The following is a 115,343-nucleotide window of genomic DNA, read 5'->3' on the forward strand; positions in this document are numbered from 1 at the left end:
CCAGCCGTGCAGCAATCTCGACGAAACTGATCGAGGGCTCTGCCAGCCAGGTGATCGCCAGCTCTTTGCGCACACTGTCCTTGAGACCCTGATAAGTCTGCCCTTCCTCGGCCAGGCGACGGCGCAGGGTCGAGGCGGACATGCACAGTTGCTGGGCCAGCGCCTCGGTTTCCGGCCATTGTTCGGCGGGTACTTGCCGCAGATCGTGCTTGATCCGGCTGGCGAGGCTGTCGGGGTCGCGATACTTGACCAGAATGTTCGCCGGCGCCTGGGCCAGGAAGCGCTTGAGTTCTTCGGCACTGCGTTTGGTCGGCAGATCGAGGCAATCAGCGGAAAAGATCATTCGTGTTCGCGGGCGTTCGAAACGCAGGTTTTCCGAAAACATCACCCGATAGTCGTCGGTGAAATCCGGCTCCGCGCAGCGCAGTTCAATCGCCAGAATCGGAATCCGCCGCCCGGCCAGCCAGCAGGCCACGCCGTGCACGATCATCCAGTAAGTGAAATAGGTGAAGGCGCGGCGCGGTTCGGCGTCATCTTCGAGCAGAACAATTTCCGCAAGGCTCTGCTGATGCACCAGTTGCGCCGGCAGTTTTTCCAGCATCAGCGACAGGAACGTCAGACCGGTATCCAGCGCCGCCGCCAGCGTCGGTTGCGCCATGGCGCTGCGACACAAAAATGCCAGGCTGCCGGACTTGAGCGGGCGTGGGTCCATGCCGAAGAACTCGTCATCACCGCGTCGTGCCAGCAGGCGCCAGAGTCTGGCGTATTGCGAGGCCGGCACCCTGCCTTCATCGGCCGCTAACAAAGCCGGTTCGATGCCGACCTTGCTCAACGCCTCATCCGTCGCCGCGCCCGGGGCGCAACTTTGCAGCAGCGCTTCGCGCACCAGTTGAATGGCAATGGTGTCTTTTTCCGCCATGGAGCGAGGTGAGCCTTGTTGTTTTTCGGTGGTGGGCATCTTAACCCAGCTGCTGAAGTCACCGCAGGGCCAATGTGGGAGCGAGCCTGCTCGCGAAAGCGGTGTGTCAGATAAAGAAATGTCACAGGCATACCGCATTCGCGAGCAGGCTCGCTCCCACAGGAATGACAGTTGTTCAGCTAAGGTTCAGCTAAATGTCAATGAATGCCATTTGGGAATGAGTGTCATTATGTTACAACTTAGCCTCCTATCTAAATCGCTGTGGCTCGCCAATGCTCGTTCCCTTTTTGATCATGTTGCGCGAAGGCATCGAGGCCGCGCTTATCGTCGGCATTATCGCCAGTTATTTGCAGCAGACCGGCCGTGGTCAATGGATGCCAGCGGTGTGGATCGGCGTTTTCCTCGCCGCCGCCCTTGCCCTGCTGGTTGGCGGCGGTCTGGAGCTGGTCAGCGCTGAATTCCCGCAGAAGCAGCAGGAGCTGTTTGAAGGCGTCGTCGGTCTGGTTGCGGTGGGCATCCTCAGTTCGATGGTGTTCTGGATGCGCAAGGTCGCGCGGTCGATCAAGCATTCGCTGCAAGCCTCACTGGATCAGGCGCTGACGCAATCCAGGCATCAGGTGATTGCATTGATTGGCATGGTCTTTTTCGCTGTTGCTCGCGAAGGTCTGGAGACGGTGTTCTTCCTGCTCGCGGTGTTCCAGCAGAGCGAAGGCCCGGGCGCGCCGATCGGTGCCCTGCTCGGCCTGATCCTGGCGGTGATCGTCGGTTTCCTGATCTACAGCGGCAGCATGCGCCTCAATCTTTCGGCGTTCTTCAAGTGGACCGGATTGTTCATCCTCGTGGTCGCTGCCGGGATTCTCGCCAACTCGGTGCAGGCGCTGCATGAAGCGGGGCTGTGGAATCACCTGCAAACGGTGCTGTTCGACTTCAGCGCGACGCTGCCGATGGACGGCCCGCTGGGCTCGGTGCTGGCCGGCATGTTCGGTTATCAGGATGCGCCGACCGTCAGCACCTTGGGCGCGTACCTGATTTATCTGCTGCTGGCACTGGTGATGTTCTTCATGCCCGCGCCTCGCCAGGCGACGCCAACCACTTCCGTTTCCAGCCAATAAGGCCCTTCATGTCTACTATCCAAACCCCTCCGGCCCTGCGTTGGGCGCTGGCCGGCTCGGTGCTGCTGATGATCGCCGCCGGCGGGCTGTTCTGGTACGCCTCGAACATGGCCGCCGCCAAGCGTCAGCACAACCACGACGAAATCGTCGTTAACATCCACCCGCACAGTTGCGAGCCGAACGCACTGACCGTGCCCGCCGGCCGCGCCAGTTTCCGCATCGTCAACCGCTCCGAGCGTGCGGTCGAGTGGGAAATTCTCGACGGCGTGCTGGTGGTCGAAGAGCGGGAAAACATCGCGCCGGGCCTGAGCCAGGTGATCAACGCCAATCTGCAACCGGGCGACTATGCGATCACCTGCGGCTTGCTCAGCAACCCGCGCGGCACTTTGCACGTCACACCGACGGCCGCTTCCGATGCCGCCGCCAAGGCCAAGCCATCGATGGTGGCTTTCGTCGGGCCGCTGTCGGAATTTCGCGTGTATCTGGCCGTTCAGGGCAGCGCGTTGATCAAAGCGGCGACGGCGCTGAATCAGGCGATCGCCAGTGGCGATCTGGCGCAGGCGCAAGCGTTGTACCTGCCGGCGCGTGCCGCTTATCAGCGTCTGGCGCCGGCGGCGCAGCGCCTGGCCGAGCTGGACAATCAGATCAATGCCCGCGCCGATTATTTCGAAAAGCGCGAGCAGGATCCGGCGTTCGTCGGTTTCCATCGCCTCGAATATGCGCTGTTCGAGCAACGCAAACTCGACGATGTCGCGCCGATTGCCCAGCGCTTGCTCGCTGATGTCACCACCCTCAAGCAACAGTTGCTCGCGCAGTCGCTGCCGCCGGAGCAACTGGTCAGCATCCTCGTGCGCAACCTCAACAGCCTCGCCGATGTGCGCGCCGGCAGCGGCGAGGAAGAACGCTACAGCCACAGCGATCTCAACGGTTTCGCCGCCAACGCGCAAACCGCGCGCAAGGTCGTCGACCTGCTGCGGCCGATGCTGAGCAAATCCGCCGCTGACGTGTTAGCGAATGTCGACCAGGCCATGAGTGATTTCGACAGCCAGCTCAACGCGTTCAAATCCGCTGATGGCTACGTCAGTTACGACGCCGTGACCGCCGCGCAACGCCAGCAGATCGCCGCCAAAGCCAAGGCTCTGGCGACGGCAATGGATGGCATCGACCCCGCCCTCGGCCTTTCCGGCCTGTAAGCAGAAGACCACGACAGATGAACGATTCAGAACCTCTCAACCTGCAACGACGTCGCGTGCTGATGGGCATGGGCGCCGCCGGTGTCGCCCTTGCCGGATCGGCGCTGAGCTGCCCGGCCATGGCCGCGCAGCCTGCGCAAGTCACCGAAGCGCCGAGCAGCGACAAGACCGAAGACCGTCACGACTTTCACGGCGCACACCAGGCCGGCATCGTCACCCCGCGCCCGGCCGCAGGAATGCTGGTGGCGTTCGATGTGCTGGCCAGCGATCGCGAAGATCTCGAGCGGCTGTTCCGTACCCTCAACGAACGCATCGCGTTTCTGATGAAGGGCGGCCCGGTGGCGCAGATTGATCCGAAATTGCCGCCGCCGGACTCCGGCATCCTCGGCCCGGTGGTCACCCCGGACAACTTGACCATCACCGTTTCCGTCGGCGACTCGCTGTTCGACGAGCGCTTCGGTCTGGCGGCGGTGAAACCCAAGCGTCTGCAACGCATGGTCGGCTTCCCCAACGATGCGCTGGACGCCGATTGCTGCCATGGCGACCTAAGTCTGCAGTTCTGTGCCAACACTGCCGACACCAACATTCATGCCCTGCGCGACATCGTCAAGAACCTGCCCGACCTGCTGCTGGTGCGCTGGAAACAGGAAGGCAGTGTCCCGCCGCAAGCCCCGGCCAAACCCGGTGTGCCGGCGCAGTCGGCGCGCAACTTTCTCGGTTTTCGTGATGGTTCCGCCAACCCCGATTCCAACGACGCCAAGGCCATGGAGCGGATTGTCTGGGTACAACCGGACAGTGACGAACCGGCCTGGGCTGCCCACGGCAGTTATCAAGCGGTGCGCATCATCCGCAACTTCGTCGAGCGCTGGGATCGCACGCCGTTGCAGGAGCAGGAAAGCATTCTCGGCCGGGTCAAGAGCAGCGGCGCGCCCATCGGCGGCCACAAGGAAAGCGAAGTGCCGGATTACAGCAAGGATCCGGCCGGCAAGCTGACCAGGCTCGACGCGCACATTCGTCTGGCCAACCCGCGCACCGCCGCGACCCAGGCCAATCTGATCCTGCGCCGGCCGTTCAACTATTCCAACGGCGTCAACAAGAACGGCCAGCTCGACATGGGCCTGCTGTTCATCTGCTACCAGGCCGATCTGGAAAAAGGCTTTATCACCGTGCAAACCCGCCTCAACGGTGAACCGCTCGAGGAATACCTCAAACCGGTCGGCGGCGGTTACTTCTTCACCCTGCCCGGCGCTACCGGCGATGACGACTTCATCGGTCGCTCGTTACTCGCTGCGACCTCCCAAAACAAAACCGCATGACACCCAACCGACACTGGAGCCGCCCCATGAAAAAGACGCCACTCGCGTTATTGCTGACCCTTGGTTTGCTCAACACCCCGCTGTCGGCGTTCGCCGCGACCGCGCCGCTGGATCTGGTGGGGCCGGTGTCGGACTACAAGATTTACGTCACCGAAAAGCTCGATGACCTGGCCAGCCACACCCAGCAGTTCACTGACGCGGTGAAGAAAGGCGATCTGGCAACGGCGCAGAAGCTCTACGCGCCGACGCGGGTGTATTACGAGTCGATCGAGCCAATTGCCGAGCTGTTCAGCGATCTCGATGCGTCCATCGATTCTCGCGTCGACGATCACGAAAAAGGCGTAAAGGCCGAAGACTTCACTGGCTTTCACCGGATCGAATATTCGTTGTTCGCGGAGAAATCCACTAAGGGCCTGGATGCATTGGCCGACGGTTTGAACAAAGACGTGCAGGATCTGCAAACCCGTGTGGCCGGTCTGACCTTCCCGCCGGAGAAAGTCGTCGGCGGCGCTGCTGCGCTGTTGGAAGAAGTGGCGGCGACGAAGATTTCCGGCGAGGAAGACCGCTACAGCCACACCGACCTGTACGACTTCCAAGGCAATATCGACGGCGCCAAGAAAATCGTCGACCTGTTCCGCCCGCAGATCGAACAGCAGGACAAGGCGTTTGTTGCCAAGGTCGACAAGAACTTCGCCACGGTCGACAAGATCCTCGCCAAGTACAAAACGGCAGATGGCGGCTTTGAGACCTACGACAAAGTGAAGGACAACGACCGCAAAGCGCTGGTCGGGCCGGTGAATACCCTGGCGGAGGATCTTTCGATGATGCGCGGGAAGTTGGGGCTGAACTGATTTTTTAGCCTCTGGTCTGGCCCCTTCGCGAGCAGGCTCGCTCCCACAGTTGGAATGCATTTCCCTGTGGGAGCGAGCCTGCTCGCGAAAGCAATTCCGGACGCTCTAGAGAATCCTGTAGAGCAACCGCTCAATCCTCACCCGACTCACCCGCTTGAGAAACTTCGCCACACCTGCCGGGTAATCCGGCAGTGTCTCCAGGGTCTGGAAACTGTCGATCCGCGTGGTATGGCGGAAGATGTTTTCCAGCTCTTTCGCCCGTGGCTCCAGCCACTCGCCTTTCGGGTCTTCGATCAGCAGCGCGTTTTCCAGATCGAGACGGAATGCGCGCGGGTTGAGGTTGTTGCCGGTCAGCAAGGTGTAACGCTGATCGATCCACATGCCCTTGAGGTGATAGGTGTTGTCGCCGTCGCGCCACAAGTGCAGGTTCAACTGGCCGCTGTCGATACTGTGCTGATGGCGTTTGGCGAAGCGGCGCAGGCTGATTTCGTATAGATACGGCAGCGCAGCGATCACCTTGAACGGCTCGCTCGGCGGAATGTAGAAATCGTTGGCGGTCTTGTCGCCGACCACGATATCGATCTTCACGCCACGGGCCAGCGCTCGATTGATCTCACGGATCACGCCCAGGGGCAGGTTGAAGTACGGAGTGCAGATAGTCAGCTGCTTTTGCGCGCTGGCGATCAGCTCGAGAATCGCCCGGTTCAGCGGGTTGTTCTTGCCGACGCCGAGCAGTGGCGTGACCGACAGCCCTTCCCGGCTGGTGCTGCCGGCGCCGGTGTCATAAGTCGCGTATTTGAGACGGCTGCGCAGGTCACCGATGTCGTTGCGCAGGCTGCGGGTAGTCGGCAGGTTGGGCAGGTCGAGGCGGTGCACGGCTTTCGATTCGATCAGGCCATGCTTGACCAGGTGATGCATCGAATCCGCCAGCTCGCGACTGTGCAGCACGTGGTAACGGTCGAAACGGTACTTGTCGAGTTTGTGCAGATAGACGTTGTTGAGGCTGGCGCCGCTGTAGACCACCTTGTCGTCAATCACGAAGCCTTTGAGGTGCAGCACGCCGAACAGCTCGCGGGTCTGCACCGGCACGCCGTAGATCGGCACTTCGCTCTGGTGCGTGCGGGTCATGTCCTGATACCAGGCGGCGTTGCCCGGCTGCTTGCCGGCGCCAATCAAACCGCGCTGGGCGCGCAACCAGTCGACCACCACGGCGATTTCCAGCTCGGGACGCTTGAGCTTGGCCGCGTGCAGAGCGTCGAGGATTTCCTGACCGGCTTCGTCCTGCTGCAAATACAGCGCGACGATGTAGATGCGCTGGGTCGCTGCGGCGATTTGCTCGAGCAGGCAGCGTCGGAATTCGGCGGCACTGGACAGAATGCTCACCGCCTCGGCGGTCAGCGCGAAGCTGCGCAGTTTGGGCAGCAGAGAACGTTTGAAAAGCAACGGCATAAGGCTCGCAAGGTTCGATTCCGAAGAGTTTGAGAGCTTACACCATCGTCTGCGCCGGGTCTTGTCAGTGTCCGTGATGGCCCCTTCGCGAGCAGGCTCGCTCCCACCGTTGAAATGCATTCCCCTGTGGGAGCGAGCGTGCTCGCGAAAGCGTTTTCACACACGCCGAAGAAATTCGCTTGACCAAGGAGAACACTCGTTCTACTGTTCGCCACATGAACGAATCAATCAGCAATGAGACACGCGACATCATTCTGGATGTCACCGAAAAGTTGATCTACAAAAGTGGTATCGCTGCCACCAGCATGGATCTTTTGGTGAAGACCGCCGGCGTCTCCAGAAAAAGCATTTACCGTTACTTTGCCGACAAGGACGCACTGGTTGTCGCAGCCCTTCAGCGCCGCGATGTTCGCTGGATGCACTGGTTCACACATGCTGTCGATCCGGCAGAAACCCCGGGCGATCGCCTGCTCAACCTGTTTACCGTGCTCAAGGGCTGGTTCGACTCGGAAGGCTTTCGCGGCTGCGCCTTTATCAACACCAGCGGCGAAACCGGCGATCCGCAGGACCCGGTGCGGCTGGTGGCCAAAGAACATAAACAGAAGCTGCTCGACTACGTGTGCGAGTTGTGTACCGAATATGGTGCCGAGGATCCGCAACTATTAGCCAGACAGTTGCTGATCCTGATTGAAGGCGCCATTACCGTAGCGCTTGTGATGGGTGATCACAGTGCCGCCGATAATGCGCAATGCATGGCGCGAAAGTTATTGGGCCTGTAACTCTTGATAAGCCGGACTTGTTGTTCATACATTAAATGAATCAGGAGATTGAACATGTCGACTGCAACCCAGGTACGTCCGCCATTGCCGCCGTTCAACCATGCGTCAGCGATCGAGAAAGTACGCCTGGCCGAAGATGGCTGGAACACCCGTGATCCGGAAAAGGTTTCGCTCGCTTACACTCTCGACACCAAATGGCGCAATCGCGCCGAGTTCGCCAACAACCGCGAAGAAGCCAAGGCGTTTCTGACGCGCAAATGGGCGAAGGAGCTGGATTATCGCTTGATCAAAGAGCTCTGGGCCTACTCTGATACACGTATCGCGGTGCGTTATGCCTATGAATGGCACGACGATTCGGGCAACTGGTTCCGCTCGTACGGTAACGAGAACTGGGAGTTCGATGACAACGGCCTGATGTTCCAGCGCTATGCCTGCATCAATGACATGCCGATCAAGGAAAGCGACCGCAAATTCCACTGGCCGCTGGGCCGCCGCCCGGATGATCATCCTGGGCTGTCTGAACTCGGTCTCTAAAGGCTACGCCGTGTAGGAGCTGCCGAAGACTGGCGATCTTTTGATCTTGATTTGATCGCTCCCACGCGCAGCAACCGGGACGCTCTGCGCCCCAGGAGATCGCAGCCTTCGGCAGCTCCTGCACGGGAACGCATTCCAAATGCAATCGGCAATGGCATGCTCTGGCTCGCCGCAACAGTTCGATACAGGTAACATAGCCGCCCTCCCCGCAGCCCATGTTCTGCGCCTTGCCGAATAAGCCGACTCCATGCCTTTCGAACTCAGCGTTGACCTCACCACCCTGGCCATTCTGGCTGCTGTTGCTTTCCTTGCCGGTTTCATCGATGCCATCGCTGGCGGCGGCGGTCTGTTGACCACGCCGGCCCTGCTGATGGCGGGCCTGCCGCCGCATCTGGTGCTGGGCACCAACAAGCTGAGTTCGACCTTCGGTTCGGCGACCGCCAGCTTCACCTTCTACAAACGCAAACTGTTCCACCCACGCCAGTGGACCCACGCGATTGTCGGCACACTGGTCGGTGCGCTCACTGGCGCGGTGGTTGCGCATTACCTGCCGGCCGAGTGGCTGAACAAAATGCTGCCGGTGATCGTTTTCGCCTGTGGCCTGTATTTGCTGTTTGGCGGCACGCCGAAAGCGCCGCTGGACAGCGACGCGCCGATCAAAAAGAAATGGCAATCGACCCAAGGCTTCAGCCTCGGCTTCTACGATGGCGTGGCCGGCCCCGGCACGGGCGCGTTCTGGACCGTGAGCAGTCTGCTGCTGTACCCGATCGACCTGGTCAAGGCCAGCGGCGTGGCGCGAAGCATGAACTTCGTCAGCAACATCGCGGCGCTGTCGGTGTTCATCTTCTCCGGACAAGTCGACTGGATCATCGGCCTGTGCATGGGCCTGTCGGTGATGGTCGGGGCTTTCTTCGGCGCGCGCACCGCGATCAGCGGCGGCGCCAAATTCATTCGTCCGGTGTTCATCACCGTCGTGCTCGGGCTGACTGTGCGCTTAGCCTGGCAACACTGGTTCAGCGTGGCCTAAGCGCCGCGCCACATAGACGTCGATCAGGTAACGGGCAATCGAACGCGACGCTGGCAACGGCGGCAACTCGTGCACGTTGAACCACTGGGCGTCTTCGATCTCGTCTTCCTGACAGACAATTTCGCCACCGGCATATTCGGCATGGAAGCCGAGCATCATCGAATGCGGGAACGGCCAGCACTGGCTGCCGATGTACTGGATGTTCTTCACTTCAATCTGCACTTCCTCGCGAACTTCGCGAATCAGGCAATCCTCGGCTGATTCCCCCGGCTCGGCGAAGCCGGCCAGCGTGCTGTAAACCCCGGTGACGAAACGCGGCGAGCGTGCCAGAAGAATTTCGTCGCCACGGGTGATCAGCACGATCATGCTCGGTGAGATGCGCGGATAGCTGCGCAGATCGCACGGCTGGCAATACATCGCTCGTTCGCGCGGTACTTGCGTCATCGGCTGGCCACAGTTGCCGCAGAAGCGATGCTCGCGCGCCCAGGTGCCGATCTGTGCGGCGTAACCGAGCACTTTGTACACGGTGTGATCGCTCTCTAGCATGAACGCCCGCAAGCCTTTCCAGCCGCAACCGGGCACTTCGCTGACGCTGCGCAACTCGAGCAGATACACCGGCTCGCCATCGAGATGACCAATACCGTGCTCAGCAAGTACCGAGAGATCCTGGCGCTTGAGCCACTCGCGCGGGAACAGTGCGCCGTTGTCATCGAACAGGAAGCCTTCCGGGCTGCGCGCTACGGCCCAGCCGCCGGGTTGATCGGTGTCGAGTACTGCAGTGGTCCAGCGAGAGGTCATGTTTACTCAATCCAGAAATTCGGGTTTCTGTTTGCTCATATGGGCGGCCATGGCCACGCGCAGATCGGTGGATTGCAGCATGGCGGCGTTCCAGGTGGCAACGTATTCGAGACCATCGTCGATGCGATGGTCGCGCATGTAGCTGATCATTTCCTTGGTGCCGGTCACGGCAATCGGCGACTTGGCAGCGATGTCCCGGGCGATGTCGAACACGCCTTCGAGCAGCGTGTCCTTGTCGCTGTAGACCCGGTTGACCAGGCCCATGCTGCGTGCTTCCGCGGCGCCAAAGGTGCGACCGGTGTAAGCCAGTTCACGCAGCATGCCGTCTCCGATGATTCGCGGCAACCGTTGCAATGTGCCAACGTCAGCGGCCATGCCGATATCGATTTCCTTGATCGAGAACTGCGCGTCCTCGGCAGCGTAGCGCATGTCGCAGGCTGAGATCAGATCAATCGCCCCGCCCAGGCAATAGCCCTGAATCGCAGCAAGCACCGGTTTGCGGCAGTTGTCGACGGCGTTGAACGAGGCTTGCAGGTTGAGGATCTTGCGCCGCAACAGGCGCGCATTGCGGCCCACGTCCTTGCCCAGTTCATTGGCGACACCCGCAAGCATCATCAGGTCGATGCCGGAAGAAAAATGTTTGCCATTACCGCTGAGGACTACCACGCGGACTTCGTCGGTATCGTCGATCCATTGGAAGATCTCGACGATCTCGCTCCAGAACGCCGCGTTCATTGCGTTGATCTTTTCGGGGCGATTGATCTGCACATGCGCGATGTTGTCGGCCAGTTCGACGCTGAAGGCGGAGTATTGAGTCATGGCAGTGATCCTTTACCGGGCGGGGATATAAGGCCCGAACTATAACAAGGCAACGGGGCGGCGGTTCGGCCAAATGCGGGACTGACTGGCGCGCCCAATATGTAGGAGCTGCCGAAGGCTGCGATCTTTTGGGACGCAGAGCGTCCCGGGCTGCATTCCCACGCAGAGCGTGGGAACGATCAAGTCTGCGGAATATGCGGGCCTCTTCGCGAGCAGGCTCGCTCCCACAGGGAGACTGCATTTCAATGTGGGAGCGAGCCTGCTCGCGAAGGCGTCGGATCATTCACCGCACGCAATCATTTCAGCCCCAGCCTGTACAGCGAACCATTCTCTTCATCCGTCAGCACATACAGATAGCCATCCGGCCCTTGGCGCACATCGCGTATCCGCTTGTTCAACTCACCCAGCAAACGCTCCTCATGCACGACTTTGTCGCCATCAAATTGCAAGCGAATCAGCTCCTGCGTCACCAGTGCGCCGATAAACGCGTTGTGCTGCCACGGCGTGAAGCGATCGGCGTCGTAGAACGCCATGCCGGTAACCCCGGGGGATTTTTCCCAGACATGATGCGGCGCCACGGTACCTTCAGCACTTTTGCCCTTGGCCTCCGGAATCGGCTGCATCGAGTAATTGATGCCATGGGTCGCCAACGGCCAGCCATAGTTTTTGCCGCGCTCGATGATGTTCACTTCGTCACCGCCACGTGGTCCGTGTTCGTTCTCCCACAGCGTGCCGGTCCACGGATTGAGCGCCGCGCCCTGCGGGTTGCGCAGGCCATAGGACCAGATTTCAGGCCGGACACCGGATTGGCCAACGAAAGGGTTATCGTCCGGCACTTTGCCATCGGGGAAGATGCGTACGACTTTGCCTTGCAGCTTGTCGAGATCCTGCGCCGTCGGCCGATCGTTGTTTTCACCCAGGGTAATAAACAGATAACCGTCGCGATCAAACACCAAGCGCGAACCAAAGTGATTGCTCACCGACAGTTTCGGTTCCTGACGGAAGATCACATTGAAGTCCTTCAGCGTCTTCAGGTCATCCGAAAGCCGTCCGCGCCCTACCGCCGTACCAGCCTTGCCGCCCTCGCCACCGCCTTCGGAATACGACAGGTAGACCATACGGTCCTGCTTGAAGTCTGGCGACAGCGCCACATCAAGCAACCCGCCCTGCCCTTTGGCCCAGACTTGCGGCACGCCACTGATCGGCTCCGACAGTTTGCCGTCCTTGCTGACGACCCGCAGATGCCCCGGGCGTTCGGTCACCAGCATGCCCTTCTGGTCAGGCAGAAACGCCAGCGCCCACGGATGTTCCAGGCCTTGGGCAATGGTGGTGACTTCAAGAATGCCCTGTTCGCTTTTCAGCTCTTTAGGCGCGGCGGCGAAGGCCGGGGCACTTATCAGCGCGGCGGCGCAGCAGGTGGCTATAAGGGTTTTACGCAACATGCACGATTCCTTTTGTTCGTGTGAAAGGCTGACAGGACCTCAGTCCCGCCGTTCAACGGTTGCTGCCGGTGCCCCGTGGGGGCGGGTTGGGAATGAAGGTTGGCGGATTGCTCGGCACCGAGCGAATGGGCTGGCCATTGCCGATACCGCGATTTTCAACGGTTGGCTGACGTGGCACGGGAACGGTGTTCGGCCCGCGAAGGGGCGGAGCACTGGGCTGGGTGCCCTGCATGCTGTTGGGGTTGGCCCGGCGGATCGGGCTGTTGTAAGGGTTATTGCTGTTGCCGGTGGGGCTTTGCGCCAGCACGACATCGGCATGCACCAGACCGCCACTGAGGGCCAGGACGGCGATGCCAATCAGAAAGCGGTTCATGAGGAATACCTCTCGATGTGCGTGGACTAGAGCCTTGGAGCCCACGCTACGCCGTGGGTTCGGATTTGTTAACCCTCGCGTCTTAAACAACATGTAACACGGCTTGACCGTACCGCTGGACGCTGCGCAATCACTGGAAACTTTCTCACCGCGCCACGGGTCACCTGATCATCACTCGGAGGACAAGTCATGGCTCGGGCAATCTGGAAAGGCGCAATCAGTTTTGGACTGGTACACATCCCCGTGGCGCTGGTTTCAGCGACGTCGTCCCAAGGCGTGGACTTCGATTGGCTCGACAGCCGCAGCATGGACCCGGTGGGCTATAAACGCATCAATAAGGTCACCGGCAAGGAAGTCACCAAAGAAAACATCGTCAAAGGCGTGGCCTACGAAAAGGGCCGATACGTGGTGCTCAGCGAGGAAGAAATCCGCTCGGCGCACCCCGTTTCCACGCAGACCATCGACATTTTTTCTTTCGTCGACGCCGAACAGATTCCACTGCAAAACATCGATACGCCCTACTACCTGGCGCCGGACAAGCGCGGTGGCAAGGTTTACGCGTTGCTGCGCGAGACGCTAAGCAAAACCAACAAGGTCGCCCTCGCCCGTGTCGTTCTGCATACCCGCCAATACCTGGCCGCGTTGATGCCGCTGGAGTCGGCGCTGGTTCTGGTGAAGCTGCGCTGGCCACAGGAAGTGCGCAGCCTCGATGAACTGGCGCTGGGCAGTGAAGTGACCAAGCCGCAGTTGGCCAAGGGTGAGCTGGACATGGCCAAACGTCTGGTTGAAGACATGACCTCGGAGTGGTCGCCGGAAGACTACAAGGACGAGTTCGAAGACAAGATCATGGCGCTGGTCGAGAAGAAAGCCCACGAGGGCAAGATCGAGGATGTCGAGACCGCCACTGGCGAGGAAGAGCGCAAGACTGCCGATGTTATCGACTTGACCGAGCTGCTTAAACGCAGCCTCGGCGGCAAGGCACCGGCCAAGCCCAAGGCCAAGTCCAGCAGTAAGGCGGCGCCGGCGAAGAAGACTCGGAAGGCGTCCGGGGAGTGAGTGTTGAATCAGATCTAAATGATTTGCAGCTGAAGGCCGCCTTCGCGAGCAGGCTCGCTCCCACAGAGGGTTTAGTTTGGATGAATTATTTGCATTCACCCAAATCAAATGTGGGAGCGAGCTTGCTCGCGAAGAGGCCGGTACTGACTCCGGAAATCTTCAGATCAGAATAAAGATCGCCAACAACGCGGCAAAAATCGCCCATTTTTCCAAGTAGTAACGCGTACGGTTGCGCTTCTTCAGATCTTTGCCGCGCAAACGAATCTTGTAGATCTTGGTAAACAAGCGGTTGATCCCACCGGTCTTGTCCCCCGCATCATTCGGCGCGCCTGCCGCTGACATCACCGTGCGGCTGAACCAGCGATTGAACGCCGCGGCCCAGCGGTATTTCAGCGGCCGTTCAATGTCGCAGAACAGAATGATTCGGTTCTGATCCGTGGTGTTTTCTGCGTAATGAATAAACGTCTCGTCGAACATTACCGCTTCGCCATCGCGCCAGTGATAGTTCTCACCGTCGACATTGATGTAGCAGCCGGGATCATTCGGCGTATCCAGGCCCAGGTGATAACGGTAGGAACCCGCGTACGGATCGCGGTGGCGCACCAGCTTCGAGCCCGGTGGCAGCTCGGCAAACATTGCCGCTTTGATCGAGCCGATGCTTTGCACCAGTTCGGTGGTGCGCGGGCACAGCTTCATCGCCGAGGGGTGACTGTCGCCGTACCACTTGAGGTAGAAGCGCTTCCAGCCAGTCTTGAAGAAAGAGTTGAAGCCGACATCGTCATACTGATTCGAGCGCTTGATCTCGCCGGCACGCAGCAGACTCTGGCCTTCCTCGCGAATCTCTTGCCAGTGCGCCTGCAATGGGCTCAGGTCGGGAAAGTCTGCCGGGTTCAGATAGGGTTTGTTGGGAATCTTCGAAAACAGATAGAGAAAGCAATTGATCGGGGCGAGAAACGTCGAATGGTCACTCAATTGCCGGCCCAGTTTGTGGCGCACGCGTCCACGCAGGTGAACGTAGGCAATTGAAATGACATAAACAGCGGCAATGATGAGTTTCACGGAAAAGGGTCACACGTCAAAAGTGAACAAACTGCGCGCGTGGCGACCTGAGGCCCAGCGTCTTATGCAGCGGTCTTGATGCACAGGGCGCGTCCTTGGCCCGCGCCGTTTCCGGGCGCTCGGTGAAGGGTGGCATTTTAGCCACACTTTGTAACCGGTAGTGAACTCTCAAGTGTGAAAAACTGTCTTGCAGATCTTTTGTGTAATAGCTGCGGTACATGAAAAACAGGCGCAACGGCCATTGCTCATTTCGATGGAACCACGCTTCGCACGCACTCCTCTATCGCTTATCAACAATGGGAGGAACCCTCATGATCGCCCCACAAACCGGTATGAAACCAGGTCAGCGCTATCGCATTGAAAGTGTCGAACGCGCGCCGCAATTCTCTGGCTTTTTTCTCGATGGCAAGTATTACCTGGGACCCGAATTGCAGACCGCGATCGGCTGGCTTGAAGGGCAGACATTTTTTTACGACCAGCTCGACCCGACCGGTGAGCCGGTGTATCCGGACAGAATTGCCGGGACCATCGAGGGCCTGACGCTGGAAATGCCGGACGGCTTGCGCCTGGAGATCGAAGAAGCGCCCTACCAGGCGGAACCTGCCGCTGCGGTGCGTTCTTCGTTTGAGGGGCGGGTCGAGCGCATCTCGCGCCTGCCGATACGCCCTTCGCCGCTGCTGGTAGCCGGTGCGGCAATGCTGGTAGGGGTTTGCCTGCTGACCATTTCGCGCATCAGAAATCGCTGAAGGCCACCGCGCGAGCAGTGGCCCAACTATCGGTCACTGCTCGCGGGTTACCGTCAGTGCGACCACGGCGATTCGCTCGGCGCGCTCGTATTCAGGCTTGAGCAATTCCTCGCTGAAAACGTCCGGATCGAGTTCGCGATAAGTCCAGCCAAAACGTTCGCCCTTGAGCAGAGGCGCCACAGCCTCGCGGAACGGATCCTGCCCGGCGACGATCGCCACGCCGGTGTACACCAGCAACGTGCCGCCGACTTCCAGACGCGGTAACGCCTCACGCACGATCCGCACCGACAAACCCTCACCCAGCGCCCCGCCGCCGTGGCGATAGGCGCGCTGTTGTTCGTCGTTCATGTACGGCGGATTGGCGATGATCAGATCGAACTGCCCTTCGACACTGGCGAGCAGATCGCTGTGATACACCAACACATTGTTTGCGCCCGCCAGCTCGGCGTTGACCGCACTCATGCGCAGCGCCCGCGGATTGATGTCGACCGCCAGCACGTCGGCATCAGGACGTGCCTTGGCCATGACGACCGCTCCGGCACCGCTGCCGCAACCGATGTCCACTGCGCGTCTGATCGGCGAAAAGCGTTGCTGCAATTGCGCTTCGATGGCCTGGGCGAAGCGATAAGTGTCGGGGCCGAAGAACACTGCGTCACTCGCCGTCGTCGGGAACGCCGAATGGGCGAACAACCGGTCATTCAGCGTCGACCAGCGCACATGGCTGCGCCAAACCGCGCCATCGCGTTCGACTACGCCGGCCTGCTCCAGCGTGGCCAGTTCCTCTGCGCGAAATAGCTCTGAAGGAAACGGCATCGACCAACCAAACACATCGCGCAGATCCTTGGCCAACGGCGTGGCAAAGCGCTGCAGAAATCGTTCGTGAGTCAATGGCGTTGGAGTAATGAAGTGATAACCACTGTCGAGCAGGCGCTTGCCCAACTCGAACAGGGCTCTATCGGATGTTTCTTGTGCCGACATGAAGCCTCCTTGTTTCAACGCAAGCGGGCGCGCAGTTGGATGAAGCGACGCGTCGCGAAAAGTCCGGCCGGGCGCCAGTGTCGCTGCGGTTGCAGCCACGGCATCAACAACGCCATTTGCTCGGCGGCAGGTTTGTCAGCCAGTGCCGCTTCCAGATTGAGCAGATCGGCATCATCGTCAAAGGTTTCCTCTACCGCAGCTTCGCGGCGTACGTAAGGCCGAGGTCGCGATGCCGGGCAATCCTGAGTGATCCAGTCGCGCAGCAGCTGTTTCTCATAGCCGTTGAACACCCCGAACATCGCCGCATCGCTACCGTCGATCAAACGCCAGAAGCGACTTTCTTCCACCGCCTCGCCGCGCTTGATCCAGCTCTTGCGCTCCAGAGCTGCAAGGAATTCGCCCATTTGCCCCGGCGTGGCCAGCCATTGATTGATGGTGCGACTTTCGATGCGGCAGTAATCGGAATGCATGTGCCGGCCAAAGACAGCCTTGCGCTCAAGCATGGCGATGACTTCATGGTCCAGATCGAACTCTGTGATCACGGCGGTTGTGCCCTTGCCGATGTCATTCAGGCGATAACCGATGGCCATGCGCCGATAGAACTCATCGCGCTCTTCGCCCAGCGGCATCAGCTCAAGCATCGATTGCACAGCCTTGCGTGCGTGCCCGGTGCTGGCGTTGTCGATGGTCACGTGCAGGCGGAAATAGTGCGGATCGATGCCCAGTTCAGCCAGCTCATAAGCACTGATCAACAAGTGCAGCGGCAGTTGCTCGTAGCCGAGGTTGAAGCCAATGACTTCCGGCAGAAACTGTCCGCCGAAGCGCCCCAGCGCCAACTGCACCGCGCCTTGCAGAAAATACTCGTCGGCAATACCGCTCAGATCGGAGCAGTCATGCTCGGCAAGCAGTTTGCGATAGATCACCACATGGTTCTGCCGAGGAACACCTTCGCCCAACTCTTCCAGATAGGTATCGAGCAAATCGTCGAAACGCGGATCCTGCCACTGCGGCAGCAACCCGGCCAGCCAAGCGCCATCGACCTCTTTGGTCGGTGCCACATGCAAGATGAAATACAACGCGTGTGACTTGTTGCGGAAATAGCGCCGTGGTGCACCTTGCTGGCGTTGTTCGAGGTACTCAGCGTATTCGGCAGCAACTCTGGCGCACCGGGTTTCCGACCATTGCAGCAGCTCTTCGGCGCTGGCCGGCAAATCGTCAGACAGCGCAGCCGCCTTGCTCAGTTGCCGACGGAGAAAGTCCAGTGCCGCACGGTCAGCCGTGGAGTCTTCTGCCAACAATCGGTCATAGAGCCGGCGCTCGGTATCCGCCGGCATGGATGTTTTACCCGAAGACTTCCTGGTCGGGATTTCGATCAGCGACATGACTCATTCCCCTGCGTTATTGGCATTGCCTATAAACGAAAGAGTGATTGGCGCTGAAAAAAATTCCTTTTTTGTGCGGGGCGATGCGCTCAGTGGTGTGCGTCGGTTGGCTAACCCAAAGCCGTGTCGAGAAACATCATCACGCCGAAGCCGAGCATCAGCCCAAGCGTGGCAGGCGTTTCGTGACCGTTGCGGTGAGTTTCCGGAATTACTTCATGGGAAACCACGAAAATCATCGCACCAGCGGCCAGGCCCATCGCCACCGGAAAGCCCAACGCAAAACTGTTGGTGATGCCCAATCCGATAATCGCGCCCAACGGTTCCATCAATCCTGAAGCGGCAGCAATCAACGCTGCACGCACGGCGGAAATGCCGGTCACCCGCAGCGCCAACGCCACAGCCAGACCTTCGGGGATGTCCTGAATGGCGATCGCAGTGGTCAGCGGCAAGCCGATTTTCATGTCGCCGGTGGCGAAGCTGACGCCGATCGCCATGCCTTCCGGCAGGTTGTGCAGGGTGATCGCCAGCACGAACAGCCAGACCCGATTGAAGCGCTTGGCTTCCGGCCCGCGCCGGCCGCTTTTTTCATGTTCGTGGGGGACGAAGCGGTCAAGGCCGACCATCAACGCCACGCCCAAAGCCATGCCGGCCACAACGACGGCAGCGGCGAGCATGGGACTGCTCACGGCCTCCTTCGCCGCCGCAATGCCCGGCAGGATCAGTGAAAAAGAGCTGGCGGCCAGCATCATCCCCGCCGCGAACCCGAGCATGGTGTCCTGGGTTCGTGAAGTAATCGCGCGCAAAGCCAAGGCCAATAACGCACCGACTGCCGTGGCCGCGAAACCCGATAGCCCGCCCAGGCTGGCGAGGCGCAAGGTGTCGCGCCCGGTACTGACCAGACCGGTGTAGCCGCTGATCAGCAGCAACACGGTTACACCGACCAGGGTCAGCCAGAAAATGCGCCCTCCCCAGCCCGTACGCGACAGGCTGACGAACCATGCGCGTACGGGAGCTGCGAATGAAGATGACGGTAGCGCCATGAAAACTCCTCGGTTTCAGGTGGCCGGTGCGAACGGTGTGGTTTCATCCAGCTGCGCCAGCGGAACATCGCTGCCACCCGGGGTCAGAATCACCTTGCGGCATTCTTCCTGCTTCTTATTGAAGATCTTGTAGCCCTCGGCCGCCTGTTCCAGCGACAGCCTGTGAGTGATGATCGCTTCGGGCTGCAACTTGCCGGTTTCGATGTAGCCAAGTAGCTCCGGCAGAAAACGCTGTACGTGAGTCTGGCCCATTTTGAAGGTCAGGCCCTTGTCAAAAGCGTCGCCGAACATGAAGCCATGGATGAACCCGGCATATACGCCCGGAACGCTGACCACTCCACCGCGCCGAACGGCAGCGATGCATTGGCGCAAGGCTTTGCCGCTGCTGCCTTCAAGCTTGAGTGTAGCCATGACGGTTTCGGTGGTGCTGCCCTTGGCTTCAAGGCCGACGGCATCGACCACCGCATCGACGCCGCGATGGCCCGGGGTCTGGCTGGTAATGGTGTCAGCAGGGTCATCGTCTTCATCGAAGTTGATCGGAATCACGCCATAGGTGCGCTGGGCGTAATCGAGGCGGTACTGGTGATGGTCGACCATGAAAATCAGCTCGGCACCGAGCATCCTGGCGCAGGCTGCGGTGAGCAGACCGACCGGCCCGGCGCCGTAGATGGCCAGACTCGAACCCTGTTTGACGCCGGCGTTGATCACCGCTTGCCAGGCGGTCGGCAGGATGTCAGAGAGAAACAGCACTTTCTCGTCCGACAGCGTGCCCGGCACCTTGAACGGCCCGGTGTTGGCTTTCGGTACGCGCACCAGCTCCGCCTGGCCACCGGGAATTCCGCCATACAGACGGCTGTAGCCGAACAGCGCTGCTGGCGGCGGAATCATTTTCTTGTTCAGCGCCGCGCCGGGGCCTTCATTAGTGGTCTCGCAGGCGGCGTAAAGCTCTTGCTGACAGAAAAAGCAATCGCCACAGGCGATCACGAACGGAATCACCACACGGTCGCCGCGCTGCACAGCGGTGACGGCTGGGCCGGTTTCTTCGACGATGCCCATGAACTCATGGCCAAAGATATCGCCGTGCTCGACGGTGGGTATTTTGCCTCGATACAGGTGCAGGTCCGATCCGCAGATGGCGGTAGCGGTGACGCGCAGGATGATGTCGTCGGCGGCTTCAAGTTTCGGGTCCGGTACGGTTTCGACGCGCACGTCATGGGCGCCGTGATAGGTCATTGCTCGCATGGCTTGGTCCTCACTCGTTTGAACGAAAATGGCTACTGCTCCACTTTCCGAAGTGAAAATGGTCGAGTGAGTTCATTCGGGTTTTCGAGATTTTGATCAGCGGATGTCGATCGCTTCTCGGACGAGCCGATGTGTACGTCCGTTTGCCTGCCATATAACTGCCGTCTGAGTTATGCGACAATGCGCGCCAATGTCCAACAAGAACCCCGTACTCGTCGCTCAGCAGCTTGCCTTCAACGGCCCCAGTTGCGGACGGCTTATGCGCGTTGGCTCAACTCAAGCACAGACTGGGGGGAGCTGGAAAAGCTCCAGATTGGTACTCAAGTCCGGTACCAGGCACCACAGACCAGCTCTAACCCATTGATAGGTAAGGTAATTGATCTCCACAGCTAACATCACGATGCAGTTTGGCGCCAAGCCGCTGTTCGAAAACGTTTCGGTCAAATTCGGCGCAGGCAATCGCTACGGCCTGATCGGTGCCAACGGTTGCGGCAAGTCGACCTTCATGAAAATCCTCGGCGGCGATCTCGATCCGTCCGGTGGCCAAGTCATGCTCGAGCCGAACGTGCGTCTGGGTAAGCTGCGCCAGGATCAGTTCGCCTACGAAGAATTCACCGTGATCGACACCGTGATCATGGGTCACGAAGAGCTGTGGAAGGTCAAGGCCGAGCGCGATCGCATCTACTCGCTGGCGGAAATGTCCGAAGAAGACGGCATGGCCGTTGCCGAGCTGGAAACCGAATTCGCCGAGATGGACGGCTACACCGCCGAATCCCGCGCCGGCGAACTGTTGCTGGGTCTGGGCATTCCGCTGGAACAGCATTTCGGCCCGATGAGCGAAGTTTCGCCAGGCTGGAAACTGCGCGTGTTGCTGGCGCAGGCACTGTTCTCCGATCCGGAAGTGCTGTTGCTCGACGAACCGACCAACCACCTGGACATCAACACCATTCGCTGGCTGGAAAACATCCTCACCCAGCGCAACAGCCTGATGATCATCATCTCCCACGACCGTCACTTCCTGAACAGCGTGTGCACGCACATGGCTGACCTGGATTACGGCGAGCTGCGTCTGTTCCCGGGCAATTACGACGAATACATGACCGTGGCGACCCAGTCCCGCGAGCAACTGCTGTCGGACAACGCCAAGAAGAAAGCGCAGATTTCCGAGCTGCAATCGTTCGTCAGCCGCTTCTCGGCCAACGCCTCGAAAGCCAAGCAGGCCACCTCCCGCGCCAAGGCGATCGACAAGATCCAGCTGGCCGAGGTCAAGCCTTCCAGCCGCGTCAGCCCGTTCATTCGTTTCGAGCAGAACAAGAAGCTGCACCGTCAGGCGGTCATGGTCGAGAAAATGGCCAAGGGTTTCGACGGCAAGCCACTGTTCAAAGACTTCAGCTTCCAGGTTGAAGCCGGCGAGCGCGTTGCGATCATCGGCCCGAACGGTATCGGCAAGACCACCCTGTTGCGCACCCTGGTCAACGAACTGACCCCGGATGCCGGTAGCGTGAAATGGACCGACGCCGCCGAGCTGGGCTACTACGCTCAGGATCACGCTCACGACTTCGAAGACGACGTCACCCTGTTCGACTGGATGGGTCAGTGGACCCAGGGCGAGCAGATGATTCGCGGTACTTTGGGCCGGATGCTGTTCTCCAACGACGAGATCCTCAAGTCGGTCAAGGTCATCTCCGGTGGTGAACAAGGTCGCATGCTGTTCGGCAAGCTGATCCTGCAAAAGCCCAACGTGCTGATCATGGACGAACCGACCAACCACTTGGACATGGAATCGATCGAGGCGCTGAACCTGGCGCTGGAAAACTACCCGGGCACGCTGATTTTCGTCAGCCACGACCGTGAGTTCGTATCGTCCCTGGCCACGCGCATCATCGAGCTGAGCCCGAACGGCGTGACCGACTTCAGCGGCACTTATGACGACTACCTGCGTAGCCAGGGTGTCGTTTTCTAAGGGCAGCTTTTAGTTTCAAGCTGCAAGTTGAAAGCCCTGTCCGTGTGACGGGGCTTTTTGCATTCGGCGGTTGGGAATTGTCGGTGCGCAGATATTCGCGAGCAGGCTCGCTCCCACAGGGGAATGCATTTCAAATGTGGGAGCGAGCCTGCTCGCGAAGGGGCCGTCAGCAGCCCCATCAATCCCAAGGGAAAGTAGTTAGCCTGCTTTCTTTTATCCCAGCCCCGCGCCATGATGTCGGCAACTCTCCCACCGCCGCCCGCGAACGAGTGCTCATGTCTGCGCAGCCACTGCCCCCGCAAAGCTCCCTGGCGATCACCCTGCAGATCGTCTCCATCGTTTTCTACACCTTCATTGCCTTTCTCTGTATCGGTTTGCCGATTGCGGTATTGCCCGGTTACGTCCATGAGCAACTCGGTTTCAGCGCGATCATTGCCGGCCTGGTGATCGGTTCGCAGTACCTCGCCACACTGCTCAGTCGGCCAATGGCCGGGCGCATGTCGGATACCCTTGGCACCAAGCGGGCGATCATTTATGGCTTGTGGGGGATTGTCCTCAGTGGCGCGCTGACGTTGCTGTCGACCTTGCTGCAAAGTTTTCCGCTGACCAGTCTGTTGATCCTGATTGCCGGGCGCTTGTTGCTCGGTATCGCCCAAGGCCTGATCGGCGTCGGCACCATCAGTTGGTGCATGGGTCAGGTCGGTGTCGAGCACACGGCAAAATCAATCGGCTGGAACGGCATCGCCTCTTACGGCGCGATCGCAATTGGTGCGCCTCTGGGCGTGGTGATGGTTGCCGAATATGGTTTTGTCAGCCTTGGCCTCGCGCTGTCGGCGTTGGCGGCAGGTGCGCTGTGGTTGATTCGCAACAAGCCTTCGGTGCCGGTGATTCGTGGCGAGCGCCTGTCATTCTGGGCGGTGTTCGGCAAGATTGCGCCGTACGGCACCAGCCTGACCCTCGCCTCGATCGGCTACGGCACGCTGACCACCTTCATCACTCTTTACTACCTCAACCGAGGCTGGACCGGCGCGGCCTATTGCCTGACCGTGTTTGGCGTGTGTTTCATTCTCTCGCGGCTATTGTTCATCTCGGCAATCGCCCGGTTTGGCGGGTTTGCCTCGGCCATCGTTTGCATGTCGGTGGAAACTGTCGGCCTGGTGATGTTGTGGCTGGCGCCCTCCACTGCGTATGCGTTGATGGGCGCAGGGCTGGCCGGGTTCGGGCTGTCACTGGTGTATCCGGCGCTGGGCGTTGAGGCGATCAAACAAGTGCCGAGTTCCAGTCGCGGATCGGGGCTGGGAGCTTATGCGGTGTTCTTTGATCTGGCGTTGGCGATCGCCGGGCCGCTGATGGGCGCGGTGGCGTTGAATCTGGGCTATTCATGGATCTTCTTCAGCGCGGCATTGTTGTCGGTGACCGGGTTGGGCCTGACCCTCGTTCTCAAGCGCCGCGCAACCTCCTGAAACCACACGATTCCCCTGTAGGAGCTGACGAGTGCAACGAGGCTGCGATCTCTTGATCTTGAAAAATCAAAGTCAAAAGATCGCAGCCTCGTTGCACTCGTCAGCTCCTACAGGAATTGGTGGGGGGTGATGAAGTTATTGATCCGCCGTCTGCATCCCCGCCCTGCTCGATTTGCCCAGTGCATGGGCAAAAAACCGTCCGGCCTCGGAGATCAGGTTGCGGTGAATATCCTCGCGATCCACCCCGTCGGCATCGGTACACAACGCTGGCATGGCGCGGATCTGCTCTTCGGTGCACGGTGCCATGAACACGAAGTGCCCTGCCCCGGCCAGCAGTTTGAAGTCCGGCGCAGTGGGCAGTTTGCGCGCCAAAGCCGCAGCGTTTTTATCGAAGGCCACCAGTTTGTCGCCGTCGCCGCTGTAGAGCAGCACCGGCACATGCACATCGGCGAGGGTATGGCGGCCGAACTTCAGGCTCAGCGGCGCCATCAGCAATAAAGCGTGAACCCGTGGATCGGCCACCGGCTGCAAGTCATCGCGATCAACAATCAGCTCGCCCTGGGTGTTGCAGGCGTCGTGATCGTCCGGGCGTTCCTGACAATAGCGGCGCAGACGATCCAGATCCGGTTGCGCCCCGGAAAGAATCAGCGCGGTCTCGCCACCGGCCGAATAGCCAATCACGCCAACCTGGTCAGCATTGACGAAAGGCGCGAGCATGCTGTCACCGAGCGTCGCGGTGATCGCTTGGGAAATCTGGATTGGCCGCCCGTAAAGATTGCTCAACGTGCCGAGTCGGCTGTGATCGCGCCAGTTGTCGCCGGGATGAATCACCGCCACCACGACAAAGCCTTTGCGAGCGAGCGACGTCGCCAGATCATGCAAGGCCAGCGGCGTGCCGGTATTGCCATGGGAGAGCATCAACATGGGAAAGCGGCCGATCGCGACCTTGGTGTCCTCACCAGCCTCCACGGAATAGCCCTCAAGCAAACTCATGTGCTCACGGTCACTGGACGGATAAAAAGCGATGGCGCGCATCGGTTGCAGGTCGAGCGGGTCGAGAAAGGTCATCTCGTGATAACCGACGCTCCAGACAGGGTGGCGCCCCGGTGCGGCCTGCACCGAATTCAGGCTGCCCAGCAGGCAAATCAGCAACATTGCACAAAGATGCCTCATGAATGCCCCACCCTGTCGGACCACATCGTCGGATGTGCTGAAACTGCATAACCCGGGCCAGATTATGTAACAGCCAGAAACAAAAAACTCCGTATTCGGCCCTTGCGGAACCAGAATACAGAGTTTTTTGGGCATTACCTGAACATCGGCTGTTCTTTACGCAAGCCTTACGCAGCGGCGAACAGTTGCTCGCTGATCTTCGCTTGTGCAGCGCTCATGGCGTTGTTGCGCACTTCTTCGCCATAGGCCAGACCTTCAGCGCGGACGATTTCGATATCGGTGATGCCGAGGAAGCCCAGTACCAGCTTCAGATATTCTTCGTGAGCGATGCCGCTGGCCTGACCGGCGTGGATGCCACCGGAAGTCGACACGATCACCACTTTCTTGCCGCCGCAGAGGCCTTCAGGGCCGGCTTCGGTGTAGCGGAAAGTCTGGCCGGCCACGGCGATGCGGTCGATCCACGCTTTGAGCTGGGTCGGCACGGTGAAGTTGTACATCGGCGCGGCAATCACCACGGCGTCGGCAGCGATGAATTCGGCCAGGGTCGAAGCGCTCAGCTCGGCTTCGTGCTGTTGCGCAGCGTCGCGCAGTTCGGCGGTGGTGCCGGCGGCAACCAGTGTGGTCGACGAGAAGTGGCTGATCGCGTCGGCGGCCAGGTCGCGGTAGGTGACTACGGCGCTTGGCTCGGTGGCTTGCCAGGCGTCGACGACTTGACGGCTCAACTGACGGGAAGCCGAGTTGTCGCCGAGAATGCTCGAATCGATGTGCAACAGTTTCATATGGGTTCTCCTGAAAGAATCGCCGGCGGCGACGGAATGGAGACAATCCTACGCAACAAACCAATAGCTGATTAGTCGCCGACGATGCGATAGTTCGTCCCATTGATAGAACGACTGGAAACGCGCATGCAGGACCTCAACGATCTCTACTATTTCGCCAAGGTGGTCGAAGCCGGCGGATTTGCCGCCGCCGGGCGCCTGCTCGGCATTCCCAAGTCACGGCTTTCAAGAAGGATCGCCGAACTGGAAGAGCGCCTCGGCGCACGTCTGCTGCAACGCACCACCCGCCAACTCAATCTCACTGCCGTCGGTGAACGCTATTTGCGCCACTGTCAGGCGATGTTGCTGGAAGCGGAAATGGCCGATGAAGCGGTAGCAAGCATGTCCAGCGAGCCGCGCGGGCGCTTGCGGGTGTCGTGCCCTACCGGTCTGGCCCATGAAATGCTGCCGACGGTAATCAGCGACTTTCTCGGCAAGTTTCCGCAGGTGCAGCTGGAGGTCGTACTGCTCAATCGCCGGGTCGATCTGGTCACCGAAGGCATCGATGTCGCTTTGCGCGTGCGCGATCACGGCGATGAAGATCCGTTGCTGGTAACCCGGCGCTTGCGTCAGGCCCAAGCAGTGGTGATCGCCAGCCCGGCCTTCATGGAAGGCAAAACCATCAATCATCCGCAGGACCTGAAGAATCTGCCGGTGCTCGGCGCGCTGGAAGCCGATCGGATGGTGCATGTGCGTCTGCTTGATCAACAGGGCAAGAGCGTCGATCTGAGCATGGAAGCGCGGTTGGGCATCGATGACTTCGTAGTGCGCAAGGCCTGCGTGCTGGCCGGTCAGGGCTTTACCGTGCTGCCGATGATGTTCTGCGAAACGGAATTGCGTAACGGCACACTGGTGCAGGTGCTGCCGGAGTGGTCATTGCCCGGCGGCTGGTTGCAAGCGGTGTATCCGCACCGGCGCGGAGTGATGCCGGCGGTACGCGCATGGATCGATCACCTGGTCGAATCGTTCAATGCCTGCGGGGACAGGTTTCTATGAAACAAGGAAGAATGAGCGAAGCCGAGGTTGCCGAGTTTTGTCTGGCCCTGCCCGGCGCGCGGGAAGACTACAAATGGGGCGGCGTGCGGGTATTTTCGATTGCCGGCAACAAGATGTTTGCCTTGCAGGGGCTGCGTGGGGATTCGCTGGCGTTCAAGGTCGACAAGGATCTGTTTCTCGGCCATTGCGACCGCCCCGGGATTCATCCGGCGCCGTATCTGGCGCGGGCGCAGTGGATCATCATGCATCCGCCCTACCCGCTGGGTGCCGAGGAATTGCGGGGTTTGTTGCAGCGATCGCATCAACTGGTGGTGAGCAGGTTGCCTAGGAAAACCCAAATCGGCCTGAAGCTGTAAACCGATCCCGTGTAGGAGCTGCCGAAGGCTGCGATCTTTTGGGACGCAGAGCGTCCCTGGCTGCATTCCCACGCAGAGCGTGGGAACGATCAATCAAAAGATCGCAGCCTTCGGCAGCTACAGAGGAATGTGTTTTCCTCAGATCAGCGACAGCAAGTTCGATCCGAGAAACATCTGGTCAATCCAGAACACCTGATGCAACAACACGATCGCCCAGAACAGAATCTGAAACGACACCTTGCGGGTCTTGTGCCGGAACACCTGCTGCGCGACCAAGGCGCCCGGCCAGCCGCCCGCCAGTTCTAACGCATGCAGGATGTTTTCCGGGGTGCGCCAGGCGTCGGCGCGAGCTTTGCGTTTGTCGGCCCAGTACACAAAGAACGCCAGCACACTGACAATCCCGTACGCCGCCAGCGGCACCGGCGAGATGCCGCTGAGCCACATCGACAGCGAGCCGAACAACGGCAGCGCGCAGACGATCAACAGTACCAGCAGTTTCAACCTCAGATGCTGAACGCGCCCGCCCGCAGGCCGGCCTTCCGGGCGGCGTCCGCGGGAATCATTCATGCCTTCGCTGCCGACCAGTCCACCCAGCCGAACTGCCAGGTCGCCAGGATGAACAGGCCGAAGGCAATCCGGTACCAGGCAAAGGCTGCATAGCTGTGGCCGCCGATGAACTTGAGCAGGCCGCGCACAGCGATCATGGCGAAAATGAATGCCGTGACGAAACCAATCGCGAAAACCGGGAAATCCGCCGGCACGAACAGATCGCGGTATTTGTAGCCCGAATACACCGCCGCACCGACCATGGTTGGCATGGCGAGGAAGAACGAGAACTCGGTGGCGGTCTTGCGTGACAGGCCGAACAGCAGGCCGCCAATAATTGTCGAGCCGGAACGCGAGGTGCCTGGAATCATCGCCAGGCATTGCGCGAAGCCGATTTTCAAGGCGTCAGTCCAGCGGATCTCGTCGACGGTTTCGGCATGCACTTCATGCTGGCGCTGTTCGGCCCACAACATGATGATTCCGCCGATGACCAGCGCTGCGGCCACGGTAATCGGGTTGAACAGGTATTCGTGGATCAGATCGGCAAAAATCACCCCGAGCACTACGGCTGGCAGGAAGGCGATCAACAGGTTGGCGGTGAAACGCCGTGCACTCGGCTGGGTCGGCAGACCGATCACCACGTCGAGGATCTTGCGGCGAAACTCCCAGACTACCGCGAGAATCGCGCCGAGCTGGATGATGATATTGAACGCCATGGCCCGTTCGCCGCCGAAGTTCAGCAAGTCGGCAACGATGATCTGGTGTCCGGTACTCGAAATGGGCAAAAACTCCGTCAGCCCTTCTACAACGCCTAGTATCAGTGCCTGCAAGGCAGTCCAAAGATCCATCAATCCCCCAGAGAGCGATGCACACCGGCATGCCCCGATAGTATTTTCTAGTGTTCACTGCGTTCAGCGTAGCTGGTTGAAGCTGTACCGATTCCGCGCGCACAGGATCCACACGAAACGGTAAAAATTCCGTGAAATTTCAAAAACGGATTCAGGTTTTCACGCGCGGGGCCGAAATCTTAACAGACAAGCCTTAATAGCGCTTCCCGCGTTGAAAGGCTTGAATCGCGCAGTCCCGAGCACTCAGCTGTGGCTGGATGCTGGCGATCGTTTATTACAAGAACAAGAATCCGGAGTGACAGCGTTATGAACAGCTTGCGCAGTGTGTCGATCAGCCGACGCTTGTGGCTCATCCTGGTGGTGGCGGTGGTCATGTTGCTGACCTTGGGCGTGCTGATGCTCAAGCAGATCCACGACGACCTCTACAGCGCCAAGGCGCAGAAAACCCAGCATGTGGTGCAGACCGCCAGCGGCCTGCTCACCTACTACCACGGCCTGGAAACCGCCGGCACCTTGACCAGGGATGCCGCGCAGAAACAGGCGCTGACCGCAATCCGTGGCCTGCGCTACGACCAGAGCGACTACTTCTGGATCAACGACCTCACCCCCGTGATGGTCATGCACCCGACCAACCCCAAACTCGAAGGCCAGAACCTCTCGGCGATCCGCGACCCGGACGGCTTTGCGGTGTTCAACGAAATGGTCGCCATTGCCAAGGCCAAGGGCGCTGGCATGGTCAATTATCGCTGGCCGAAACCGGGGGCGACGGATCCGGTGGCGAAGACTTCCTATGTGAAGCTGTTCGAGCCGTGGGGCTGGGTGATCGGTTCCGGCGTGTATGTCGACGACGTGCAGGCGGAATTTCAGGGACAAATGATCAAGGCGTCGGCAATCGGCCTGGCGATTGCGCTGATCATGGCGCTGCTGGTGATCCTGATCGCACGCAGCATCGTCCGTCCGTTGCAGGAAACCGTGAATGCGATGGCCAACATCGCCAGCGGCGAAAGCGACCTGACCCGCAGCCTCGATACTTATGGCAAGGATGAAGTCACCGAACTGGCCCATCACTTCAATGCCTTCACCGCCAAGTTGCGTCGGGTGATTGGTGAGTTGCAGGTGTCCGCCAGTGCCTTGGGTCAGTCGTCCAGCGAGCTGGGCAACGACGCATCGCAGGCGCAGCAGCGCAGTCAGCAGCAATCGCAGCAGATGGAACTGGTGGCCACGGCAATCAACGAAGTTACCTACGGCGTGCAGGACGTGGCGAAAAACGCCGAACACGCCGCCGCTGAAATGCGTGATGCCGAGGCGCAGGCGCAACAGGGCCAGATCAACATTGACGGCAGCTTGCAGCAGATCGACAAACTCTCGGGCACGATCGATCAGGCGGTGGAAGTGATCCGCACCTTGGCTTCCGAGAGCACGCAGATTGGCAGCGTACTGGAGGTGATTCGCTCGATCGCCGAGCAGACCAATCTGCTGGCGCTCAATGCGGCGATTGAAGCAGCACGTGCGGGTGAGCAAGGTCGTGGGTTCGCCGTGGTAGCCGATGAGGTGCGCTTGCTGGCGCAACGTACGCAGAAATCGACGGCGGAGATTCAGTCGATGATCGAGCGCCTGCAGAATCATTCGGAGGCTGCGGTGAAGGTGATTGGCGACAGCAGCAAAGCCTCGCAACTGACCATTGAACAGGCGGGACTGGCCGGGGCGAGTCTCAATGCGATTGGCCAGGCGTTGCGTAATCTGAATGGGCTGAATGCCTCGATCGCCAGCGCCACGTTGCAACAGGCGCATGTGGTCGAGGACATCAACCAGAACGTGACCCAGGCGGCCGGGCTGTCGCACAGCACTGCGTTGGCGGCTGAACAATCCAGTGCAGCCAGTCTGCGACTTGGACAACTGAGCGAACAGCTCAACGGGTTGCTGCGCCAGTTCCGGGTCTGACCGGTCACCGAGGTGAGCCCACCCCTCACCCCAGCCCTCTCCCCGAGGAGAGGGAGCCGACCGAGGGGTCTGGCGTCATACATCGACCTGAGCAATCGAGTCGATTATGGATTCAACGAAAATCGTTCAAACCGACGCTGCTCCAAAGCGTCCCCCAATCAGTCCCCTCTCCCTCCGGGAGAGGGTTAGGGTGAGGGGGCTTTTGATCTTACTAATGCAGTACAATCCGCCCCCTTCTTTAACTCCCCAAGGATCCCTCATGTCCGGGCTTGAACTGTTTGCCGCTGCCCTCGGGGTCATCGCCGTGTGGCTGACGGTCAAGCAGAATCCATGGTGCTGGCCGATCGGGCTGGTCATGGTGTTGCTCTACAGCTGGATCTTCTTTGAGGTGAAGCTGTATTCGGACATGTTGCTGCAAGTGATCTACGCCGCGCTGCAGATCTACGGCTGGTGGCAGTGGACTCGCGCCGGAACCATGCATGACGGTCGCGAAGTCACCCGCCTCGATACACGCTCGATTCTGCTCGGCCTCGGTATCGGCGCAATCGGCAGCATCTTGCTGGGCGCCGCGATGGCGCACTGGACCGATGCCGCACAGCCGTGGCTCGATGCTGCGCTCACCGGTTTCAGTTTGGTCGCGCAACTATGGATGGCGCAGAAACGCCTGCAATGCTGGGCGCTGTGGTCTGTCCTCGATGTGATTTTTGTCGGCCTGTTCATCTATAAAGGCCTGTACCTGACTGCCGGCCTCTATGCGCTGTTCACCCTGCTCGCCGTGCAAGGCTGGCGGGAATGGCGCGCCGATCCGGCGTTGCGCACATGAAAGTCGTGGTTCTCACCGGCCCGGAATCCACCGGCAAGAGTTGGCTGGCGGCCGGTCTCGAGCAGCATTTCGGCGGCGTGCGGGTTGATGAGTATGTTCGCCGCTTCATCGAAGAAAACCCACGCGACACTTGCCTCGCGGATATTCCCGATATCGCCCGGGGCCAGTTGCAATGGGAAGATCAGGCACGGGCGAAACAGCCCGCGCTGCTGATCCTCGACACCCATCTGCTGAGCAACATGCTCTGGAGCCAGACCCTGTTCGGTGACTGCCCGGACTGGCTGGAAACCGAATTGCTTGCGCGTCATTACGACCTGCACCTGCTGCTGTCGCCGCAACAGGTCGACTGGGCGGAAGACGGCCAGCGCTGCCAACCGGATCTCGCGGATCGCATGGCCTTCTACGGAGCCACCCGCGACTGGTTGATCCAGCATCAACAGCCTGTGCAAATCATCGAAGGCAATTGGGCCGAACGCCAGACACAAGCCTTTGCGGCGGTCGAGCGTTTGCTGTCCACTTGAGCCGCGACGGCGGCATTTCGGGCAAAACTGTCCGTTTTTGAAACACTCCTGACCGCGCAAAGCCCCCGTCCAAACGCTGTTCATCTCTCCGTCACGCGACCTGTTACGCCGATGAAACACATTGGCGCAAACCCTTGTTCCAGAGCTATGTAACGTCAGTTGGCACTCAACCGGCTCCCGGCGTGTATCAACGGTGAAACAGTAATGACCAGAGCCATCCGCTCATATCCGCAAGCCATTGAAATAACAAGACAATCCAAAACCGGCACAGCTTTCGCTCTCACCTTCACAACGCTGAATAACCCAGCCCACTGAAGAAGGAATTGCAGCCGTGGGAAATTTCAATAAGAGCCTGACCTGCCTCCTGCTGATCGGATCAGCCGCCAGCGCATTGATCAGCGTCAGCGCCCAGGCCGAAGGCAACGGGGTGATCGTCCTCAATCGCGACGTTCAGCCGATTCCGATCGGCCGCAATGGCGGCAAAGACCCCTATCCGACCACGGTCAACGCCAACCCTTCGGCGCGGATCAACCAGACCCTCAGCAGCACCGAACTCAGCGACGGCGATTTCGCCAGTGTCGCCAGCGGCTCGTCGATTCGCGGCAACATGACCACGCCCAGCTCCAACCTGCCCGGCATGAATACCCTGACCAACCAGAATGGCCTGCCCGGTATGCGCACAGGCAGCGGCGGGGGTTCTGGCGCCTCCATCTCAAACACCGTCAACCGGGCGATGAGCACCGGCCTGGCGCCGCTGACTCGCATGGCCGGAGGCCAATGACATGAATCGCACCCTGCTGCTTCTCGCCCTGCTCGGCTGCACCAGCGCCATGGCCGATTCTTCTTCAGTCAACAAGGCAAACATTCAGGATTCAGGCGCTCAGTATCGCGGCAACTTCAACGTCAACCAGGCCGCCGGTGACCAGATGCAACAAGCCAACACCAAGGCGATTGCCATCGGCACCGAATCCCATGCCACCACCAGCGTCAGGCAGAACATCGATACCTCCGCCAGCCGCGCCATCGACGCGAGCGCCAACATCGGCGGCAACTCCTTCAGCAATGGCAACGGCATCCTCGGTGTGAACCAGGGCGCCGGTGCCAACAATCAAATGGCCAACGTGACGCGCGTCAGCATCAGTGCCGGCCCGCAGAGCGTTGACGACAGCGCCCTTTCGCAACAGAACGTGGCGTTTTTACCGAGCTCAGGAGCAACTGGTACCTCAATCGGCAGTCGCCAGGTCACGACAAGTGATCAGGCCTTCACCGGCAGCCGCGGGGTAATCCAGGTGAACCAGAGTGCCGGGGTGGGGAACCGAATGGCTAACACCCTGAGCATCCGGGTCGCAGACTGACCCATACAAAGTGCAATTGGAAAAGTAACAACACTTAACCCAACTAATAAGCACGACGGAGAAACACCATGAAACCTACAATGGCTCTCAAACCACTGGTTTTCGCACTCGCAGCAGTGATGGCAATCGCAGCACAGGCAGGCGGCCGTGATGACAACAACGGTCATGGTAACGGGCATGGCAATGGACACGGCAACGGTCACGGCCAGCCACAAGGTCCAAATCTTGAACAACTGCTGCAGATCACCGCAGGCGCCGGCGCCGCTGTACTCGACGCGCAAAACAGCGACGGCAACGTGGTGAAAAACCAGGGCACCCTGAACAACGCCAATGCCAGCGACTCGCTCAACGGCTCCAACGGCAACATGGGCGCCAACGTCGCCGCTGGCGACGGCAACCAGCAGGACAACGCTGCTGCACTGGCCACCGCTGACGAAAGCTTCATCTTCGGCAATGCTGTTGCCGCCTCGAGCGCGACTCAGGTGAACAACAACAACTACGTGAAAAACTCGTCCACCTTCAACAACGCCACGCTCAACAATGCTGGCAACAACGGTTCCGGCAACATCGGCATCAACGTGACCGCCGGCAACTTCAACCAACAGAAAAACAACCTCGCCATCGCCGTTTCCGGTGGTCGTGTAGCGCAGGCTGCTGCCTCTGCCAACCAGTCCTCGACTGGCCTGGTCGTGGAAAACAAAGGCGTGCAGGCTTACAAAACCGACACCCTCACCGGTACTTATGCAGCTGCCGGCACATTCAAAGCCAAAGGCACCGCGACCATCGAAGACGACAACCACGGCGGTTGGGGCAACCGTGGCGGCGGCCATGGCGGCAACGATGATCAGAAAGCCAAGTTCGAAGCCGTGGGTACTTTTGGCCTCGCTGGCGTCACCACCCAACAAGTGTTGACCAAAGATGGCTGGAAAACCCCAGTCGTCAACAACGCCAACATGACCAACTCGATGAACAACTTCTCCGGCAACGGCGGAGCCAACGTCTCGGCGGGTGTGGGCAACCAACAAAGCAACTCGCTGTCCATCGCCGCAGGTTGCAAAGCCTGCATGTAATCGCGATCGAAACGAAAGCCCCGGCAACGGGGCTTTTTTCCCAGGTTCCACAAGGCGTATTCGATCATGCGGACTCCTGCCCTCCTCGCTCTGCTTTGCCTGTGCGGCCTGACCCAGGCAGCGCAGATGCCCGTGGCTGCCCTGCCGGGTGGCGTGCTGGTCTACAAGGACGTGCAAAGCATTCGTGAGCGCAAGTTTGCCGACATCGTCGAACAGAAAACCGATTTCAGCTGCGGCGCTGCCGCACTGGCAACGGTCCTGCGCCAGGCCTATTGGCTCGACGTCGATGAGGAGCACATCATCAAAGGCATGCTGGTCAACGCTGACCAGGACCTGGTGCGAACCCAGGGTTTCTCCATGCTCGACATGAAGCGCTACGTAGAAAGCATCGGCATGCGTGCCCGTGGCTACCGGATCCCGCCCGAGAAACTCGAAGCGGTGACCATTCCGGTGGTGGTCCTGATGGACATTCGTGGCTACAAGCATTTCGTCGTCCTGCAGCGCTCGGACAAGAATTGGGTCTACATCGGTGACCCGGTTCTCGGCCACAAGCGCTACAAGCACGACGACTTTGTCAAAGGTTGGAACGGCATTGTCTTTGCCATCGTCGGCCCCGGTTACGACAAGGCCAACGCCTTGCGCAGCCCTCCCGTGCCGCTGACGGCGAAGAACTCGCTGGACAGTTTCAACCCGGTCAAAGATGCGGAACTGATGGATTTCGGGTTCATTCAGAGCGACTTCTTTTAATCGCCGAGTTAGAAAATGGGACTGGATGTCCCGGGAGCAGCAGATGAAAAGCTCATACTGGCTGGCCGCCGCCTGCCTGGCAGCGAGTGCGTCAGGTTTAGCCCATGCCGGATTCAAACCCATCGAAATCAAGGACCAGGAGCTCGCCGAGCTGCGCGGTCGTTACGTCATGCCGGGGCGGATCATCAGCTTCGGCATTGTCATGAGCAGCACCTGGCGCAACGCCAGCGGCGATTTGATCGGGGCTGCGACCTCGATGCAGGTCCAGGCCGCAACGGTCAAACCGGAATTCTATGTCTCGACCATCAAGGAGTCGGGCAATGGCAGTGCTCCCACATTGGGTACCGGCACTGTCATCGGTGGCGCCGGCCTCAACAGCAGCCAGGGCGTGACGCAAAGCGTGCGCGCCGCCGGCGATGGCAACACCGCCAACAACAACGTCGCGATCAACGTCAGCGAGGCCAGTCAGGCCCCGGCTCTGGTGCCTTCGCAAGGCCAGGCCCTTGTCGCCGGGCAGACCATCACCGGCAGCAACGGCGCCGGCAGCGTCGCGGTTTCGGCCAATGGTGGTGGCGTGCAAATGGCGATTCAGGCCAGCGGCAATCAGGGCACCGCGCTGCAACAGGTCGCCCAGGGCGGGCTGCTGCAGAACACCCGTTTGCTGGGCAGCGCCAACGTGGTCAACAACCTTACGCAACTCAACGTCGTACTTAACAATAACGGCAGAAGCGCCGGTGCACTGGATTGCAACCTGACCCAACTCGGCGCCCTACGCAATATCGGATATTGAACTACGCTGAGTCTCGATCATTGGGCTTAAAGGGACGGCTTATTCATGTATCGATCAGTATCACTGCGTTTTGCAGTGTGTTTGAGTACCCTTCTCCCGGCGGCAATGCTGCAAGCAGCACCCGACGCCGATGTAGAAGCCCTGAAACGGGAACTTCTGGAACTGAGACAACGATACGAACAACAACAACAAGCGCTGGCGGTACTTGAACAACGGGTCCGCCAGGTAGAAGAAACACCCGCCGCCCCACCGCCAAAACGGCTGGCCAAATCGCCGTCCGACATGAAAGGCAATCGCGTCGCCGCCGGAGCCGCCACAGGCACCGGTGCGGCCGCTGCATCGGGAGGCGCCGCCGGGGGCAGTGGCGCTTCTTACGGTCAATCACTGGCCGATGATTCGCAACCGGCGCAGAGCGTTTCCAATCTGTATGACGAAGCCAGCGGTTTCTTTGGCGGCGGCAAGTTCAGCGTCGAAACCGGCCTGACCTATTCGCGCTACGACACCCGCCAGTTGATCCTCAACGGCTTCCTTGCGCTGGATTCGATCTTTCTCGGCAACATCAACCTCGACCGGATCAAGGCCGACACCTGGACCCTCGACCTCACCGGCCGCTACAACTTCGACAACCGCTGGCAGTTCGACCTGAACGTGCCGGTGGTGTATCGCGAGTCGACGTATCAGTCCGGCGGCGGCAATCAGGGCGCGGCCGGTGTGACGACTGAAGAAACCGTGACCAAGGATCCAACCATTGGTGACGTCAACTTCGGTATCGCCTACAAGTTCCTCGACGAGTCGGTCAACACCCCGGACGCCGTGGTCACCTTGCGCGTCAAGGCGCCGACCGGCAAAGACCCGTTCGGCATCAAACTGCGCCAGACCGACGCCAACTCCAACCTGTTCGTGCCCGACACCCTGCCCACCGGCAACGGCGTCTGGTCGATCACCCCGGGCATCTCGCTGGTCAAGACGTTCGACCCGGCCGTGCTGTTCGGCAGCCTCTCCTACACCCACAACCTCGAGGAGTCATTCGACGACATCAGTTCCACGGTCAACCAGAAAACCCCGGGCAAGGTGAAGATTGGCGACAGCTTCCAGATCGGCGCCGGTATCGCCTTCGCGCTGAACGAGAAGATGAGTATGTCGTTCTCGGTCTCCGACCTGGTGCAACGCAAGAGCAAGCTGAAACAGGACGGCGGCGATTGGGAATCGGTGGTTTCCAGTGATGCCAACGCCGGTTACTTCAACGTCGGCATGACGATTGCGGCGACCGACAACCTGACGATCGTGCCGAACTTGTCGATCGGCATGACCGATGATGCGCCGGACTTTTCGTTCAGCCTGAAATTCCCGTATTACTTCTAAGCAAAAGCAAAAGATCGCAGCCTCCGGCAGCTCCTACAGGGATTACGCAATCCAAACGTAGGAACCGCCGAAGGCTGCGATCTTTTGATTCTCAGGTTTTTTGCTCATCGACCATTCATCGGAAACATGCCCGCACCTGTCAGGTATGACAGGTGTGCTTTTCACGTAATTAACTTCTGATACTTGCAGTGTCTGGTCGCCGTGATCAGCATGTTCAGGAGCATTTAGCCGTGACTGTACTTAGCGCCGCAGACTTGTTTCGTCCTCGAATTCCCTTGGCTACCGAGCTGGAAACGCCGGAGGAATATCATGGTGGCATATCGTTGGAAGCAGTGAAAAGTGGCTCTCTGACCGGGGTCGTTGATCCTTGGCTCAACATGGCTCTGAAGGACAAGTGTGCTTTTTACTTTGATAACCCGGTTTTCCCGGTTCGTACCATAGAGATCGATGAAAACAACATTAATAAACAGCTCACGTTCGATATCCCGGCAGGCCAGATCACCAATGGCAGCGCCAACGCCTTCTACATAGTTACCCGATTGAATCAGGGTCCGGTCGAGTCGGATAGCTTGCTGTTATGGGTCAAACTCACCCGCCCTGGCGACGTTGACACCGACAGCGAACCGGGACATTCCGGCCTTCTCTACACCCTTGATCCCGACCCTTCGAAGGGTGTGGATGCCGATATGGCCAGGGGTGGGATCAAAATGCTGGTGAAGCCTTACAAGAATATCGCCACTCATGATCGGATGTTTTGTCGCTGGGGTGACGAACTGGTTTCGTACTACCCGGTGACTGAAGCACAAGTCGCTGATCCGGCAAACAATCCGATCATCGTCACCTTCACTGAAGAAGTCATCAAAAAAGAAGGCAGCAAACCCCTTGTCGAAGTGTCCTTTCAAGTGGTCGACCGCGTTGGCAATTTTCCGGATCCAGAGGCGCCTTGGTCGAAAATCACTAATGTGTCGGTGGACCTTACCGACCGTTTGCCAGCGCCATTAGTTATGGTCGATGAACAAATCGTCTCGGCGATCGATCTAAAGCAATTGGGCAGGCACGATGCCGTTGCCCGCGCATTCTTCACAGACCAGCATTTCCAGATCAATGACGAGCTGAGCCTGACCTGGACGGGTATTCCGCCGCAGGGGCAGCCCGTAATTGTGGGACCGGCGAAAAAGAAGCTTCTTAGCCTGCCCAACATCCTCGATCTTACGATCCCGAACGCTGCGATCCTGCTCATCCGCAATGGTTCGGCCAAGGTCAGCTATGACTTGATCCGAGGCGACTTGCCTGCCCGTCAATCCCGTGAAGTCGACATCAAGGTGACCGGTGAAGTCAGCCAGTTGGAGCCACCGACTGTCACCGAAGCGCCGAATCTGGTGCTTGATCCGAATGTGCATCAAAACGGCTTCACAGTGGTGTTCGATAACTTGAAGTTGAATGCCAATGACGAAATTGAACTGGAGGTGGTCGGGCGACCTGGAGATGGTTCGGTGCCGCCCCAGAAGAAGATCATAGTGGCTGGGCAAACGAAAACTGAATTCAAGATCCCTTACTCGATTACCGGAGCGAACCTGCAACTTCCAGTGGTTTTGAAATACTCGGTTATCAGCAGCGGACAGGGAACACCGGTTCAGAGTGTGGAATTGAAGATTGGCGAGTTGCTGCAGTCGAGCATGCCGATGCCGAAACTTGAGGGGTTTGATGGGGAGGTGCTGGATGTTGGGTTGATCAAGGATGATACAAAGGTGTTGTGTGAGGCTTGGCCGTTGCAGTGCGCGAAAGGATGTCCGATTTGGTTGAAGTATGTGGAGACGTTTGCGGGTGGTGGGGAGCGGGTTAAGGAGCAGTTTGTGGGGGCGGTGCATGATCAGGGGGTGGGGCTTAGTTATTTGGCGGAGGTGGAGTGGTTGCGGGGGTGTGAGGGAGGTTCGAACATTGTAATCTCACTTATGGTTGGTCTATTCAGAGAAGCAGTCGTCGACGATACAGTAGAATGTGAAAAAAGGTTATATTGCCTGAAGACAGATAATGAAGATTTAACTACATTCATAGAATACGACTGGAACCACTGGGTGACATTAAGCTATAGAGCAATAATCGCCAAACTCAACGAAGAGTATTTTCTCGAAACAGTGATAACCTCAGGGCAGCACGGAATCGTGATAGCAAAAACATTTCAAGGAATTTCAAAAGGAACCAGCATTTCCATTAAATTCGAGTATATAGCAGGGGAGGGTAATTTCTTTCAGATCGCTCACGATGAAGTTTTGCATATCAATACAAAACTGCCCGCTTCAGATACGTGGAAAGAGGGGGGCGCAAGCTTTTACATAGATACCTTAGCAACACCTACGTCAATAAAACTAACCTTCTTTATCCTAGGGCAATTCCAACCGGCCTTTGTAAAAAATATCTCCGTAAAAATACATCGTTAAGACCTCGCAACTGCATTTAAACTGTTTGGTTTGGGATCAGTTTAAATTAAAGGTTAGGAGATTATCTAATCTGATGCTTATGCAACAACCGATAAAAAGTAGGCCGCGAAACCCCAAGGACTTTCGCGGCCACGCTCAAATTATCGCTATGCCGATTCAACACATCACACAACGCCTGCCGTTCCGCGCGAGTCTTGTAATCCTCCAGGGTACCCATCGGCGTGGCAATGGAGTGCTGGCTTATCAAGCCGAGATCCCGCGCCTCGATCTGCCGGCCCTCCGCCAGCACCAACCCGCGCCGCACCCGGTTGGCCAGCTCGCGCACATTCCCCGGCCAGTCATGCTTGCCCATGGCGATCAACGCATCTTCGCTGAAGCTGCGTGGCCGGCGGCCGGTTTCATGGCTATAGAAGTGGGAAAAGTGGTTGGCCAGCATCGATAGATCGCCATGGCGTTCACGCAGTGGTGCGGTTACCACTTGCAGAACGTTGAGCCGGTAATACAGGTCTTCACGAAAGCGCTTCTTCTCGATCGCGGCTTCTAGGTCAACGTGAGTTGCCGCGAGCACGCGCACGTCTACGGGGATCGGCTGACTACCCCCTACCCGCTCAATATGCTTTTCCTGAAGAAATCGCAGCAGATTGGCCTGCAATTCCAGCGGCAGGTCGCCGATCTCATCGAGGAACAATGTGCCGCCATTGGCTGCTTCGATGCGCCCGACCTTGCGCTGATGTGCCCCGGTGAACGCGCCTTTCTCGTGGCCAAACAATTCCGACTGAATCAAATGCTCGGGGATCGCCCCGCAGTTGATCGCCACAAACGGTTTGCTGTGGCGTTGTGATTGCCGGTGCAGGGTGCGGGCGACCAGCTCTTTGCCGGTGCCGCTTTCGCCGCGAATCAGCACTGGCGATTCGGTCGGTGCGAGTTTGCTCAGGAGTTTGCGCAGTTCGCGGATCGGTTTGCTGTCGCCGAGCAGTTCGTGCTCCGGCTGATCGACATGAATCGTGCCCTGCCCGCGCAGGCGTGCCATGCCGAAGGCGCGGCCCAGGGTGACCTGCACGCGGGAGACGTCGAAGGGCAAGGTGTGGAAATCGAAAAACCATTCACAGACGAAGTCGCCGACGTTCTGCAAGCGCAGGACTTCCTGATTGAGCACCGCAATCCACTCGGTGCCGCTGCGGCTGATCAGCTCTTTAACGGCTTCGGGACGTTCCAGATGGAACGGCTGCAAACGCAGCAGACCGACGTCACAGGCGCGCGATGCGGCGTTTTCCAGATTACAACTGTCGACATCCCAACCCACGGCGCGCAATCCGGGCAACAGGCGATGGCAGTCGTCACAGGGATCGACCACCAGTAAACGTCTCGACGCGGGCGCTTCGCTCATGACTGCTCCTTGGCGCCAAATTTTATAAATGATTGTAAAAACAGTCATTTGGCAGACCCGGTTGTAACACTAGCAAGATTTTGACGGGGGCTTGTATCGATTGCTTATATGAAGCTTGATGAAAGAGTTATAAGAAACCTGGTTGTTAGTTAGCTATCGACTATTTGTGTTGTGTCAGAGAGCGGCCCCTCACCCTAGCCCTCTCCCCAGGGAGAGGGAACTGACCGAGGTGTTTGCACGGGGTACGCCGATCTGAAAGACCAAGCCGAACTCGAGTTTGAAAAGCCCACGAATCGGCTCCCTCTCCTCGGGGAGAGGGCTGGGGTGAGGGGTGAATTCAGCGCGGTGTCCTGACATGTGCAGGACTACCGAAGCGAACGGCCGTTATGTAAAGAACTTGAAATTTCTTTGTTTCAAGTGTGACCCACCCCCCGGTTGCGTGCATCAGTACAAGTAACCCGCCGCACGGTAAGCCCAACCGACGGCACATCATTTGATTGGGCGCCAATAGAGAGAAGACCCCATGACTGCCCCGCTGCGTATCAACGAAGCACTTTTGATTGCCAACCACGCGTTCAAGCCTTTCCAATGCGTGGCCTGGGCGCCACAAGACGGTAACGGTGAACTTAGCCTGACCGTCATCGACCGCACCAACTCGCACATCGGTCGCAAACAGATCCCGAGCAGCGCCTACTCTGACCCGGCGCAACTCGAACAACTGCTGCAGCAGGCCCGTGCCGAGCTGAGCGAAGACGGCCACAAGTTGCAATCGTGGTCGATGCCACACTGATAACCGCACAAGGGCGGATGACGTTGAAGTCATCCGCCCTTGTTGTATGCGTAGTCGAATAAGCAGGTACTTTCAGCGCAGTTTTACCCAAAGTACTTGGCTCGCTTGCGACTGGTTCAACAAGACACTGTTCTGGCACAGTGCGACCGTCGTTCTGTTAATCCGTCCAGTTGTGCTTCACGCGGTTCAGGGATTGAATGTTTCGCTCGTGCAGTCAGCCGCCCAATCACTGGGTATCGGTTCACTCGCAAGGAGATGCGTGCATGTCCACCCTGAACACTTTTGCGCTGCCTACTGCATGGAACAACCCCGGTTCGCTCGACTCGGCATTCGCCATTGGCGGTGTTGCGCAGGTGTACTTTGCCGGCAGTCTATCGAGCCAGACTCAGCATGTAGCGCTCGATGCACAGGGGCGGATTCTGGTTGCCGCGAAAGTCGGTACGCCAAAGGGAAGCCGATTTGGCCTGGCGCGACTGCTGGCGGATGGTTCGGCGGATTTGTCCTTTGCCATTCAGGGCAGCGTGATCGGCAGCTTCATCGAAGGTTGCGAAGCCAGGGCCGGCAAGGTCCAGGTGCTGCCTGACGGGAGGATTCTGCTGGGTGGCCTGCATTATGAGGGCACCCATCGCACCCTCCCCGCCCTCGCCCTGTTCGATACCAACGGCCAGCCAGACCGCACCTTCGGGGATGACGGCTTCCAGGTCGTGCAACTGCCCGGCGAGTTGTCCATGGGAACCCGCGACAACTGGTTGCCGCCGGGCGTGCCGGGTGTCGAAGCCTGTGATTTTGCGGTGCAGCAAGACGGCCGCATTCTGCTGATCGCCAATCATCATTTCAGCCTCGCCGACCACGCCGGGATGCTGATTCGTCTGCTGCCCGACGGCCAACCGGACGAATCCTTCAACGGACGCGGATTCGTGATGGTCCGCCACCTGCTGCTCAATACCTGGCTGAGCACCCTGCTGTTGAAGCAGGACGGGCGCATCGTCGTCGCAGGCTCGATCGACTTTCCGCAGCAAGGCCTGTTGGCAGTTTATCGCCCCGATGGCAGCCTGGATGAGCGCTTCGCCGTGGACGGTTTCATGGCCTTCAAGGCCCATGGCAACAGTACTCAGGTCAGCCAGATCATCGAGTCCGACGACAGGCTCTATTGCTTCGGCAGCAGCCGCGATCCGATCCGCTGCCTGACATTTGTCCTGCACGCCAACGGTCGACCGGACCTGCACTGTCATCGTGGCCAGCCACAGGTGTTGGACATCGGCCCCAGCGGTTGCCAATGGAATGCCGCCCAGCCAATGAGCGACGGCCGCATCGTCGCCGTAGGCGCCACCATCGGCGGGGTTGAAGCCGACTTCATGGTCGCCCGTTATCAAGCTGACGGCAGTCTCGATCCAGCGTTCGGCCAGGGCCAAGGTTGGTTACGCACGCGACTGGGGCGAAGTCTCGACACAGCCAGTTCGCTGGCCGTGCAAACGGACGGGGCCATTGTTGTGGGCGGTTATTCACTGGACGGCAACTACCGGGCGATGGTTGCGCGTTATCTGAATCCATAGAGCATTGAACAGGATCGAGGTTAACGGCGACTTGATCTTCCCTGAAACATCCGGCAACTTTCGCGCTTCTAAATAAAAGGAGCAGCCGATGTCCGGTTCAATCGCCCAGGCGTTCGCGCACAACTTCCTCGGGCAATCGCCGCGCTGGTACAAGGCGACCATCGTCGGTTTTCTCATTCTCAATGCCGTGGTGCTGTTCACTATCGGCCCGGTCGCCGCAGGCTGGTTACTGGTGATCGAGTTCATCTTCACCCTGGCCATGGCGCTCAAGTGTTATCCGTTGATGCCGGGCGGCTTGTTGTTGATTGAAGCGTTGCTGCTGAAGATGACCACACCGCAAGCGCTTTACGATGAGTTGCTGCACAACTTTCCGGTGATCCTGCTGCTGATGTTCATGGTGGCCGGCATTTACTTCATGAAGGATCTGTTGCTGTTTCTCTTCTCGCGGCTGCTGTTGGGCGTGCGTTCGAAAGCCATTCTCGCGCTGATGTTCTGCTTCTTGTCGGCGTTTCTTTCGGCGTTTCTTGATGCGCTGACCGTGACGGCGGTGATCATCAGTGCGGCTGTCGGCTTTTACTCGGTGTATCACCGTGTCGCATCGGGCAACGATCCGCGTCAGGACAGCGAATTCGGTGACGATCAGCATTTACCGTCGCGACACCATGAGGACTTGAATCAGTTCCGCGCTTTCCTGCGCAGCCTGTTGATGCACGGCGCGGTCGGCACAGCGCTCGGTGGCGTCTGCACCTTGGTCGGTGAGCCGCAGAACCTGTTGATCGGCCATGAGATGGGCTGGCATTTCGGCGAGTTTTTCCAGAAAGTTGCCCCGGTGTCGCTGCCGGTACTGGTGGCGGGTCTGGTTACTTGCGTGCTGCTGGAGAAGCTGCGCTGGTTCGGATACGGCACGCTGCTGCCGGACAACGTCCGCGCGGTTTTGGCCAACTACGCCGCCGAGGACAACGCCAAACGCACGCCTCGTCAGACGGCGGCGCTGCTGGTGCAAGGTGCGGCGGCGCTGATTCTGATTGGTTGCCTGGCGTTTCACTTGGCTGAAGTCGGCCTGATCGGTTTGATGGTGATTGTGTTGATCACTGCGTTTACCGGCATCACCGACGAGCATCGCCTGGGCAGCGCGTTCAAGGACGCCATGCCGTTTACCGCGCTGTTGGTGGTGTTTTTTGCCGTCGTGGCGGTGATCCATGATCAGCAACTGTTCGCCCCGCTGATCCAGTGGGTTTTGGCGCTGCCGATGGATCAACAGCCGGGCATGTTGTTCATCGCCAATGGCCTGCTCTCGGCGATCAGCGACAACGTATTCGTCGCAACCATTTACATCACCGAAGTGAAACAGGCTTTCCTTGCCGGGCACATGACTCGCGAGCACTTCGAAACCTTGGCGATTGCGATCAACACCGGCACCAACCTGCCGAGTGTGGCGACACCGAATGGTCAGGCAGCGTTTCTGTTCCTGCTGACCTCGGCGATCGCGCCGCTGGTACGTTTGTCGTACGGGCGCATGGTGTGGATGGCGGTGCCGTATACCGTGGTGATGGGACTGCTGGGCTGGTATGCGGTGAGCTACTGGCTCTAAGCAACACTGAATAAACCTGTGGGAGCGAGCCTGCTCGCGAACGCGTTGGGTCAGGCAATGAAGGTGTTGAATGTGCCGACGCCTTCGCGAGCAGGCTCGCTCCCACATTGGTTTTTGTGTTGGGTCAGTGCGGGAGGATGTATTTCTCTATCGCCAGGACCACGCCGTCTTCGGTGTTTGACGCTGTAACGACATCAGCCTGACGCTTCACCGCCTCTTCCGCCTGGCCCATGGCTATCGACAAACCGGCGCATTTGAACATTGCCGGGTCGTTGCCACCGTCGCCGATGACGGCAGTCTGTTCCAGCGGCACGCCGAGGTATTCGGCGATGGTCGTCAATGCCGTGCCTTTGTTGGCCTCGAGCGCAGTAACGTCGAGATACACCGGCTGCGAACGCGACACCTGCGCCATGCCGTTGACCTTCGGCAACAGCTGCGCCTCCAGTTCGATCAACAACTCAGTGTTGTTGCTGGTGGCGACTATCTTGTCGATGCGCTCCAGATACGGTTCAAAACTTTCCACCACCACCGGCGGATAGCCGAGGCCGCTCTGTTCACGCGGGACCATCGGCCCGTGCGGATCCTTGAGCAGCCAGTCACCGCCGCTGAACACCCAGATTTCCACCTCCGGTTGATCGGCAAACTGCGCCAAAGCAATCAGCGCGGTCGTCGCTGGCAAATAATGCGCAGCCAACAGTGTGCCGTCCGGTTTGACGATGGTCCCGCCATTGAACGCCGCTGTCGGCAGATCAACGCCCAGCGCCTCGATCTGCTGCAACATGGCTTTCGGCGGGCGGCCGCTGGCGAGGCTGAACAGCACGCCGGCCTCGCGCAACGAGCGCACGGCGTCAATGGTGCGTTGATTCAGTGTGTGATCCGGCAACAACAGCGTGCCGTCCATGTCGCTGAGCAGAAAACGTATGGGTTGTTTCGACAAATCACTCATCCCAGGCCGTGCCAGACGCGACCATCGCGAGTCAGCAGATCTTCGGCGGCCTGCGGGCCATCGTCGCCAGCGGCATACAACTCGACGCTGGCATCCTGCTGCCACGCATCAAGGAACGGCTGCACCGCTCGCCAACCGTTCTCGATGTTGTCGGCACGCTGGAACAGCGTCTGATCACCGGTCAGGCAGTCGTAGATCAAGGTTTCGTAGCCAGTCGACGGCTGCATCTCGAAGAAATCCTTATATGCAAAACCCAGCTCGATATTGGCCATGTTCAGCGCCGGCCCGGGCCGCTTGGCCAGCAGGTCGAACCACATGCCTTCGTTTGGCTGGATCTGGATACGCAGGTAAGTCGGCTGCAACTCGTCGACTTCGGTGTCGCGGAACTGTGCGTACGGCGCCGGTTTGAAGCAGATGACGATCTCGGTGTCGCGCACGCTCATGCGCTTGCCGGTGCGCAGATAGAACGGCACGCCGACCCAGCGCCAGTTATCGATCATCACCTTCAGCGCCACGTAGGTTTCCGTGGTGCTGTCGGGCGAGACGTTGGCTTCTTCGCGATAACCCTTCAATGGCTGGCCATCGCGCTCGCCGGCGCTGTACTGACCGCGCACCGAGTTGGCCCGGGCTTCCTCCGTCGACCAGGGACGAATCGCCCCGACCACTTTGGCTTTCTCACCGCGCACCGCGTCAGCGCCAAAAGCCGCCGGCGGCTCCATCGCGACCATGGCCAGCAGCTGGAACAGGTGATTGGGCACCATGTCGCGCAGTGCGCCGGTGTGTTCGTAAAAACTGCCACGGGTTTCCACACCGACGATTTCCGCCGCGGTGATTTGCACGTGGTCGATGTAATGGTTGTTCCAGAACGCTTCGAACAGGCTGTTGGAGAACCGGCTGACCAGGATGTTCTGCACGGTTTCCTTGCCCAGATAGTGGTCGATCCGGTAGATCTGCTTTTCGCTCATGACCTTGAGCAGGCAGGCGTTCAAGGCTTCGGCGGTGTGCAGGTCGGAGCCGAACGGCTTCTCGATCACCACCCTTCTGAACGCTTCGGGAGTTTCTTCGAGCAAACCGGCGCTGCCGAGGCGGCGCACCACTTCACTGAAGAAACGCGGCGCGGTGGCCAGGTAGAACACCGCATTGCCAGTGCCGCTGTCGGCGATTTTCGCCGCCAGGGCTGAATAAGTGCTGTCGTCGAGGAAATCGCCCTGGACGTAGCTGATACCTTTGGCGAGCTTGGCCCACAAGGCCGGATCAAGCATCTGATCGCCCTTGCCGACCTTCGCCGCCACTTCGGTACGGATGAAGTCTTCAAGCTTTTGCGCGAAGGCTTCATCGGTAATGGCGTTGTGATCAACGCCGACGATCCGCAGATTCTCGTCGAGCAGGCCGTCGCGACTGAGGTTGTACAGCGCCGGCATGAGCAAGCGCTTGACCAGGTCGCCGTGGGCACCGAACAGGAACAGCGTGGTCGGTGGTGCGGGTTCTGCCTTGGATTTTCTGCGGATCGTACGGGTCATTTCTTGGCAATCTCCACGTGGCCGCCGAAGCCGAAGCGTTGTGCCGACAGGATCTTGTCACCGAAGGTGCCCTGCCCGCGCGAGCGGTAACGGGAGAACAGCGAGTTGGACAGCACTGGCACCGGCACGGCTTGCTCCATGGCCGCCTCGATGGTCCATTGACCTTCGCCGCTGTCGGCTACCGAGCCGGAGAAACCGTCGAGCTTCGGATCGCTGGCCAGCGCATCGGCAGTCAGGTCGAGCAGCCACGACGAAACCACGCTGCCACGACGCCAGACTTCAGCGATATCGGCCACGTTGAGATCAAAACGCTGATCTTCCGGCAGGCGTTCGCTGGATTTGGTCTTGAGGATGTCGAAGCCCTCGGCGAACGCGGCCATCATGCCGTACTCGATACCGTTGTGGATCATCTTCACGAAGTGCCCGGCGCCTGCGGGACCGGCGTGGATGTAGCCATGCTCGGCGCGGTGGTCATCGGACTTGCGATCCTTGGTGCGCGGAATGTCGCCCATGCCCGGCGCCAGTGCGGCGAACAGCGGATCCAGACGTTTGACCGTCTCGGCGTCGCCGCCAATCATCATGCAATAACCGCGTTCCAGGCCCCAGACGCCGCCGGAGGTGCCGACGTCGATGTAGTGCAGGCCCTTCTCGTTCAGCGTCTTAGCGCGACGAATGTCGTCCTTGTAGTTGGTGTTGCCGCCGTCGATGATGGTATCGCCGGGTTCGAGCAGTTCGCTCAGGGTGTTGATGGTGTCTTCGGTCGGTGCGCCGGCCGGCAGCATGACCCAGACCGCGCGCGGCTTGTCGAGGCCGGCGACCAGCGCTGGCAAGTCAGCGACGCCAGTGGAGCCCTCGGCGACCAGGTTATCGATGAAAGCGGTATTGCGATCGTAAACAACGGTGGTGTGCCCGTTGAGCATCAGACGTCGCGCAATATTGCCGCCCATGCGGCCCAGTCCAATAATCCCGAGTTGCATGTGCTGATGCTCCTTACTACAAATAAATGTGTGTCATAGGTTATAGCCCAACGCGACTGATGGAGGTTAGTCCAGAGCGTTGCGATGAAGTTTCCGGGCATTGTGCCCGATCCAGAGTGATAACGCCCCGAATCCTGCCGAAGACACACCGACCATGAAAAATAAAAAAGTTCCCTTCCAGGGCAAAAGAAATCAAAATTGGCGCCGATAGTAAGTCAAGCGCCTCAAAACGAGGAGTGACTTACAGTTGATGCACGCCATTTGCGAGGTGAGCAATGGGCACAGTACACACAGCAATGCCGCCACAAACCCTCTACGTTACGATCCGTCGCGATGAATTGCGCCAGTTGAAAGACGAGCGCGACCAGTTGAAGCACGAATTGGCGCAATTGCGCGCATTGACCCAGGGCTCGCAGCCGCAACCGCGTCCGGTTGTCCAGCGCGCACCCCACGCCTGATCCCCGCCTGCATCGGGAACGGCCCCCGTCGTTCCCGACACGTTGCACCTCTGACCGCTTGATACTCAACAAACGCGGCGCTTAACAAATCTTTCACAAGCCCTTGGGGATACTCCGCCCCATTCTGGCCGTGCCTGCGCGTACGGCCTCTGTTCGTCGGTGTCATGGAAGCGTTTCCGGCGTGGGTCTGATGATTGAGCTGGAGCGCTGAATGGCATTGTTCAAACGCAGCAAAACGACTGCGACCGGGTTCGACTGGGCCGGATTCATCTGGCTGTTCGTCTTCTTCTGGTACTTCTCGGGTATTACCCAACTGCTGATCCAGCTGACTGGCACGTCCGGCTTCACCGGATTTCGTCAGGCATTCGTGATGAGCGCGCTGTGGCTCGCGCCGATGCTGCTGTTTCCCAAACAGACGCGCCTGCTTGCGGCGATCATCGGTGTGGTGCTGTGGGCCTGCTCGATGGCCAGCCTGGGTTACTTCTTTATCTATCAGCAGGAATTCTCGCAGAGCGTCATCTTCATCATGTTCGAGTCGAACGTGTCGGAAGCGGGCGAATACATGACCCAATATTTCGCCTGGTGGATGATCCCGGCGTTCCTCGCCCATACCGCGTTCGCCTATTTTCTGTGGACACGCCTGCGCCCGGTGTACATGCCCCGCGGACGCGCACTGGTTGCCGCGACCGCGATCGTGGTCGCCGTGGCCGGTTATCCGCTGATCAAACAAACCATGCGCATGGGCAATTTCGCCGAAGGTTTCGAGAAATTCGAAACCCGCATCGAGCCTGCCGTGCCGTGGCAGATGGCCGTCGCCTATCACCGCTATCTGGAAACGCTGGGGGACATGCAAGGCATGCTCGACAGCGCGAGCAAGATCGCGCCGCTGAAAAACCTCAAGGACGCCTCGGCCGGTCAGCCGGCGACGCTGGTGCTGGTCATCGGTGAGTCGACCAACCGTCAACGCATGAGCCTCTACGGTTATCCGCGCAACACCACGCCGGAACTGGACAAGCTCAAGGATCAACTGGCGATCTTCGACAACGTCATTACCCCGCGCCCGTACACCATCGAGGCGCTGCAGCAAGTGCTGACCTTCGCCGATGAGCAGAACCCGGATCTGTACCTGTCGACGCCATCGCTGGTCAGCGTGATGAAACAGGCCGGTTACAAGACCTTCTGGATCACCAACCAGCAGACCATGACCAAGCGCAACACCATGCTCACGACCTTTTCCGAGCAAGCCGACGAGCAGGTGTACCTGAACAACAACCGCAACCAGAACTCGGCCCAGTACGATGGCGACGTCATCGAGCCGTTCAACAAGGCGCTGGCCGATGCGGCGCCACGCAAGCTGATCGTTGTGCATCTGCTCGGCACGCACATGAGCTACCAGTACCGTTATCCGCCGACGTTCGACAAGTTCAAGGATCGCCAAGGCGTTCCGGCTGGCGTGCGTGACGATCAGGTACCGACCTACAACAGCTATGACAATGCCGTGCTGTACAACGATTTCGTGGTGTCGAGCCTGATCAAGGACTACGCCAAAACCGACCCGAACGGTTTCCTGCTGTACCTCTCCGACCACGGCGAAGACGTCTTCGACTCCGCCGGCCACAGCACCCTGGGCCGCAACGAAAACAAACCGACCGCGCCGATGTACACCATCCCGTTCATGGCCTGGGCTTCACCGAAGTGGAAAGAAAATCACGACTGGAACTTCGCCGGCGACCTCAGCCGTCCATACAGCAGCTCGCAGCTCATTCACACCTGGGCGGACCTGGCCGGGTTGAGCTCCGATGAACTGGATCGCAGCAAGAGTCTGGTCAGCGACAACTTCGTACCGCGCAAGCTGCTGATTGGCGATCCGTATCAGGCACCGCGGCGGGCGTTGATTGACTTCAGTTTGATGAAACCCAAGCATCCCGATCCTGCGGAAGTAGCGCAGAAGTAAAACTACAAAGGGCCGAGAAGGCCCTTTTTTGTGCCTATCGACCGCGTTGTTTCTGTAATACGCCGCAATATTTGCGCTGAACCAGCGTTAACCCATTGTTAATGGCGGCGACGCAGACTCTTTTCTGCGGTCTGCTTCACGGACGAACCGACTCCCACTTGTTCAGTAGGAGGCACCATGAAAATCACCACTATCATCCTCACCACCTTGCTCGCCCTTGGCTCCGCCAGCGCCTTTGCTGAAGGCGGCGCCGAGCGCATGCGCAATTACTACGACAATTTCCCGGTCCAGCACGCGCAAAGCGAGCAAAAGACCGACGCCAGCGCGAAAGAAATCCGCGTCCCTGCTGACCAAACGGCGCAGGTCACCGAGTCTTATCGCGACTGAGTTTTACCGAGCAACCGATGGACCTTCCGTGGCTCCGCTCTGGCCCGGGAGATGACAGTTGAGGCGCCCTGATTGGGGCGCCTTTTTTTATGGCCGGGCTAATTAGGACCGGCTTTTCATTTGCGGTGAATTCCCCCCTCACCCCAGCCCTCTCCCCGAGGAGAGGGAGCCGATTTGTGGGCTTCTCAGAACCTGAGTTCGGCTCGATATTTCAGGTCGGCGTATCTGGATCAGTCACTGCGGTCAGTCCCCTCTCCCTCCGGGAGAGGGTTAGGGTGAGGGGCTTTTCAGACCTGCAAATCCTTTATCCAGAACAGCATCCGCCCGTGATCCGGATTGAACATCCCCGGTGCAAAGCCGAATTTGCGATACGAACCCTGCGCCACCGCATTGCCTTCCAGCACTTCGAGGGTGATTTTGCAGCAGCCACGCTGGCGGGCGATCTCTTCTACCTTCTGCAGCATTTTCTGACTGAGCCCAAGGCCACGAAATTTGCCGACCACGGCGACGTCGTGAACGTTGACCAGTGGTTTACAGGCGAATGTCGAGAAGCCTTCGAAACAGTTGACCAACCCCGCCGGTTCGCCGCCGACGAAGGCCAGCACGCTGAAAGCATGCGGGCGGCGAGCGAGTTCTTCGGGGAGACGGCGCAGCAGGTCGGGGTCGAGGGAATGACCGCCGCCCATGGGGTCCTCGGCATAATGGTTGAGCACGATGCCGATGGCTTCGGCGTGCACCGGGTTGCTGTAACTGGCCTGAAGTACGAGTATTTCTGCGGAATCCATTTCCATCCCCAAATACATAAGCCCCGGCGCGCAAGGTGCTTGCTGGAAGGCTGAGGGGGACATTAGCTTGGGTTTGAATGGGTGGGCAACTGGAAAACAGAAGAGCAAGATCAAAAGATCGCAGCGTCGTTGCACTCGTCAGCTCCTACAGCCCAAAACGTGTAGGAGTTGACGAGTGCAACGAGGCTGCGATCTTTCGCGTCAGTGGCCCCATACAAGTTCTTCCGTCCAGCCCAATTCCGCGAAGTCTTCGGCACGCAATGCGCTTTCGCCGACACAGAAAAATTCATCCAGTTGCGGTGGCTTTACCGCCGTGCCGCTGAGCATGGCGTGCACCTGGCCACGATGATGGAGCTGGTGCTCGAACAGGTGCGAGAGCATGCGCAAGCGGCTGTCATGTTGCGGTACGTCGCGAGCGATAGTGACGATTCTCGCCAGGTCGGCATCGCGCAGTTGCTCGCAATAAGCGATAAGCCGGCGATCGACGCGTGCCTGTTCCTCGCGCAGTGCGGCGGCTTCGGTAAACGGTTCGTCTGTATCGAAGAACACGTAACAATCCGGGTGCGGCTCGTCACCGCGCAATTCGCGCTCCAGCGCGTCGACGTAGAACCAGTCGCAGGTGAGGATGTGATTAAGCGTCAGGCGAATGCTCGGGAAGAAGCTCACCCGTGGCGCGGCCAATTCAGTGGCGTCGAGCTGGCTCCAGGCCTTGGCCAGACGATGATTGGCCCAGGCATTCTGGTAGGCCATGGTCAGCAAATGATGGGACAGCGGTTGAGTCATGTCGGCGCCCTCTTCTTTCAAGCTTCGGCGAAACGCTGCAACTGCATCTCCTGCAAACGGCTGAGGGTGCGGCGGAACGGGAATTCCAGATAGCCCTCGGTGTACAAGGCGTCCATCGGTACAGCCGCCTCGACGTACAGCGGCACTTTGCGGTCGTAGCATTCGTCGACCAGCGCGATAAAGCGGCGAACGCCGTCGTCATGCACCGACAACTGCGGCAACTCGCGATCACCGGCCACTACGCGCTCGGCGCCGTCTTCGGTGCCGCGTGCGATGCGCCCTTCGCGTTTCTGCGCGCTGAGGTTCGGCACTTCGCTCAACAGAATAGCCCGGTAGCGATCACACAGGGCGATGAAGTCCATGGCGGCGAAAGGTTGCTCGCACAGATCACTGTAGCGGCACCACAGCACGGATTCACTGGCTTGCACGACGTTGAGCGTGCGGTGGCCCACGGCGACTGGCTCTTCGCTGACAGTCTCATCTGCAGCCAGCGACTTGAACACGGCCTCCAGTGCGCTCGGTAAATCATCCGCGCGAACAAAATAACGCTGCTCGATCGCCCCCGGATGCAAGCGATGATCCTCGGCGCCATTCACCGCGACCACGGTCATGTGCGCCTTGATCGCCGCAATCGCCGGCGTGAAACGGTCGCGGTTGAAGCCGTCGGCGTACAGATTATCGGGCGGCAGATTGGAGGTGCAGACGATCACCACACCTTCCTCGAACATCACCTGAAACAGCCGGCCGAGAATGATCGCGTCGCCGATGTCATTGACGAACAGCTCATCGAAACACAGCACCCGCACTTCGCCGGCCAGCTCTTTGGCCAAGGCGCGCAACGGATCGGCGATGCCACTGAGTTGGAACGAACGCTGATGCACCCAGCCCATGAAGTGATGAAAGTGTTGACGCCGCGCTGGCACCCGCAGGCTCTGATAGAACTGATCCATCAGCCAGGTCTTGCCGCGCCCGACCGGACCCCACAGGTACACGCCGCCGACCGAGCGGGCACCGGCGTGCAAGGCTTCATGGCATTTTTGCAAGGCCCAGACCGCGTGTTCCTGGGCTTCATCCTGGATGAAACCCTTGTGGTCGACTGCGTATTGCCATGCACTGAGGGGGGAGTCGAAAGTCATGCGCGGGAGTATGCCACGGGCGATTGGCCATTGCTGATTAACGGGCATGGACGATCATTGTGGGAGCGAGCCTGCTCGCGAAGGCGGCTCGTCAGTCACCAAGATGCAGACTGAGCCACCGCTTTCGCGAGCAGGCTCGCTCCCACATAGGCAATAAAACCTGACCTTTCAGGCAGTTATTGCTCGTTGCCCTCGCCGCCCGCTTGCGGCATTCTGCGCACCCATTTTCTGACCCGGCCCCGCCTTGCGGCGCGCACATCACCATGACCGCCTCTGACAAAACCCCGCGCAACAACGACCTGATCTACGGCCTCAACGACCGTCCGCACCTGACCGCCACGGTGTTCGCCGCGCTGCAACACGTGCTGGCGAGTTTCGTCGGCATCATCACCCCGACCCTGATCATGGGCGGCGCCCTCGGTCTGCACAGTGAAATCCCCTACCTGATCAGCATGGCGCTGTTCGTCTCCGGCCTCGGCACCTTTGTCCAGGCCAAACGCTTCGGCCCGGTGGGTTCCGGTCTGCTCTGCCTGCAAGGCACCAGTTTTTCCTTTATCAGCGTGATTCTCAGCGCCGGGTTCATGGTCAAGGCGCGTGGCGGTGGCACTGACGAAATCCTCTCGACGATCTTCGGCGTGTGCTTCTTCGCCGCGTTCATTGAAGTGGTGCTCAGCCAGTTCATCGGCAAACTGCGCATGCTGATCACGCCGGTGGTGACCGGCACGATCATCACGCTGATGGGCCTGTCGCTGATTAAAGTAGCGATGACCGACATCGCCGGCGGCTTCGGCGCGCCTGACCTGGGCGCGGCCAGTCACGTATTTCTGGCAGCGCTGGTGATCGGCACCATCGTTGTGCTGAACCGTGTCGACGTGCCGTTTCTGCGGCTGGGCGCGATCGTCATTGGCCTGACCCTTGGCTACGTAGTGGCATGGCTGATGGGCACGGTGGATTTCGCCTCGATGCCCGTCGTGCCGCTGGTCAGCGTGCCGGTGCCGTTCAAGTATGGCTTCAACTTCGATTGGGTGGCGTTCGTTCCGGTGGCGGTGATTTTCCTGGTTTCGCCGCTGGAAGCGGCCGGTGACCTGACCGCCAACTCGATGATCTCGCGGCAACCGGTGAAAGGCCCGCTGTACATCCGCCGAATCAAATCCGGCCTGCTCGCCGATGGTCTCAACTCGGCCATGGCGGCGGTGTTCAACAGCATGCCGATGGTGACCTTCGCGCAGAACAACGGCGTGATCCAGCTGACCGGCGTGGCCAGCCGCTACGTGGCGTTTTTCATTGCCGGCCTGCTGGTGTTGCTCGGTTTGTTCCCGATGATCGGCGCGGTGCTGCAACTGATGCCGAAACCGGTGCTGGGCGGCGCCGAGCTGGTGATGTTCGGCACCGTCGCCGTGGCCGGAATCAAGATCCTCGCCGAAGCCGGCCTGCATCGGCGCAACATGCTGATCGTGGCGATTTCCCTGGGCATGGGCCTGGGCATCGCGGCGGTGCCGGAAGTGTTGCGCGAACTGCCGCAGGCGCTGCGCAACATCTTCGAATCGCCGATCACCGTTGGCGCGTTGTGCGCTATCGTGCTGAACATCTTCCTGCCCGAGGAATTCATCGAGCTGGAAGAAGACGATTTCGACCCGGAAGCTTCGATTCTGCAGGTCATGGAAAACCCCGACGTCACCGGCAAAGGTGAACCCGGCCAAGCGGCGGCTGTCGCACAGTTGAATCGCTGACGTCGCGCCTTGGCAAAAAGGGCTGCACCGGCGACGGTTCAGCCCTTTTTTGTCGAGAGATTTTTATGCGCCGCGTCCATGCCGTCATCCTGTCGCTTCTGCTGTTGTCGCTCAGCGCCTGCGCGCTGTTTCCCAACCGCGACCCGGTGAATATCAACGTGGTCGGCCTCGAACCGTTGCCGAGTCAGGAACTGGAAGTGCGCTTCGCGATCAAGCTGCGCGTGCAGAATCCCAACGAAACGGCGATCGATTACAACGGCATCGCCCTGGATCTGGAGGTCAATGGTCATTCGCTGGCGTCGGGCGTGAGCGATCAGAGCGGCTCGATCCCGCGTTTCTCTGAAGCCATTGTCACGGTACCGGTCAGCGTCTCGGCGTTCTCGTTCCTGCGCCAGACCTTGGGCCTGAGCCAGACGCAAAGCCTCGACAACCTGCCCTACGTGCTGCGCGGCAAACTGGCGGGCGGGTTGTTTGGCACGATGCGCTTCACCGACAGCGGCAAGTTGAGCCTGCCCAAGGCGAGCGCGGCGACGTGGTAGTCAGCGGTCGCAATCGGCAGAACAACACACAACCCCTGTGGGAGCGAGCCTGCTCGCGAAAGCGGTGGTTCAGGCAATTCCAATATTGCAGGTGCCTACGCCTTCGCGAGCAGGCTCGCTCCCACAGGTTGTCAGCAAGTTTCAAGGTCAGGAGTTGAACCGCACCCCCGGCTTCGCGCGCTCATCAACGGTCAACTCGAACACATCCGGCCGCGCATAGTGGCCGACCACATCGTAGTCATACCGCGCGCGGATCAGTTCATCGGTGTCGATCTGCGCCGTGAGCAAGCCCGCTTCCCCGCGCAACGGCCCCGCCAGCACATCGCCCATCGGTCCGACGATCACGCTGCCACCGGCAATCAACGGTCGATCACCCGGCCAATTGGCAATCTCCACCCCCAACGCATTCGGCGAGGCCTGTACCTGACAGGCGCTGACCACAAAGCAGCGGCCTTCATGGGCGATGTGGCGCATGCTGACCTGCCACATCTCGCGCTCGTCCACGGTCGGCGCGCACCAGACCTCCACGCCCTTGGCATACATCGCCGTGCGCAGCAGCGGCATCATGTTTTCCCAGCACACCACCGCGCCGAGCTTGCCGACCTGGGTGTCGAATACCGGTAGCGTCGAGCCGTCACCCTTGCCCCAGATCAGGCGCTCGGTGCCGGTGGGCATGAGCTTACGGTGCTTGCCGATCAACCCGGCTTGCGGGTCGAAATACAGCACCGTGCAATACAAGGTGCTGCCGGCGCGTTCGATCACGCCGATCACCAGATTGGCCCCGGTGCGCGCGGACAGTCCCGCCAGCGCTTCGGTTTCCGCTCCCGGCACATCGATGGCATTGGCGAAATACCGGGCGAAAGCTTCTCGACCCTCGGGCAGTCGGTAGCCCAACTGGGTGCCAAAGCCCTCGCCTTTCGGATAACCACCGAGCAAGGCTTCCGGCATCACCACCAACGCAGCGCCGGATTCGCGGATTGCGTCTTCCCAGCCAAGAATCTGCTCAAGGGTTTCGCCCTTGCCACCGGGCAAGGCACCGATTTGCAACGCCGCAACTATTGATTTGGCCATCGTGTTTACTCCATCAGGTTCAGGTGTTGCCGATTCTCCAGCCTCACGCGATCATGAATAAAGCCCTGCCTACTGCTGAATGATATGAGCCAAATGAATATCGCCGACATCGACCTCAACCTGCTGAAAGTCTTCGAAGCGCTGTACGAGGAATCCAGTGCCAGCCGCGCAGCCCTGCGCCTCGGCGTAACGCAGTCGGCGATCAGCGCGGCATTGCGGCGCTTGCGTGAGGTCTATGGAGATCAATTGTTCGTGCGCACCGGGCGCGGTCTGGCGCCGACCCTGCAAGCCAATCAGCTGAAACCAGTGATCAGCGATGCCCTGAGCAAATGCCGGCAAAGTCTGGCCATGCTTGATCCTGCGGCCAATCAATACGACGGTCGCTCGGTGGCGATTGGTCTGTCAGATGATTTTGAAATTGCCTACGGACGCCACTTGATCGAGGAAATCGCCCGCCGTGCGCCGAAGCTGCGGCTGATATTCCGCCAGACCCACAGCCAGATCGTCGCCCGCGCGTTGATGGAGCGCAGCATCGACCTGGCGATCACCGCCGGCGGATTTGCCGAGCGCTTGCTCAGCCGTCAGGTGTTGGGAGAAGGCGGGTATGCGTGTCTGGTCGACCTGGCCAGTCTCGCGCCAGGCCAGCAGCAGATCGAATTGCAGGAGTTCGTTGAGCGCGAGCACATTCTGGTGTCGTCGGGAGGCTTTATCGGCATTACCGATGAGGGATTGGCGGCAGCGGGTTTGAGCCGCCGGGTCTGCGCGTCGACTACGCATTTTGCCGCGCTGCCCTTTTTGCTCAAGGGCAGTCAGGCAGTGGCGACCATTCCGGCCCACGCTGCCGCAAGTATCGCGGCGCTAAGCGGGCTGGCGCTGCTGCCCTGCCCTCTGGCTTTACCGCGCTATCCGGTGGAACTCGGCTGGCGCACCAGCACACAGATCGATCCGGTGCTGGTCAAGGTTCGCGAGGCGATTGCCGCCACGTTCAGCCAGGTGTGAAACAGATTATTTGTTCGCCGCCATCAGGCGATTGACTTCACTGCGCACCATGTTGGCGAACTCCGGCGGCGACATGCCGTCCAGTTCGGCGCGGACCCACTCGGCCCATTTGCCCTTGCGCTTGGAGCGTTCCCCAAACAGACGCGCGGCTTCGCCTTTGGCTTTGCCCAGATTGTTCTGCCAGAGTTCGAACAGACGGGATTTCTCGTCTTCCAGTGCTGCGCGCTCTGCGAGGGATTTGTCGGCCAGATTGAAACTCATGGGGATTTATCCTGCTGCGTAAAATGGCGACATCTTACACGCTCGGTACAAATCTCCGGTGCAGGTTTTTCCCTTGTCCGCGAATGACATGCAACTTTTCGTCTGCCGCTACACTCCATTGGTCACTGTCCATTCACCTGCAAGGAGTCACCCAATGGCCCGTAAAACCGCGGTGCAAGCCGCCGAAGAGCAAATCAAGGATCAGGCCTTCAGCGAGCTTCAGTCGCTGATCGAGGAATCGGACAAACTGCTCAAGAGCAGCGCTTCACTGGTAGGCGAAGAAGCGGAAACCCTGCGCGCACAAATCGCCCTGAAACTGCAGCAGGCACTGGATTCAGTGTCGAGCGTGCGCGAGCGCACCAAACCCGCCGTTGAAGCCACGGAAAATTACATCGGTGGCCACCCATGGCAAACCGTAGCGATCTCCGCCGGTTTCGGCCTGGTGGTGGGCCTGCTGCTCGGCCGTCGCTGAGTCAGGCGCACAAAAAAAGGCGAACCTCAGGGTTCGCCTTTTTTATGCCCACCGCTTTGCTTTTCCATTACTGAATTCACCTCGGTATCCCAAGTCCGCGTATCTCGCCCAAACCACGCGGTCAGTCCCCTCTCCCCCTGGGAGAGGGCTAGGGTGAGGGGCTTTTGACCTTGTCACTGCAATCGTCAGAACAACAAAAGACTCACTCCCCCGCCAACTCCCGCAACTGCCCCAACGTCTGCTCATCCAGGGCAATCCCATGCGCCAATGAGCGGGCACGCTGCAAATGCCGTCGATCCCCCGGCAAGCGCTTGAGACCGACCCCGTGCATCTGCCGCACCAGTTCCTCACTACGCTGGGCGAAACTCTGCCCCGCCGCTTTGCTCGGGTCGATCACGATCAATAGCTGGCCAGTCCATGGAGTCTTCGCGCCAGGATGGTTGGACCAGTCGAACTCGAAAGAGAAATTGCCGCCGGTCAACGCCGCCGCGAGCAGCTCGACCATCATCGACAACGCTGAGCCTTTGTGCCCGCCAAACGGCAACAAGGCGCCACCTTCAAGAATCGCTTTGGGATCCTGTGTCGGTTGGCCGAGGCTGTCGACGCCCATGCCGGCCGGGAGTTTTTCACCTTTGCGCGCGGCAATCTGCACATCGCCATGGGCAATGGCGCTGGTGGCGAGGTCGAAAACGATCGGCGCGGCGTTGGCCCTTGGCGCGGCGAAGGCAATCGGATTGGTGCCGAACAACGGCCGATCCGCGCCATGGGGCACCACGCAGGTCATGCTGTTGACCACGCTCAGGGCTACCAGACCTTCATCGGCAAACGGCTCGACATCCGGCCACAACGCGGCGAAATGATGCGAGTTGCGAATCGCCAACACCGCGATCCCGGCATTGCGCGCCTTTTCCACCAACAGTGATCGTGCAGCGGCCAGCGCCGGTTGAGCGAAACCGTTGCCAGCGTCGACACGGACAAAACCGGGCGCGACGTCTTCGACCTGAGGCACGGCGTGACCATTGACCCAGCCGCTTTTCAACGTCGAGACATAGCCGGGAATGCGAAAGACGCCGTGGCTATGGGCGCCATCGCGTTCGGCGTTGGCGCAGTTGGCGGCCAGCACCCGGGCGACTTCCGTGGAGGTGCCGTGGCGCAGAAAAATCGTTTCAAGCAGTTGCGTCAGTGCTTCGAGGGGCACTGTGGACGAGCCATGATCGTGTGGCGCAGACATCTGAAGCTCCAGAATGATTATTGGAGGGAACAACAGCGTACGGTCGGTTTGCCCACCGATTAACCCCGTCGAAGCTGTCGGCTGTCAACCCTTCTATTGATCGCGTCCGTCCTGCCGCACATTTCGCATCGGCACGTGCGGTAACTCTCTACCGCAAGTGCCGCGGGCCGCGCCTCTACTGTTGAGTCCCGGCCCAAGGGCGCCCCGATCAGAGCTTTGATGATGTCCAGTTCGACCGCACCACTCCTGTTCCCCAACATTCTGAATTTCCCAGGTTTGCATCGTGCGCTGGCGACAGCTCACGGTTTCAACAGCAAAGATTTCGCCTGGCTCGCGCACGTACAGCTGGCGAGCCACGAACTGCGCAACGCGCAAACCCCGCCAATGCGCGCCGAGCGAATTCTGCTCAACGCCGACAAACAACCGGCCGTTGCTCTGGCCGGCAGTTTCATCCTCGGTGCCGGGCCGGATGACAACGGTGTTTTTCTCTATACCCCCTACGATGGGCTGAAGAAATACAGCGATGACAAAGCGCTGACGCTGGCCCTGCAAACGCGGCTCGACAACGCCACTGAAGAGGATGACCTGTTGGCGTTTCTCCGCGTTTCGCAGCGCAAGGAGCTGGTGGAAAAACGCGGTATCACCATCACCCGCGAGACCATCGAGGGAGATGTATTCGACGATCAACAAACCGCGATTACACGCTCTCAGGAGCGTTGCGCCGGTGACTTGCTGGACGAACTGAAACGCCTGCCGTCGCTCACCACCCTGCTGGAGAAAATCCTCGACGAACAGCTCCAGCCTCACTTTGGCGATCTGCAGCAGTCGCTCACCCAGGTCGGTTTTTACGCCGCTGCGCCGCCTGCCTCTTCCGGCGCAGGCAAGCAGTGGGTCGACTCGCGCTCACTGCCTGAGGCCCTGCTGCTGCATTTTCGCCGTCAGGGCTGGGCACACGGTCAGACTGTCGAATTTTCACATCCGGCCCGTCTATCCAGCGCTGGCGATCAATCAGCATGGGCAGCTGCAATCAACTTGGCCTCGGGCAAACTCACCATGCTGTTGTTTCGGCAGCTCGAGGTCTACTGGAATGCCGCTTCATTCGAGGGTTCGCCGCGACGCACCTTCTTCGCCCAGACGCTCAAGGATCAGGCGCGCGCGGACCTGATGATCAAGCGCGAAACGGAGATTCTTTCAGCCAATGAGTTCGACGCCCTCCACAGCCTGATCCGCGAGCCAAACGTGGCCGTGCGGCGGCCTGCGTACGAAACCGTGTGCCTGCGCGAGGGCACTGCTCAAGTCGAGTTGGCCGGCTCGCTGATGATCAACCACGACAAGGCTTATCTCTACACTCCGAGCGAGGGCGTGCAAGTGCTCACAAACTACGCCGACCTCAAACAAACGCTGACCGCCAAGCTCGGTGCTGCGGGGCACGAAGACGAGCTGTACGGGCTGATGAACCTCGAAGAGCGCAATCGCTACCTGGGTTTTGCCAATGCTCAGGTGTCAGGCGAAAACATCGGCGGCGATATCATGACGACCCTGTTTGAGGCAATCCTCACCAAGCAGCGGCAAAACATCGAATTTGTCCTGCAGCGGTTTCGCCAGAGCGAACGCACCAGCGATATTCACGCGCTGTTCGACAAGGCGCTGGATATCCGTTCAATGCTCCATCAGCGCCTGCTCAAGCTTGACGTCAATCAGCGCTGGAGCACCCGACCGTTGTTTGCCAGCGCTCCGCCATCGTCAGTGGTGCAGGCGGACAAGGCTGCGCAATGCCTGACAAAACTGCAACGAACGCTGGATAACCTCAGCGCTGACTTCAAGAACCAGCCGACTGCCAGCAGTCGTGAGCAGCGCGGCTTTGTCGAAAGCCTTGGCTGGAAACTGGCCCAGGCTTTCGAAGCGGCCATACGCGGCGAAGCCCAGCTGAGAAACCTCGGTGGTACGTGGCTGGAAGCCGAACGACAGATCGTCGATACCGTGTTCGACACAGGCAACGCTACGCGCGCCGAGCGCAAATCGCTCAATGGTTTTCGTCCGGATGCCTGGTCAATGACGGTGAGATGCGATGGCCAGAATGACGCGTTGCCGCTTGCTCATTGCGTGCTGTTGACCGAGCGCGGTGGCATGGACGTCGCGCATTCCGGACGCGCCCTTATGTGGACGCCAGCCGATGGCCTGGAATCGTTCGACGATATCGAAACCGCGCGCAAACAACTGCAAGGTCGGTTGAATAACAACAACCGGAGCCAGGCCCTGCTGGAAAATCTGCCATCCAAGCAACGGCGCATGGGCCAGCAGTACACGCTCGGCACGTTCCAATTGATAGAAGAAAGTGTGTCGAGCAATCGCATGCAATCGGCTATCGAGCACTACATGGACGAGTGTGATCTGTTCCGCACGTGCATCAAGGACGAAGCCACGCTAGCGAAGTTCCTCGGCCACATGAAAGCCACCGTCATCGATACCAATCTGCGCCGAGCCATTGATTTCGCTCGCGCCGTTGCCGGCCATCTGGACTACCCGGACTGGTTGCGCATGGCCCCGGCGAAAGAGCAACACACGCAACTTGCACTGCTGGATGAATTGCGCCACGCATTTTTTGAAGGCAAGGATTTTCTCGAGGGCGTTCCGGCACTCGCCACTCATGTCGAGCAGACACTGAAGACACTGCTTGACGCCAGATTCCCCAACAACCGCCTCAAACCGCAGGACATCCAGATCACCCCGAACCTGACGCTGGCCGGTACAGCCTGCGACCTTGTGGAGTTTGCCCTGCATCACTACAACATCGTGCAGGGTACCGGTTTCAAAGTGACCGCGAAGACAGCTACGGCGCTACCGAAAAACTTTGGTCAATCCGCGGTGCAGCAGCTGCTGCAGTCTCTGGAAGTATCCACGACCTATGCAGGGAAAGTGACCGCCGCACTGTCCGGCGACAGTGAGTCGGCACGCATCAGCAAACAGCGGTTTCTCCGTCAGGTGCCTTGGCAACTGATGCAACACGCACACGCGTTGAAGCTGCAACAGCAACTCTCCGAGAACGGTTACGACTACATTTGCCAAGTGCTCGACATGCCTGACGGGATGGCTCGGGCCATGGTCGAGGGCGCCCAGGCAATTGTCTGCCCGCTGTCATTGATCAAGACCGGTGGCGCTGATCCCGTCGACACACTCGGGCTGTATGTCTTCGGGCCAGGATCGGGGCACACCGGCCCACGGGTGCTCTATGCACCCTACTCCAGATTCGTGTTTCGCGAGTTTGAAAACCAAGCGCAATTGATTGATGCGCTGAACACTCCGGGGCATTTCCAGGATCTGATCATTCGGCGTCTGCCGGAGGGGCAGCAGGCCGTATTCAGAAACTTGCTGAAAACGACGATTGGCAAATCCAGCGAGATCACTGTTGGAAGTCAAGCTATCAGCGGCAACGTGCTTGAACGGCTGCACAAGGACACCCTCGGACTTCTGCCGAAAATGCTCGGCAGTCAGCCGCAGATCAATGCCCAGGCGGATTGGGAAGCGGCAAAGTTTCTCTTCAGTCACGGTGTTCGTCTGGTTCCGCACGTGCTGCCAGGCAAACTCGCCTCGTTGCTGTTCCTTTGGAAAAGCTTTGAGGACTTCAAGCAATCCGCTGAAGACCTTCAGGACCACCATTGGGCCAATGGTGTGAAGAGTTTCATCGCAGGGGCCATCTCTCTGTTCAGTCTGGGACGCTTGTCCTGGGAAGACGAAGCAGAAACGGCGACCACTGAATTTGCCGCCCACGCGCAGCCCTCATCCGGTGTCGCCACAACGGTCAAAGCAGCCCCGCGCTGGGCGAAAATGCCGCCGACTGCGGCCGCTCGCGTCAATTTGCAGCCGTATGAAACCAGCACCGCACTGGAAACCCTCAAGCTTGACGCGCAAAAGCTGGTCTACAGTGCCCCTTCGACAACTGACAAGTACGCGGCTATTGCCGGCAAGGTCTATGCGGTGGCCCAGGCCGAGAAAACCTGGCATTTGCGCAAAAAAGACGGCAGCCAGGGGCCAGCACTCGAGGTAAAAAACTCGCGACTGGTAGTCGCCAGCGCGGACCACCCGGCCCATTGCTCCAGGTCCACGCACCGTGACCCCGTGCAGCAGGATGTCGAGAAAAACCGACGCATAGAATTGCTTATCCAGGCGAGAGGAATGGCTCAGATCAATCGTCGTTACCCCGCGAGGGCCTACGTGATACAGCAAGCGGTGGTTCGGGCGAGAGAGTACGCATTGAAGTGCCTGCATAACTTCGTCATAAGTCGCGACAATCTGGGCGGCACAAGGGTGGAAACGCTGCTGAAAAGCTTTTTTGAGGTGACTCAGGTTACGCCTGAACTGCTGAGGAAATTCGAGGACGTAGCCATCCCTATTTGCCGCGAATTGATGGATCCCAGAGATGATTTGCTCTCTACCGAACGTTTCTACGCGGGACTCAATGGCTACGTTGACAGCAATATCCTCGCCTTTGTTTTCAAAAACGACAAAAAGCGAATCATCCATCTTACTGAAGTTTTTTTTAATCCCGGGATGGATGGTTACACCGCCCATTTACCTTTCAGATTCGGCGTCGATTCTCACGCCCGCGCGGTGACGCTCATCCACGAACTTTCGCATCTGGTCTGCGCCAGCGAAGATCTTGTCTGGGTACAGGCAATCGGGCCATTTCCCAGCCTTATCGACACCACAACCGACATGGGTCAACTTGCCTTGGAAAGTCTTGAGCGTCAGCGAAATTCATTGTCGCGTTCTGCCCCGCACCTTTTCGCAGAGAAAACCAGCGACACGGTGTGGACTGACCTGGACCAGATTCCGTCGCGCGCCGATGAATACAAAAAAATACTCAGCCTTACCAAAACCACCAATCTCGCAGACGCGCGCAAAGCGTTTCGCAATCCTCTCTCGGGCGAGGCACGCATCGACGTCCACCTGGCCAACGCCGACTCGATCGCGTTGCTCATCAGCGAAATGGGCAAGGATCTGGATCCCCTTCCGACACCCATACCGCTGCCCGCACCGGTGCCAAGCCAACCGGCATCCTCGCAACCTGAGCCGTAAACAAAAAAGGTGCGCCGGCTCAACGCCGGCGCACCTTTTCCAACAACCTGTATGGGAGGCTTAATCCTTCTGGTCCCGCAACACATTGCCGGAAGCACCATCGATACGGAATTCATAGACGCTGCCATCAGCCTTGCGCCCTTCGCCTTCCCAGTAACCGTCAGTGTCGGCGCCGATCTCATAGACCTCGACATAGCCGGCCTTGGTCTTGGCGACCTCGATGGCTTTCTCGATGGTTATCCAGCCTGCGCCTGGCTTGTCTGCCAGGGCGGCACCGGCGCTGAGCAAACCGGCGGTGGCAATCAGGGCTGCGAATGTCTTTTTGATCATTTTTTCACTCCATTTATGGATAGTAGGCAGTTGCTTCCTGTTTTTTTGGGCGCCACAGGGAAAAATAAGTTCCACGTTGATGGGTAAATGCCATGACGGATGTTCTCGGCAGCCTGCCGGCGAGGTTAGAATGAGCGAAATCAGGACGAGTCAATGACCCAAGACACTCTCTCGGAAGCCGAATACGATGCGATTACCGATGCCGCCGCGCATTGGTGCATGCGTCTGCACGCCGCTGACTGCACGGACGAGGAGCGTCGCGCATTTGAAGCCTGGCACGAAGCCCATCCGTTGCATGCCTTTGAATACGAAGCGATGCAGGAAATCTGGGAAGTGGCCGGGGATCTGCCTCGAACCGAGCCGGGTGAGCTGGCCGCACAACGCAAGCCTTCGCGACCGTGGCGCAAGTTCGCGGTCATTGCCGCAGCATGCGCCCTCGCCCTGCCGCTGGCGGCTTACAGCGGCTGGAGTCTGGGCTGGCTGCCCAACAGTTATCAGCATTACGCCGCCACCGACAGTGTGCGTCGGGTCACGCTGGGTGACGGCAGCCAGCTGGAACTCAACCTCAACACCGACCTGACCTTCAGCAATTACAAACATGAACGTCGCGTTACCCTGAACAAGGGTGAAGCGTTTTTCAACGTCAGTCACGACACCGGGCATCCATTCGTAGTACGTGCCGGCGACGGCAAGATCCGCGTGACCGGCACCCGGTTCAACGTATGGATGTATGAGGATCAGGTGCGGGTCAATCTGGTCGAAGGTTCGGTGCTGGTCAGCAGCAATCGCGATCTGCCGGGCGACGGCCTGCGCCTGAGCCCCTCGATGCAGGCACGCTACCGACATGGCGATTACGCCCCGCAGATCAGCCAGACCTACCCAGGCGACACTTCACTGGCGTGGCGCAGCGGCAGACTGGTGCTCGACAACCTTGCGCTTCACGACGCCCTGCCGCTGATCAATCGTTACCTCGACAAGCCGTTGATGCTCGCCGACACCAGCACCGGCGCGATCCGCGTGGGCGGCGTCTACAACATCAAAGAGATGAACAACCTCGCCAACACCCTGCCGAAAGTGCTGCCGGTCTACCTGACCCGCAACAAGGAAGGCAATCCGGTGATCAACTCGATGCCGCAGCGTCCGCCGAAAAGCTGAAGGCCGCGTCCCTTGCGGGAGGCGGCCTTCGTTTGTTTCAGGCGACGACTGTTTACTGCGCTGCCACCTTCCCTGCCTGATCCAGCTTGATCGTCTGCACCTGATATTGCGGATCCGCCTTGATCTGCTGCTCAGTGAATGGCAGGACACTCCACTGTTTCTTCGAAAACGCCTCGGTCTGGTCACGCGAATATTGCGACGCCGGATCACTGGATAACGAAAATGCCAACAGCCCTTGGGCGTGAGGGCCTTTTTCGTCGAAGCTCACCACTTGCAGGTAGCTGGTGCCGCTGACCACCTCGAGCTTGCCGTCCTCGCGGGGAATGCTCTGCATCGCGTTGTAGATGCCCAGCGTACCCGGCCCACCGTGAATCGGCGTTTGTTGCCCGCCGCTGCTGACCACCTGGATGTCACCCCAGCGCATGTCCGGCTCCAGGCCCATTTTGCCGGCCAGCGCGACTGAAGCCAGCATCGCTTCACGCAGCGCCTTGGCCACGGCCGGTTGTTCGACCGCAAGGCCGCGCGGAGTGTGTTGCGCATCAGCCGGGTTGAACGCGACGCGCCAGATGTCCGGCGACTCGAGCAGCGCCTGCATGATGTTCTGGAAATGCACCAGACCGAGTCCGGAATCCAGGTTGGCGCGACCATCCCAGGCTTTGAGGCTGGCACAGGCAGGTTTCAGTGTCGCCGCATCGCTGCCCAGATCGGAGGCGCAGAACTTCAACAGGTCCGGCATGATCTGCGCCGCCAGGTACACCTGATCGTCCATCACCATGTGCTGCAGATCCCCGACCGCCAACGGGCCTTTTTTGCTCAGCTCAGCCAAACGATCAAGCGCGAATCGCGAGCGCAGGCCCAGCGGCTGTCCTTCCTGGCTGATCAGCGGCGAATAGCCGGTGAGCGGTTGCGCCGGGTTGGCCAGCCACGCCGAGTCGTTGGAATGCTGCACGAAATCCTTGCGCAACAGCTGCGGCAACTCGCTGGAGGCGAAAATGCCCTTCTGCGCCGTTTGCGGATCGATATCCCAGGCACAGACGCTGTTGGAGCCGTCCAGCACAATCATGCGCAGACCAAGACGCGGGTCGCTGCACTTGGCCAGTTTTTCCGCGCTGACGTTCGGCACCACCGACAGGTTCATGTACAGCGTCTGGCCCTTGTCATCCGCTGCCAGGGTGTTGACCCACGGGATGCCCTGAATCTTCTGCACCGCGTCTTGCAGATCGTGGAGATTGCGGGCCTGGTTCATCGCATACCACTGTTTGAGTACGCGATCGTTATCGAGGTTGGCATCGCGCAAGCTGTAGGCGTACTGCTTGTCCCAGTCGAGTTTGCCCGGCCATTGCACGATCGGACCGAACTGCGAGCTATAAATGTTGCGCGCCACCGGTACGATCTGCCCGTCAGCCTGCTTGACCTGCACGGTGACCGTCTGTTTGTTCAGCGGCAGCGACTTGCCGTCAAGCAGATACCGGGTCGGATCCTGCGGATCGAGTTGCAGGCGATACAGCGTGAAGTGTTTCGACGAATCGACGGTATGGGTCCAGGCCAGGTGCTGGTTGAAACCGATGTTGATCATCGGCAGGCCCGGCAACGCAGCGCCCATCACATCGAGCTTGCCGGGGATGGTCAGGTGCATCTGATAGAAACGCATGCCGCCGACCCATGGGAAATGCGGGTTGGCCAGCAACATGCCACGGCCATTGAATGAACGCTCGCTGCCGACCGCCACGGCATTACTGCCGCGATCCAGGGCGAAACGTTGCTGACGTGCGTCGGCCAGTTGAAACGCCTGGGCGTTGCGCTCGACTTGCGCGGTGGCTCGCGGCGGCGTGGCGCCGGCCAGAGCCTCAGCGAACTGTCCCACCCCACCTTCTACCAACAGGCGCCGCGTCAGTTTGACCAGATCGCGGGCACTGATATCACGGACCCACTCACCCTGACATTGCTGCGGCAGCCCCTGCTGACGACGTTCGCCCAGATAGCGGTTGTACCCGGCGGCATAACCTTCGACCAGGTCGCGGACCTGCACCGGTTGCGCCTGCCAGAAGGTCTCGACCGCTTCAGAAGTATTGAGCCAAGTGAAGAACACATCACTGACGCGGTTTTCCCGCTGTTCGACAGTGAACTGCTCCGGGCCGAAGTAGCGTGAGCGCTCGCCGTTGACCGTCACAATTTCGTTGGCCAGCAAACACAGGTTGTCCTGGGCGTAGGCGTAACCGATGCCGAAACCCAGCCCGCGTTCGTTTTCGGCGCGAATGTGCGGCACGCCGAAGCTGGTGCGGCGAATGTCCGCGCTCGTTTGTGCAGCCGGACTCAGTGCATGGGCCGACAGGCTCAGTCCGAATAAGGTGCCGGCAAGGGCCAGCCCGGTGAGTTGCCTGGAAATGATCACGCTCGCTCCTGCTCGAAAGGTCAATTGCCCACGCGTCCACGCGCAATGAGCCTGTCGAAGAAACGAAACTGATGAAAAAAATTTAGCGAGCATTCCATCCAGGCAAAGCCGTCATCACACGGCCGAGACGAATTAGCGACGAAATTTCTACATCTTTTCTTTCATGATTTGTCGTGCTGAAACGTCTTGTTTAGAGAGCGCAACAAAACCTTTCCCGATCTGGCTCTGAAAAGGAGTAATCGCATGTACAACTCGCAACTACCATCGGACGGTAGCCAGACGCCACAGGGCGTTTCCATGAGTTCGCACACCGGCAGTTTCCCTCAGCGCGGCGAGCGTCCGGGCAATGAGCGTATTCGCGTGTTATTGAAGAGTTTCGGCCTGCGCACCAGCCTGATTCGGCTGAAAGTCATCGATGCCCTGCTGGTGGCGGCTCAGAGCAATCGTCGCCTGGGCGTGCGCGGTGTGCATGGTCAATTGCTCGATCTCGATGTGCCGCTGTCCTTTCTCAGCGTGCGCGAAGTGCTTAAACGCTTGTGCGCCGAAGGCGTGATCACCTTCAACGCCGACAAGAGTTACAGCCTGCACCCACAGGCTGCGGCAGTCCTCAACAACGAATGAGGCCCTGGGTGCCCGCCGTTACGGCTTGACCTTGCGGCGCATCACACCATTGATCACCACCACAACCACCGCCACGCCGATCGCGACGTACTGGAAGGTCTTCTCGGTGATCATCCCGGCATTTTGCAGCCAGGACAGGCCCAGCATGATCGCCAACACGGACAGGGCGATCAGAATCGAATAAATCAAGCGTTGCTTCTGGGTCATTGCGGTTTCCTGAAACGTTGGAATAGATCTGTGCGCATGTTCATGCGCTTGCCGATGCGCGGACGCGTCGCTGCAAACGGGCTGTCATGTTACAGCCGCCGAAGCGTTTTGGCTGCATGCGGCTCAACCGCAAGGCACGGCACCACCACTCGCTCCACTGCAAACACCTCTTGCGCTGCGCCGACCCTGTAAACATGCCGAGAGTTTTTGAAATCTGCTGACGCAGCAAACGGCTAGGTGAGCCGCGTGTCTGCACCTAGGCTCTGCGAACTTTCCACAGCTGTTAAAACAGGGATGTTCATGCAGAGCACACTTATAAACATCAGCCCCCGCCAGACTGCAGGTTTCTGTCTGGCGCTGACCACTTTCGAACTTCTCACGTATATGGGCAGTGACGTGATCATGCCGGCAATGCTGGATGTCACGAGCGAACTTGAGGCGCACGCGCGGCAAGTGCCCAATGCGTTCAATCTGTATCTGTTGGGCGGTGTTTGCCTGCAATGGTTACTCGGGCCTTTGTCCGATCAATTCGGGCGCCGGCCACTGTTATTGAGCGGCAGCGCGCTGTTCGGCAGTTCATGTGTGGCAGCATTTTTCAGCGACAGCATTGAAGCCTTCAACCTGTTACGTGTATTGCAGGGCATGGGCCTGGGCTTTGTCGTCGCGGTGAGTTATCCGGCGCTTCAGGAAGTGTTCTGCGAAGCCGACGCGGTCAGGCTCATGGCCCTGCTGGGGAATATCGCCTTGTTGTCGCCGCTGCTCGGGCCGCTGCTTGGCATCCTGCTGCTGGAATGGCTGAACTGGCGGGAGATCTTTCTGCTGCTTGGTTTCGCAGCGGCGCTGGTCTGGCTCGGCCTGTTGCTGTGGATGCCGGAAACCGTGGGCGTCGAGCGCCGCGACGGGCATCGAAACCCGACAGTGTCTTTCTCCTGGCGTTTCACTGCGCAACGCTATGGCACGCTGTTGGGCAATCCGCGCTTTCTCTGCGCCAGTCTGGCGCTGGGCCTTATGAGTCTGCCGCTGATTGCCTGGATTGGCCTGGCACCGTTGCTGTTGGTACGGGTTCTGGAGCTGACGCCGCTGGAATATGGCCTGTGGCAGATTCCGGTGTTCGCCGCGGTTATTGCCGGCAACCTGCTTCTCGATCGCGTGCTGCGCACCCATACATTGCAGCAATTGATTCAACTGGCGCTCTGGCCGTTCTGTCTGGGCCTGCTGCTGTTGGCGGCATGCGCCTTGCTCGGCGTGGGGCTTGGGCCGGTGGTCGCCAGCCTGGCGCTGTACGCCGTCGGGCTGGGCATGAGCAACGCGGCGGTGTATCGGATTGCGCTGTTTTCCAGCGATGACAGCAAAGGCCTGGTGTCGGCGCTGACAGGCATGATCTCGATCGCCGTCATGGGACTTGGCGGTTCGCTGATCGCGGCCATCGGTGGCGGCAGCCGTCTTGAATACTTCGCTCTCTGGGCCGCGTTCGGCGGGTTGATGTGTCTGCCCATGGTGTACCGACTGCTGCAAACCACCACGCCGGATGTCGCCTCGCCTCAATAAGGAACATTGATGATCGACTTGCCCTTTGCCGACGCGCTCTGCGCGTTGACGGCCCCCTATTGCGCTGATTCCGCCCCGGCTGACCTGTTTGATCGGGCGATGGCTGAAATCAGCCGCTTTCACTGCGATCACACCCCGGGTTACGCCCACTGGCTCAGCGTTCATGGACTGGCGCCGAAGGATCTCGACAGCCTTGATGACTGGTCGCGTCTGCCGCCGATCTTTGCCAGTTTCTTCAAGCAACACCTGCTGCTGAGCAGCACGGGGACGGACGCCCTCGAACTGACTTCATCAGGCACCAGCGGGCAGAAAAGCCGCATGCGTTACGACGAACGCAGTCTTGCTCGGGCGCAGTTCATGGTTGCGCAGATATTTCGCCACTACGGCTGGGACACTCCCGATACGCCGTGCAATTACCTGTTGCTCAGCTATGAGCCTGAGGGGCGCATTACCCTGGGAACGTCGTTCACCGACCAGTTTCTCTGTCAGTTCGCCCCGGCCAATCGCGTGGTTTATGCCTTGCGCAGCACCGGTAGCGGCCATCAGTTCGACGTGTTCGGCGTCATCGCCGCGTTGCAGTCATTCGCTGAAGAAGGTTTGCCGGTAAGGATTTTCGGCTTCCCGGCGTTCCTCTGGCAGGCGCTGCAACGCATGCAGGCTACCGCTGTGCAGGACCTGCAACTGCCCGCCGGTTCACTGGCGTTTTTTGGCGGTGGCTGGAAAAACCAGGCCACGCAGGAAATTCCCAAACAGCAGTTCTACGCGCATATCCATCGGCAACTGGGCATCGAACCCGGCCGCTGCCGCGACGGTTATGGCGCTGTCGAACACGCGGTGCCTTACATCGAATGCGCCCGGCACCGCTTTCATGTGCCGGTGTATTCGCGGGTGCTGATTCGCGACCCGGTAGATTTTTCCCTGCTGCCCCATGGCCAACCAGGCCTGCTCGGCTTCGTCTCGCCCTATATCACCTCCAGCCCGGCCCACGCCGTGGTCATGAGCGACCTGGCCACGCTGCACCCGGGCGCAAGCTGCGGCTGCGGACTGACCAGCGACTGGTTCGAACTGCACGGCCGCGCCGGCACCACGGCGGGCAGGAGCTGTGCAATGGCCGCCGCCGAATTATTGGGAAGTCACTGATATGTATTTGATCAATGGACAACTGCACGACGTTTACCAACTCGACCAAGCGCTGCAAGAGTTGCAACAAAAGTTGCCGCAGCTCTTGGCGACGGCAATCGACAGCAGCCAGGTCATCAAGGCAGTGGCGAGGTTTACCGACCGACTGCGTAGCGCACCGACGAATCTGCCCCTCGACAACGAGCAGCGTCAGGCCCTGATGGATTTCTGCCGGCCCGAGGCCTTGATCTCTAAACGCGAGCGCGAACTTGGCGCCGATCCCGACTCTCTGCGTCGCATCGATTATCGCCAGCCGCGCTTCGAAGCGTGGCGCCCACTCGGGCTGGTGGTGCACATCACTCCCGCCAACGCGCCGTTGCTGGCCTTTTGTGCGGTGGTCGAGAGTCTGCTCGCCGGCAACATCAACTGGCTGCGCCCCAGCCGCAGCGATCAGGGCCTGACGGCACGACTGCTCAGCGCATTGGTGGACTGTGATCCGAGCGGACACCTGGCCGGTTACGTCGCAGTCGTCCCGGCTGATACCGAACAGATCGGCCAATTGTGCAAGCACGCCAACGGTGTTGCGGCATGGGGTGGCGAAGCGGCGTTACAAGCGATTCGGCAACAGCTGGCGCCGGGTTGTCGCTGGATCGATTGGGGGCATCGCATCAGCTTTGTGTATCTAACCCCGGAATCGGCTACGCCAGGGGCGCTCGATGCCGTCGCCGACGAAGTCTGCCGACTGGATCAGCAGGCCTGCTCGAGCCCGCAATGGCTGCTGGTCGACAGCGATGATCCGCAGGTGTTGCGCGATATCGGAGAACGCCTGGCGCAGGCGCTGCAACGACGCGCCGCGCAATGGCCGGCACTGGTACCGACAATCCAGGAGGCCTCGCAAATTACCACGCACACGCAGATGGCCCGCCTCGGCCAGAGTTTCGCCGGTCACACCGGGCAAGTCTGGAACGGCGCGGGCTGGCGGGTGATATGGGCGCACGACCGGCAGCTTGCGCCTTCACCGCTGTTTCGCAGCGTACTGCTGCATCCAGTGCCGCAGGCGCTGCTGAGCGCCACCCTGCTGCCGTGGCGCAATGTGCTGCAAAGTTGTGCGTTGGCGTGTGCTCAACCGCGCATTGTCGAGCTTTGCCATGCGCTGATCGCTGCCGGGGTCACGCGGATCGCACCGATCAGCGGCATTCACGACGGTTACGCAGGCGAACCCCATGACGGCGTCTACGCGCTGCAACGCCTGAGTCGACGCGTATCGGTGTGTCTGGAGGCCACGCATCTGTCGAATCAGGCCAGTCTCGATTCAGCGCCGTTACCAGCGAAGCCATGCACTGCGATCATGGACAAACAGGCCTTCGTCGCCCAGCCCATCAACGATCAGGCGCAGTTGTATTTCCGTTCTGGAGGCAGCAGCGGCACCCCTGCTCTGGCCGGCTACAGTTATCGCGACTTCGATCGGCAAATGCGCGCAACCGCAGACGGTCTGTTCGCCGGTGGCCTTGATCCGGCGCGGGATCGGGTCATGAACCTGTTCTTCTGCGGCGGGCTGTATGGCGGTTTTCTCAGCTTCAGCAAAGCGCTGGAACTGCTTGAGGTGACGCACCTGCCCATGGCCGCTCCTACAGATGACGATTATCGTGAGATTGCCCAGCTGATCATCGATCAGCGGGTCAACGTGCTGGTGGGTATGCCAGCCACGCTGCATCGCCTGTTTCTCAACGAGCAGGAATGTCTGCGCATTTATGGCGGGGTCGAAAAAGTCTTTTTGGGTGGCGAGCACCTGAGCGAGCAGAACCGGGCATTGCTGCGCCGCTGTGGCGTATCGACGATTCGCTCGGCGATCTACGGCAGCGTCGATGCCGGCCCACTTGGCCATGCCTGCCAGGCTTCGGCCGATGGGGTTTTCCATTTGATGAGCGATATCCAGCAGTTGGAAATCGTTGCGTTCGAAGAAGATGTGCCGGTTGCGGGTGATCAGGTGGGGCGGCTGCTGGTGACCTCGCTCGCCCGCGACGGTGGTCAACGCGTGCAGCGTTATGAGATTGGCGACACCGGGCGCTGGCTGCCGGGCGTTTGCGCCTGCGGGCTGACGTCGCCACGCTTCGAGCTGTTGCAACGCCACGGCAAGCTGTTGCGCATCGGCACTGACTTTATCTCCCTGAGCGAATTGGCGTCGCGGCTGCAAGTTCCGTTTCAGTTGCAGCTGGACCACAGCGCTGACGGCGTCGAGCGCATGCAACTGCGCTGCGAACTCGCAGCCGACATCGCTGAAACCCGTCTCGCCGATTACCTGACATTGATGACCGTCATCGACAGCGGACTGCTGGTCCTGCACATCGAGCAGTGCTCGCCCGCGAATTTCATTCAAAACAGACACAGCGGCAAAACGCCGCTGGTCATCGACTCACGCCGCTGACGTTCGAGCGTGAGCCAGCTCATTCGAATCAAGAAGAATACATCGTGAAAACAACCGACCCGATTAGCGAATTGACGGGTTATGCCCGTGAGCATTCGCCCTACTACAAGAACAGCCTCGCCGATGTTCCCGAGGCAATAAACTCGCTGTGCGAATTACCGTTGCTTGATCCGGCAGATTTCTGGAAAGACAGTGCGGATCTGGCGCACTGGCCGGTACTGACAGCTCCCATTGAACACGCCTTGGTCTTCAAGACCGGTGGCTCTACCGGCGGCGGCAGGCTTTCGGTCTATACCCGCACTGAATGGCAACGCACGGTCGAAGATTTCGGCCGCAGTCTGAGCGGGCAATTCAGCCCTGGCGACCGTGTCGCCAATCTGTTTTTCGCTGGCGACCTGTACGCCAGTTTTCTGTTTATCCATGATTCGCTGGCCCATGTTGAAACAGCGATCACCGAGTTTCCGTTTACCGGTGAGGTCGATCCGCTGAAGTTGGCCGATGCCATCGCCCAGCACCGGATCAACGTGCTGGCTGGCGTGCCTGCGCAACTATTGACCTTCGCCAGTTGGCTCAAGCAACGCAACCTTGCGTTACCGTTGGTTGATACCGTGCTTTACGGCGGGGAGAGCCTGTTTGCCTCACAGCGCCAACTCCTTGAGCAAGTGCTGCCCAACGCGCGCATTGCCTCGATCGGCTACGCCAGCGTCGACGGTGGATTTATCGGTGCCAGTCATCGTGACTGCATGGAAGGCGAACATCGCACGCCCGACGGCCACGTCCTGCTGGAGATTGTCGATCATCACAGCGGCGCAACGATCGAGGCCTGCGAGCAAACAGGTCTGCTGGTGTTGACCAATCTGCATCGGCGCCTGATGCCGCTGATCCGCTATCCCGTGGGTGATCTGGCGTGCTGGCGCGAACCGGCTGGAACCGCGCAACGCAAATTCGCCTTGAAAGGCCGCAGCGCCAGCAGCCAGCGTGTGCGGGTCGGCATTCTGTCGCTGATAACCGATGAAATCGGCGAAACCGTGCGATGCATCACGGGCAGCGACGACTGGCAGTTGTTGATCGAGCAGGCCGACGGCAGCGATGTGTTGACCTTCAAATGCGTGATCAACGAACGCTCGATCTGCAGGCTCGGCCAGCTTGAAGCGCGACTGATCGAACTCTACCCCGGGATATTGCCCCTGCAGGCCGCAGGGTTACTGGAGTTGCGTATTCAAAGCTGCCAATTCGAGGATCTCGCACGTCATCCTCGCGCAGGCAAACGACTGCGGGTGATTGATCTGCGCTGCTATGACCGGAATGACAGGGAGGTGTCTGATGGAATCTTTGGTCCTGCGCAATTACCGTGACAGCGACGCGGTTGCTGTCAGCGAACTGTTTCGCGAGGTTTATGGCGACCGTTACCTGAAGATCGACGTGTATCTGCCCTGTCTGATCAACCAAAACCATGCGGATAAACGCTGGCATTCACTGGTGGCAGTCGAGGGCGAGCGGATCCGGGGTCATGCGACCTTGTATCGGCAGAGCGAAAAAGCGCACGACGCCGAGTTGGCGTTGAGCGCCGTACATCCCGACACACGCGGGCAGAACATTGCCACGCGGCTGGGCGAGCAACTGCTCACTCACGCGCAGGCGTTGGGCTGTCGCAGCGTTTCGATCAAACAGGTGACCCATCACCCTTACACCCAACGCATGGCCCTCAACCTCGGTTTTCATAACACCGGACTGCTCCCGGATTACGTCCGCTCACCTTTCGGCTGCAAGATGCCAGAGTCGATCGTGGTGGGCGTTCGCGCCATCGATGGTTATCAGCGACCACTGCCAGCGCAGGTGTGGCCCCCCAGCTGCCGTACGTTCATGCACAGACTGGCGGACGTATTCGGTGTCGGGGCCGGCGCTACACGCTGGCGCGGGGCCTCGGTCCAGGTCGAACAACATGGCAATCGCCATGAAATGCTGCTGGAGAAACTCGACCCGGAACTGCTCAGCCAGCTCAGAGCATTACCCAGGCATTGGCTGATTTCGATTCATCTGCAGCTGTCGCGACACTTTGCCGGGGACCTGCACAGCCTGAACGCCATCGGTTTCGCTTTCACCGGCCTGGCGCCGGCGCATGACAATTGCGGGGGATGGCTGGCGTTGTTCCATCGCGGTTACCGTCCGCGCAAACTGGCATTGCATTGCCCGCACATGCAGACGCTGCATGATCAGATACGACGGCAAATCGGCAGTGGTGATTTGCCGCCGGTTTGAACGAGCGCCAGTAAACGACATGAGCCCGCTCAACTGCGCGCGGGTTTATGCCTTGGCCGTCAGGCCCTTGTCGGATGGCACGGCAGCGTTGCCTTCACCATAGGTCTTGAGATTCTGCAGGACGTAAATGGCTTTCTTGAATTCGGGAATCAGGCTCTTGCCGTAGTAATTGCCATTGAGACTGTTGGTCTGGATAGCATCGAGCTGCGTGGCGAAATATTCCAGCGCGTTGAACTTAGCCTCCGGGTCCTTCTGCACGCCGAACCGGTCGAACTTGTCGCCGGCATTGAGCAAGGTAATCGAGGTGATCTCGGAAATCAGGCCGCGCCCGCGCAGAAACTCGCTCAGGTTGCCCAGTTGCTTGACGGAGACGTTGGCCGGGTCGAAACCCTTGATCTGCTTGCGCAAGCCCTGTTTGTCCATCTCCGCGACATTCAGTGCATTCGGATCGTTACCGACCAGGGTCAACATCTGCTGCACTTTGACGCTCTGCGAAACCTGCTTCTTCGCGCCGGTATCACGGACCAGAACGCCCGCCTTGCTTTCCCAGGCGCCGGTATAGCCGATCGTCATGCGAGTACTCCTTGTGCAGTGAGCATGAAATGTCCTTGTCCAACGATTTGAATGTGCGCGAGTATCGGCCGCTTCGCCTGATCCAACCAACCCTTTTGTGCGCTTTTTTACAAATCTCGTACATTCATGACACTGAGCTGAAGGCCCGCAAACATTGCTTCAGAGCCGTCATCAGGATGTAACAACTGTGGCGATTACTGGAGATGTACCAATCCCGATACCAACCGGTCATCGCCCTGAGTTCTTTCGGCACGCAAGTACCTAAAGCTTCCGCGCGCCACGTCGATACGCTGTGATACCCGTCCTGTTTTGACCCTGCCTTCCAATAAAAAACGCCGCTCAAGGATCAGTTCCATGCCCGCACTGCGCACTATTCAGGCTCGCTACACGCTGTTTCTGGTTCTGTTCATCCTGCTGTTGTCCGTGCTGACCGTGGTCGGCATCAGCCAGTTGGTCGCACCGACCCTGCGCGATACCGAAGAGAAGGTGGTACTCAACCGCATCGCCGAAGTCGCCGTGCAGATTCAGGGCGAGTTGAACAAGGTGCAGGCGCAGCAACGCAGCATCACCCAGACCATCCCCCTGCTCGACAGCGCCGCCATCGATGTGGTGTTGCCCGGGCTGGTGGATCAGTACGGCGAACTGAAAGTCTTTGGCGGCGGTATCTGGCCGTTGCCGGGCCAGCGCGAAGCCGGGCGCAACAAGTTCAGCACCTTCTGGCACCGCGATGCCTCGGGGCAGCTCAAGGTCAATACGTTCTGGAACAGCGACGCCGCACCCAACTACTACGACCAGAGCTGGCACAAGGGCGGCATGGCCACCCCGCGCGGCCAATGCGCGTGGGCCGCTGCCTATAAGGACGACGCCAGTGCCGAGCCGCGCACCAACTGCGCCATGGCGATCTACAAGAACGGCAGCGCCTGGGGCGTCTCGACCATCGACGTGACCCTGGGCTTTTTCAACGACCTGGTGGCACGCAAGGAAAAAGACCTCAACGCCGAGATGCTCATCGTCGAGGCTGACGGCAAGATCATCAGCAACAGTTCGCGCATCAGCGGCCCGATCGTGTTGAAGAACATCAGCGAACTGGCGGCCAGCTCGACCTTCGTCAATCAGATCAAGACCGGCCTGCAGAACCGCGATAAAGCGCAGCGCGTCGAGTTCGACAACAACGGTGAAGACGCCACATTCTTCATGCGCCCTATCGAGGGCACACCTTGGTTCCTCGCCACTGCCCTGCCGACCAAGATGCTCACCGCCCAGCGTGACGATGTGCTCAACAGTCTCAGCCTGATCCAGATTCCACTGGTGATCCTGCTGGTGCTGTTGCAGGTTTACGCGATTCGCAAACTGGTACAGCGCATGAAGGCTCTGAAAGCCAACATCGATTCGCTGTCCAGCGGCGACGCCGACCTGACTCGCCGCATCACCATTCGCGCCGAAGACGAACTGGGTGCCATCGGCCATTCGGTCAACACCTTCATCGTCTACCTGCAGAACATGATCGGCGAAGTCACCCAGGCCACCGGCGCCATGGCTTCCAGCCTCGACAATCTGCAACGCACCTCGGCGCACACCAGCCAGATTCTGCTGCGTCACGCCTCGGAAACCGACCAGACCGTCACCGCCATTACCGAAATGAGTTCCACCGCTGAAAGCGTGGCGCAGAATGCCGCTGAAACCGCTGCGTTCACCCAGCGCGCCAATGAAAACGCCGATCGCTCGCGCGTCGTGGTGGGTGAAGCGACCAACAGCGTGGTTGCGCTGATCGACGAAGTGGCCAGCGCTACACACAAAGTTGAAAACATGCAGCAGGACGCCCAGCGCATCACCGAAATCCTCGGCGTGATCGGTGCGATTGCCGGGCAGACCAACCTGCTCGCCCTCAACGCCGCGATTGAAGCGGCGCGTGCCGGGGAACAGGGTCGCGGTTTTGCGGTGGTGGCGGATGAAGTCCGCGCCCTCGCCGCCCGTACCCAGGCCAGCACTTCGGAAATCAACGAAATGTTGACCCGTCTGACCCAAGGCGTGAGTTCGTCGGTCAGCGCCATGGAAAACACCCAGGCCAGTTGCCAGTCCGCCGCTGACGCCACCGCCCGAGTCAACTCGGGGCTGGACGAAATGGCCGGTTCGGTAAGCCATATCAACAGCCTCAGCACGCAGATCGCCACCGCCGCTGAACAACAAAGCGCAGTGACCGAAGAAATCAACCGCAGCATGGTGCAGATCCGCCACATGGTCGATGAACTGGTGCAGAGCGGCCAGGCCAGCGAATTGAACACCCGGCAGTTGCTCGAAGCCAATAGCCGTGTGAGCGCGATCATGGGGCGTTTCAAGGTCAGTTGAGCCAGCCGCAACCACGGGGATTTTGGCCTTTACGCCAATCCCCTGTGGGAGCGAGCCTGCTCGCGAAAGCGATTTTTCAGTCACTGTATCTGCGGCTGGTCAACCGCATTCGCGAGCAGGCTCGCTTCCACATTGGTTCAGCTGTCTTGTAGCAACTGGAAACACTCAGTTGATGCCGGGATGGAAAAACCGGTCAAAATGCGTTCTTGCTGACCTTCACCGAGTCGAGAGCCCATTCCCATGCGAAGCCAACTGCGTCTGCTCGCCCTGAGCGCCCTGTTCATCTCCTCCCTGGCGCAAGCCGCCGAACTGATCCCGATCGAAGTGCACCGCGACGCCAATTGCGGCTGCTGCAAAAAGTGGATCAGCCATCTCGAAGCCAATGGTTTCAAAGTCGAAGACCACGTCGAAAGCGACATGAGCAGCTTCAAACAGCAGCACGGCGTACCACAGCGTCTGGCGTCCTGCCACACGGCGATCATCAATGGCAAATTCGTCGAAGGCCATGTGCCGGCCGATCAGGTGCTTGCGTTGAGCAAGCGCGACGATCTGCTGGGTGTGGCTGCGCCGGGCATGCCAATGGGCTCGCCGGGCATGGAAATGGACGGCATGAGCGATGCGTACCAAGTGATCGGCCTGAAGAAGGACGGCGCTGACGTGGTAGTGGCGGACTACCCGGCCCGTTGATGGGGGCAGCCTACTTCGGCCTGTTCTTTGCTGCGTTTGGTGCGGCAACTTTGTTGCCATTGCAGTCCGAGGCGCTGCTGGTCGGCCTGATCGTCAGCGAGCGTTACTGGCTGTGGGGTTTGCTCGCGGTGGCGACGCTGGGCAACGTGCTCGGTTCGCTGGTCAACTGGTGGCTGGGCCGTGGCATCGAACGCTTTCAGGATCGACGCTGGTTCCCGGTCAGCCCAAAGCATATGGCCAAGGCGCGCAAGCACTACGAGCGTTATGGGCATTGGTCGCTGCTGCTCAGTTGGCTGCCGGTGATCGGCGATCCGCTGACCTTGATAGCCGGCGTCATGCGCGAACCGCTCGGGCGCTTTCTGTTGATCGTGACCCTGGCCAAAGGCGCGCGCTATGGCGTGCTGGCCTTGCTGACACTGGGCTGCCTCGGTTGAACCAACCTTCGCTGTGATTGCCTTTGTTTAACGTCGGCGTAATCCCCGCCTTCCAGAGTCGGCCAATTTTCAAGGAGTTTGTGCTTATGTCCGTCACGCTTTCCCGCTGGCTGCCCGGCCTCGTCCTCAGCGCTGCCCTGCCATTAATGGCGCACGCAGCCACTGAAACCGCACCTGCCGAAGGGCCGGCCTACGGCCCGGAGCTGCAAGGCTTCCAATATCCCTACACGCTTAAACACTTCGCCTTCGAATCCCAGGGTCAGAAACTGCAAATGGGTTACATGGACGTCGCCGCCAATGGCAAGGCCAACGGCCGCACCGTGGTGCTGATGCACGGCAAGAATTTCTGCGCAGCGACCTGGGACAGTTCGATCAAGGCCTTGAGCGACGCCGGCTACCGCGTGATCGCGCCGGACCAGATCGGCTTCTGCACCTCCAGCAAACCTGAGCACTATCAGTACAGCTTCCAGCAACTGGCCACCAACACTCAGCAACTGCTCAAAGCCCTGGGTATCCAGAAAGCCACCGTGCTCGGCCACTCCACCGGCGGCATGCTCGCCACCCGTTATGCGCTGCTGTTCCCCGAGCAGGTCGATCAACTGGCGATGGTCAACCCGATCGGTCTGGAAGACTGGAAAGCCCTCGGCGTTCCGTATCGCACCGTCGATCAGTGGTATCAGCGCGAGTTGAAGGTCACGGCCAAGGGCATTCGCGACTATGAGCGCACCACCTATTACGATGGCCGCTGGAAGCCGGAATTTGATCGTTGGGTCGACATGCTCGCCGGTCTGAGCAAAGGTCCGGGCAAGACCCAGGTCGCGTGGAACTCGGCGCTGATCTACGACATGATCTTCACCCAGCCGGTGTACTACGAGTTCAAGGACCTGAAGATGCCGACCCTGTTGCTGATCGGCACCTCCGACACCACTGCCATCGGCAAGGACCTCGCACCGCCGGAAGTGAAAGCGAAAATCGGTCATTACGAGGTGCTCGGCAAACAGGTCGCCAAGCTGATTCCGCAGTCGACACTGATCGAGTTCCCGGGCATGGGCCACGCGCCACAAATGGAAGAACCGGAGAAATTCCATCAGGCGTTGCTCGGCTGGCTGGGCAAGACTCCTTCCGCTCCTTGATGAGGTAAGGCGATGACGGTGCAGATTGCAGTGATCGATGACTGGCAGGACGTGGCCCGCGACGTGGTCGACTGGTCCGTGCTCGAGGGCATCGGTGAAGTAACTTTTGTGCACGATTACCCGGCCGACAACGCCACGCTGGCCGAGCGCTTGGGCAAGTACCAAGTGATCTGCGTGATGCGCGAACGCACGCGTTTTGATGCCGACCTGCTCGGGCGCCTGCCCAATCTGAAGTTGCTGGTCACCGGCGGCATGCGCAATGCGGCGCTGGACATGCCGGCTGCAGCAGCGCTGGGCATCAAGGTCTGCGGCACCGACAGCTATAAACACGCCGCGCCGGAACTGACCTGGGCGCTGATCATGGCTGCCACCCGGGATCTGGTGAAGGAAGCCAATGCCCTGCGCGCCGGCCTGTGGCAACAAGGACTCGGCGGCGACCTGCACGGCAAGACCCTGGGCATCCTCGGCCTTGGCAGTATCGGCCAGCGGGTCGCGCAATTCGGTCAGGTGTTCGGCATGCGGGTGATCGCCTGGAGCGAAAACCTCACCGCCGAACGCGCGGAACAGGCCGGTGTGACGTACGTCAGCAAGCAGCAACTGTTCGAGCAGGCCGACGTGCTGTCGGTGCATCTTGTGCTCAGCGAGCGCAGTCGCGGTCTGGTCGATGCCCAGGCGCTGGACTGGATGAAACCGACTGCGCTGCTGGTCAACACTGCTCGCGGGCCGATCGTCGATGAAGCGGCGTTGATCAAGGCGCTACAGAAACGGCGGATTGCCGGGGCAGCGCTGGATGTGTTCGAGCAAGAGCCTTTGCCGGCCCTGCACCCATTTCGCACGCTGGACAATGTCCTCGCCACCCCCCATGTGGGATATGTCAGTCGGCAGAATTACGAGCAGTTCTTCCGGCAGATGATCGAGGATATTCAGAGTTGGGCAGCTGGGGAGCCGGTGCGTCTGTTGAATTGAGTCCATCACTTTAAAGTTGAGTTGCTGCAACAGGCCTCTTCGCGAGCAGGCTCGCTCCCACAGGTTGTACGCGTCCCAATGTGGGAGCGAGCCAGCTCGCGAAGGGGTCATCTCAGATACCACGCTGAAATACCCTCGCACCACAACGGTGCAACCCGCCCATCCCTTAGCACAAAATCGTGACCGCTCAGTCACCGTTTTGGCCCACTCCGACCGAAAAACATGCCCTTCGTCGGAGCGTTTCCCCTCCTGAACCCTCGCTTACATCCCGACACAACCGATTGTCGAACAATTTACCCATTTGCCCTTACCCGCTCTAGGATCTGGCCTAGACTGATTTTTCAGTGGCCAAACCACTCGGTCATACCGACGAAAAAAAGTCGAAACTTTTGCTTCACGCCACAGGTCATCAGAACAACTGGGCGAAAGCGACTGGTGTAATCCTTGCAACGGCCTCACCACCCATTCTGCTTGCGCGTGTTGGGTCAGCATTTGCTCACCGATGCGTGGCGCCTTTGCGCCCGGCCACAGGACTTGGCCACGAAACAGCTTGTTCGAGACAAGAATCAGATCACACACGGGAGATACATATGATCAGTGCGGCATTGGATATTCAGGGAGAGCGTGCTCACCAGTCGCTTGGAGAATCGAGCACCATCAGTGTTCCCGGCAGCCGACAGATCAACGTACCCGGCACCAAGACGCTTGCTCCGGTAGCAAGCCAGAATCCCAACAAGAAAAAAGTGTTGTTCGTGACTTCGGAAATCGCCGATCTGGTCAAGACCGGCGGCCTCGGTGACGTCTCTGCCGCCCTGCCCCGGGCCATGGCTCATCTGCATGATGTGCGGGTGCTGATTCCCGGTTATCCGCAGGTGGTTCACAGCGAAAACCCGATTCACATCATCGGCGAGCTGGGTGGCCATGCCGCGCTGCCACCTTGCAAGATCGGGCGCATGGACATGCCCGATGGCCTGGTGATCTACGTGCTGATCTGCCCTGAACTCTACGAGCGTGAGGGTGGCCCTTACGGCGCCAACAACGGTCGCGACTGGCCGGACAACCATATCCGCTTCGCCCGTCTCGGCCTGGCCGCTGCCGACATCGCCGCCAATCTTGCGCAAATCCATTGGCGCCCGGATCTGGTGCACGCCCATGACTGGCCGGCTGGCCTCGCGCCCGCTTACATGCACTGGCGCGGGCAGCGCACGCCAACGCTGTTCACCATTCACAACCTTGCCTATCAAGGCGTGACCAGCCTTGGTTCCTGCCCGGAGCTGGGGATTCCCACACATGCCCTGCAACAGGAAGGCATGGAGTTCTACGGCAAGATGTCGTTCCTCAAGGCCGGCATGGCCTATTCGAGCCACATCACCACCGTCAGCGCGACGTATGCGCAAGAGATCACCACCCCGGACTTCGGCTGTGGCCTCGACGGTTTCCTTGCCGCCAAGACCCAGCAAGGCCTGCTCAGCGGCATCCCGAACGGCATCGATGAGAGCTGGGATTCGGCGACCGACCCGCACCTGTTTGCCCCGTTCGCCATCGGCGACTGGGAAGGCAAAGCGATCAACGCGGCGCACGTCCGTGAGCTGTTTGGCTTGAACGATTCGACTGGCCCGTTGTTCGCCGTGGTTTCGCGTCTCGTGTATCAGAAAGGTCTCGACCTCACCGAAGCGGTGTCCGAGTACATCGTGCAGAACGGTGGCCAGATCGCGATCATCGGCCGTGGTGAGCCGGAAGAAGAGCAAGCCATGCGTGAACTGGCCCTGCGCTTTCCTGGCCAGATCGGCGTACGCATCGGCTTCAACGAAACCGATGCCCGACGCATGTTCGCCGGCAGCGATTTCCTCCTGATGCCGTCGCGTTACGAGCCTTGCGGCCTGAGCCAGATGTACGCCCAGCGTTTCGGCTCGCTGCCGGTCGCGCGCAATACCGGCGGTCTGGCCGACACCATTGAAAACGGCGTCACCGGTTTCCTCTTCGATGAGTCCACCGTTGATAGCTATAAAGACGCCCTGAGCCGCGCGTTCAAGGTCTTCGCCTTCCCGGAATTGCTCAATGCCATGCGTTGCCGCGCCATGGCTGCACCGTTCAACTGGAGCAAAGCGGTTGAACCGTACGCCGAACTTTACGAACAACTGGTCGCCAAGGCGTTGGGTAAAGCCAGCCACAAATAACCAGGGAGTTGCAGAAAATGCCGTCAAGGACCCAAGAAACCTGGCCCCACGGCGCGATCATGCTGGATGCCGAGCACACGCAATTTGCGTTGTGGGCGCCTGACGCGTTCTACGTCAGTGTGGAACTGGAAGATGGAAAATCGTTGCCCATGCTGCCTCAGGGCGACGGTTGGTTTGTAATCAAGGCCAATTGCCCGGCGGGCAGTCGCTACGGTTACTGCATCGATGGCGAACTGGAGGTGCCGGACCCGGCCTCCAGAGCGCAGGATGGTGACCTCGACCGCCACAGTGTGGTGGTCGATCCCCATGCCTACCAATGGCGGCACACGACCTGGAATGGTCGGCCGTGGAGTGAAGCGGTGATTTACGAGCTGCACGTCGGTGCGCTCGGTGGTTTCGCCGAAGTCGAACAGCATCTGGCGCGCTTGGTGGCGCTGGGCATTACCGCCATCGAACTGATGCCGCTGGCGCAATTCCCCGGTGATCGCAACTGGGGCTACGACGGGGTGCTGCCCTATGCACCTCAAGCTTCCTACGGCACACCCGAACAACTCAAACACCTGATCGACACCGCCCACGGCCATGGCCTGGCGGTGATTCTCGACGTCGTCTACAACCACTTCGGCCCGGATGGCAACTATCTGCATCGTTACGCCAAGGGTTTTTTCCGCGAGGACAAGCACACGCCCTGGGGCGCGGCGATCGACTTCCGTCGCCCGGAAGTGCGCGAGTTCTTCATTGAAAACGCGCTGATGTGGCTGCTTGAATACCGTTTCGACGGCCTGCGTCTGGATGCGGTGCACGCGATTGAAGATCCCGACTTTCTCAGCGATCTGGCCCGACGCATTCGCCAGCAGATCGACCCGACCCGGCACGTCTGGCTGACTGTCGAGAACGAGCTGAACCAGTCGAGCCTGCTTGAGACCGACTACGACGCGCAGTGGAACGATGACGGCCATAACGCTTTGCACGTGCTGCTGACCGGCGAAACCGACGCCTATTACGCCGACTACGCCGCGCAACCCACCGAGCAATTGGTGCGCTGCCTGAGTCAGGGCTTCGTATTCCAGGGCCACATCACTCGCCATGGCGAACCTCGCGGCGAGCCGAGCGAACATCTGCCATCCACTGCGTTCGTGCTGTTCCTGCAGAACCATGACCAGATCGGCAACCGCGCGTTTGGCGAACGCCTGCATCAGCTCGCCGACCCGCGTGCGGTACAAGCGGCGACGGTGTTGTTGCTGCTGTCGCCGATGATCCCGCTGATGTTCATGGGCGACGAGTATGCCGCCGAGCAGCCGTTCCTGTTTTTCACCAGTCACCACGGTGAACTGGCAGAGCTGGTGCGAGAAGGCCGGCGCAATGAGTTCGCCGCGTTCAGTGCCTTTACCGATCCGCACAAGCGCGAGCAGATCCCCGATCCGAATGCCGAAGAAACCTTCCGCGCCTCGCAGCCACGACTGGTTGGCAGTGGCACGCCGTTACAACAGGAGACGCAAGAGCTCTACCGGCAGCTGTTGAAGTTGCGTCACCAGTACATCATTCCCCACCTCTCCGGAACTCAAGCGTTGGGCGCGCAAATGCTCGGCCATGGCGCGGTCAGCGCACGCTGGCGGCTGGGCAACGGCAGTGAGCTGCGAATTGACCTGAACCTCAGTGACACGCCAGTGGTCAACCCTGCACAGACTGATACCGAGTGGTTGTTTCAACAGCCAGCCGCAGTCGAACTGTCGGACCCGAACCAACTGCCGGCGTACACCGCGCTCGTCAGCCTCACGGCCGCACCCCTTTTGCACCCCCTGGATGGAGAGCGCCTATGAGCGATGCGCAACTGGAAATACTCGCCAGTCGAGCCGGCCTTGCCGTCGACTGGATCGACGCCAACGGGCGTCAGCAAAAAGTCGCTCCTGCTGTGTTGCGCAATGTCCTGATCGGACTCGGCCACCCCGCCAGCACCGCGCAAGAAATCGATGCCAGCCTGCTGGAATTGCAAGAAGTCCAGCAAGACCGCCATTTGCCGCCCCTGCTGACCTGCGACGTGGGCGTTGCCCTCGATCTGAGTCGCTACTTCTCACCGGAAACCCCCTGCGAAATCCATCTTGAAGACGGCTCGCAGATGAACCTGAAGCTGGACAACGAAGCGATGTTGCCCGGCTTGATTCCGGTCGGTTACCAGCAAGTGCATATCGCCGATCAGTATTTCACGCTCGCCGTGGCGCCTGAACGCTGCTTCAGCGTCGCCGATGCGGTCGATAGCCCGATCCCGCGCGCCTGGGGTCTGAGCGCCCAGTTGTATTCGCTGCGCCGTCCGGGTGACGGTGGCTTTGGGGATACGCAGGCGCTGGAGGAACTGGTTCGTGTAGCGGGTGAACGTGGCGCCGATGCGCTGGCGATCAGTCCGATGCACGCGATGTTCAGCGCAGACAATGGCCGCTACAGCCCTTATTCGCCGTCCAGCCGTTTGTTTCTCAATTCACTGTATGCCGCGCCGGGGAGCGTTCTCGGCGAACGCGCGTTGCGTGATGCAATTGATGCCAGTGGTCTGGCCGCGCAGTTCGAGCAGCTGGAAAATCTCAAGCTGATCGACTGGCCGACCGCTGCCGAAGCCAAGCAGAAACTGCTGCAAGCCTTGTATGACGGTTTCGTCGCTGGTGAGCATCCGCTGCACGCCGACTTCGCCAGTTTCCGCCATGCCGGTGGCGAAGCGCTGGAAAACCATTGCCGCTTCGAAGCGATTCAGGAAATGCGCGCCGCCCGTGGCGAAAGCCTCGACTGGCGCGAATGGCCGGAGCACTGGCAGGACCCGCGCGGCGCGGCGCTCGGCGCGTTTGCCGAGGAATACGCCGAGCGCATCGGTTATTTCGCCTTCTGCCAATGGCTGATCCATCGCTGCCTCGAACGCGCCCAAACTGCTGCGCGCAGTGCCGGCATGGGCATCGGTCTGATCGCCGACCTCGCCGTCGGTGCTGATGGGGCTGGTAGCCAAGCCTGGAGTTTTCAGGACGAATTGCTTGCCTCGCTGACCGTCGGCGCGCCGCCGGACATCCTCAATCGCAGCGGCCAGGGCTGGGGCATTTCCGCCTTCTCGCCGGAAGGGCTGATCCGCAACGGTTTCCGTGCCTTCATCGACATGCTGCGCGCCAACTTCGCCCACGCCGGCGGCCTGCGTATCGACCATGTCATGGGCCTGCAACGCCTGTGGGTGATTCCCAACGGTGCCGCCCCGGCCGATGGCGCCTATCTGTATTACCCGTTCGACGACATGTTGCGTCTGCTGACCCTGGAATCCCATCGGCATCAGGTCATCGTGCTCGGCGAAGACCTCGGCACCGTGCCGGAAGGCCTGCGGGAAAAACTCGCCGCGCGGTCAATCCTGGGCATGCGCGTGCTGTTGTTCGAACAGGACAACACCCGTTTCAAAGCGATTCTCGACTGGCCGGATGATGCCCTGGCGACCACCAGCACCCATGACCTGCCGACACTTAATGGTTGGTGGCATGGTCGTGACATTGACTGGAATGCACGCCTCGGCCTGGTCGATGCCAATGGCGAAATCGACTGGCGCCGGCATCGCGAGCGTGAACGCGAAGGCCTGCGCGATGCGCTGCGCCAGGATCCGCAGAACTTCCGCGAAGAGTCCCACGAAGCCGATCAAGTGGTCGATGCCAGTGTGCGTTTCCTCGGCCACACCCGCGCGCCGCTGGTCCTGCTGCCGCTGGAAGATGCCTTGGGTATCGATGAACAGCCGAATCTGCCTGGCACCACCGATTCACATCCGAACTGGTCGCGACGTTTGCCCGGTCCCAGCGAAGCGTTGCTGGACGGCCCCGATGCCGCCCGCCGCCTGGAACTGCTGGCTTGCGCGCGCCTTCAAGCCTCTGAGCGTGACCAATGAATCAACAGCAAATCCAGCCACTGCGCGCCACCTTGCGCCTGCAATTTCATAAGGGTTTTACCCTCGAACAAGCGGTGCCACTGGTGCCGTACTTTGCCCGCCTCGGCATCAGCCATATCTACGCCTCGCCCCTGCTGGCGGCGCGCGCCGGTTCCATGCATGGCTACGACGTGGTCGACCCGACCCAGGTCAATCCGGAACTGGGCGGCGAGCCGGCGTTGCGCCAACTGGTCAGCACCCTGCGCGAACACAACATGGGCCTGATCCTCGACATCGTTTCCAACCACATGGCCGTGGGCGGCAATGACAACCCGTGGTGGCTCGACCTGCTCGAATGGGGACGCCTGAGCCCGTACGGCGAGTTCTTCGACATTCAGTGGCACTCGCCGGACCCGTTGATGGAAGGCCAGTTGCTGCTGCCGTTCCTTGGCAGCGACTACGGAGTGGCGTTGCAGGAAGGCACACTCAAGCTCAAGTTCAACGCGCAGACAGGGACTTTTTACGTCGAGCACTACGACCACCATTTCCCGATCTGCCCGAACAACTATGGCGAACTGCTCAAGTCCGACGACACGCTGAAGTCTCTGGCAGATCGCTTCAGCACACTCAGCTACCAGACCGACGCACATTCGCTGGCGATGCCGCTCAAGCAGGAGCTGCGCGAGCTGGCGAGCGATCCGCGTGTTCTGGCGACTATCGAAGGCAGCCTCGCACAGTACGATTCCACCACCGAGGAAGGCTTTCACAAGCTTCACGAACTGCTGGAACGGCAAAGCTATCGCCTGGCCAGTTGGCGCACGGCGGCGGACGACATCAACTGGCGGCGCTTCTTCGACATCAACGAGCTTGGCGGCCTGCGCGTCGAGCGTCCGGCGGTGTTCGAAGCGACCCACGGCAAAATCTTCCAATTGGTCGAAGAAGGTCTGGTCGACGGCTTGCGCATCGACCACATCGACGGCCTCGCCGACCCGCGTGGCTACTGCCGCAAATTGCGCCGTCGCCTTGATCACTTGGCGCCGGGACGTCACCTGCCGATCTATGTCGAGAAGATCCTCGGCGAGGGCGAAACCCTGCGCCGCGACTGGAGCGTCGACGGCACCACCGGCTACGAGTTCATGAATCAGCTGTCGCTGCTGCAACACGACCCGGACGGCGAACATGTCCTCGGCGAACTCTGGCAGCGCCGCACCGAGCGCCCGGCTGCGTTCATGGAAGAAGCGCAACTGGCCCGCCAGCAGATCCTCAACGGCTCGCTGGCCAGCGACTTTGAAAGTGTCGCGCAGGCCCTGCATCAAGTCGCGCGGGATGACCTGATGACCCGCGACCTGACCTTGGGCGCGATTCGCCGCGTGCTCCACGCGTTGATCGTGCACTTCCCGGTTTATCGCACTTACATCAGCGCCATGGGCCGTTCCGAGCAGGACGAAGCGATTTTCCAGCACGCCATGGACGGTGCGCGGCAAACCCTCAGCGAAGCTGACTGGCCAGTGCTCGACTCGGTCGCCAGCTGGCTCGGCGGCACGCCTTGGCGCCGCAAGCCACGGGGGCGCTCGCGCAAGATCCTCAAGCATGCCTGCGTGCGTTTCCAGCAACTGACTTCGCCGGCAGCTGCCAAAGCCGTGGAAGACACCGCGCTGTATCGCTCGGCGGTGCTGCTGTCGCGCAATGATGTCGGTTACAACACCGAGCAATTCAGCGCGCCGGTCAGCGAGTTCCACGAAGTCAATCAACAGCGCATGGCCGAGTTTCCTGACAACCTGCTCGCGACTGCTACCCATGACCATAAGCGCGGCGAAGACACCCGCGCCCGGCTGGCGGTACTCAGCGAGCGCAGCCATTGGTACGCCGATCAGGTCGAACTGTGGCGCGCCCTCGCCCGCCCGGTGCGCATCGAAGATGACGCGCCTTCCGCTGGCGACGAGCTGATCCTCTATCAGGCATTGCTCGGCAGTTGGCCGCTGGATCTGCGGGACGACGACAAGGCCGGTTTCGCCGATTACGCCAAGCGCATCTGGCAGTGGCAACAGAAAGCCCTGCGCGAAGCCAAGCTGCAAAGCAGCTGGAGCGCGCCGAATGAAGCCTATGAAAACGCGGCACAGGCTTTCACGGAAAAGCTGCTGACCGGCGAAGAAGGTGAGTTGCTGCGTGCGGCGCTGAGCAAGACCGTCAACAGCATCGCCGCTGCCGGCGCGCTCAACGGGCTGGCGCAAACCTTGCTGCGCATGACCGTGCCGGGGGTGCCGGATCTGTACCAGGGCAACGAGTACTGGGATTTCAGTCTGGTCGATCCGGACAACCGCCGCCCGGTGGATTACGCCGCCCGCGAGCAAGCGTTGCAGGCATCCGTGCCGGGTACCGAACTGCTCAAGGACTGGCGTGACGGGCGCATCAAACAGGCGCTGATCAGTGAGGTGTTGAACCTGCGCAAGGAACACAGCGAGCTGTTCCGTCGAGGCGATTACCAGTCACTGGAAGTGCTGGGCAGCCAGGCGCACAACGTGCTGGCGTTCGCGCGTGAACACGAGGGCGTGCGGGCCATTGTGGTGGTGCCGGTGCGCTGCGCAACGTTGCTGGAAAACAGTGCCATACCGCAGGTCGATGCGCTGCGCTGGGGCGATACGCGGGTGGTTTTACCGTCTGCCGCTTCGGATACAAACCTGAAGGGACTTTTTGCCAGCAGCGTAGTCACACAAAACAGGGAGCTGAATGTCAGCGAAGCGCTGGGGGATGTCCCGGTCAATCTCTTTATCCAACACTTAACACAAGCATGAGTTCAGTTCAGGAGCATTGCGATGAGCACCGACGATAAACGCATTCGCGAATTCGCCTATCAGATCTGGGAGTCGGAAGGGAAACCTGAAGGCCACGAAGAACGTCATTGGGAAATGGCGCGCAAGCTGGCCGAGGCCGAAGCGCTGGCACCCAAGAAGCCACCGAAAGCGGCGGGCAGCAAAGTGGCTGGCAAGACTTCAGGCGCAGCAGCGAAAAGCACCGACGGCAAGACTCCGGCAGCCGCCAAAGCCAAACCAGCAGCAAAAGCCAAGCCGGCGGCCACGCCCAAAGTAGTCCCGCCGGGCGAAAAGGCTGCCGAGAAAAAGCCGCGAGCCGCGAAGAAGCCTCCGGCGAACTGACCCGATCCATTTTTGAACTGAATGACTGTGTGGCGAGCGTGCTCGCCACAAGGGGTTCTTGCGCCCCGAAGAAAGTCCCTAATTGGGAAAAACACACAACCCTGTGGGAGCGAGCCTGCTCGCGAAAGCGCTAGGTCAGTTGGTGAAAATGTCGAATGTACCGACGCTTTCGCGAGCAGGCTCGCTCCCACCAGGAAATCTCATTGCCCGAACTGTCCCGTTTTTTTGCAGGAGCAATCATGACCCGTCCAAAGAAAGCCGAACCCGCTGCGCACGCCGAGCCGTCGAGAATCCGTGAAGGCCTGCCCTTCCCGCTCGGTGCGACCTGGGATGGTCTGGGGGTGAACTTTGCTCTGTTTTCCGCCAACGCCACCAAGGTCGAGCTGTGCATTTTCGACGATGCCGGCGAGGTCGAACTCGAACGCATCGAGCTGCCGGAATACACCGATGAGATCTACCACGGCTACCTGCCGGATGCGCACCCTGGCTTGATCTACGGCTACCGCGTTTATGGTCCTTATGACCCGGCCAATGGTCACCGCTTCAACCACAACAAACTGCTGATCGACCCGTATGCCAAACAATTGGTCGGTGAGCTGAAATGGTCGGAGGCGCTGTTCGGCTACACCATCGGCCACCCCGACGCCGACCTCAGTTTCGACGAGCGCGACAGCGCGCCGTTCGTGCCCAAGTGCAAGGTTATTGACCCAGCGCACACTTGGGGCAACGACCATCGCGTCAGCGTGCCGTGGGACAAGACCATCATCTATGAAACCCACGTGCGCGGCATCAGCATGCGTCACCCGTCGGTGCCGGAAAACCTGCGTGGCACTTTCGGCGGTCTGATGGTTGACGACGTGCTCGAGCACATTCGCAAGCTCGGTGTTTCGTCTGTCGAACTGCTGCCGATCCATGCTTTCGTCAACGATCAGCATCTGCTGCAAAAGGGCATGACCAACTACTGGGGCTACAACAGCATCGCGTTCTTCGCCCCGGACCCGCGTTATCTGGCCAGTGGCAAGATTGCCGAATTCAAGGAAATGGTCGCGCACCTGCACGATGCCAACCTCGAAGTCATTCTCGACGTGGTCTACAACCACACTGCCGAAGGCAACGAGCAAGGCCCGACCCTGTCGATGCGCGGTATCGACAACGCCTCCTACTACCGCTTGATGCCCGACGACAAGCGCTACTACATCAACGACTCCGGCACCGGTAACACCCTGGACCTGAGTCACCCATGCGTGCTGCAAATGGTCACCGACTCCCTGCGCTACTGGGCCAGTGAGATGCACGTTGACGGTTTCCGCTTCGACCTGGCAACCATTCTTGGCCGCTACCACGATGGTTTCGACGAGCGCCACAGCTTCCTCGTCGCCTGCCGTCAGGACCCGGTGCTGCGTCAGGTGAAAATGATCGCCGAACCGTGGGACTGCGGCCCCGGCGGTTATCAGGTCGGCAACTTTCCGCCGGGCTGGGTGGAGTGGAACGACAAGTTCCGCGACACCGTGCGCGCCTTCTGGAAAGGCGACGACGCTCAGCTTGCCGATTTCGCCAGCCGCATGACTGCCTCTGGTGAGATGTTCAACCAGCGTGGGCGCCGGCCGTATTCGTCGGTGAATTTCATCACCGCCCACGACGGTTTCACTCTCAACGATCTGGTCTCGTACAACGACAAGCACAACGAAGCCAACGACGAGAACAACCAGGACGGCAGTAACAACAACCTGTCGTGGAACCACGGCGTCGAAGGTCCGACCGATGATCCGGAAATCAACGCTTTGCGCCATCGGCAGATGCGCAATTTCTTCGCCACGCTGCTGCTGGCCCAAGGCACACCGATGATCGTTGCCGGTGACGAGTTCGCCCGCACCCAGGACGGCAACAACAACGCCTATTGCCAGGACAGCGAGATTGGTTGGGTCAATTGGGACCTGAGCGAGGACGGCAAGGCCCTGCTCAAGTTCGTCAAACGCCTGATCAAGCTGCGCCTGACTTATCCGATCCTGCGACGCGGACGTTTCCTGGTCGGCGAATACAACGAGGACATCGGCGTCAAGGACGTGACCTGGCTGGCACCGGACGCTACCGAGATGACCACCGAGCACTGGCATGATGCGCACAACCGCTGCCTCGGCATGCTCCTCGATGGCCGCGCGCAGGAAACCGGCATCCGTCGCAAAGGTGCCGACGCGACCCTGCTGCTGGTGGTCAACGCACACCACGACATCGTCAACTTCACCCTGCCGGAAGTACCGGACGGTGGCTTCTGGACCTGCATGATCGACACCAATCAACCGTCGATTCGCGGCCAGGAGCGCTTTGACTTCGGCCATGAATATTCGGTGACCGGGCGTTCGTTGCTGTTGTTCGAACTGCAACGTGACGAAGAAGATTGATATGGACTTTCAACATTATCTGGCCCGCCGTCCGCCAGATTACGCCGACACCAACGCCCTCGGCCGTTGCCTGAGGGCGATGGTCGAGGCCGGCCTCGACCGCTTGCCGTTGCCCGGCAGCGGTCACACGCTGGAGCGCTTTCAGCGTCTCTCGGAAGTCGGTGGACACGATTTAGGCCTGTGCAAACTCTATGAAGGCCACACGGATGCGCTGGCGATCATCGAGCAATTGGGCGGTACGCCAACGCCCGGCAGCACGTGGGGAATGTGGGCCGCCGAACCGCCGCAGGCACGGGTGAAAGTCACGCCGGCCGGGCACATGGTGGCGCTGAACGGGCGCAAGGCCTGGTGCTCTGGCGCTGCGGTGCTCAGCCACGCCTTGCTCACCGCATGGGACGCGGACGGTCAGCAGCAATTGGTTGCAGTCGCACTCGATCAACCTGGCGTGACCATCACCGATCAAGGCTGGCAAGCGGTGGGCATGGCGGCCACCGGCAGCGTCGAGGTGCTGTTCGACAACGCCGAAGCGCAGGCCATTGGCAACCCCGGTGATTACCTGCAACGGCCGGGTTTTTGGCAGGGCGGAATCGGTATCGCGGCTTGCTGGTATGGCGCTTCACGACGGATTGCCGAAGGGCTGCGTCAGCATTGCGCGCAACGCGATGAACCGCACGCCCTCGCCCATCTGGGCGCCGCCGACACAGCGCTGCAAGCGGCTGCCGATGTGTTGCGCTTCAGTGCGTTGCAGATCGATGCGCAGCCCGAGGCCGACGCTGAATTGCTCGCCCGCCGCGCCCGCGCCGTGGTTGAACAGTCTGCTGAACAGGTGATGCGTGAAGTGGGTCGCGCGCTGGGTGCCGGGCCGTTTTGTCAGGATCGGCATTTCGCCCGGTTGAGTGCCGACCTGCCGGTGTTTCTGCGCCAGAGTCACGCCGAACGCGACCTTGCTGCGCTGGGCCAGCAGATTGCTGGTCAGTCCTGCGAGGTCTGGGCGTTATGAAGGACAACCCGATCGTTGGCCAGGGCACTTCGCTGCAGCAATGGCAGGCTTCGCGACGTCTGGCCGAGCTGCCTGCCATCGATATTCTTGACTTGGTACCGCTGGGCTCGCGAGCGGTGATCATCGCGCCGCACCCGGATGACGAAGTGCTCGGTTGCGGCGGCATCATGCAGTTGCTGGCGGCAGCCGGACGTCCATTGCAGTTGATCTCGGTCACCGATGGCAGCGCCAGTCACCCCGGCTCGCAGCGCTGGACAGTCGAGCGTTTGAGTGTGGTGCGTCCGCAGGAGTCTGCCGAAGCCTTGCGGCGCCTCGGTCTGCCGATGCACAGCCTGAAATGGCTGCGCGGCGGTTTTACCGACACCCAAGTGGCGGCGCAGGAAACCGAATTGAGCGAATTCATCGCCGGGTATCTGCACGCCAGTGATGTGGTTTTCACTACCTGGCGCCAGGACGGCCACAGCGATCACGAGGCCGTCGGCCGCGCCAGTGTCGAAGCGGCGCGACGCGTTGGTGCGACCTGCCATGAACTTCCGGTCTGGACCTGGCACTGGGCAACCCCGGAAGACGCCACAGTGCCATGGGAGCGTGCGCGCAAGATCCTCCTTTCACCGACGCACATCGCACGAAAACGCCACGCAGCGCACGCGTTCGCCAGCCAGTTGGAAGGCGACCGCGACGTCGGCCTCGGGCCGGTGCTCGCGCCCTATGTGCTCGATCGTTTGCTGCAACCTTTTGAAGTGGTGTTCCTGTGAGCGTCGATGACCGCTATTTCGACGGCCTGTTCGCGGGCAATGACGACCCATGGGCGTTCCGCCAGCGTTGGTACGAACAGCGCAAGCGAGCGATCACCCTCGCCGCCCTGCCCCGTCCGCGCTACAGGTCGGTTTTCGAACCGGGCTGCGCCAACGGCGAACTGAGTGCAGAGCTGGCTCCGCGCTGCGACCGCCTGTTGTGCTGCGACACGGCGAGCGCGGCGGTGAAGCTGGCGCGTACGCGCTTGAGCGTGTTCGAGCATGCCGAAGTCCGTAAGGGCCGCCTTCCGGCTGACTGGCCCGAGGAAAAATTCGACCTGATCGTATTCAGCGAAATCGGCTACTACCTCGACGAAAAAGATCTGACAGAAATGATCCGCCGGATCAGTGAATCGCTGACCGCCGACGGCCAATTGCTGGCCTGCCACTGGCGCCCGCCGATCGAGGGCTGCCCGCAGAATGCGCGTCAGGTCCACGATCAGATTCACGATCAATTGGCTTTGCCGCGTCTGGTGCTGCATCAGGAAGCGGATTTCATTCTCGAACTGTGGAGCCGCGAGCCACGCTCGGTGGCGGCCCTGGAGGGCTTGCGTTGATTGGTATTGTGATTCCGGCGCACAACGAAGAGGCGCTGCTTGATGAATGCCTGCGTGCAGCGTTGCGCGCCAGCCAGCACGGGCAACTGGCCGGCGAAGCGGTGGAAATACTGGTTGTCCTCGACAGTTGCAGCGACGGCTCGGCGCAGATCGTCAGCGCTTATCCGGTGTTGAGCTTGCAGATCGATGCGCGCAACGTTGGCGAAGCCCGCGCCGCCGGTGCGCGCCTGTTGCTCGAGCGCGGTGCCCGCTGGATCGCCTGCACCGACGCCGACAGCCGCGTCGCCGATGACTGGCTGGCGGCGCAACTGGGACTGGAGGCGGACGCAGTGTGCGGCACGGTCACCGTCGAGCACTGGCACGAATCGATCGATGAGGCGGCGCAGATTCGCTATCACCATCACTATCAGGCCCGCGATGGCCATCGGCACATTCACGGCGCCAACCTGGGTGTCAGTGCCGAGGCTTATCGCCTGGCCGGCGGTTTCAAGCCGCTGACCTGTGACGAGGACGTGCAACTGGTGCGTGCACTGGAGCGCAGCGGCGCCAATATCGCCTGGAGTCACCGCCCGCAAGTGCATACCAGCGCCCGTCTCGACAGTCGGGCCAAGGGCGGGTTCGGTGACTTTCTGCGCAATCTGGCACAGCTGGAATAAAAAATTACGGATCAGATTGATCTGTGACGCGACGAATCGGCTGTCTTGAGCAATACTCTGCCTCGCAGTAATCCAAGGGTTGGAGCACTGCACCGTTGCTATTCATTTGCCTTCACGGGCCGCGATCAGCGTTGGCTGCTCACGACTGAGGGCGAGATACCACAAGGACGTCGCACTCATGAAATCGTCATTGCTCAACGAACACGGCCTGCCGGCACAGATCTGGAACAGCGCGCCGCAACTCGACAATATTCCCGTCATCAACACCCACAGTCTGGTACCCGCCGGCGCCCGCGCCGTGGTCATCGCACCGCATCCGGGCGACGAAGTGGTCACTTGCGGCGGTCTGCTGCAACTGCTCTCCAGCCTTGGCCATCCTCTGCAATTGCTCTCGATTACCGACGGTAGCGCCAGCCACCCGGGCTCGCGCCAATGGTCGGAACAACGTCTGAGCGTGTTCCGCCCGCAGGAAAGCGTCGAAGCCCTGCGCCGCCTCGGCCTGCCCATGCACAGCCTGAAGTGGGTGCGCGGCGGCTTTACTGACAATGCACTGAGTGATCAGCAAAGCCAGCTCACCGAGTTCATCGGCCGTTACCTGCGACCAGGCGACGTAGTGTTCAGTACCTGGCGCAAGGATGGCCCGCCGGATCATGAAGTGGTTGGCCGGGCCAGTTTCGACGCGGCGCAAAAGGCCGGGGCGACCTACCACGATGTGCCGGTGTGGGCCTGGCACTGGCCGGAGCGCGAGCAGCAAATGATTCCCTGGGAACGCGCGCGCAAGCTGCGTCTCGACACCTGGACGGTCGCGCGGAAGAGCCACGCCACCCACGCTTACGCCAGCCAGCTCAAGGGCGAACCGGCCATCGGCATCGCCCCGCTGCTGCCGCCAGTGCTGCTGGAGCGGATGCGCTTGCCGTATGAAATCGTCTTCTTCTGAACGGCGGAAGCACAACATACCTGTGGGAGCGAGCCTGCTCGCGAAAGCGATGTGTCATGTGTCAGATGTATTGAATGTGATGAAGTCTTCGCGAGCAGGCTCGCTCCCACATTAGCCCAGCAGTGAATCATCGGAAGGAACTGCCACCCCCTCAAACCAGTCGCATGAACAGGCATGGCCCAATTCAGAGGAGTGAACGTGTCCAGCGATCCCAAGCGTCAAGCGGTCGACGCGCCAGTCATTCATCGCCTGCGGGTACTCACGGTCAACACCCACAAGGGCTTCACCGCACTGAATCGGCGGTTCGTTCTCCCGGAGCTGCGCGAGGCAATGCGCAGTACTTCGGCCGATCTGGTGTTTCTGCAGGAAGTAGTGGGTGAACACGAACGCCATTCCAGTCGTTACAACGACTGGCCGCAGACCTCGCAGTACGAATTCCTCGCCGACAGCATGTGGAGCGATTTTGCCTACGGGCGCAACGCCGTTTACCCGGATGGCCACCACGGCAACGCGCTGCTGTCGAAATACCCGATCCGCGAATATCGCAACCTCGACGTGTCGATCACCGGGCCTGAACGGCGCGGGCTGTTGCACTGCATTCTTGATGTGCCTGGGCATGCCGAGGTGCATGCAATCTGTGTGCATTTGAGTCTGCTGGAAAGCCATCGGCAATTGCAGTTGCAACTGCTCTGTCAGCTGCTTGAATCTCTACCCGACGATGCGCCGGTGATCATCGCCGGCGATTTCAATGACTGGCAGTTGCAAGGCAACGCCGCCCTCGCCCGTCGCGATTATCTGCATGAAGCCTTTGAGCGCCATCATGGGCGCCCGGCGAAAACCTATCCCGCGCGGTTTCCCTTGCTGAGGCTTGACCGGATCTACTTGCGCAATGCCAGCAGCCACGACCCACGCATTCTTGGCAACAAGCCGTGGACGCATCTTTCCGATCACCTCCCGCTGGCGGTCGAAGTGCATCTGTAAGTGCATTTTTGACAGCAATTAAATGACAGGCCTTCCCGGCAACTGACGCTAGGAAAGACCTTTCGTCGGCGGCAAAAAACCGTCAGCAGCCTGCCTTACAAGCGTTTTTCCATGCAAACAAACACTTAGTTATGTGCAGAAAAACAAACGCTTGCAAAGGCCGATTTAAGTGCACCATTCATCGTGCATTTTCTTGACGCGCAGGCATCACTCTTCTTATCTCTACCTTACTACCCCCGGAATCACTACTGGGGCTGACCTTCCGGCACTCGCGAAATCGAGCAGCCGCGGTTCGCCCCGCTCTATTCGGTCGCCCCTCATTCGGGGTAGGAGAGACGCCAAACACGAGATGACGCATGCGCTTGCAAGGTAGACCTCCATGAAAACTTCACTGACCCCACACGAACTGAAAATCACCCTTTGCACAGTGTCAGGTTCGCTGTTGCTCTGCTCGTCCATGGAGGCGCATGCGGGATCTGCGGCGGACGAACCCGCGTGGTATCGCACGGACGTTCCGGTGCTGACCCTGCCAGCAACCGTGATAACACCCGGACCGCTGCCATTGAGTCAGCAGAGTTCGCGCCTGATCACTGAGGATCTTGCCCCATCTGCCTGGGACGAGCTGTACGGTAAAAGCGCTCGGCAAGCACAGACCGACGCACTTTCATCCGGTTATGCGATGGCCGCTGGCGAGTTCAAAGGTCCGGCCGTGGTCACGTTGAAAAGCGCTAACGGGATTACTCAGACCCTTGGTCTTATAGGTGGCGACAATCAGGTCCAGCTGAATGCCGATGGTGCGCTGACCCGCCGTGCTCTCGCCGACCGCAACACTGACAGCCTCAACCTGCAAGGCCAGAGCCTCGGCGCCTATTACCGCCTGGTCGGCGCGCAGGGCTGGCACGTCGACCTGTCGGCCAGCGGCGGTCGGGTCAGCGGTTTCAGTCGCACTGCGCAAGGTAATCGGCAAGCCACCGAAGGCAATGCGATGACCTTTTCCGTCGAAGGCGGTTACCCGATCGGCTTGAGTGAAAACTGGGTGGTCGAGCCGCAGGCACAACTGATCAACCAGCGCATCAGTCTCGACGCTCCGTACGCCGGCTCGGGCAATGCCTCTTCCACCGACCTGACCGCGTGGAGTGGCCGCGTCGGTGCGCGATTGAAAGGCAGTTATGACTTGAACGGGTTGCCTGTTGAACCCTACGTGCGCACCAACCTTTGGCACACCGTTTACACCGGCAGCACGGTGACGCTCGATCAGGTCGACAAGATCAGCAGCAGCCGCAAGTCTTCAACAGTGGAATTGGGTTTGGGACTGGTGGCGCGGGTCACACCGGCGGTAAGCCTGTACATGAGCGCCGATTACAGCAGCGATGTGGATGACAATGATCTGAACGGCATCATCGGCAGCCTCGGCGTGCGGATGCGTTGGTGATCTGCTGAACGATGAACAACCTTGTGGGAGCGAGCCTGCTCGCGAAGCGGTGCCACCTTCAACATCATTGTTGACTGACATGGCGCCTTCGCGAGCAGGCTCGCTCCCACAGCTGCTAGCCCTGCGGCTTGAGAATCAACACCGCCAACGGCGGAAGATTCAGCTCCAGCGACAACGATTGACCATGACTCGGTACTTCATCGGTCAATGCCCCGCCGCCATTGCCATAGTTGGAGCCGGCGTATATGTCGGCGTCACTGTTGAACAGCTCGGTCCAGCGCCCGGCAAACGGCACGCCGACCCGATACGACTGGCGCGGTACCGGCGTGAAGTTGGCGACGACCAAAACCGGCGAGCCATCCTTGCTCCAGCGCAACCATGCGTAAACGCTGTTGATCGCATCATCGCCAATCAACCACTGGAAGCCTTGCGGTGCGTCGTCCTGGTCGTGCAGAGCCGGCTCTTCGCGATACAGCCGGTTGAGATCGCCAACCAGTTTCTGCACACCTTTGTGCTCGGAGTACTGCAGCAGGTACCAGTCCAGTTGCTGATCGTGGTTCCACTCGCGCCACTGGCCAAACTCGCAGCCCATGAACAACAGCTTCTTGCCCGGATGCGTCCACATGAAGCTCAGATAGGCGCGCAGGTTGGCAAATTTCTGCCAGCGGTCGCCGGGCATCTTGTCGATCAGCGAGTGTTTGCCGTGCACCACTTCGTCGTGGGAAATCGGCAGGATGAAGCGCTCCGACCAGGCGTAAACCAGGCCGAAGCTCAGCTCATTGTGATGATGGGCGCGGTACACCGGGTCCTGCTGGATGTAGTGCAGCGAGTCGTGCATCCAGCCCATGTTCCATTTGTAGGAAAAGCCCAAGCCGCCCTGCTGGGTGCTCTGGCTGACGCCCGGCCATGCGGTGGATTCTTCGGCAATCACCAGCGCACCCGGCGCTTCCAGTTCAACCACGTCGTTCAAATGCCGCAGGAAGTCGATGGCCTCCAGGTTCTCCCGACCGCCGTGGCGGTTCGGCACCCATTCGCCAGCCTTGCGCGAATAGTCGCGATACAGCATCGACGCCACGGCATCAACACGCAGGCCGTCGATGTGGAAGTGTTTCAGCCAGTGCAGCGCCGAGGCCAGCATGTAGCCGTGCACTTCAGTGCGACCGAGGTTGTAGATCAGCGTGTCCCAATCCTGATGGAAGCCTTCCAGCGGATTGCCGTATTCGTACAGCGCGGTGCCGTCGAACTGCGCCAGACCATGGGTATCGGTGGGGAAATGCGCCGGTACCCAGTCGAGAATCACACCGATGTCGGCCTGGTGACAGGCGTTGACGAACGCGGCGAACTGATCCGGTGTGCCGTAACGTGCGCTCGGCGCGAACTGCGAAAGCAACTGGTAACCCCAGGAACCACCGAACGGGTGCTCCATGATCGGCATCAATTCGATGTGGGTGAATCCCAGCTCTTTCACATAAGGAATCAGCCGCTCGGCCAGTTCCGGCCAGGTGTACTGGCGCGCGACTTCGCCGAGATCATCCAGCTCGCACTGCCAGGAGCCGGCGTGCAACTCGTAGATCGACAAAGGTTTGGAGCGCTGCTGGCGATCCTGACGGGAATTCATCCACTCGTGATCCTGCCAGTCGATTTGCAACGGCGAGGCGACTTTCGAGGCGGTATCCGGCGGCAGGCTGGTAGCCAGCGCCATCGGGTCGGCCTTGAGCGGCAGAATGCCGTGAGCGCCGAGGATTTCGTACTTGTACAACTCCCCCGCTTGCAGGCGAGGGATGAACAACTCCCACACGCCCGAAGGATGGCGCAGGCGCATCGGGTGACGACGACCGTCCCAGACGTTGAAATCGCCAACCACCGAGACACGGCGGGCATTCGGTGCCCACACGGCAAAGCGCACGCCGTCCACGCCATCAACGGTTTTCAGCTGTGCACCGAGGCAAGCGCTGAGGTCACGGTGATTGCCTTCGGCGAACAGATACAAATCCATTTCCCCGAGCAACTGACCAAAGCTGTACGGATCTTCGGCGACCTGCTCGCCACCAGCCCAGCGCGTGCGCAACAGGTACGGTCGCGCCTGATCGAAATGGCCGACAAACAGCCCCGGCGTCTCGGTCATCTCCAGCGGGCCAAGCTCTTCGCCGCTGTCCTTGTCCAGCACCGCCACACTCAGCGCACCCGGCAGATAAGCGCGGATGAATTGTCCGCCAGCGCCATCGCCGTGCGGGCCGAGAATGGAAAACGGGTCCTGATGTTCAGCGCGCACCAACGCATCGATGTCGCGCGCCGAGGGTAACAATGCTTCCTTTACCACACCCTGTTCCTTGTTCGAGAAACTCATGACTACTCTCCACCAAGATCGGAAAAGGGTTTAAGCCCTGTCAATAATCCATACAAGCCGTGCAATGGCACGGGCAGCCACGTTGGGCGGTTTTCCGCCTCGTAGGCCACTTCATAAGCGGCTTTTTCCAGGCCGAACAACGCCAGCGCGGCGTCGGCACCCTGAGGATCCTGCCAGGCATGCTCAAGACTAGCTGCTGCCTCGCGGTATGCCTGGACAAATGCCTCGCGTGCTTCGCGCAAATAACGCTCGGCGACACGTTTACGCGCCGCTTCGGCTTCGGTGCTGTTGTCGACGTTGTGCACGTTGATGGTCATCGCCGCTGCGTAATCGAACGAACGCAGTACGCCGCTGACATCCTTGTACGGGCTGTGCTTGCCGCGACGCTCACTCAACGGCCGCGCCGGTTCGCCCTCGAAGTCAATCAAGTAGGCATCGCCCTTGATTACCAGCACCTGACCCAAATGCAAGTCGCCATGCACCCGGATGCGCAAACCGCCGGTGGCTTTCTTCGCCAGATCCTGCACATGGGCCAGGATGGTTTTCTTCTCGTCGAGCAGACGCTTGACCAGTTTCTGGTCCGCCGCGTTCAACTCGCCTTGATGCTGCTTGAGCAGTTTCAAGGCATGTTCGACCTGGGCGGTGACATCCTTGGCCGTCGCGGCCATGTCCTTGCTCGACGACACTTGCGGCGCAAAGTCGGCGTTGTCGGTTGGCGCAGCGAGCACCTGATGCATCTCGCCCAGACGCTGGCCGAGCATTCCGGCGAAGTCCCTCAGCTCGCCGAGCGCGTTGTAATGCTGCTCCTGCTCGGACATGGCGTCGGCCAGTTCATCGCGCAACGCCCGTTCGAGGTTGTTCTGCGTCCATTCCCATGCATCGCCCTGATTGCTCAGATAGCCTTGGGCGATCATCAGCAAGTTATCTTCGCCCTGCGCATCACGGCGAATCACCGAACCGAGCAGTGGAGAGATATTGGCAAACCCGGCCTCGGTCAGGTAAGCGCTCATCTCCAGTTCCGGGTGTACGCCAGAAGCCACTTTGCGTATCAGCTTAAGCACCAGGCTGTTGCCGACAACCACGGAGCTGTTCGATTGCTCGGCCGACAGGTAGCGCACATCCGACTCGGCGCCGAGGCCGAGTTTTTCCAGATGATCTGTCTGTTCGAAGCGGATTTCGCCTTCGATCGACTCCAGTACGGTGTTGCTCTGCATGCCTTGCAGAACGGCGCGGACGAAAGTTTCCAGGCTGAACGCATCGGTGATCAGGCCGACCTGACGCACACGGCGTACACGCGACAGCGCCAATTGCTGCGGCAACGGTGGGCCGACATGGTCTTCGGCAATGAAGCCGAACGGCAGTTGATAACGGTTGGTCTGGCCGCCGCTGGTGACTTCGATTTCGCTGAGCAGCACCGGATGCTGGGCGTCGCCGAAACGCACGCCGTAAGCCAGATTGACCTTCTCGATCGCCGCGTCCTTGCCGGCGAACCAGCGACGGTTCTGCAGCCAGCTCGGCAGAATGCTTTGCTCCAGCGTCGTACGCGACGGCGCTTCGAGCAGCTCTTCCATGCGTTTTTTCAGTACCAGCGTGGTGAAGTCCGGCAGGCTCTGCGCCGGCTCGACGTGCCAGCTTGGCATCTGGTTCTCTGCTGCCAGCGCGAACCAATAGAAGCCGTACGGCGCCAAGGTCAGAAGGAAATTCAACTGACCGATCGGCGGGAACGCGTTACCGCCGAGCATTTCCACCGGCACCATGCCGACGTACGCCGACAGATCCAGCTCCACTGCTTGCGCACTGCGCGAGACGTTGGCCACGCACAGGATGATTTCGTGCTTGCCATCGACATCGGTGTATTCGCGGGTATAAGCCAGCACGCGACGGTTGGCCGGCGAGAGCATTTTCAACGTGCCACGGCCGAACGCTTTCGATTGCTTGCGCACGGCCAGCAGGCGCCGCGTCCAGTTCAACAGCGAATGCGGATCGCCGGACTGGGTTTCGACGTTGACCGACTGATAGCCATACTGCGGATCCATGATCGGCGGTAGTACCAGACTGGCCGGATCGGCGCGGGAGAAACCGCCGTTGCGGTCGATCGACCACTGCATTGGAGTACGCACGCCGTCGCGGTCGCCGAGGTAGATGTTATCGCCCATGCCGATTTCGTCGCCGTAATACAGGGTCGGCGTGCCGGGCATCGACAGCAGCAGGCTGTTGAGCAGTTCGATGCGGCGACGGTCGCGCTCCATCAGCGGCGCGAGACGACGGCGAATACCGAGGTTGATTCGCGCGCGACGATCAGCCGCGTAGTAATTCCACAGGTAATCGCGCTCACGATCGGTGACCATTTCCAGGGTCAGCTCATCGTGGTTGCGCAGGAAAATCGCCCATTGGCAATTCGCCGGAATTTCCGGGGTCTGCCGGAGAATGTCGGTAATCGGGAAGCGATCTTCCTGAGCCAACGCCATGTACATGCGCGGCATCAGCGGGAAGTGGAAGGCCATGTGGCATTCGTCGCCATTGACGCCAGCGGCATCGGTGTCACCGAAATACAGCTGAGTGTCTTCCGGCCACTGATTCGCCTCGGCCAGCAGCATGCGGTCGGGGTAGTTGGCGTCGATCTCGGCACGGATCTGCTTGAGGACGTCATGGGTCTCGGGCAGGTTTTCGTTGTTGGTGCCGTCGCGCTCGATCAGGTACGGAATCGCATCGAGGCGCAGGCCGTCGATGCCCATGTCCAGCCAGTAACGCATCACCGACAACACGGCTTTCATGACTTGCGGGTTATCGAAGTTCAGATCCGGCTGGTGCGAATAGAAGCGGTGCCAGAAGTATTGGCCGGCGACCGGGTCCCAGGTCCAGTTGGACTTCTCGGTATCGAGGAAGATGATCCGCGTGCCGTCGTATTTCTGGTCGTCATCGGACCAGACGTAGAAATCCCGCGCCGCCGAACCCGGCTTGGCTTTACGCGCACGCTGAAACCACGGGTGCTGGTCGGAGGTGTGGTTGATGACCAGTTCGGTAATCACCCGCAGACCGCGCTTGTGCGCTTCGGCAATGAAGCGCTTGGCGTCGGCCATGGTCCCGTAGTCGCTGTGCACGCCACGGTATTCGGCGATGTCGTAGCCGTCGTCGCGACGTGGCGAGGGATAGAACGGCAGCAGCCAGATGGTGTTGACGCCGAGGTCGGCAATGTAATCGAGTTTGGCGATAAGCCCGGGAAAGTCGCCGATCCCGTCATTGTTGGAGTCGAAAAACGATTTGACGTGAACCTGATAGATCACCGCGTCCTTGTACCAGAGCGGGTCTTTGATGAAGGCGGCTGCCTTGGGTTTCTTCGCCATGTGGAACTCCTGAAAAATTCTCTGATACACCGAGGGACTCGCATTGGTGAGCCCCTGTGGCGAGGGGATTTATCCCCGTTCGGCTGCGCAGCAGTCGCAAATTATTAACGCGGTGCAGCTTGAAAAAACGGGCCGCTGCGCGCCCCAACGGGGATAAATCCCTTCGCCACGGAGGCGGTGCAAATGTTACGAAGCTGAAATCCGCCAAATCCCGAACGGCTGATACGCCGGGTCAATACGCATGAACTGATATTTGCCGTGCCAGTCCCAGCGATGGCCATTCATCAGATCTTCGCCATGGGTGGTGGCATCGTCCGGCAGGCCCATTTCCCACAGCGGCAGTTCGAAATTCGCTTCCTGCACGTTGTGCGGATCGAGGCTGACCGCGACCAGGATGAAATTGCTGCCATCGGCGCTGCGCTTGCCGAAGTACAGAATGTTGTCGTTCCAGGCGTTGTAGATTTTCAGACCCAGATGCGTGTGCAGCGCCGGGTTCTGCCGGCGGATGCGGTTGAGCTGAGCGATCTCGGCAATGATGTTGCCCGGCGCGGTGAAGTCGCGGACACGGATCTCGTATTTCTCCGAATCCAGGTATTCCTCTTTGCCCGGCACCGGCGCCGATTCGCACAATTCGAAACCGGAATACATGCCCCACAGCCCCGAACCCATAGTCGCCAATGCAGCGCGGATGAGAAATCCGGGACGCCCTGACTCATGCAGGAACGCCGGGTTGATGTCCGGAGTATTGACGAAGAAATTCGGCCGGTAGCATTCGCGCCAGGGCGACTGATTCAGTTCGGTGAAGTATTCGGCCAGCTCGGCCTTGGTGTTGCGCCAGGTGAAATAGGTGTAGCTCTGCGAATACCCGACCTTGCCCAGACGCGCCATCATCGCCGGCGTGGTGAAGGCCTCGGCGAGGAAGATCACTTCCGGGTACAGGGTGCGCACATCGGCGATCAGCCATTGCCAGAACGGCAGCGGTTTGGTGTGCGGGTTGTCAACGCGGAAGATTTTCACGCCTTCCTTGACCCAGCCGACGACGATGTCGCGCAACTCGACCCACAGGCTCGGAATCGCGTCCGGCGCATAGAAGTCGACGTTGACGATGTCCTGGTATTTCTTCGGTGGGTTTTCGGCGTATTTGATCGTGCCGTCCGGGCGCCAGTTGAACCAGCCCGGATGTTCCTTGAGCCACGGGTGGTCCTGGGAACACTGGATGGCGAAGTCGAGAGCGATTTCCAGGCCATGGTCGGCGGCGGCAGCCACCAGGCGGCGGAAATCTTCACGGGTGCCGAGTTGCGAGTGAATCGCTTCGTGGCCGCCCTCTTCGCTACCAATCGCGTACGGGCTGCCGGGATCGTCTGGGCCAGCGGTCAGGGAATTGTTGCGGCCCTTGCGGTGGGCGCGGCCGATCGGGTGAATCGGCGTGAAGTACAACACGTCGAAGCCCATGTCCTGAATCATCGGCAGACGCGAGTGCACATCGTTGAAAGTGCCGTGACGCTGGGGATCGTCGGTGATCGAGCGCGGAAACAGCTCATACCAACTGGCGAACTCGGCCAGTTCACGCTCGACGTCCATGGGGAATTCGGCGCTGACGCTCAGATAGGCGCGGTGATCGGCCTGAGCCATCAGCTCTGCACTGCGCGAGTGCAGAAACAACGCGACCTGCTCGGTTTCGAGCAGGCCCGACAATTCATGGTGCAGCGCCGCGAGTTGCTCGCTGAGCTGGCCTTCGCTGCGTTCGGCGGCCTGTTGCACCATCGTCCGGCCTTCCTGCAGCTCCAGCGAAACCGGCACCGCCGCGCTGTGCTTCTTTTCCAGTTCGTACTGGAAGCTGGCGAAATGGTCGATCCACGCTTCGATGCAATACAGGTAGCGGCCCTGCTCCTCAGGGCGGAACTGGCCTTGCCAGGTGTTGTTGCCCTGATCGGACATGACCTCGGTCTGCCAGGTTTCCTGGCCTTCCTCGCGCCAGCGGATGCGTACGGCGAGCTTGTCATGGCCGTCAGCGAATACCTTGCTGGTTACCAGCACTTCGCGTCCGACAGTCGATTTGACCGCGAACTGGCCGCCGTCGAGCGTCGGCATGGTGTTTTCGATGACGATACGTGGCAGCAGCAACGCCTGCGACAGCGGCATGTGCGGGTTGTAACTCAGCTCTGAAGGTCTTTCAGCAGTCATTGAGCATCTCTCCTTAACGCCCCAAGGACGCTCTTGTGCCGGAACAGTATTCGCGAGAAAGCGCCGGCCCTGTCATGAACTCACTTAGGTTCCGAGCAACCGGCGCGGGGAAAAGTTCAGATGAAATTAACAAGACAAACCTGCGGATCGAATTTGCCGTGGCCGGGTCAACTCACTTAAGCACGTCCCACGCCATGTGCCATACGGAGGTCACCTGATGAGCATCCCGATCCCGGCGGAAACGCCCGATCCGAACATCGACAAACCCACCCTGCCGGACACCGAGCCGCCGCCGGTGCCCGAGCAAGAGCCGCCCGGCACCACGCCACCACCGAAGGAAGAGCCACCGAGCACGATGCCGCCGGTGATCGTCTGACATTGGCATGTCTGCGTGCCATCCCTGTAGGAGCTGCCGAAGGCTGCGATCTCTTTGCCGCGCGGCAATGCAAATCAAAAGATCGCAGCCTTCGGCAGCTCCTACACGGGACCGAGTGATTAGCTAGAGATGGTCGTTCTTGTCGACGTCCTTTTCGAACACTCTCACCACGTAGGGCATCACGCTGAAAATCGCCAGCGCCAGAATGGTACTGAGCAATGCCGTCGCTTCCTTGCCCAGCCCGGCTGCCACGCCGATCGCCGCCGTCATCCATAAGCCCGCCGCCGTGGTCAGGCCTTTGACATGCGCCTCGTCGCCCTGCTGATTTTTCAGAATGGTCCCGGCGCCGAGAAAGCCGATCCCGGCAATCACGCCCTGCAATACCCGACTCATCGCATCGGACTCCGCGCCCGAGGTCTGCGGCACCAAAACGAATAGCGCAGCACCCAATGCCACCAGCATGTGCGTGCGCACGCCCGCTGCCTTGCCTTTACGCTCACGCTCGAAACCGAGTATTCCGCCAAGAATCGCCGCCATCACCAGGCGTACGGTGATTCGGGTCATCTGCGAGGCGTCGCCGATGTCGGCAAATTCGGCTTGCATCGTGGCCCACACTTCATCCCACCAGTCTTCCATCGTGCTTCCCTTGTCATTGGCTTGATAAGCGATGGACAACAGCGACCATTAATCGGTTGCGCAGAACGATCGGCGCGCTGCGCTTCCTAATATGCAGACCTCACTGGAACAAGGACTGCCGCCATGCCCGTTCGAATCGATGAATCCAACCCCGAACAGAAAGTGTGTTTTTTCACCGTCGAGCATGGTGAGGAAATTCGCATCTGCGACACTCTGGAAGTCATGACCGATAGCGACAAAGCCATGTCGTTCGTGGAAATCGAAGGCAAACGCACCTACATCACCGAAGCAGAAGCCGATGCCTTGACCGTCGCCGGGGCCAGGGACGGGCGCAAACATCTGAAGGCCGATGACAGTGATTCGGTGGTTTGATTGATCTCGATCAACACCCGACGCAGACGCCTGCACCAGGCGTTTGCGCCGCGCCCACCTTGATGCTTCAAGTTGTCGCAGAGATAGCGCCAAACCTCATCTGATCCGCTTTTTATTGCCAAACCTGAGTCTGTTCTGCAAACAGATCGGCGCTCATAGTGCATCGGCCTGATGGAGGCTGATGAGCGAACGAACATGAGCGAGCAAATCCCCGTCCGAACCGTAGAAGCATCGCCAACGATAAAAAGCGTACCCGCGCGCCCACTGAAGGCGACTGCCGGATCCACCGACAAACAGATCCACACCCGCAGCTTCACCGGTCTGTTCCGCAACCTGCGTATGAGCGGTGCCGGGCTTCTGTTTGTGCTGTTCTTCGGCACCGTGTGGCTGAACTGGGGCGGTCGGCAGGCGGTGCTGTGGGATCTGGCGGAAAGTAAATTCCATATCTTCGGCGCGACGTTCTGGCCGCAGGATTTCATTCTGCTCTCGGCGCTGCTGATCATCGCCGCGTTCGGTCTGTTCGCGATTACCGTATTCGCCGGTCGCGTCTGGTGCGGTTACACCTGCCCGCAGAGTTCGTGGACGTGGATCTTCATGTGGTGCGAGAAGATCACCGAAGGCGAGCGCAACCAGCGAATCAAACTGCAAGCCGCGCCATGGAGCCTGAACAAACTGGCGCGGCGCGCCGCCAAACACACGTTGTGGCTGGCAATCAGCGTAATCACCGGCCTGACCTTCGTCGGCTATTTCACGCCGATCCGGCCGCTGGCCGAAGAACTGCTGACCCTGCAGATCGGTGGGGTCAGCCTGTTCTGGGTGCTGTTTTTTGCCGCCGCCACCTATATCAACGCCGGTTGGCTGCGTGAAGCGGTGTGCATGCATATGTGCCCGTATGCGCGGTTCCAGAGCGTGATGTTCGACAAGGACACGCTGACCATCGCCTACGACGCCGCGCGAGGCGAAAACCGTGGCCCGCGCAAGCGTGATGTACGCCCGGTCGAAGCTGGCCTGGGTGATTGCATCGACTGCCAGTTATGCGTGCAGGTCTGCCCGACCGGCATCGACATCCGCGATGGCTTGCAAATGGAATGCATCGGCTGCGCAGCATGCATCGACGCCTGCGATTCGATCATGGACAAAATGCATTACCCGCGCGGCCTGATCCGCTACAGTTCCGAGCGCGAATTGCAGGGCGGCAAGACCCACCTGCTGCGTCCGCGCCTGATTGGCTATACGGCGGTGTTGCTGGTGATGATTGGAGCGTTGGCATTAGCATTGATCGAGCGGCCGATGGTGTCGCTGGACGTAACCAAGGATCGTGGGTTGTTTCGTGAGAACGCTCAGGGCCAGATCGAGAATATTTATTCGCTGAAAGTGATCAACAAGACTCAGCAACGGCAGGAATACCGGTTGAGTCTGGTTGATGGCGACGGGTTTGAGTTGCAGGGCAAAACGACACTGCGCCTGGCGCCCGGGGAGATTGTCGATGTGCCGGTGTCGGTGGCAATGACCACCGAGCGGCCGGCGAGCAGTTCGCAGACGTTGAGTTTCAGGATTGAAGACAGTGACGAGCCGCAGGTATACAGCGTGGCGAAGAGCCGGTTTGTGGCGCCGATGAATCGCTGAGCGGCTGAAAACGTCCCCCCTCACCCCAGCCCTCTCCCCCGTCGGGGGGCGAGGGGGAAAGGGAGCCGATCTCCATGCTGTTCAAATCCCGCATTCGACTGAGATTTATCAGGTCGGCGTATCTCGAACAAACAACACGGTCAGTCCCCTCTCCCCCCGGGAGAGGGTTAGGGTGAGGGGCCTTTCCCCTGACACGCCATAAAATTGAAGTCCACCAAGGCCCACCGATGAAACGCTACGAAAAATTCGCCGACGACATCGCTGAACTGATCCGCTCCGGCGTCCTCGGGCCTGGCCAGCGGGTACCGTCGGTGCGCTATGCCAGCCAGGCTTACGGGGTCAGCCCGTCGACCGTATTCCAGGCCTATTACCTGCTCGAACGCCGCGGCCTGATCCGCGCCCGGCCGCGCTCCGGTTACTTCGTCAACGCCCATACACCGAGCACATTTTCCGAGCCGGTGATTAGCAGTCAGGTCAACGAATCCACCGAAGTCGACGTCAGCGAACTGGTGTTCTCGGTACTCGACTCGATCAAGGACCCCAACACCGTACCGTTCGGCTCGGCCTTCCCCAGCCCGACCCTGTTCCCGCTGCAACGCCTGTCGCGCTCCCTGGCCAGCGCCGCGCGGGAGATGGATCCGCGCATGGTCGTCACCGATATGTCGCCGGGCAACCCGCAACTGCGCCGGCAGATTGCCCTGCGCTACATGGTCGGCGGGCTGATGCTGCCGATGGAAGAACTACTGATCACCAACGGCGCCCTCGAAGCGCTGAACCTGTGCCTGCAAGCGGTGACCGAGCCCGGTGACCTGGTGGCCATCGAGGCCCCGGCGTTTTATGCCTGCCTGCAAGTGCTGGAGCGCCTGAAGCTCAAAGCCGTGGAAATCCCCGTGCACCCGCGTGACGGCATCGACCTCGGCGTGCTCGCGCAAACTCTGGAACGCCATCCGATCAAGGCCTGCTGGTGCATGACCAGTTTCCAGAACCCGATGGGCGCGAGCATGCCCGAAGCGAAGAAACAGGAACTGGTCGAACTGCTGCGCCAGCATCAGGTGCCGTTGATCGAGGACGACGTCTACGCCGAGCTTTATTACGGCCAACAGGCACCGAAACCGGCCAAGGCCTTCGACACCGAAGGATTGGTCATGCATTGCGGCTCGTTCGCCAAAAGCCTCGCCCCCGGTTATCGCATCGGCTGGGTGGCGGCCGGGCGTTTCGCGCAGAAGATCGAACGGCTCAAGCTGATGACCTCGCTGTGCGCTTCCATGCCGGCGCAAGCGGCGATCGCCGATTATCTGCAACACGGCGGCTACGATCGGCATCTGCGCAAACTGCGTTATGCCCTGGAAGAACAGCAGAGCGCGATGCTCGCGGCGATTGCCCGTTACTTTCCGGCGCAGACCCGGGTCAGCCAGCCGGCGGGGGGCTACTTTCTGTGGCTGGAGTTGCCGGAGCAGATGGATTCGCTGAAGCTGTTCCAGATGGCACTGGCACAAGGCATCAGCATCGCGCCGGGGCCGATTTTCTCACCGACCCAGCGTTTCAGAAATTGCATTCGCTTGAATTACGGCAGCCCATGGACCGAGGAATCGGAAAAGGCCATGGAGACGTTGGGGCGGATTGTGCGGTCGTTTTGACGGATAGGTGTTGTCTGGGCTGGCCCCTTCGCGAGCAGGCTCGCTCCCACAGTTGATTTGTGAATACAGAACCAATGTGGGAGCGAGCCTGCTCGCGAAGAGGCCGGCTTTAACACTGCAAATCCACCGGTTTACCGCCCACCCCCCAAATCAACAAACGTCCCGGTCGCATACGACGCCTTGTCCGACAGCAACCAGACAATCGCCTCCGCCACTTCATCCGGCCGCCCGCCCCGGGCCATGGGAATCGCCGATTCGAGCTTGCTGACCCGATCCGGGTCGCCGCTCAGGGCATGGAAGTCGGTGTAGATGTAACCCGGACGCACGGCATTGACGCGAATGCCCTCGCCCGCCACTTCTTTCGACAGACCGATAGTGAAGGTGTCGAGCGCGCCTTTGGATGCGGCGTAATCAACGTACTCGTTCGGCGAACCGAGGCGTGCCGCGACCGAGGAGACGTTGACGATGCTGCCGCCCTGCCCGCCGTGTTTGGGCGACATGCGCAGGATCGCATGCTTGGCGCAGAGGATCGGCGCCAGCACGTTGGTTTTCATGATTTTGAGGATGCGGAATTCGGACATTTCATCGACCCGCGACTTCTGCCCGACGGTGCCGGCGTTGTTGACCAGGGCGGTAACCCGGCCCAGTTCGGCGTCGACGCGCTGAAACATCGCGATCACTTCGTCTTCGATACTGACATCGGCGCGAACCGCGATGGCTTGGGCGCCCAAGGCGCGAACCTGTTCGAGTACGCTGTGTGCGGCCTGCTCATCCGACTGGTAGTTGATGCAGATCCGGTAGCCCTGTTCGGCTGCCAACAATGCCGTAGCCGCGCCGATTCCGCGCCCGCCACCGGTGATGACAATGACTTTATCCATGCTGGCCTTCCCCCACGTGCACACGTAACAGTCGGGGGAAGAATAACTGCGATTGGCGGGTTTTGCATGGAGTCTGTGGCGTCTGGCCGGACGCCTTCGCGAGCAGGCTCGCTCCCACAAGGGAATGCGATCACCTGTGGGAGCGAGCCTGCTCGCGAAGAACGATGACTCGGTCTCTCAGACCACCGCCAGCCGTTGCCCACGCACGATGTCCTGCATGAAGCGCTCCGCCGGCATCGGGTGGCCAAGCAGATAGCCCTGCAGCGAATCACAGCCCAGTTTGGTGAGGAAATCCTGTTGCGCGCCGGTCTCGACACCCTCGGCGACAATCCGCAGATCCAGGGCCTGCCCCAGCGCAACAATCGCCGAGACGATCGCCGCATCATCGCTGTCGTGTTCCAGATCACGGACGAAACCGCGGTCGATCTTCAGCTCATTGGCCGGCAGGCGCTTGAGGTACATCAGGCTGGAATAACCGGTGCCGAAGTCGTCGATCGACAGGTCGACGCCCATGTCCGACAACTCTTGCAGCACGGTCATGCTCGCGTCGGCGTCGCTCATGGCTGTGGTTTCAGTGATTTCCAGGGTCAGGCTGTTGGCCGGCAAATGGTGGGTGGCCAGCGCCTTGGCCACGCTTTGCACCAGCCCGGCATGGCAAAACTGCAACGCCGAGAGGTTTACGGCAATGCGCCAGTCGGTGTAACCGAGCACGTACCATTCGCGCATCTGCCGGCAGGCTTCGTTCAGGACCCATTCACCCATCGGAATGATCAGCCCGGTTTTCTCCGCCAGATCAATGAACTTGTCCGGCATCAACA

98 protein-coding genes (2 of these 98 cut by a window edge) are annotated in these 115,343 nt (G+C 59.9%); 63 read left to right on the forward strand and 35 right to left on the reverse strand.

The features are described from left to right. Positions 1–919, reverse strand: partial view of an AraC family transcriptional regulator gene (locus tag ND528_RS25870; protein WP_263471614.1) — the 5' portion only. Its footprint begins 98 nt before the window's first position; only the first 919 of its 1,017 coding nucleotides appear in the window; it begins with the start codon at positions 917–919; the stop codon falls past the left edge of the window. A 272-nt stretch (positions 920–1,191) separates the two neighbouring features. Between ND528_RS25870 and efeU the strand changes: the two genes are divergently transcribed. Genes efeU through efeO (ND528_RS25890) form a run of 4 tightly spaced genes read left to right on the forward strand, consistent with a single transcriptional unit; the run spans position 1,192 to position 5,391 of the window. Further along, positions 1,192–2,031 (forward strand): iron uptake transporter permease EfeU, encoded by an 840-nt coding sequence (gene efeU, locus ND528_RS25875; protein ID WP_263471519.1) that lies wholly within the window; start codon positions 1,192–1,194, stop codon positions 2,029–2,031. A gap of 8 nt (positions 2,032–2,039) precedes the next feature. Then, entirely contained in the window at positions 2,040–3,224 is a 1,185-nt protein-coding gene (efeO, locus tag ND528_RS25880) for an iron uptake system protein EfeO (RefSeq protein ID WP_263471520.1), read from the forward strand. Between the two features lie 17 nt (positions 3,225–3,241). Then, positions 3,242–4,540 (forward strand): iron uptake transporter deferrochelatase/peroxidase subunit, encoded by a 1,299-nt coding sequence (gene efeB / locus ND528_RS25885; RefSeq protein ID WP_263471521.1) that lies wholly within the window; start codon positions 3,242–3,244, stop codon positions 4,538–4,540. Between the two features lie 26 nt (positions 4,541–4,566). After that, positions 4,567–5,391, forward strand: coding sequence for an iron uptake system protein EfeO (gene efeO, locus ND528_RS25890; RefSeq protein ID WP_263471522.1), 825 nt, complete (start codon positions 4,567–4,569; stop codon positions 5,389–5,391). Positions 5,392–5,496: 105 nt separating this feature from the next. Here the strand turns inward: efeO (ND528_RS25890) and pssA are convergent, their stop codons facing one another. Then, positions 5,497–6,840, reverse strand: coding sequence for a CDP-diacylglycerol--serine O-phosphatidyltransferase (gene pssA / locus ND528_RS25895; protein WP_123442500.1), 1,344 nt, complete (start codon positions 6,838–6,840; stop codon positions 5,497–5,499). A 215-nt stretch (positions 6,841–7,055) separates the two neighbouring features. Here pssA and ND528_RS25900 point away from each other — a divergent pair, with 215 nt between their 5' ends. The 3 genes from ND528_RS25900 (at position 7,056) to ND528_RS25910 (ending at position 9,180) form a co-directional block, all read left to right on the forward strand. Continuing rightward, positions 7,056–7,619 (forward strand): TetR/AcrR family transcriptional regulator, encoded by a 564-nt coding sequence (locus tag ND528_RS25900; RefSeq protein ID WP_263471615.1) that lies wholly within the window; start codon positions 7,056–7,058, stop codon positions 7,617–7,619. 54 nt (positions 7,620–7,673) lie between these two features. Then, positions 7,674–8,153, forward strand: a complete 480-nt coding sequence (locus ND528_RS25905; protein ID WP_263471523.1) for a nuclear transport factor 2 family protein — start codon at positions 7,674–7,676, stop codon at positions 8,151–8,153. A 247-nt stretch (positions 8,154–8,400) separates the two neighbouring features. Beyond that, positions 8,401–9,180, forward strand: a complete 780-nt coding sequence (locus ND528_RS25910) for a TSUP family transporter (protein WP_263471524.1) — start codon at positions 8,401–8,403, stop codon at positions 9,178–9,180. Here ND528_RS25910 and nudC read toward each other — a convergent pair. The 4 genes from nudC to ND528_RS25930 all read right to left on the reverse strand — a co-directional run bounded on the left by nudC (position 9,148) and on the right by ND528_RS25930 (position 12,612). Then, a complete protein-coding gene (gene nudC, locus ND528_RS25915; RefSeq protein WP_263471525.1) occupies positions 9,148–9,978 on the reverse strand; it encodes an NAD(+) diphosphatase in 831 nt (276 codons plus the stop codon). The two genes, ND528_RS25910 and nudC, sit on opposite strands and share 33 nt — an antisense overlap. 6 nt (positions 9,979–9,984) lie before the next feature. Next, complete coding sequence (locus tag ND528_RS25920; protein WP_263471526.1) at positions 9,985–10,797, reverse strand: crotonase/enoyl-CoA hydratase family protein; 813 nt, start codon at positions 10,795–10,797, stop codon at positions 9,985–9,987. Positions 10,798–11,093: 296 nt separating this feature from the next. Further along, entirely contained in the window at positions 11,094–12,239 is a 1,146-nt protein-coding gene (locus ND528_RS25925; protein ID WP_263471527.1) for a PQQ-dependent sugar dehydrogenase, read from the reverse strand. A gap of 52 nt (positions 12,240–12,291) precedes the next feature. Continuing rightward, on the reverse strand, positions 12,292–12,612 hold the full coding sequence (locus ND528_RS25930; protein ID WP_041480395.1) for a hypothetical protein: 321 nt from the start codon (positions 12,610–12,612) through the stop codon (positions 12,292–12,294). A 189-nt stretch (positions 12,613–12,801) separates the two neighbouring features. Between ND528_RS25930 and ku the strand changes: the two genes are divergently transcribed. Continuing rightward, entirely contained in the window at positions 12,802–13,668 is an 867-nt protein-coding gene (gene ku / locus ND528_RS25935; RefSeq protein WP_263471528.1) for a non-homologous end joining protein Ku, read from the forward strand. 159 nt (positions 13,669–13,827) lie between these two features. Here the strand turns inward: ku and lpxO are convergent, their stop codons facing one another. After that, positions 13,828–14,727: a lipid A hydroxylase LpxO gene (lpxO, locus tag ND528_RS25940; protein ID WP_130910523.1), complete on the reverse strand. Its 900-nt coding sequence runs from the start codon at positions 14,725–14,727 to the stop codon at positions 13,828–13,830. A gap of 311 nt (positions 14,728–15,038) precedes the next feature. Between lpxO and ND528_RS25945 the strand changes: the two genes are divergently transcribed. Then, the gene (locus tag ND528_RS25945) at positions 15,039–15,473 is read left to right on the forward strand and encodes a short chain dehydrogenase (protein ID WP_137213566.1); all 435 of its coding nucleotides are present in this window, start codon (positions 15,039–15,041) and stop codon (positions 15,471–15,473) included. Between the two features lie 33 nt (positions 15,474–15,506). Here ND528_RS25945 and ND528_RS25950 read toward each other — a convergent pair whose 3' ends face one another. The 4 genes from ND528_RS25950 to ND528_RS25965 all read right to left on the reverse strand — a co-directional run bounded on the left by ND528_RS25950 (position 15,507) and on the right by ND528_RS25965 (position 20,115). Then, entirely contained in the window at positions 15,507–16,451 is a 945-nt protein-coding gene (locus ND528_RS25950) for a class I SAM-dependent methyltransferase (protein ID WP_263471529.1), read from the reverse strand. 14 nt (positions 16,452–16,465) lie between these two features. After that, entirely contained in the window at positions 16,466–17,833 is a 1,368-nt protein-coding gene (locus ND528_RS25955; RefSeq protein ID WP_408005064.1) for an iron-containing redox enzyme family protein, read from the reverse strand. A gap of 110 nt (positions 17,834–17,943) precedes the next feature. Then, complete coding sequence (locus ND528_RS25960; protein WP_212616307.1) at positions 17,944–18,873, reverse strand: ZIP family metal transporter; 930 nt, start codon at positions 18,871–18,873, stop codon at positions 17,944–17,946. A 15-nt stretch (positions 18,874–18,888) separates the two neighbouring features. After that, the gene (locus ND528_RS25965; RefSeq protein WP_110600653.1) at positions 18,889–20,115 is read right to left on the reverse strand and encodes a zinc-dependent alcohol dehydrogenase; all 1,227 of its coding nucleotides are present in this window, start codon (positions 20,113–20,115) and stop codon (positions 18,889–18,891) included. Positions 20,116–20,491: 376 nt separating this feature from the next. Here ND528_RS25965 and ND528_RS25970 point away from each other — a divergent pair, with 376 nt between their 5' ends. Continuing rightward, complete coding sequence (locus ND528_RS25970) at positions 20,492–22,078, forward strand: ABC-F family ATPase (protein WP_016774693.1); 1,587 nt, start codon at positions 20,492–20,494, stop codon at positions 22,076–22,078. A gap of 275 nt (positions 22,079–22,353) precedes the next feature. Beyond that, entirely contained in the window at positions 22,354–23,541 is a 1,188-nt protein-coding gene (locus tag ND528_RS25975; RefSeq protein ID WP_130910528.1) for an MFS transporter, read from the forward strand. A 135-nt stretch (positions 23,542–23,676) separates the two neighbouring features. Here the strand turns inward: ND528_RS25975 and ND528_RS25980 are convergent, their stop codons facing one another. Then, positions 23,677–24,714 carry an alpha/beta hydrolase family protein gene (locus ND528_RS25980; RefSeq protein WP_263471530.1) on the reverse strand — a complete coding sequence of 346 codons (1,038 nt, stop codon included), beginning with the start codon at positions 24,712–24,714 and terminating at the stop codon, positions 23,677–23,679. Positions 24,715–24,881: 167 nt separating this feature from the next. Continuing rightward, the gene (locus ND528_RS25985) at positions 24,882–25,493 is read right to left on the reverse strand and encodes an FMN-dependent NADH-azoreductase (RefSeq protein WP_263471531.1); all 612 of its coding nucleotides are present in this window, start codon (positions 25,491–25,493) and stop codon (positions 24,882–24,884) included. A 126-nt stretch (positions 25,494–25,619) separates the two neighbouring features. On the opposite strand from ND528_RS25985, the gene ND528_RS25990 reads away from it, so the two are divergent. Next, positions 25,620–26,528: a LysR substrate-binding domain-containing protein gene (locus tag ND528_RS25990; RefSeq protein ID WP_137213560.1), complete on the forward strand. Its 909-nt coding sequence runs from the start codon at positions 25,620–25,622 to the stop codon at positions 26,526–26,528. Continuing rightward, positions 26,525–26,884, forward strand: a complete 360-nt coding sequence (locus tag ND528_RS25995; protein ID WP_130910532.1) for an MmcQ/YjbR family DNA-binding protein — start codon at positions 26,525–26,527, stop codon at positions 26,882–26,884. Before ND528_RS25990 ends, ND528_RS25995 begins: the two co-directional genes overlap by 4 nt. A gap of 138 nt (positions 26,885–27,022) precedes the next feature. Here the strand turns inward: ND528_RS25995 and ND528_RS26000 are convergent, their stop codons facing one another. Next, positions 27,023–27,451 carry a DUF1294 domain-containing protein gene (locus ND528_RS26000; protein WP_263471532.1) on the reverse strand — a complete coding sequence of 143 codons (429 nt, stop codon included), beginning with the start codon at positions 27,449–27,451 and terminating at the stop codon, positions 27,023–27,025. After that, positions 27,448–28,278 (reverse strand): undecaprenyl-diphosphate phosphatase, encoded by an 831-nt coding sequence (locus tag ND528_RS26005; RefSeq protein WP_263471533.1) that lies wholly within the window; start codon positions 28,276–28,278, stop codon positions 27,448–27,450. The genes ND528_RS26000 and ND528_RS26005 overlap by 4 nt, the downstream gene beginning before the upstream one ends. Positions 28,279–28,584: 306 nt before the next feature. Between ND528_RS26005 and ND528_RS26010 the strand changes: the two genes are divergently transcribed. The 10 genes from ND528_RS26010 (at position 28,585) to ND528_RS26055 (ending at position 39,325) form a co-directional block, all read left to right on the forward strand. Then, positions 28,585–30,219 carry a methyl-accepting chemotaxis protein gene (locus ND528_RS26010; RefSeq protein WP_263471534.1) on the forward strand — a complete coding sequence of 545 codons (1,635 nt, stop codon included), beginning with the start codon at positions 28,585–28,587 and terminating at the stop codon, positions 30,217–30,219. 259 nt (positions 30,220–30,478) lie between these two features. Further along, complete coding sequence (pnuC, locus tag ND528_RS26015) at positions 30,479–31,042, forward strand: nicotinamide riboside transporter PnuC (protein WP_263471535.1); 564 nt, start codon at positions 30,479–30,481, stop codon at positions 31,040–31,042. Next, positions 31,039–31,563, forward strand: coding sequence for an AAA family ATPase (locus ND528_RS26020; RefSeq protein WP_263471536.1), 525 nt, complete (start codon positions 31,039–31,041; stop codon positions 31,561–31,563). The genes pnuC and ND528_RS26020 overlap by 4 nt, the downstream gene beginning before the upstream one ends. Before the next feature lie 331 nt (positions 31,564–31,894). Beyond that, positions 31,895–32,344: a hypothetical protein gene (locus ND528_RS26025; RefSeq protein ID WP_263471537.1), complete on the forward strand. Its 450-nt coding sequence runs from the start codon at positions 31,895–31,897 to the stop codon at positions 32,342–32,344. A gap of 1 nt (position 32,345) precedes the next feature. Then, on the forward strand, positions 32,346–32,918 hold the full coding sequence (locus ND528_RS26030; RefSeq protein ID WP_263471538.1) for an adhesin: 573 nt from the start codon (positions 32,346–32,348) through the stop codon (positions 32,916–32,918). 68 nt (positions 32,919–32,986) lie between these two features. Continuing rightward, positions 32,987–33,988, forward strand: coding sequence for a heme utilization protein (locus ND528_RS26035; RefSeq protein ID WP_212616288.1), 1,002 nt, complete (start codon positions 32,987–32,989; stop codon positions 33,986–33,988). 66 nt (positions 33,989–34,054) lie between these two features. After that, positions 34,055–34,735 carry a C39 family peptidase gene (locus ND528_RS26040; protein WP_130910540.1) on the forward strand — a complete coding sequence of 227 codons (681 nt, stop codon included), beginning with the start codon at positions 34,055–34,057 and terminating at the stop codon, positions 34,733–34,735. 43 nt (positions 34,736–34,778) lie between these two features. Next, entirely contained in the window at positions 34,779–35,525 is a 747-nt protein-coding gene (locus ND528_RS26045) for a hypothetical protein (protein ID WP_130910541.1), read from the forward strand. Positions 35,526–35,570: 45 nt separating this feature from the next. After that, positions 35,571–36,887: a hypothetical protein gene (locus ND528_RS26050; protein ID WP_263471539.1), complete on the forward strand. Its 1,317-nt coding sequence runs from the start codon at positions 35,571–35,573 to the stop codon at positions 36,885–36,887. Positions 36,888–37,117: 230 nt separating this feature from the next. Then, positions 37,118–39,325, forward strand: a complete 2,208-nt coding sequence (locus tag ND528_RS26055) for a hypothetical protein (protein ID WP_263471540.1) — start codon at positions 37,118–37,120, stop codon at positions 39,323–39,325. Positions 39,326–39,386: 61 nt separating this feature from the next. Here ND528_RS26055 and ND528_RS26060 read toward each other — a convergent pair whose 3' ends face one another. Beyond that, positions 39,387–40,712, reverse strand: coding sequence for a sigma-54 dependent transcriptional regulator (locus tag ND528_RS26060; protein WP_137213555.1), 1,326 nt, complete (start codon positions 40,710–40,712; stop codon positions 39,387–39,389). Between the two features lie 523 nt (positions 40,713–41,235). On the opposite strand from ND528_RS26060, the gene ND528_RS26065 reads away from it, so the two are divergent. The 3 genes from ND528_RS26065 (at position 41,236) to nhaB (ending at position 44,646) form a co-directional block, all read left to right on the forward strand. After that, the gene (locus ND528_RS26065) at positions 41,236–41,502 is read left to right on the forward strand and encodes a hypothetical protein (protein ID WP_137213554.1); all 267 of its coding nucleotides are present in this window, start codon (positions 41,236–41,238) and stop codon (positions 41,500–41,502) included. A gap of 263 nt (positions 41,503–41,765) precedes the next feature. Next, positions 41,766–43,055, forward strand: a complete 1,290-nt coding sequence (locus ND528_RS26070) for an NHL repeat-containing protein (protein ID WP_263471541.1) — start codon at positions 41,766–41,768, stop codon at positions 43,053–43,055. 88 nt (positions 43,056–43,143) lie between these two features. After that, positions 43,144–44,646: a sodium/proton antiporter NhaB gene (gene nhaB, locus ND528_RS26075; RefSeq protein ID WP_263471542.1), complete on the forward strand. Its 1,503-nt coding sequence runs from the start codon at positions 43,144–43,146 to the stop codon at positions 44,644–44,646. 124 nt (positions 44,647–44,770) lie between these two features. On the opposite strand, the gene ND528_RS26080 is transcribed toward nhaB, so the two are convergent. From ND528_RS26080 to gnd, 3 genes are read right to left on the reverse strand one after another with little or no spacing between them, the layout of a single operon-like run. Next, complete coding sequence (locus ND528_RS26080; protein WP_137213551.1) at positions 44,771–45,592, reverse strand: HAD family hydrolase; 822 nt, start codon at positions 45,590–45,592, stop codon at positions 44,771–44,773. Then, positions 45,589–47,112: a glucose-6-phosphate dehydrogenase gene (zwf, locus tag ND528_RS26085; protein WP_263471543.1), complete on the reverse strand. Its 1,524-nt coding sequence runs from the start codon at positions 47,110–47,112 to the stop codon at positions 45,589–45,591. Before zwf ends, ND528_RS26080 begins: the two co-directional genes overlap by 4 nt. Continuing rightward, positions 47,109–48,089 carry a phosphogluconate dehydrogenase (NAD(+)-dependent, decarboxylating) gene (gene gnd, locus ND528_RS26090; protein WP_016774672.1) on the reverse strand — a complete coding sequence of 327 codons (981 nt, stop codon included), beginning with the start codon at positions 48,087–48,089 and terminating at the stop codon, positions 47,109–47,111. Before gnd ends, zwf begins: the two co-directional genes overlap by 4 nt. Positions 48,090–48,364: 275 nt before the next feature. Here gnd and ND528_RS26095 point away from each other — a divergent pair, with 275 nt between their 5' ends. The 3 genes from ND528_RS26095 to ND528_RS26105 all read left to right on the forward strand — a co-directional run bounded on the left by ND528_RS26095 (position 48,365) and on the right by ND528_RS26105 (position 50,888). Beyond that, positions 48,365–48,547, forward strand: a complete 183-nt coding sequence (locus ND528_RS26095; RefSeq protein ID WP_016774671.1) for a DUF6026 family protein — start codon at positions 48,365–48,367, stop codon at positions 48,545–48,547. 211 nt (positions 48,548–48,758) lie between these two features. Further along, positions 48,759–50,501: a phosphoethanolamine transferase CptA gene (locus ND528_RS26100; RefSeq protein WP_263471544.1), complete on the forward strand. Its 1,743-nt coding sequence runs from the start codon at positions 48,759–48,761 to the stop codon at positions 50,499–50,501. A gap of 177 nt (positions 50,502–50,678) precedes the next feature. After that, positions 50,679–50,888 (forward strand): hypothetical protein, encoded by a 210-nt coding sequence (locus tag ND528_RS26105; protein ID WP_263471545.1) that lies wholly within the window; start codon positions 50,679–50,681, stop codon positions 50,886–50,888. 287 nt (positions 50,889–51,175) lie between these two features. On the opposite strand, the gene ND528_RS26110 is transcribed toward ND528_RS26105, so the two are convergent. From ND528_RS26110 to zapE, 3 genes are all read right to left on the reverse strand, one after another. Further along, the gene (locus ND528_RS26110; protein ID WP_263471546.1) at positions 51,176–51,673 is read right to left on the reverse strand and encodes a GNAT family N-acetyltransferase; all 498 of its coding nucleotides are present in this window, start codon (positions 51,671–51,673) and stop codon (positions 51,176–51,178) included. Positions 51,674–51,874: 201 nt separating this feature from the next. Beyond that, positions 51,875–52,456 carry a DinB family protein gene (locus tag ND528_RS26115; protein WP_263471547.1) on the reverse strand — a complete coding sequence of 194 codons (582 nt, stop codon included), beginning with the start codon at positions 52,454–52,456 and terminating at the stop codon, positions 51,875–51,877. A gap of 17 nt (positions 52,457–52,473) precedes the next feature. Next, positions 52,474–53,592, reverse strand: a complete 1,119-nt coding sequence (gene zapE / locus ND528_RS26120; RefSeq protein WP_263471617.1) for a cell division protein ZapE — start codon at positions 53,590–53,592, stop codon at positions 52,474–52,476. A gap of 263 nt (positions 53,593–53,855) precedes the next feature. Here zapE and ND528_RS26125 point away from each other — a divergent pair, with 263 nt between their 5' ends. Together ND528_RS26125 and ND528_RS26130 are read left to right on the forward strand one after the other, a co-directional pair. Then, positions 53,856–55,322, forward strand: coding sequence for a nucleobase:cation symporter-2 family protein (locus ND528_RS26125; protein WP_263471548.1), 1,467 nt, complete (start codon positions 53,856–53,858; stop codon positions 55,320–55,322). Between the two features lie 65 nt (positions 55,323–55,387). Then, complete coding sequence (locus tag ND528_RS26130; protein ID WP_073474543.1) at positions 55,388–55,861, forward strand: LEA type 2 family protein; 474 nt, start codon at positions 55,388–55,390, stop codon at positions 55,859–55,861. 147 nt (positions 55,862–56,008) lie between these two features. On the opposite strand, the gene ND528_RS26135 is transcribed toward ND528_RS26130, so the two are convergent. Beyond that, positions 56,009–56,932 (reverse strand): carbon-nitrogen hydrolase family protein, encoded by a 924-nt coding sequence (locus ND528_RS26135; RefSeq protein WP_263471549.1) that lies wholly within the window; start codon positions 56,930–56,932, stop codon positions 56,009–56,011. An 84-nt stretch (positions 56,933–57,016) separates the two neighbouring features. On the opposite strand from ND528_RS26135, the gene ND528_RS26140 reads away from it, so the two are divergent. Beyond that, positions 57,017–57,931 (forward strand): LysR family transcriptional regulator, encoded by a 915-nt coding sequence (locus ND528_RS26140; protein WP_263471550.1) that lies wholly within the window; start codon positions 57,017–57,019, stop codon positions 57,929–57,931. Between the two features lie 6 nt (positions 57,932–57,937). Here the strand turns inward: ND528_RS26140 and ND528_RS26145 are convergent, their stop codons facing one another. Continuing rightward, positions 57,938–58,192, reverse strand: a complete 255-nt coding sequence (locus ND528_RS26145; protein WP_003224595.1) for a hypothetical protein — start codon at positions 58,190–58,192, stop codon at positions 57,938–57,940. A gap of 154 nt (positions 58,193–58,346) precedes the next feature. On the opposite strand from ND528_RS26145, the gene ND528_RS26150 reads away from it, so the two are divergent. Then, the gene (locus ND528_RS26150; RefSeq protein ID WP_130912447.1) at positions 58,347–58,664 is read left to right on the forward strand and encodes a DUF883 family protein; all 318 of its coding nucleotides are present in this window, start codon (positions 58,347–58,349) and stop codon (positions 58,662–58,664) included. Positions 58,665–58,866: 202 nt separating this feature from the next. Here ND528_RS26150 and ND528_RS26155 read toward each other — a convergent pair whose 3' ends face one another. Next, positions 58,867–59,895, reverse strand: coding sequence for an Ldh family oxidoreductase (locus tag ND528_RS26155; protein WP_263471551.1), 1,029 nt, complete (start codon positions 59,893–59,895; stop codon positions 58,867–58,869). Between the two features lie 222 nt (positions 59,896–60,117). Here ND528_RS26155 and ND528_RS26160 point away from each other — a divergent pair, with 222 nt between their 5' ends. Beyond that, the gene (locus ND528_RS26160) at positions 60,118–64,971 is read left to right on the forward strand and encodes a dermonecrotic toxin domain-containing protein (RefSeq protein WP_263471552.1); all 4,854 of its coding nucleotides are present in this window, start codon (positions 60,118–60,120) and stop codon (positions 64,969–64,971) included. A 60-nt stretch (positions 64,972–65,031) separates the two neighbouring features. On the opposite strand, the gene ND528_RS26165 is transcribed toward ND528_RS26160, so the two are convergent. Then, positions 65,032–65,301 (reverse strand): PepSY domain-containing protein, encoded by a 270-nt coding sequence (locus ND528_RS26165; RefSeq protein ID WP_263471553.1) that lies wholly within the window; start codon positions 65,299–65,301, stop codon positions 65,032–65,034. Positions 65,302–65,454: 153 nt separating this feature from the next. On the opposite strand from ND528_RS26165, the gene ND528_RS26170 reads away from it, so the two are divergent. Then, positions 65,455–66,456 (forward strand): FecR family protein, encoded by a 1,002-nt coding sequence (locus ND528_RS26170; RefSeq protein ID WP_130912917.1) that lies wholly within the window; start codon positions 65,455–65,457, stop codon positions 66,454–66,456. A 52-nt stretch (positions 66,457–66,508) separates the two neighbouring features. Here ND528_RS26170 and pvdQ read toward each other — a convergent pair whose 3' ends face one another. Further along, positions 66,509–68,848: a bifunctional acylase PvdQ gene (gene pvdQ / locus ND528_RS26175; RefSeq protein WP_263471554.1), complete on the reverse strand. Its 2,340-nt coding sequence runs from the start codon at positions 68,846–68,848 to the stop codon at positions 66,509–66,511. Between the two features lie 243 nt (positions 68,849–69,091). On the opposite strand from pvdQ, the gene ND528_RS26180 reads away from it, so the two are divergent. Then, complete coding sequence (locus ND528_RS26180) at positions 69,092–69,469, forward strand: fe2+ zn2+ uptake regulation protein (RefSeq protein ID WP_130912919.1); 378 nt, start codon at positions 69,092–69,094, stop codon at positions 69,467–69,469. 18 nt (positions 69,470–69,487) lie between these two features. Here the strand turns inward: ND528_RS26180 and ND528_RS26185 are convergent, their stop codons facing one another. Next, on the reverse strand, positions 69,488–69,676 hold the full coding sequence (locus tag ND528_RS26185; protein WP_016770563.1) for a hypothetical protein: 189 nt from the start codon (positions 69,674–69,676) through the stop codon (positions 69,488–69,490). Between the two features lie 300 nt (positions 69,677–69,976). On the opposite strand from ND528_RS26185, the gene ND528_RS26190 reads away from it, so the two are divergent. The 5 genes from ND528_RS26190 to ND528_RS26210 are packed head-to-tail and all read left to right on the forward strand — an operon-like array spanning position 69,977 to position 77,027. After that, positions 69,977–71,224, forward strand: a complete 1,248-nt coding sequence (locus ND528_RS26190) for an MFS transporter (protein WP_263471555.1) — start codon at positions 69,977–69,979, stop codon at positions 71,222–71,224. Positions 71,225–71,233: 9 nt separating this feature from the next. Then, the gene (locus ND528_RS26195; protein WP_130912921.1) at positions 71,234–72,364 is read left to right on the forward strand and encodes a LuxE/PaaK family acyltransferase; all 1,131 of its coding nucleotides are present in this window, start codon (positions 71,234–71,236) and stop codon (positions 72,362–72,364) included. Between the two features lies 1 nt (position 72,365). Continuing rightward, on the forward strand, positions 72,366–74,768 hold the full coding sequence (locus ND528_RS26200; protein ID WP_263471556.1) for an aldehyde dehydrogenase family protein: 2,403 nt from the start codon (positions 72,366–72,368) through the stop codon (positions 74,766–74,768). A gap of 44 nt (positions 74,769–74,812) precedes the next feature. Continuing rightward, positions 74,813–76,123 (forward strand): phenylacetate--CoA ligase family protein, encoded by a 1,311-nt coding sequence (locus tag ND528_RS26205; protein WP_263471557.1) that lies wholly within the window; start codon positions 74,813–74,815, stop codon positions 76,121–76,123. Then, the gene (locus tag ND528_RS26210) at positions 76,092–77,027 is read left to right on the forward strand and encodes a GNAT family N-acetyltransferase (protein ID WP_130912924.1); all 936 of its coding nucleotides are present in this window, start codon (positions 76,092–76,094) and stop codon (positions 77,025–77,027) included. Before ND528_RS26205 ends, ND528_RS26210 begins: the two co-directional genes overlap by 32 nt. A 45-nt stretch (positions 77,028–77,072) precedes the next feature. Here the strand turns inward: ND528_RS26210 and ND528_RS26215 are convergent, their stop codons facing one another. Beyond that, positions 77,073–77,600, reverse strand: coding sequence for a hypothetical protein (locus tag ND528_RS26215; RefSeq protein ID WP_130912925.1), 528 nt, complete (start codon positions 77,598–77,600; stop codon positions 77,073–77,075). A 354-nt stretch (positions 77,601–77,954) separates the two neighbouring features. Between ND528_RS26215 and ND528_RS26220 the strand changes: the two genes are divergently transcribed. The 18 genes from ND528_RS26220 (at position 77,955) to ND528_RS26305 (ending at position 101,125) form a co-directional block, all read left to right on the forward strand. Next, positions 77,955–79,946, forward strand: coding sequence for a methyl-accepting chemotaxis protein (locus ND528_RS26220; RefSeq protein ID WP_137213536.1), 1,992 nt, complete (start codon positions 77,955–77,957; stop codon positions 79,944–79,946). Between the two features lie 240 nt (positions 79,947–80,186). Beyond that, positions 80,187–80,633 carry a DUF411 domain-containing protein gene (locus tag ND528_RS26225; RefSeq protein WP_263471558.1) on the forward strand — a complete coding sequence of 149 codons (447 nt, stop codon included), beginning with the start codon at positions 80,187–80,189 and terminating at the stop codon, positions 80,631–80,633. Beyond that, on the forward strand, positions 80,633–81,067 hold the full coding sequence (locus ND528_RS26230; RefSeq protein ID WP_263471559.1) for a YqaA family protein: 435 nt from the start codon (positions 80,633–80,635) through the stop codon (positions 81,065–81,067). The genes ND528_RS26225 and ND528_RS26230 overlap by 1 nt, the downstream gene beginning before the upstream one ends. Positions 81,068–81,153: 86 nt before the next feature. Then, a complete protein-coding gene (locus ND528_RS26235) occupies positions 81,154–82,200 on the forward strand; it encodes an alpha/beta fold hydrolase (RefSeq protein WP_110603361.1) in 1,047 nt (348 codons plus the stop codon). 12 nt (positions 82,201–82,212) lie between these two features. After that, positions 82,213–83,166: a D-2-hydroxyacid dehydrogenase family protein gene (locus ND528_RS26240; protein WP_263471560.1), complete on the forward strand. Its 954-nt coding sequence runs from the start codon at positions 82,213–82,215 to the stop codon at positions 83,164–83,166. A gap of 590 nt (positions 83,167–83,756) precedes the next feature. After that, complete coding sequence (gene glgA, locus ND528_RS26245) at positions 83,757–85,343, forward strand: glycogen synthase GlgA (protein ID WP_263471561.1); 1,587 nt, start codon at positions 83,757–83,759, stop codon at positions 85,341–85,343. A 17-nt stretch (positions 85,344–85,360) separates the two neighbouring features. After that, positions 85,361–87,163, forward strand: a complete 1,803-nt coding sequence (gene treZ / locus ND528_RS26250) for a malto-oligosyltrehalose trehalohydrolase (protein WP_263471562.1) — start codon at positions 85,361–85,363, stop codon at positions 87,161–87,163. Continuing rightward, positions 87,160–89,238 carry a 4-alpha-glucanotransferase gene (gene malQ / locus ND528_RS26255; protein ID WP_263471563.1) on the forward strand — a complete coding sequence of 693 codons (2,079 nt, stop codon included), beginning with the start codon at positions 87,160–87,162 and terminating at the stop codon, positions 89,236–89,238. Before treZ ends, malQ begins: the two co-directional genes overlap by 4 nt. After that, entirely contained in the window at positions 89,235–92,009 is a 2,775-nt protein-coding gene (locus ND528_RS26260; protein ID WP_263471564.1) for a malto-oligosyltrehalose synthase, read from the forward strand. The genes malQ and ND528_RS26260 overlap by 4 nt, the downstream gene beginning before the upstream one ends. A gap of 21 nt (positions 92,010–92,030) precedes the next feature. Beyond that, entirely contained in the window at positions 92,031–92,369 is a 339-nt protein-coding gene (locus ND528_RS26265; protein WP_130912932.1) for a DUF2934 domain-containing protein, read from the forward strand. Between the two features lie 239 nt (positions 92,370–92,608). Further along, positions 92,609–94,768, forward strand: coding sequence for a glycogen debranching protein GlgX (gene glgX, locus ND528_RS26270; RefSeq protein ID WP_024012878.1), 2,160 nt, complete (start codon positions 92,609–92,611; stop codon positions 94,766–94,768). Between the two features lies 1 nt (position 94,769). Then, on the forward strand, positions 94,770–95,768 hold the full coding sequence (locus tag ND528_RS26275; protein WP_263471565.1) for an acyl-CoA dehydrogenase family protein: 999 nt from the start codon (positions 94,770–94,772) through the stop codon (positions 95,766–95,768). Further along, positions 95,765–96,523, forward strand: a complete 759-nt coding sequence (locus tag ND528_RS26280) for a PIG-L deacetylase family protein (RefSeq protein WP_130929879.1) — start codon at positions 95,765–95,767, stop codon at positions 96,521–96,523. The genes ND528_RS26275 and ND528_RS26280 overlap by 4 nt, the downstream gene beginning before the upstream one ends. Then, positions 96,520–97,119 carry a nodulation S family protein gene (locus tag ND528_RS26285; RefSeq protein ID WP_263471566.1) on the forward strand — a complete coding sequence of 200 codons (600 nt, stop codon included), beginning with the start codon at positions 96,520–96,522 and terminating at the stop codon, positions 97,117–97,119. Before ND528_RS26280 ends, ND528_RS26285 begins: the two co-directional genes overlap by 4 nt. After that, on the forward strand, positions 97,116–97,775 hold the full coding sequence (locus ND528_RS26290; RefSeq protein ID WP_263471567.1) for a glycosyltransferase: 660 nt from the start codon (positions 97,116–97,118) through the stop codon (positions 97,773–97,775). Before ND528_RS26285 ends, ND528_RS26290 begins: the two co-directional genes overlap by 4 nt. Before the next feature lie 178 nt (positions 97,776–97,953). Continuing rightward, a complete protein-coding gene (locus ND528_RS26295) occupies positions 97,954–98,712 on the forward strand; it encodes a PIG-L deacetylase family protein (RefSeq protein WP_016774638.1) in 759 nt (252 codons plus the stop codon). A 198-nt stretch (positions 98,713–98,910) separates the two neighbouring features. After that, positions 98,911–99,693, forward strand: coding sequence for an endonuclease/exonuclease/phosphatase family protein (locus ND528_RS26300; RefSeq protein WP_016774637.1), 783 nt, complete (start codon positions 98,911–98,913; stop codon positions 99,691–99,693). 379 nt (positions 99,694–100,072) lie between these two features. After that, complete coding sequence (locus ND528_RS26305; RefSeq protein ID WP_263471568.1) at positions 100,073–101,125, forward strand: autotransporter domain-containing protein; 1,053 nt, start codon at positions 100,073–100,075, stop codon at positions 101,123–101,125. A 115-nt stretch (positions 101,126–101,240) separates the two neighbouring features. Here ND528_RS26305 and glgB read toward each other — a convergent pair whose 3' ends face one another. The 3 genes from glgB to ND528_RS26320 all read right to left on the reverse strand — a co-directional run bounded on the left by glgB (position 101,241) and on the right by ND528_RS26320 (position 109,000). Next, complete coding sequence (glgB, locus tag ND528_RS26310; protein ID WP_016774635.1) at positions 101,241–103,472, reverse strand: 1,4-alpha-glucan branching protein GlgB; 2,232 nt, start codon at positions 103,470–103,472, stop codon at positions 101,241–101,243. Between the two features lie 2 nt (positions 103,473–103,474). Beyond that, positions 103,475–106,816: a maltose alpha-D-glucosyltransferase gene (treS, locus tag ND528_RS26315; protein WP_263471569.1), complete on the reverse strand. Its 3,342-nt coding sequence runs from the start codon at positions 106,814–106,816 to the stop codon at positions 103,475–103,477. 186 nt (positions 106,817–107,002) lie between these two features. Further along, on the reverse strand, positions 107,003–109,000 hold the full coding sequence (locus ND528_RS26320) for an alpha-1,4-glucan--maltose-1-phosphate maltosyltransferase (RefSeq protein WP_263471570.1): 1,998 nt from the start codon (positions 108,998–109,000) through the stop codon (positions 107,003–107,005). A gap of 217 nt (positions 109,001–109,217) precedes the next feature. On the opposite strand from ND528_RS26320, the gene ND528_RS26325 reads away from it, so the two are divergent. Then, positions 109,218–109,376 carry a hypothetical protein gene (locus ND528_RS26325; protein WP_163012245.1) on the forward strand — a complete coding sequence of 53 codons (159 nt, stop codon included), beginning with the start codon at positions 109,218–109,220 and terminating at the stop codon, positions 109,374–109,376. A 123-nt stretch (positions 109,377–109,499) separates the two neighbouring features. Here the strand turns inward: ND528_RS26325 and ND528_RS26330 are convergent, their stop codons facing one another. Beyond that, complete coding sequence (locus ND528_RS26330) at positions 109,500–110,012, reverse strand: MgtC/SapB family protein (RefSeq protein WP_263471571.1); 513 nt, start codon at positions 110,010–110,012, stop codon at positions 109,500–109,502. A gap of 123 nt (positions 110,013–110,135) precedes the next feature. Here ND528_RS26330 and ND528_RS26335 point away from each other — a divergent pair, with 123 nt between their 5' ends. The 3 genes from ND528_RS26335 to mapR all read left to right on the forward strand — a co-directional run bounded on the left by ND528_RS26335 (position 110,136) and on the right by mapR (position 113,647). Next, positions 110,136–110,384, forward strand: coding sequence for a DUF3203 family protein (locus tag ND528_RS26335; protein ID WP_130912944.1), 249 nt, complete (start codon positions 110,136–110,138; stop codon positions 110,382–110,384). 195 nt (positions 110,385–110,579) lie between these two features. Then, complete coding sequence (gene ccoG / locus ND528_RS26340; protein ID WP_263471572.1) at positions 110,580–112,010, forward strand: cytochrome c oxidase accessory protein CcoG; 1,431 nt, start codon at positions 110,580–110,582, stop codon at positions 112,008–112,010. A 227-nt stretch (positions 112,011–112,237) separates the two neighbouring features. Further along, positions 112,238–113,647 (forward strand): GntR family transcriptional regulator MpaR, encoded by a 1,410-nt coding sequence (gene mapR, locus ND528_RS26345; RefSeq protein WP_130912946.1) that lies wholly within the window; start codon positions 112,238–112,240, stop codon positions 113,645–113,647. A gap of 131 nt (positions 113,648–113,778) precedes the next feature. On the opposite strand, the gene ND528_RS26350 is transcribed toward mapR, so the two are convergent. Together ND528_RS26350 and ND528_RS26355 are read right to left on the reverse strand one after the other, a co-directional pair. Next, positions 113,779–114,525 (reverse strand): SDR family oxidoreductase, encoded by a 747-nt coding sequence (locus ND528_RS26350; RefSeq protein WP_024012870.1) that lies wholly within the window; start codon positions 114,523–114,525, stop codon positions 113,779–113,781. 177 nt (positions 114,526–114,702) lie between these two features. Next, positions 114,703–115,343 carry the 3' portion of a putative bifunctional diguanylate cyclase/phosphodiesterase gene (locus ND528_RS26355; RefSeq protein WP_263471573.1) on the reverse strand. 1,441 nt of this gene lie beyond the right edge of the window, so only the last 641 of its 2,082 coding nucleotides appear in the window; the start codon falls outside the window, past its right edge — the gene reads right to left on this strand; the stop codon is at positions 114,703–114,705.

This window comes from Pseudomonas mercuritolerans (genome assembly GCF_025706525.1).
GTDB lineage: Bacteria > Pseudomonadota > Gammaproteobacteria > Pseudomonadales > Pseudomonadaceae > Aquipseudomonas > Aquipseudomonas mercuritolerans.

Bases quoted from the DNA above. Each gene is read 5' to 3' on its own strand.
- efeU (WP_263471519.1), top strand. From the start codon at position 1,192: ATGCTCGTTCCCTTTTTGATCATGTTGCGCGAAGGCATCGAGGCCGCG.
- efeO (WP_263471520.1), top strand. From the start codon at position 2,040: ATGTCTACTATCCAAACCCCTCCGGCCCTGCGTTGGGCGCTGGCCGGC.
- efeB (WP_263471521.1), top strand. From the start codon at position 3,242: ATGAACGATTCAGAACCTCTCAACCTGCAACGACGTCGCGTGCTGATG.
- efeO (WP_263471522.1), top strand. From the start codon at position 4,567: ATGAAAAAGACGCCACTCGCGTTATTGCTGACCCTTGGTTTGCTCAAC.
- pssA (WP_123442500.1), bottom strand. From the start codon at position 6,840: ATGCCGTTGCTTTTCAAACGTTCTCTGCTGCCCAAACTGCGCAGCTTC.
- ND528_RS25900 (WP_263471615.1), top strand. From the start codon at position 7,056: ATGAACGAATCAATCAGCAATGAGACACGCGACATCATTCTGGATGTC.
- ND528_RS25905 (WP_263471523.1), top strand. From the start codon at position 7,674: ATGTCGACTGCAACCCAGGTACGTCCGCCATTGCCGCCGTTCAACCAT.
- ND528_RS25910 (WP_263471524.1), top strand. From the start codon at position 8,401: ATGCCTTTCGAACTCAGCGTTGACCTCACCACCCTGGCCATTCTGGCT.
- nudC (WP_263471525.1), bottom strand. From the start codon at position 9,978: ATGACCTCTCGCTGGACCACTGCAGTACTCGACACCGATCAACCCGGC.
- ND528_RS25920 (WP_263471526.1), bottom strand. From the start codon at position 10,797: ATGACTCAATACTCCGCCTTCAGCGTCGAACTGGCCGACAACATCGCG.
- ND528_RS25925 (WP_263471527.1), bottom strand. From the start codon at position 12,239: ATGTTGCGTAAAACCCTTATAGCCACCTGCTGCGCCGCCGCGCTGATA.
- ND528_RS25930 (WP_041480395.1), bottom strand. From the start codon at position 12,612: ATGAACCGCTTTCTGATTGGCATCGCCGTCCTGGCCCTCAGTGGCGGT.
- ku (WP_263471528.1), top strand. From the start codon at position 12,802: ATGGCTCGGGCAATCTGGAAAGGCGCAATCAGTTTTGGACTGGTACAC.
- ND528_RS25945 (WP_137213566.1), top strand. From the start codon at position 15,039: ATGATCGCCCCACAAACCGGTATGAAACCAGGTCAGCGCTATCGCATT.
- ND528_RS25950 (WP_263471529.1), bottom strand. From the start codon at position 16,451: ATGTCGGCACAAGAAACATCCGATAGAGCCCTGTTCGAGTTGGGCAAG.
- ND528_RS25955 (WP_408005064.1), bottom strand. From the start codon at position 17,833: ATGTCGCTGATCGAAATCCCGACCAGGAAGTCTTCGGGTAAAACATCC.
- ND528_RS25960 (WP_212616307.1), bottom strand. From the start codon at position 18,873: ATGGCGCTACCGTCATCTTCATTCGCAGCTCCCGTACGCGCATGGTTC.
- ND528_RS25965 (WP_110600653.1), bottom strand. From the start codon at position 20,115: ATGCGAGCAATGACCTATCACGGCGCCCATGACGTGCGCGTCGAAACC.
- ND528_RS25975 (WP_130910528.1), top strand. From the start codon at position 22,354: ATGTCTGCGCAGCCACTGCCCCCGCAAAGCTCCCTGGCGATCACCCTG.
- ND528_RS25980 (WP_263471530.1), bottom strand. From the start codon at position 24,714: ATGAGGCATCTTTGTGCAATGTTGCTGATTTGCCTGCTGGGCAGCCTG.
- ND528_RS25985 (WP_263471531.1), bottom strand. From the start codon at position 25,493: ATGAAACTGTTGCACATCGATTCGAGCATTCTCGGCGACAACTCGGCT.
- ND528_RS25990 (WP_137213560.1), top strand. From the start codon at position 25,620: ATGCAGGACCTCAACGATCTCTACTATTTCGCCAAGGTGGTCGAAGCC.
- ND528_RS25995 (WP_130910532.1), top strand. From the start codon at position 26,525: ATGAAACAAGGAAGAATGAGCGAAGCCGAGGTTGCCGAGTTTTGTCTG.
- ND528_RS26000 (WP_263471532.1), bottom strand. From the start codon at position 27,451: ATGAATGATTCCCGCGGACGCCGCCCGGAAGGCCGGCCTGCGGGCGGG.
- ND528_RS26005 (WP_263471533.1), bottom strand. From the start codon at position 28,278: ATGGATCTTTGGACTGCCTTGCAGGCACTGATACTAGGCGTTGTAGAA.
- ND528_RS26010 (WP_263471534.1), top strand. From the start codon at position 28,585: ATGAACAGCTTGCGCAGTGTGTCGATCAGCCGACGCTTGTGGCTCATC.
- pnuC (WP_263471535.1), top strand. From the start codon at position 30,479: ATGTCCGGGCTTGAACTGTTTGCCGCTGCCCTCGGGGTCATCGCCGTG.
- ND528_RS26020 (WP_263471536.1), top strand. From the start codon at position 31,039: ATGAAAGTCGTGGTTCTCACCGGCCCGGAATCCACCGGCAAGAGTTGG.
- ND528_RS26030 (WP_263471538.1), top strand. From the start codon at position 32,346: ATGAATCGCACCCTGCTGCTTCTCGCCCTGCTCGGCTGCACCAGCGCC.
- ND528_RS26035 (WP_212616288.1), top strand. From the start codon at position 32,987: ATGAAACCTACAATGGCTCTCAAACCACTGGTTTTCGCACTCGCAGCA.
- ND528_RS26040 (WP_130910540.1), top strand. From the start codon at position 34,055: ATGCGGACTCCTGCCCTCCTCGCTCTGCTTTGCCTGTGCGGCCTGACC.
- ND528_RS26045 (WP_130910541.1), top strand. From the start codon at position 34,779: ATGAAAAGCTCATACTGGCTGGCCGCCGCCTGCCTGGCAGCGAGTGCG.
- ND528_RS26050 (WP_263471539.1), top strand. From the start codon at position 35,571: ATGTATCGATCAGTATCACTGCGTTTTGCAGTGTGTTTGAGTACCCTT.
- ND528_RS26060 (WP_137213555.1), bottom strand. From the start codon at position 40,712: ATGAGCGAAGCGCCCGCGTCGAGACGTTTACTGGTGGTCGATCCCTGT.
- ND528_RS26065 (WP_137213554.1), top strand. From the start codon at position 41,236: ATGACTGCCCCGCTGCGTATCAACGAAGCACTTTTGATTGCCAACCAC.
- ND528_RS26070 (WP_263471541.1), top strand. From the start codon at position 41,766: ATGTCCACCCTGAACACTTTTGCGCTGCCTACTGCATGGAACAACCCC.
- nhaB (WP_263471542.1), top strand. From the start codon at position 43,144: ATGTCCGGTTCAATCGCCCAGGCGTTCGCGCACAACTTCCTCGGGCAA.
- ND528_RS26080 (WP_137213551.1), bottom strand. From the start codon at position 45,592: ATGAGTGATTTGTCGAAACAACCCATACGTTTTCTGCTCAGCGACATG.
- zwf (WP_263471543.1), bottom strand. From the start codon at position 47,112: ATGACCCGTACGATCCGCAGAAAATCCAAGGCAGAACCCGCACCACCG.
- gnd (WP_016774672.1), bottom strand. From the start codon at position 48,089: ATGCAACTCGGGATTATTGGACTGGGCCGCATGGGCGGCAATATTGCG.
- ND528_RS26095 (WP_016774671.1), top strand. From the start codon at position 48,365: ATGGGCACAGTACACACAGCAATGCCGCCACAAACCCTCTACGTTACG.
- ND528_RS26100 (WP_263471544.1), top strand. From the start codon at position 48,759: ATGGCATTGTTCAAACGCAGCAAAACGACTGCGACCGGGTTCGACTGG.
- ND528_RS26105 (WP_263471545.1), top strand. From the start codon at position 50,679: ATGAAAATCACCACTATCATCCTCACCACCTTGCTCGCCCTTGGCTCC.
- ND528_RS26110 (WP_263471546.1), bottom strand. From the start codon at position 51,673: ATGGATTCCGCAGAAATACTCGTACTTCAGGCCAGTTACAGCAACCCG.
- ND528_RS26115 (WP_263471547.1), bottom strand. From the start codon at position 52,456: ATGACTCAACCGCTGTCCCATCATTTGCTGACCATGGCCTACCAGAAT.
- zapE (WP_263471617.1), bottom strand. From the start codon at position 53,592: ATGACTTTCGACTCCCCCCTCAGTGCATGGCAATACGCAGTCGACCAC.
- ND528_RS26125 (WP_263471548.1), top strand. From the start codon at position 53,856: ATGACCGCCTCTGACAAAACCCCGCGCAACAACGACCTGATCTACGGC.
- ND528_RS26130 (WP_073474543.1), top strand. From the start codon at position 55,388: ATGCGCCGCGTCCATGCCGTCATCCTGTCGCTTCTGCTGTTGTCGCTC.
- ND528_RS26135 (WP_263471549.1), bottom strand. From the start codon at position 56,932: ATGGCCAAATCAATAGTTGCGGCGTTGCAAATCGGTGCCTTGCCCGGT.
- ND528_RS26140 (WP_263471550.1), top strand. From the start codon at position 57,017: ATGAGCCAAATGAATATCGCCGACATCGACCTCAACCTGCTGAAAGTC.
- ND528_RS26145 (WP_003224595.1), bottom strand. From the start codon at position 58,192: ATGAGTTTCAATCTGGCCGACAAATCCCTCGCAGAGCGCGCAGCACTG.
- ND528_RS26150 (WP_130912447.1), top strand. From the start codon at position 58,347: ATGGCCCGTAAAACCGCGGTGCAAGCCGCCGAAGAGCAAATCAAGGAT.
- ND528_RS26155 (WP_263471551.1), bottom strand. From the start codon at position 59,895: ATGTCTGCGCCACACGATCATGGCTCGTCCACAGTGCCCCTCGAAGCA.
- ND528_RS26160 (WP_263471552.1), top strand. From the start codon at position 60,118: ATGTCCAGTTCGACCGCACCACTCCTGTTCCCCAACATTCTGAATTTC.
- ND528_RS26165 (WP_263471553.1), bottom strand. From the start codon at position 65,301: ATGATCAAAAAGACATTCGCAGCCCTGATTGCCACCGCCGGTTTGCTC.
- ND528_RS26170 (WP_130912917.1), top strand. From the start codon at position 65,455: ATGACCCAAGACACTCTCTCGGAAGCCGAATACGATGCGATTACCGAT.
- ND528_RS26180 (WP_130912919.1), top strand. From the start codon at position 69,092: ATGTACAACTCGCAACTACCATCGGACGGTAGCCAGACGCCACAGGGC.
- ND528_RS26185 (WP_016770563.1), bottom strand. From the start codon at position 69,676: ATGACCCAGAAGCAACGCTTGATTTATTCGATTCTGATCGCCCTGTCC.
- ND528_RS26190 (WP_263471555.1), top strand. From the start codon at position 69,977: ATGCAGAGCACACTTATAAACATCAGCCCCCGCCAGACTGCAGGTTTC.
- ND528_RS26195 (WP_130912921.1), top strand. From the start codon at position 71,234: ATGATCGACTTGCCCTTTGCCGACGCGCTCTGCGCGTTGACGGCCCCC.
- ND528_RS26200 (WP_263471556.1), top strand. From the start codon at position 72,366: ATGTATTTGATCAATGGACAACTGCACGACGTTTACCAACTCGACCAA.
- ND528_RS26210 (WP_130912924.1), top strand. From the start codon at position 76,092: ATGGAATCTTTGGTCCTGCGCAATTACCGTGACAGCGACGCGGTTGCT.
- ND528_RS26215 (WP_130912925.1), bottom strand. From the start codon at position 77,600: ATGACGATCGGCTATACCGGCGCCTGGGAAAGCAAGGCGGGCGTTCTG.
- ND528_RS26220 (WP_137213536.1), top strand. From the start codon at position 77,955: ATGCCCGCACTGCGCACTATTCAGGCTCGCTACACGCTGTTTCTGGTT.
- ND528_RS26225 (WP_263471558.1), top strand. From the start codon at position 80,187: ATGCGAAGCCAACTGCGTCTGCTCGCCCTGAGCGCCCTGTTCATCTCC.
- ND528_RS26230 (WP_263471559.1), top strand. From the start codon at position 80,633: ATGGGGGCAGCCTACTTCGGCCTGTTCTTTGCTGCGTTTGGTGCGGCA.
- ND528_RS26235 (WP_110603361.1), top strand. From the start codon at position 81,154: ATGTCCGTCACGCTTTCCCGCTGGCTGCCCGGCCTCGTCCTCAGCGCT.
- ND528_RS26240 (WP_263471560.1), top strand. From the start codon at position 82,213: ATGACGGTGCAGATTGCAGTGATCGATGACTGGCAGGACGTGGCCCGC.
- glgA (WP_263471561.1), top strand. From the start codon at position 83,757: ATGATCAGTGCGGCATTGGATATTCAGGGAGAGCGTGCTCACCAGTCG.
- treZ (WP_263471562.1), top strand. From the start codon at position 85,361: ATGCCGTCAAGGACCCAAGAAACCTGGCCCCACGGCGCGATCATGCTG.
- malQ (WP_263471563.1), top strand. From the start codon at position 87,160: ATGAGCGATGCGCAACTGGAAATACTCGCCAGTCGAGCCGGCCTTGCC.
- ND528_RS26260 (WP_263471564.1), top strand. From the start codon at position 89,235: ATGAATCAACAGCAAATCCAGCCACTGCGCGCCACCTTGCGCCTGCAA.
- ND528_RS26265 (WP_130912932.1), top strand. From the start codon at position 92,031: ATGAGCACCGACGATAAACGCATTCGCGAATTCGCCTATCAGATCTGG.
- glgX (WP_024012878.1), top strand. From the start codon at position 92,609: ATGACCCGTCCAAAGAAAGCCGAACCCGCTGCGCACGCCGAGCCGTCG.
- ND528_RS26275 (WP_263471565.1), top strand. From the start codon at position 94,770: ATGGACTTTCAACATTATCTGGCCCGCCGTCCGCCAGATTACGCCGAC.
- ND528_RS26280 (WP_130929879.1), top strand. From the start codon at position 95,765: ATGAAGGACAACCCGATCGTTGGCCAGGGCACTTCGCTGCAGCAATGG.
- ND528_RS26295 (WP_016774638.1), top strand. From the start codon at position 97,954: ATGAAATCGTCATTGCTCAACGAACACGGCCTGCCGGCACAGATCTGG.
- ND528_RS26305 (WP_263471568.1), top strand. From the start codon at position 100,073: ATGAAAACTTCACTGACCCCACACGAACTGAAAATCACCCTTTGCACA.
- glgB (WP_016774635.1), bottom strand. From the start codon at position 103,472: ATGAGTTTCTCGAACAAGGAACAGGGTGTGGTAAAGGAAGCATTGTTA.
- treS (WP_263471569.1), bottom strand. From the start codon at position 106,816: ATGGCGAAGAAACCCAAGGCAGCCGCCTTCATCAAAGACCCGCTCTGG.
- ND528_RS26320 (WP_263471570.1), bottom strand. From the start codon at position 109,000: ATGACTGCTGAAAGACCTTCAGAGCTGAGTTACAACCCGCACATGCCG.
- ND528_RS26325 (WP_163012245.1), top strand. From the start codon at position 109,218: ATGAGCATCCCGATCCCGGCGGAAACGCCCGATCCGAACATCGACAAA.
- ND528_RS26330 (WP_263471571.1), bottom strand. From the start codon at position 110,012: ATGGAAGACTGGTGGGATGAAGTGTGGGCCACGATGCAAGCCGAATTT.
- ND528_RS26335 (WP_130912944.1), top strand. From the start codon at position 110,136: ATGCCCGTTCGAATCGATGAATCCAACCCCGAACAGAAAGTGTGTTTT.
- ccoG (WP_263471572.1), top strand. From the start codon at position 110,580: ATGAGCGAGCAAATCCCCGTCCGAACCGTAGAAGCATCGCCAACGATA.
- mapR (WP_130912946.1), top strand. From the start codon at position 112,238: ATGAAACGCTACGAAAAATTCGCCGACGACATCGCTGAACTGATCCGC.
- ND528_RS26350 (WP_024012870.1), bottom strand. From the start codon at position 114,525: ATGGATAAAGTCATTGTCATCACCGGTGGCGGGCGCGGAATCGGCGCG.